This is a genomic window from Streptococcus mitis, assembly GCF_901542415.1.
Classification (GTDB): domain Bacteria; phylum Bacillota; class Bacilli; order Lactobacillales; family Streptococcaceae; genus Streptococcus; species Streptococcus mitis_BL.
In genome coordinates, this window is sequence record NZ_CABEHV010000004.1 from 1 (window position 1) to 115,343 (window position 115,343).

General features: G+C 41.0%; 108 protein-coding genes, 6 pseudogenes and 2 riboswitches (1 of these 116 running past the window's edge). Of the genes and pseudogenes, 105 read left to right on the forward strand and 9 right to left on the reverse strand.

The genetic code is table 11. From position 1 onward, the window contains the following. The 11 genes and pseudogenes from tpiA to whiA form a co-directional block, all read left to right on the forward strand. Window positions 1–579: triose-phosphate isomerase (gene tpiA, locus FQT24_RS00140; RefSeq protein ID WP_143951817.1), on the forward strand; the 579-nt coding region annotated here is incomplete at its 5' end. Between the two features lie 34 nt (window positions 580–613). Further along, window positions 614–2,194, forward strand: a pseudogene (gene lytC, locus FQT24_RS00145) (choline binding-anchored murein hydrolase LytC). A 342-nt stretch (window positions 2,195–2,536) separates the two neighbouring features. Then, on the forward strand, window positions 2,537–3,055 hold the full coding sequence (locus FQT24_RS00150; protein ID WP_185952520.1) for a Dps family protein: 519 nt from the start codon (window positions 2,537–2,539) through the stop codon (window positions 3,053–3,055). 131 nt (window positions 3,056–3,186) lie between these two features. Continuing rightward, window positions 3,187–3,693, forward strand: a complete 507-nt coding sequence (locus FQT24_RS00155; protein ID WP_000162491.1) for a dihydrofolate reductase — start codon at window positions 3,187–3,189, stop codon at window positions 3,691–3,693. Beyond that, the gene (locus tag FQT24_RS00160) at window positions 3,693–3,863 is read left to right on the forward strand and encodes a hypothetical protein (protein ID WP_000442260.1); all 171 of its coding nucleotides are present in this window, start codon (window positions 3,693–3,695) and stop codon (window positions 3,861–3,863) included. Before FQT24_RS00155 ends, FQT24_RS00160 begins: the two co-directional genes overlap by 1 nt. 36 nt (window positions 3,864–3,899) lie before the next feature. Then, window positions 3,900–5,132 (forward strand): ATP-dependent Clp protease ATP-binding subunit ClpX, encoded by a 1,233-nt coding sequence (gene clpX, locus FQT24_RS00165; protein ID WP_084002105.1) that lies wholly within the window; start codon window positions 3,900–3,902, stop codon window positions 5,130–5,132. 8 nt (window positions 5,133–5,140) lie between these two features. After that, on the forward strand, window positions 5,141–5,728 hold the full coding sequence (yihA, locus tag FQT24_RS00170; RefSeq protein ID WP_000422605.1) for a ribosome biogenesis GTP-binding protein YihA/YsxC: 588 nt from the start codon (window positions 5,141–5,143) through the stop codon (window positions 5,726–5,728). A 10-nt stretch (window positions 5,729–5,738) separates the two neighbouring features. Continuing rightward, complete coding sequence (locus tag FQT24_RS00175; protein ID WP_001140420.1) at window positions 5,739–6,119, forward strand: RidA family protein; 381 nt, start codon at window positions 5,739–5,741, stop codon at window positions 6,117–6,119. Between the two features lie 51 nt (window positions 6,120–6,170). Continuing rightward, window positions 6,171–7,061 carry an RNase adapter RapZ gene (rapZ, locus tag FQT24_RS00180; RefSeq protein ID WP_094753754.1) on the forward strand — a complete coding sequence of 297 codons (891 nt, stop codon included), beginning with the start codon at window positions 6,171–6,173 and terminating at the stop codon, window positions 7,059–7,061. Continuing rightward, window positions 7,058–8,035, forward strand: a complete 978-nt coding sequence (locus tag FQT24_RS00185) for a YvcK family protein (protein WP_001231075.1) — start codon at window positions 7,058–7,060, stop codon at window positions 8,033–8,035. The genes rapZ and FQT24_RS00185 overlap by 4 nt, the downstream gene beginning before the upstream one ends. Next, complete coding sequence (gene whiA / locus FQT24_RS00190) at window positions 8,032–8,943, forward strand: DNA-binding protein WhiA (protein WP_049546606.1); 912 nt, start codon at window positions 8,032–8,034, stop codon at window positions 8,941–8,943. Before FQT24_RS00185 ends, whiA begins: the two co-directional genes overlap by 4 nt. A 425-nt stretch (window positions 8,944–9,368) precedes the next feature. Here whiA and FQT24_RS00195 read toward each other — a convergent pair whose 3' ends face one another. Further along, entirely contained in the window at window positions 9,369–10,337 is a 969-nt protein-coding gene (locus FQT24_RS00195; protein WP_143951818.1) for an NAD(P)/FAD-dependent oxidoreductase, read from the reverse strand. 244 nt (window positions 10,338–10,581) lie between these two features. On the opposite strand from FQT24_RS00195, the gene cdaA reads away from it, so the two are divergent. The 8 genes and pseudogenes from cdaA to FQT24_RS00240 all read left to right on the forward strand — a co-directional run bounded on the left by cdaA (window position 10,582) and on the right by FQT24_RS00240 (window position 19,090). After that, a complete protein-coding gene (gene cdaA / locus FQT24_RS00205) occupies window positions 10,582–11,439 on the forward strand; it encodes a diadenylate cyclase CdaA (RefSeq protein WP_143951819.1) in 858 nt (285 codons plus the stop codon). Continuing rightward, window positions 11,426–12,205: a CdaR family protein gene (locus FQT24_RS00210; protein WP_143951820.1), complete on the forward strand. Its 780-nt coding sequence runs from the start codon at window positions 11,426–11,428 to the stop codon at window positions 12,203–12,205. The genes cdaA and FQT24_RS00210 overlap by 14 nt, the downstream gene beginning before the upstream one ends. A gap of 24 nt (window positions 12,206–12,229) precedes the next feature. After that, complete coding sequence (gene glmM, locus FQT24_RS00215; RefSeq protein WP_143951821.1) at window positions 12,230–13,582, forward strand: phosphoglucosamine mutase; 1,353 nt, start codon at window positions 12,230–12,232, stop codon at window positions 13,580–13,582. Window positions 13,583–13,655: 73 nt separating this feature from the next. Further along, entirely contained in the window at window positions 13,656–14,030 is a 375-nt protein-coding gene (locus tag FQT24_RS00220) for a DUF1149 family protein (RefSeq protein ID WP_001050079.1), read from the forward strand. Window position 14,031: 1 nt separating this feature from the next. Further along, window positions 14,032–14,880, forward strand: a pseudogene (locus FQT24_RS00225) (DegV family protein). A 378-nt stretch (window positions 14,881–15,258) separates the two neighbouring features. Beyond that, complete coding sequence (dapB, locus tag FQT24_RS00230; protein WP_000027873.1) at window positions 15,259–16,026, forward strand: 4-hydroxy-tetrahydrodipicolinate reductase; 768 nt, start codon at window positions 15,259–15,261, stop codon at window positions 16,024–16,026. Then, entirely contained in the window at window positions 16,023–17,222 is a 1,200-nt protein-coding gene (locus tag FQT24_RS00235; RefSeq protein WP_143951822.1) for a CCA tRNA nucleotidyltransferase, read from the forward strand. The genes dapB and FQT24_RS00235 overlap by 4 nt, the downstream gene beginning before the upstream one ends. Next, window positions 17,219–19,090 (forward strand): ABC-F family ATP-binding cassette domain-containing protein, encoded by a 1,872-nt coding sequence (locus FQT24_RS00240; RefSeq protein WP_143951823.1) that lies wholly within the window; start codon window positions 17,219–17,221, stop codon window positions 19,088–19,090. Before FQT24_RS00235 ends, FQT24_RS00240 begins: the two co-directional genes overlap by 4 nt. Window positions 19,091–19,126: 36 nt before the next feature. On the opposite strand, the gene mntE is transcribed toward FQT24_RS00240, so the two are convergent. Beyond that, the gene (mntE, locus tag FQT24_RS00245) at window positions 19,127–20,311 is read right to left on the reverse strand and encodes a CDF family manganese efflux transporter MntE (RefSeq protein ID WP_049551086.1); all 1,185 of its coding nucleotides are present in this window, start codon (window positions 20,309–20,311) and stop codon (window positions 19,127–19,129) included. 307 nt (window positions 20,312–20,618) lie between these two features. On the opposite strand from mntE, the gene FQT24_RS00250 reads away from it, so the two are divergent. The 8 genes and pseudogenes from FQT24_RS00250 (at window position 20,619) to yaaA (ending at window position 28,797) form a co-directional block, all read left to right on the forward strand. Then, window positions 20,619–23,315: a cation-translocating P-type ATPase gene (locus FQT24_RS00250; protein ID WP_143951824.1), complete on the forward strand. Its 2,697-nt coding sequence runs from the start codon at window positions 20,619–20,621 to the stop codon at window positions 23,313–23,315. Between the two features lie 137 nt (window positions 23,316–23,452). Further along, window positions 23,453–24,091, forward strand: a complete 639-nt coding sequence (locus FQT24_RS10935) for a mucin-binding protein (protein ID WP_260665921.1) — start codon at window positions 23,453–23,455, stop codon at window positions 24,089–24,091. 20 nt (window positions 24,092–24,111) lie between these two features. Next, window positions 24,112–24,192 (forward strand): annotated as a pseudogene (locus FQT24_RS10940) (hypothetical protein); the annotation flags it as partial. An 87-nt stretch (window positions 24,193–24,279) separates the two neighbouring features. Continuing rightward, entirely contained in the window at window positions 24,280–25,617 is a 1,338-nt protein-coding gene (locus tag FQT24_RS10945) for a mucin-binding protein (protein WP_260665923.1), read from the forward strand. 129 nt (window positions 25,618–25,746) lie between these two features. Continuing rightward, the gene (locus FQT24_RS00260) at window positions 25,747–26,157 is read left to right on the forward strand and encodes a peptide deformylase (protein WP_143951825.1); all 411 of its coding nucleotides are present in this window, start codon (window positions 25,747–25,749) and stop codon (window positions 26,155–26,157) included. 11 nt (window positions 26,158–26,168) lie between these two features. Next, a complete protein-coding gene (locus FQT24_RS00265) occupies window positions 26,169–27,764 on the forward strand; it encodes a hypothetical protein (protein WP_143951826.1) in 1,596 nt (531 codons plus the stop codon). 61 nt (window positions 27,765–27,825) lie between these two features. Continuing rightward, entirely contained in the window at window positions 27,826–27,990 is a 165-nt protein-coding gene (locus FQT24_RS00270) for a YczI family protein (protein WP_031227831.1), read from the forward strand. A 78-nt stretch (window positions 27,991–28,068) separates the two neighbouring features. Next, window positions 28,069–28,797 carry a peroxide stress protein YaaA gene (gene yaaA, locus FQT24_RS00275; RefSeq protein ID WP_143951827.1) on the forward strand — a complete coding sequence of 243 codons (729 nt, stop codon included), beginning with the start codon at window positions 28,069–28,071 and terminating at the stop codon, window positions 28,795–28,797. 125 nt (window positions 28,798–28,922) lie between these two features. Here the strand turns inward: yaaA and FQT24_RS00280 are convergent, their stop codons facing one another. Further along, window positions 28,923–29,471, reverse strand: coding sequence for an NADPH-dependent FMN reductase (locus tag FQT24_RS00280; RefSeq protein WP_143951828.1), 549 nt, complete (start codon window positions 29,469–29,471; stop codon window positions 28,923–28,925). Window positions 29,472–29,859: 388 nt separating this feature from the next. Here FQT24_RS00280 and FQT24_RS00285 point away from each other — a divergent pair, with 388 nt between their 5' ends. From FQT24_RS00285 to FQT24_RS00375, 16 genes are all read left to right on the forward strand, one after another. Then, window positions 29,860–31,056 (forward strand): MFS transporter, encoded by a 1,197-nt coding sequence (locus FQT24_RS00285; RefSeq protein WP_143951829.1) that lies wholly within the window; start codon window positions 29,860–29,862, stop codon window positions 31,054–31,056. 338 nt (window positions 31,057–31,394) lie between these two features. Next, complete coding sequence (locus tag FQT24_RS00295) at window positions 31,395–31,883, forward strand: cell wall elongation regulator TseB-like domain-containing protein (protein ID WP_185952521.1); 489 nt, start codon at window positions 31,395–31,397, stop codon at window positions 31,881–31,883. Then, a complete protein-coding gene (locus FQT24_RS00300) occupies window positions 31,880–33,058 on the forward strand; it encodes a pyridoxal phosphate-dependent aminotransferase (protein WP_124788285.1) in 1,179 nt (392 codons plus the stop codon). Before FQT24_RS00295 ends, FQT24_RS00300 begins: the two co-directional genes overlap by 4 nt. Before the next feature lie 16 nt (window positions 33,059–33,074). After that, window positions 33,075–34,418: an asparagine--tRNA ligase gene (gene asnS, locus FQT24_RS00305; RefSeq protein ID WP_142358837.1), complete on the forward strand. Its 1,344-nt coding sequence runs from the start codon at window positions 33,075–33,077 to the stop codon at window positions 34,416–34,418. Window positions 34,419–34,570: 152 nt separating this feature from the next. Continuing rightward, entirely contained in the window at window positions 34,571–34,861 is a 291-nt protein-coding gene (gene rpsF / locus FQT24_RS00310; protein WP_001151778.1) for a 30S ribosomal protein S6, read from the forward strand. 11 nt (window positions 34,862–34,872) lie between these two features. Beyond that, entirely contained in the window at window positions 34,873–35,343 is a 471-nt protein-coding gene (gene ssbA, locus FQT24_RS00315; RefSeq protein WP_000609606.1) for a single-stranded DNA-binding protein SsbA, read from the forward strand. A gap of 31 nt (window positions 35,344–35,374) precedes the next feature. Continuing rightward, the gene (gene rpsR, locus FQT24_RS00320) at window positions 35,375–35,614 is read left to right on the forward strand and encodes a 30S ribosomal protein S18 (RefSeq protein ID WP_000068664.1); all 240 of its coding nucleotides are present in this window, start codon (window positions 35,375–35,377) and stop codon (window positions 35,612–35,614) included. A 222-nt stretch (window positions 35,615–35,836) separates the two neighbouring features. Then, the gene (locus FQT24_RS00325; protein ID WP_143951830.1) at window positions 35,837–36,340 is read left to right on the forward strand and encodes a GNAT family N-acetyltransferase; all 504 of its coding nucleotides are present in this window, start codon (window positions 35,837–35,839) and stop codon (window positions 36,338–36,340) included. A 79-nt stretch (window positions 36,341–36,419) separates the two neighbouring features. Then, window positions 36,420–37,820, forward strand: coding sequence for a bifunctional Cof-type HAD-IIB family hydrolase/peptidylprolyl isomerase (locus FQT24_RS00330; protein ID WP_143951831.1), 1,401 nt, complete (start codon window positions 36,420–36,422; stop codon window positions 37,818–37,820). Window position 37,821: 1 nt separating this feature from the next. Further along, window positions 37,822–38,184, forward strand: a complete 363-nt coding sequence (locus tag FQT24_RS00335; protein WP_000689605.1) for a S1 RNA-binding domain-containing protein — start codon at window positions 37,822–37,824, stop codon at window positions 38,182–38,184. A 52-nt stretch (window positions 38,185–38,236) separates the two neighbouring features. Beyond that, window positions 38,237–38,986, forward strand: a complete 750-nt coding sequence (locus FQT24_RS00340) for a tRNA1(Val) (adenine(37)-N6)-methyltransferase (protein ID WP_143951832.1) — start codon at window positions 38,237–38,239, stop codon at window positions 38,984–38,986. Further along, window positions 38,976–39,272 (forward strand): GIY-YIG nuclease family protein, encoded by a 297-nt coding sequence (locus FQT24_RS00345; RefSeq protein WP_143951833.1) that lies wholly within the window; start codon window positions 38,976–38,978, stop codon window positions 39,270–39,272. Before FQT24_RS00340 ends, FQT24_RS00345 begins: the two co-directional genes overlap by 11 nt. Window positions 39,273–39,451: 179 nt before the next feature. After that, window positions 39,452–40,387, forward strand: coding sequence for a manganese-dependent inorganic pyrophosphatase (locus FQT24_RS00360; RefSeq protein ID WP_045612055.1), 936 nt, complete (start codon window positions 39,452–39,454; stop codon window positions 40,385–40,387). An 86-nt stretch (window positions 40,388–40,473) separates the two neighbouring features. Beyond that, window positions 40,474–40,986, forward strand: a complete 513-nt coding sequence (locus tag FQT24_RS00365; RefSeq protein ID WP_143951834.1) for a YiiX/YebB-like N1pC/P60 family cysteine hydrolase — start codon at window positions 40,474–40,476, stop codon at window positions 40,984–40,986. Continuing rightward, entirely contained in the window at window positions 40,970–41,620 is a 651-nt protein-coding gene (locus tag FQT24_RS00370; RefSeq protein WP_143951835.1) for a DUF1803 domain-containing protein, read from the forward strand. The genes FQT24_RS00365 and FQT24_RS00370 overlap by 17 nt, the downstream gene beginning before the upstream one ends. Before the next feature lie 101 nt (window positions 41,621–41,721). Further along, complete coding sequence (locus tag FQT24_RS00375) at window positions 41,722–41,913, forward strand: CsbD family protein (protein ID WP_000051184.1); 192 nt, start codon at window positions 41,722–41,724, stop codon at window positions 41,911–41,913. 46 nt (window positions 41,914–41,959) lie between these two features. Here FQT24_RS00375 and FQT24_RS00380 read toward each other — a convergent pair whose 3' ends face one another. Then, entirely contained in the window at window positions 41,960–43,405 is a 1,446-nt protein-coding gene (locus FQT24_RS00380; RefSeq protein WP_143951836.1) for a UDP-N-acetylmuramoyl-L-alanyl-D-glutamate--L-lysine ligase, read from the reverse strand. A 105-nt stretch (window positions 43,406–43,510) separates the two neighbouring features. Here FQT24_RS00380 and FQT24_RS00385 point away from each other — a divergent pair, with 105 nt between their 5' ends. The 12 genes from FQT24_RS00385 (at window position 43,511) to FQT24_RS00445 (ending at window position 59,806) form a co-directional block, all read left to right on the forward strand. Beyond that, window positions 43,511–45,136 (forward strand): putative polysaccharide biosynthesis protein, encoded by a 1,626-nt coding sequence (locus FQT24_RS00385; protein ID WP_143951837.1) that lies wholly within the window; start codon window positions 43,511–43,513, stop codon window positions 45,134–45,136. 201 nt (window positions 45,137–45,337) lie between these two features. Next, window positions 45,338–47,296, forward strand: a complete 1,959-nt coding sequence (locus tag FQT24_RS00390) for a peptide ABC transporter substrate-binding protein (RefSeq protein WP_143951838.1) — start codon at window positions 45,338–45,340, stop codon at window positions 47,294–47,296. A 141-nt stretch (window positions 47,297–47,437) separates the two neighbouring features. Then, the gene (locus FQT24_RS00395) at window positions 47,438–48,532 is read left to right on the forward strand and encodes a cystathionine gamma-synthase (RefSeq protein ID WP_143951839.1); all 1,095 of its coding nucleotides are present in this window, start codon (window positions 47,438–47,440) and stop codon (window positions 48,530–48,532) included. 7 nt (window positions 48,533–48,539) lie between these two features. After that, a complete protein-coding gene (locus FQT24_RS00400; RefSeq protein ID WP_143951840.1) occupies window positions 48,540–49,706 on the forward strand; it encodes a MalY/PatB family protein in 1,167 nt (388 codons plus the stop codon). A gap of 92 nt (window positions 49,707–49,798) precedes the next feature. After that, on the forward strand, window positions 49,799–52,897 hold the full coding sequence (locus FQT24_RS00405) for a DEAD/DEAH box helicase (protein ID WP_143951841.1): 3,099 nt from the start codon (window positions 49,799–49,801) through the stop codon (window positions 52,895–52,897). Between the two features lie 47 nt (window positions 52,898–52,944). After that, a complete protein-coding gene (locus tag FQT24_RS00410) occupies window positions 52,945–53,562 on the forward strand; it encodes a cystathionine gamma-synthase (protein WP_143951842.1) in 618 nt (205 codons plus the stop codon). A gap of 10 nt (window positions 53,563–53,572) precedes the next feature. Next, window positions 53,573–54,907 carry a UDP-N-acetylmuramate--L-alanine ligase gene (murC, locus tag FQT24_RS00415; RefSeq protein ID WP_045607324.1) on the forward strand — a complete coding sequence of 445 codons (1,335 nt, stop codon included), beginning with the start codon at window positions 53,573–53,575 and terminating at the stop codon, window positions 54,905–54,907. A gap of 9 nt (window positions 54,908–54,916) precedes the next feature. Continuing rightward, a complete protein-coding gene (locus tag FQT24_RS00420) occupies window positions 54,917–55,384 on the forward strand; it encodes a GNAT family N-acetyltransferase (RefSeq protein WP_143951843.1) in 468 nt (155 codons plus the stop codon). Continuing rightward, window positions 55,381–55,875, forward strand: coding sequence for a GNAT family N-acetyltransferase (locus tag FQT24_RS00425; RefSeq protein WP_143951844.1), 495 nt, complete (start codon window positions 55,381–55,383; stop codon window positions 55,873–55,875). Before FQT24_RS00420 ends, FQT24_RS00425 begins: the two co-directional genes overlap by 4 nt. Window positions 55,876–55,954: 79 nt before the next feature. Then, window positions 55,955–57,712, forward strand: coding sequence for an endolytic transglycosylase MltG (mltG, locus tag FQT24_RS00430; RefSeq protein WP_143951845.1), 1,758 nt, complete (start codon window positions 55,955–55,957; stop codon window positions 57,710–57,712). 60 nt (window positions 57,713–57,772) lie between these two features. After that, window positions 57,773–58,255: a transcription elongation factor GreA gene (gene greA / locus FQT24_RS00435; protein WP_000818768.1), complete on the forward strand. Its 483-nt coding sequence runs from the start codon at window positions 57,773–57,775 to the stop codon at window positions 58,253–58,255. 186 nt (window positions 58,256–58,441) lie between these two features. Next, the gene (locus FQT24_RS00445) at window positions 58,442–59,806 is read left to right on the forward strand and encodes an amino acid permease (RefSeq protein WP_185952522.1); all 1,365 of its coding nucleotides are present in this window, start codon (window positions 58,442–58,444) and stop codon (window positions 59,804–59,806) included. A 128-nt stretch (window positions 59,807–59,934) separates the two neighbouring features. Here the strand turns inward: FQT24_RS00445 and FQT24_RS00450 are convergent, their stop codons facing one another. Then, window positions 59,935–60,858, reverse strand: coding sequence for a helix-turn-helix domain-containing protein (locus FQT24_RS00450; RefSeq protein ID WP_143951847.1), 924 nt, complete (start codon window positions 60,856–60,858; stop codon window positions 59,935–59,937). Window positions 60,859–61,051: 193 nt separating this feature from the next. Between FQT24_RS00450 and FQT24_RS00455 the strand changes: the two genes are divergently transcribed. The 26 genes and pseudogenes from FQT24_RS00455 (at window position 61,052) to FQT24_RS00575 (ending at window position 91,418) form a co-directional block, all read left to right on the forward strand. Continuing rightward, window positions 61,052–63,892, forward strand: coding sequence for an SEC10/PgrA surface exclusion domain-containing protein (locus FQT24_RS00455; protein ID WP_143951848.1), 2,841 nt, complete (start codon window positions 61,052–61,054; stop codon window positions 63,890–63,892). A gap of 47 nt (window positions 63,893–63,939) precedes the next feature. Further along, window positions 63,940–64,251, forward strand: coding sequence for a hypothetical protein (locus FQT24_RS00460; RefSeq protein ID WP_260665935.1), 312 nt, complete (start codon window positions 63,940–63,942; stop codon window positions 64,249–64,251). Between the two features lie 10 nt (window positions 64,252–64,261). After that, on the forward strand, window positions 64,262–65,353 hold the full coding sequence (locus FQT24_RS00465; RefSeq protein WP_143951850.1) for a DUF6287 domain-containing protein: 1,092 nt from the start codon (window positions 64,262–64,264) through the stop codon (window positions 65,351–65,353). Window positions 65,354–65,369: 16 nt separating this feature from the next. Then, window positions 65,370–65,594, forward strand: a complete 225-nt coding sequence (locus tag FQT24_RS00470) for a hypothetical protein (protein ID WP_143951851.1) — start codon at window positions 65,370–65,372, stop codon at window positions 65,592–65,594. Window positions 65,595–65,666: 72 nt separating this feature from the next. Continuing rightward, the gene (locus FQT24_RS00475; RefSeq protein ID WP_143951852.1) at window positions 65,667–67,580 is read left to right on the forward strand and encodes an AAA family ATPase; all 1,914 of its coding nucleotides are present in this window, start codon (window positions 65,667–65,669) and stop codon (window positions 67,578–67,580) included. A gap of 21 nt (window positions 67,581–67,601) precedes the next feature. Beyond that, window positions 67,602–68,087 carry a hypothetical protein gene (locus tag FQT24_RS00480; protein WP_141230651.1) on the forward strand — a complete coding sequence of 162 codons (486 nt, stop codon included), beginning with the start codon at window positions 67,602–67,604 and terminating at the stop codon, window positions 68,085–68,087. A gap of 319 nt (window positions 68,088–68,406) precedes the next feature. Then, window positions 68,407–68,817 (forward strand): GNAT family N-acetyltransferase, encoded by a 411-nt coding sequence (locus FQT24_RS00485; protein WP_143951853.1) that lies wholly within the window; start codon window positions 68,407–68,409, stop codon window positions 68,815–68,817. Window positions 68,818–68,862: 45 nt separating this feature from the next. After that, window positions 68,863–69,021: an HAD hydrolase, family IA, variant 3 protein gene (locus tag FQT24_RS10805; protein ID WP_024057805.1), complete on the forward strand. Its 159-nt coding sequence runs from the start codon at window positions 68,863–68,865 to the stop codon at window positions 69,019–69,021. A 146-nt stretch (window positions 69,022–69,167) separates the two neighbouring features. Then, window positions 69,168–69,377 (forward strand): helix-turn-helix transcriptional regulator, encoded by a 210-nt coding sequence (locus FQT24_RS00490; RefSeq protein WP_001107497.1) that lies wholly within the window; start codon window positions 69,168–69,170, stop codon window positions 69,375–69,377. After that, a pseudogene (locus tag FQT24_RS00495) lies at window positions 69,367–69,854 on the forward strand (DUF6773 family protein). The gene FQT24_RS00490 and the pseudogene FQT24_RS00495 overlap by 11 nt, the downstream one beginning before the upstream one ends. A 115-nt stretch (window positions 69,855–69,969) precedes the next feature. Further along, window positions 69,970–71,430 carry a nicotinate phosphoribosyltransferase gene (locus tag FQT24_RS00500; protein ID WP_143951856.1) on the forward strand — a complete coding sequence of 487 codons (1,461 nt, stop codon included), beginning with the start codon at window positions 69,970–69,972 and terminating at the stop codon, window positions 71,428–71,430. Beyond that, window positions 71,427–72,251, forward strand: coding sequence for an ammonia-dependent NAD(+) synthetase (nadE, locus tag FQT24_RS00505; RefSeq protein WP_143951857.1), 825 nt, complete (start codon window positions 71,427–71,429; stop codon window positions 72,249–72,251). Before FQT24_RS00500 ends, nadE begins: the two co-directional genes overlap by 4 nt. Window positions 72,252–72,751: 500 nt before the next feature. Continuing rightward, the gene (locus FQT24_RS00510; protein WP_143951858.1) at window positions 72,752–73,303 is read left to right on the forward strand and encodes a GNAT family N-acetyltransferase; all 552 of its coding nucleotides are present in this window, start codon (window positions 72,752–72,754) and stop codon (window positions 73,301–73,303) included. Window positions 73,304–73,456: 153 nt separating this feature from the next. Then, a complete protein-coding gene (locus tag FQT24_RS00515) occupies window positions 73,457–74,380 on the forward strand; it encodes an Rpn family recombination-promoting nuclease/putative transposase (RefSeq protein ID WP_143951859.1) in 924 nt (307 codons plus the stop codon). Window positions 74,381–74,851: 471 nt separating this feature from the next. Beyond that, window positions 74,852–75,562 (forward strand): thiol-disulfide oxidoreductase-associated membrane protein CcdA2, encoded by a 711-nt coding sequence (ccdA2, locus tag FQT24_RS00520; protein ID WP_143951860.1) that lies wholly within the window; start codon window positions 74,852–74,854, stop codon window positions 75,560–75,562. A 13-nt stretch (window positions 75,563–75,575) separates the two neighbouring features. After that, window positions 75,576–76,139, forward strand: a complete 564-nt coding sequence (locus FQT24_RS00525; protein ID WP_115904158.1) for a redoxin family protein — start codon at window positions 75,576–75,578, stop codon at window positions 76,137–76,139. Window positions 76,140–76,148: 9 nt separating this feature from the next. Continuing rightward, on the forward strand, window positions 76,149–77,261 hold the full coding sequence (gene msrB, locus FQT24_RS00530; protein WP_143951861.1) for a peptide-methionine (R)-S-oxide reductase MsrB: 1,113 nt from the start codon (window positions 76,149–76,151) through the stop codon (window positions 77,259–77,261). Between the two features lie 70 nt (window positions 77,262–77,331). Continuing rightward, window positions 77,332–78,060, forward strand: a complete 729-nt coding sequence (locus FQT24_RS00535) for a response regulator transcription factor (protein ID WP_143951862.1) — start codon at window positions 77,332–77,334, stop codon at window positions 78,058–78,060. A gap of 5 nt (window positions 78,061–78,065) precedes the next feature. Continuing rightward, window positions 78,066–79,757 carry a cache domain-containing sensor histidine kinase gene (locus FQT24_RS00540; RefSeq protein ID WP_143951863.1) on the forward strand — a complete coding sequence of 564 codons (1,692 nt, stop codon included), beginning with the start codon at window positions 78,066–78,068 and terminating at the stop codon, window positions 79,755–79,757. Window positions 79,758–79,871: 114 nt separating this feature from the next. Continuing rightward, on the forward strand, window positions 79,872–80,435 hold the full coding sequence (locus tag FQT24_RS00545; protein ID WP_000659517.1) for a TIGR01440 family protein: 564 nt from the start codon (window positions 79,872–79,874) through the stop codon (window positions 80,433–80,435). A 2-nt stretch (window positions 80,436–80,437) separates the two neighbouring features. Next, window positions 80,438–86,269 carry a ZmpA/ZmpB/ZmpC family metallo-endopeptidase gene (locus FQT24_RS00550; RefSeq protein WP_143951864.1) on the forward strand — a complete coding sequence of 1,944 codons (5,832 nt, stop codon included), beginning with the start codon at window positions 80,438–80,440 and terminating at the stop codon, window positions 86,267–86,269. 60 nt (window positions 86,270–86,329) lie between these two features. After that, the gene (gene pabB, locus FQT24_RS00555) at window positions 86,330–88,042 is read left to right on the forward strand and encodes an aminodeoxychorismate synthase component I (RefSeq protein ID WP_143951865.1); all 1,713 of its coding nucleotides are present in this window, start codon (window positions 86,330–86,332) and stop codon (window positions 88,040–88,042) included. Between the two features lie 9 nt (window positions 88,043–88,051). After that, window positions 88,052–88,669: pseudogene (locus tag FQT24_RS00560) on the forward strand (alpha/beta fold hydrolase). 49 nt (window positions 88,670–88,718) lie between these two features. Continuing rightward, window positions 88,719–89,405 (forward strand): annotated as a pseudogene (locus FQT24_RS00565) (excalibur calcium-binding domain-containing protein); the annotation flags it as partial. 117 nt (window positions 89,406–89,522) lie between these two features. After that, entirely contained in the window at window positions 89,523–90,482 is a 960-nt protein-coding gene (locus FQT24_RS00570; protein WP_033684051.1) for an ROK family glucokinase, read from the forward strand. 96 nt (window positions 90,483–90,578) lie between these two features. Further along, a complete protein-coding gene (locus FQT24_RS00575) occupies window positions 90,579–91,418 on the forward strand; it encodes a thymidylate synthase (RefSeq protein WP_143951867.1) in 840 nt (279 codons plus the stop codon). Window positions 91,419–91,468: 50 nt separating this feature from the next. Here FQT24_RS00575 and FQT24_RS00580 read toward each other — a convergent pair whose 3' ends face one another. Then, window positions 91,469–91,639, reverse strand: coding sequence for a DUF3042 family protein (locus FQT24_RS00580; protein ID WP_001051780.1), 171 nt, complete (start codon window positions 91,637–91,639; stop codon window positions 91,469–91,471). Between the two features lie 120 nt (window positions 91,640–91,759). Between FQT24_RS00580 and miaA the strand changes: the two genes are divergently transcribed. From miaA to FQT24_RS00605, 5 genes are read left to right on the forward strand one after another with little or no spacing between them, the layout of a single operon-like run. Then, window positions 91,760–92,644 (forward strand): tRNA (adenosine(37)-N6)-dimethylallyltransferase MiaA, encoded by an 885-nt coding sequence (miaA, locus tag FQT24_RS00585; RefSeq protein WP_143951868.1) that lies wholly within the window; start codon window positions 91,760–91,762, stop codon window positions 92,642–92,644. Further along, window positions 92,637–93,875, forward strand: coding sequence for a GTPase HflX (gene hflX, locus FQT24_RS00590; protein WP_143951869.1), 1,239 nt, complete (start codon window positions 92,637–92,639; stop codon window positions 93,873–93,875). The genes miaA and hflX overlap by 8 nt, the downstream gene beginning before the upstream one ends. Beyond that, on the forward strand, window positions 93,868–94,491 hold the full coding sequence (locus FQT24_RS00595) for a cystathionine beta-lyase (protein ID WP_143951870.1): 624 nt from the start codon (window positions 93,868–93,870) through the stop codon (window positions 94,489–94,491). Before hflX ends, FQT24_RS00595 begins: the two co-directional genes overlap by 8 nt. Window positions 94,492–94,505: 14 nt before the next feature. Beyond that, window positions 94,506–95,435 (forward strand): ribonuclease Z, encoded by a 930-nt coding sequence (rnz, locus tag FQT24_RS00600; protein WP_138335584.1) that lies wholly within the window; start codon window positions 94,506–94,508, stop codon window positions 95,433–95,435. Between the two features lie 20 nt (window positions 95,436–95,455). Further along, window positions 95,456–96,211: an SDR family NAD(P)-dependent oxidoreductase gene (locus tag FQT24_RS00605; protein ID WP_143951871.1), complete on the forward strand. Its 756-nt coding sequence runs from the start codon at window positions 95,456–95,458 to the stop codon at window positions 96,209–96,211. 53 nt (window positions 96,212–96,264) lie between these two features. On the opposite strand, the gene FQT24_RS00610 is transcribed toward FQT24_RS00605, so the two are convergent. Further along, window positions 96,265–97,173, reverse strand: a complete 909-nt coding sequence (locus FQT24_RS00610) for a LysR family transcriptional regulator (RefSeq protein WP_049501939.1) — start codon at window positions 97,171–97,173, stop codon at window positions 96,265–96,267. 63 nt (window positions 97,174–97,236) lie between these two features. Here FQT24_RS00610 and FQT24_RS00615 point away from each other — a divergent pair, with 63 nt between their 5' ends. The 3 genes from FQT24_RS00615 (at window position 97,237) to FQT24_RS00625 (ending at window position 98,216) form a co-directional block, all read left to right on the forward strand. Further along, window positions 97,237–97,506, forward strand: a complete 270-nt coding sequence (locus tag FQT24_RS00615) for a YqgQ family protein (protein ID WP_020901947.1) — start codon at window positions 97,237–97,239, stop codon at window positions 97,504–97,506. After that, window positions 97,506–97,886, forward strand: a complete 381-nt coding sequence (locus tag FQT24_RS00620; RefSeq protein WP_000259256.1) for a rhodanese-like domain-containing protein — start codon at window positions 97,506–97,508, stop codon at window positions 97,884–97,886. The genes FQT24_RS00615 and FQT24_RS00620 overlap by 1 nt, the downstream gene beginning before the upstream one ends. 87 nt (window positions 97,887–97,973) lie before the next feature. Next, complete coding sequence (locus FQT24_RS00625; RefSeq protein ID WP_143951872.1) at window positions 97,974–98,216, forward strand: DUF4190 domain-containing protein; 243 nt, start codon at window positions 97,974–97,976, stop codon at window positions 98,214–98,216. Window positions 98,217–98,245: 29 nt separating this feature from the next. Here FQT24_RS00625 and FQT24_RS00630 read toward each other — a convergent pair whose 3' ends face one another. Then, on the reverse strand, window positions 98,246–98,971 hold the full coding sequence (locus tag FQT24_RS00630) for a 16S rRNA pseudouridine(516) synthase (protein ID WP_143951873.1): 726 nt from the start codon (window positions 98,969–98,971) through the stop codon (window positions 98,246–98,248). Window positions 98,972–99,132: 161 nt separating this feature from the next. Here FQT24_RS00630 and typA point away from each other — a divergent pair, with 161 nt between their 5' ends. The 7 genes from typA to pyrE all read left to right on the forward strand — a co-directional run bounded on the left by typA (window position 99,133) and on the right by pyrE (window position 106,638). Next, window positions 99,133–100,974 (forward strand): translational GTPase TypA, encoded by a 1,842-nt coding sequence (typA, locus tag FQT24_RS00635; RefSeq protein ID WP_033685240.1) that lies wholly within the window; start codon window positions 99,133–99,135, stop codon window positions 100,972–100,974. Between the two features lie 19 nt (window positions 100,975–100,993). Then, complete coding sequence (locus tag FQT24_RS00640; RefSeq protein ID WP_000262672.1) at window positions 100,994–101,248, forward strand: DUF3165 family protein; 255 nt, start codon at window positions 100,994–100,996, stop codon at window positions 101,246–101,248. Between the two features lie 114 nt (window positions 101,249–101,362). Further along, a complete protein-coding gene (gene murD, locus FQT24_RS00645) occupies window positions 101,363–102,715 on the forward strand; it encodes a UDP-N-acetylmuramoyl-L-alanine--D-glutamate ligase (protein ID WP_143951874.1) in 1,353 nt (450 codons plus the stop codon). A 1-nt stretch (window position 102,716) separates the two neighbouring features. After that, a complete protein-coding gene (locus FQT24_RS00650; protein ID WP_143951875.1) occupies window positions 102,717–103,775 on the forward strand; it encodes a UDP-N-acetylglucosamine--N-acetylmuramyl-(pentapeptide) pyrophosphoryl-undecaprenol N-acetylglucosamine transferase in 1,059 nt (352 codons plus the stop codon). A 9-nt stretch (window positions 103,776–103,784) separates the two neighbouring features. Beyond that, complete coding sequence (locus tag FQT24_RS00655) at window positions 103,785–105,038, forward strand: cell division protein FtsQ/DivIB (RefSeq protein WP_084951057.1); 1,254 nt, start codon at window positions 103,785–103,787, stop codon at window positions 105,036–105,038. A 232-nt stretch (window positions 105,039–105,270) separates the two neighbouring features. Continuing rightward, the gene (pyrF, locus tag FQT24_RS00660) at window positions 105,271–105,972 is read left to right on the forward strand and encodes an orotidine-5'-phosphate decarboxylase (protein WP_143951876.1); all 702 of its coding nucleotides are present in this window, start codon (window positions 105,271–105,273) and stop codon (window positions 105,970–105,972) included. Between the two features lie 33 nt (window positions 105,973–106,005). Next, a complete protein-coding gene (pyrE, locus tag FQT24_RS00665) occupies window positions 106,006–106,638 on the forward strand; it encodes an orotate phosphoribosyltransferase (protein ID WP_143951877.1) in 633 nt (210 codons plus the stop codon). Between the two features lie 50 nt (window positions 106,639–106,688). Here pyrE and FQT24_RS00670 read toward each other — a convergent pair whose 3' ends face one another. Next, window positions 106,689–107,312, reverse strand: coding sequence for a cysteine hydrolase family protein (locus FQT24_RS00670; RefSeq protein WP_000483064.1), 624 nt, complete (start codon window positions 107,310–107,312; stop codon window positions 106,689–106,691). Window positions 107,313–107,566: 254 nt separating this feature from the next. On the opposite strand from FQT24_RS00670, the gene FQT24_RS00675 reads away from it, so the two are divergent. From FQT24_RS00675 to FQT24_RS00720, 9 genes are all read left to right on the forward strand, one after another. Next, window positions 107,567–108,127 (forward strand): TetR/AcrR family transcriptional regulator, encoded by a 561-nt coding sequence (locus tag FQT24_RS00675; RefSeq protein ID WP_143951878.1) that lies wholly within the window; start codon window positions 107,567–107,569, stop codon window positions 108,125–108,127. A gap of 173 nt (window positions 108,128–108,300) precedes the next feature. Then, window positions 108,301–108,615: a hypothetical protein gene (locus FQT24_RS00680; RefSeq protein ID WP_002880183.1), complete on the forward strand. Its 315-nt coding sequence runs from the start codon at window positions 108,301–108,303 to the stop codon at window positions 108,613–108,615. A 20-nt stretch (window positions 108,616–108,635) separates the two neighbouring features. Further along, window positions 108,636–108,941: a hypothetical protein gene (locus FQT24_RS10810; RefSeq protein ID WP_165442212.1), complete on the forward strand. Its 306-nt coding sequence runs from the start codon at window positions 108,636–108,638 to the stop codon at window positions 108,939–108,941. Between the two features lie 160 nt (window positions 108,942–109,101). Continuing rightward, complete coding sequence (lctO, locus tag FQT24_RS00690; RefSeq protein ID WP_000120723.1) at window positions 109,102–110,238, forward strand: L-lactate oxidase; 1,137 nt, start codon at window positions 109,102–109,104, stop codon at window positions 110,236–110,238. A 157-nt stretch (window positions 110,239–110,395) separates the two neighbouring features. Beyond that, a riboswitch (TPP riboswitch) is annotated at window positions 110,396–110,484 on the forward strand. A gap of 323 nt (window positions 110,485–110,807) precedes the next feature. Beyond that, window positions 110,808–111,476 (forward strand): TenA family protein, encoded by a 669-nt coding sequence (locus FQT24_RS00700; protein WP_143951879.1) that lies wholly within the window; start codon window positions 110,808–110,810, stop codon window positions 111,474–111,476. A 128-nt stretch (window positions 111,477–111,604) separates the two neighbouring features. Further along, window positions 111,605–112,387, forward strand: coding sequence for a hydroxyethylthiazole kinase (gene thiM, locus FQT24_RS00705; RefSeq protein WP_033683999.1), 783 nt, complete (start codon window positions 111,605–111,607; stop codon window positions 112,385–112,387). Window position 112,388: 1 nt separating this feature from the next. After that, window positions 112,389–113,018: a thiamine phosphate synthase gene (gene thiE / locus FQT24_RS00710; RefSeq protein ID WP_143951880.1), complete on the forward strand. Its 630-nt coding sequence runs from the start codon at window positions 112,389–112,391 to the stop codon at window positions 113,016–113,018. A 210-nt stretch (window positions 113,019–113,228) separates the two neighbouring features. Further along, window positions 113,229–113,317, forward strand: a riboswitch (TPP riboswitch). 156 nt (window positions 113,318–113,473) lie between these two features. Continuing rightward, the gene (locus tag FQT24_RS00715; protein WP_000915275.1) at window positions 113,474–114,034 is read left to right on the forward strand and encodes an ECF transporter S component; all 561 of its coding nucleotides are present in this window, start codon (window positions 113,474–113,476) and stop codon (window positions 114,032–114,034) included. Continuing rightward, on the forward strand, window positions 114,035–115,343 hold the 5' portion of the coding sequence (locus tag FQT24_RS00720; protein ID WP_143951881.1) for an ATP-binding cassette domain-containing protein. The gene runs 77 nt beyond the window's last position; 1,309 of the gene's 1,386 nt are visible here — the first part of the coding sequence; its start codon is at window positions 114,035–114,037; its stop codon lies beyond the right edge, outside the window.

The window sequence follows — 115,343 nt, forward strand, 5'->3', positions numbered from 1 at the left end:
AAAGTTGCTGCTCAAAACTGCTACTTTGAAAATGCAGGTGCTTTCACTGGTGAAACTAGCCCACAAGTTTTGAAAGAAATCGGTACTGACTATGTTGTTATCGGTCACTCAGAACGCCGTGACTACTTCCATGAAACTGACGAAGATATCAACAAAAAAGCAAAAGCAATCTTTGCAAACGGTATGCTTCCAATCATCTGTTGTGGTGAGTCACTTGAAACTTACGAAGCTGGTAAAGCTGCTGAATTCGTAGGTGCTCAAGTATCTGCTGCATTGGCTGGATTGACTGCTGAACAAGTTGCTGCATCAGTTATCGCTTACGAGCCAATCTGGGCTATCGGTACTGGTAAATCAGCTTCACAAGACGATGCACAAAAAATGTGTAAAGTTGTTCGTGACGTTGTAGCTGCTGACTTTGGTCAAGAAGTTGCAGACAAAGTTCGTGTTCAATACGGTGGTTCTGTTAAACCTGAAAACGTTGCTTCATACATGGCTTGCCCAGATGTTGACGGTGCCCTTGTAGGTGGTGCGTCACTTGAAGCAGAAAGCTTCTTGGCTTTGCTTGACTTTGTAAAATAATCAGTAGCAAAAGCTAGGTGGAACAGCATTCAAGATGTCTGTTCCATTTTTTATAGGAGAAGAAAGATTGAAAATCAAGATTGGAAAAATTGGATTAGCAAGTCTCTGTTTACTGGGCTTGGCAGTTAGTCATGTCGCTGCAAAATGAAACTGAAGTGAAATCATCTTCGGAAGGAAGCAGAGTTCAAGATTCTTCTAGCAAGGTAGAAGAAAAGAAATCAGAAACGACTACAAGTCAAAAAGAAGAAGAGAAGATGGAAGAAGTAAAAGAGACGCGAGCTAGTAGTAGTCAGAAAGAAGAAAGTAAGCCAAATTTAACATCAGCACACTGGGAAGGAGATTTCTATGTAAAAGCTGATGGTTCCAAAGCGAAGAGTGAGTGGATTTTCGATACTAGCTACAGTAGTTGGTTCTATATAAAATCAGATGGTCGTTATGCCCAAAAAGAATGGCATGGGAAAACTATTACCTCAAAATGGGTGGTTACATGGCTAAAAATGAATGGGTTTACGATAACAATTATAATAGCTGGTTCTACCTCAAGATAGACGGTTCTTATGCAAATCAAGAATGGCAGAAAATTAATGGTAAATGGTATTATTTCAAGAAATGGGGCTCTATGGCTAAAAGTCAGTGGCAAGGAAATTATTTCTTGAATGGTCAAGGTGCCATGATGCAAAACGAATGGCTTTACGATAAGCATTATAAGACTTGGTTCTATCTTAAGGCAGATGGTTCTTACGCTAATGAACAGTGGCAAAAGATTGATGGCAAGTGGTACTATTTCAAGAAGTGGGGCTACATGGCTCAAGATGAGTGGCAAGGTAATTACTATCTTACTGAAAGTGGTGCTATGGCGACTGGTGAGTTAGTGATGGACGATACTCGCTATACTTTTGCTGATTCAGGGGAACTGAAAGAAAAGAAAGCCTTGAATGTTGGTTGGGTTTATCGAAACGGCCACCGTTATTTCTTTAACCATCGTGAAGAACAGGTTGGAACAGATCGTGCTAAGAAGGTTATTGATGTCAGTGAACATAATGGTCGCATTAGTGATTGGAAAAAGGTTATCCAGGAAAATGGAGTTGATGGCGTCATTGTTCGCTTGGGATATAGTGGTGTAGAAGATAAGGAATTGGCTTATAATATTCAAGAATTGAATCGACTAGGCATTCCTTATGGTGTTTATCTTTATACCTATGCCGAAAATGAAACAGATGCTGAGAATGATGCCAAACAGACTATTGAACTCTTGAAGAAATACAAGATGAACTTGTCTTATCCAATCTACTATGATGTTGAGAACTGGGAATATGTCAATAAAACAAAGAGAGCTTCAAATGATACTGGAATCTGGGTCAAGATTATCAATAAGTATATGACAACAATGAAGCAGGCTGGTTATCAAAATGTGAAAGTTTATAGCTATCGTCAACTCTTGCAAACTCGTTTGAATCATCCAGATATTTTACAACATGTCAACTGGGTTGCAGCCTATACGGATGTGCTTGATTGGAATAATCCTCATTATTCAGGAGAAAAAGGATGGCAATATACTTCATCTGACTCTCTTAAAGGGATTAGGGGTCATGTTGATGTTAGCGTCTGGTATTAAGATATAAAGTTGAGAAAGGAGTGTGCAAGAAATTTGCATCCTCTTTTTCTTTATTTTACTGAAGCAAAGGGGTATGAAATTTATACTCTACGAAAATCTCTTCAAACCACGTCGGTTTTATTTGCAACCTCAAAGCTGTACTTTGAGCAACCTGCGGCTAGATTTCTAGTTTGATCTTCATTAAGTATTAATCAAAAAATCTCTAAATAATTCTTAAATTATCAGTCTATTGCAACTTTTCTCATGTGAGTCTTTTGGCTTGCTATTGGTTTTTCTTAGTAGTATACTAAGGTAGTAATCATTAAGAAGTGGTTACAAAAAATAATGAATGAGGTAAAGAAAATGGTAGAATTTAAAAAAGAAGCAGTAAAAGACGTAACAACATTGACAAAATCAGCGCCAGTAGCATTGGCGAAAACAAAGGAAGTATTGAATCAAGCTGTTGCTGATTTGTACGTAGCCCACGTTGCTTTGCACCAAGTACACTGGTACATGCGTGGTCGTGGTTTCCTTGTATGGCATCCAAAAATGGATGAGTACATGGATGCTCTTGATGGTCAATTGGATGAAATCAGTGAGCGTTTGATCACACTTGGTGGTAGCCCATTCTCTACATTGACAGAATTCCTTCAAAACAGTGAAATCGAAGAAGAAGCTGGTGAATACCGTAATGTTGAAGAAAGCTTGGAACGTGTCCTTGCTATCTACCGTTACTTGTCAGAACTCTTCCAAAAAGGTTTGGATGTTACTGATGAAGAAGGTGACGATGTGACAAACGGTATCTTTACAGATGCTAAAACTGAAACTGATAAAACAATCTGGATGCTTGCCGCAGAACTTGGACAAGCACCTGGTTTGTAAGAAATAGAATAATCATATAAAAATCTGTAGGATGCCTCTTACAGATTTTTTTCTATTCTGTAAGCTATTCCAAACCAGTCTTTTTTTGAGTTTTTTGATAAAATAGTACTATCAGTGAAAAGGATGGAAGCATGACTAAGAAAATCGTAGCTATTTGGGCCCAGGATGAAGAGGGTGTGATTGGTAAGGGAAATCGCCTGCCTTGGCATTTGCCAGCAGAACTGCAACACTTCAAAGAAACAACTCTGAATCATGCTATCTTGATGGGGCGTGTGACCTTTGATGGGATGGGGCGTCGCTTGCTTCCACAACGGGAAACTCTGATTTTGACGCGTAATTCTGAAGAAAAGATAGACGGGGTTACTACTTTTCAGGATGTCCAGTCTGTCTTGGACTGGTATCAGGCTCAAGAAAAGAATCTTTATATTATCGGTGGGAAGCAAATTTTTCAGGCTTTTGAACCCTACCTTGACGAAGTAATTGTGACTCAAATTCATGCTCGGGTGGAGGGAGATACCTATTTCCCTGAGGAGTTTGATTTGTCTCTTTTTGAGACAGTTTCAAGCAAATCCTATACCAAAGATGAGAAAAATCCTTATGATTTTACCATCCAATACCGCAAGAGAAAGGAAGTCTAATGGAACGTAGTATATTTGGTTTTTTCACAGCCATGCTGTGTTTGGTCTGCTTGCTTGCAGGAGCACAGGCTTTTCGTAAAAAGCGTTATGGACTTTCTGTCCTGCTCTGGTTAAATGCCTTTACCAATTTGGTCAATAGTATCCATGCTTTTTACATGACCTTATTTTAGATAGAATGACAGTATAGAATAGAACGGAAGGAAATCATGCCTACAAATAGGAATAATGATATGATGGTTTATTGCTCATTTTGTGGCAAAAGCCAAGAAGAAGTACAAAAAATAATCGCAGGCAACAACGCCTTTATCTGTAATGAATGTGTGGAGTTGGCTCAGGAAATCATTCGAGAGGAGTTGGCGGAAGAAGTCTTGGCAGACTTGTCTGAAGTTCCAAAACCAATCGAACTCCTCCATATCTTGAACCACTATGTAATCGGTCAAGATCGTGCCAAACGTGCTTTAGCAGTAGCAGTATACAACCACTACAAACGCATCAATTTCCACGATACGCGTGAAGAGTCGGAAGATGTGGATTTGCAGAAGTCAAACATCTTGATGATTGGCCCAACTGGTTCAGGGAAAACTTTCCTGGCCCAGACCTTGGCTAAGAGCTTGAATGTGCCTTTTGCGATTGCGGATGCAACAGCTCTTACTGAGGCTGGTTATGTTGGTGAGGATGTGGAAAATATCCTCCTCAAACTATTGCAGGCTGCTGACTTTAATATTGAACGTGCAGAGCGTGGGATTATCTACGTGGATGAAATTGACAAGATTGCTAAGAAGAGCGAGAACGTATCGATCACACGTGATGTTTCTGGTGAAGGTGTGCAACAAGCCCTTCTCAAGATTATCGAGGGGACCGTTGCTAGTGTTCCGCCTCAAGGTGGACGCAAGCATCCGCAACAAGAGATGATTCAAGTGGATACTAAAAATATCCTCTTCATCGTGGGTGGTGCTTTTGATGGTATTGAAGAAATCGTCAAACAACGTCTGGGAGAAAAAGTCATCGGATTTGGTCAAAATAATAAAGCAATTGATGAAAACAGCTCTTACATGCAAGAAATCATCGCAGAAGATATTCAAAAATTTGGTATTATCCCTGAGTTGATTGGACTCTTGCCTGTCTTTGCTGCTCTTGAGCAATTGACAGTGGATGACTTGGTTCGTATCTTGAAAGAGCCAAGAAATGCTTTGGTGAAACAGTACCAAACCTTGCTTTCTTATGATGATGTCGAGTTGGAGTTTGACGACGAAGCCCTTCAAGAGATTGCAAATAAGGCCATCGAACGCAAAACCGGTGCGCGTGGTCTTCGCTCGATTATCGAAGAAACCATGCTAGATGTCATGTTTGAAGTACCGAGTCAGGAAAATGTGAAATTGGTCCGCATCACTAAAGAAGCTGTCGATGGAACAGATAAACCAATCCTAGAAACAGCCTAGAGGTGACTATGGAACTTAATACACATAATGCTGAAATCTTGCTCAGTGCGGCTAATAAATCCCACTATCCGCAGGATGAACTGCCAGAGATTGCCCTAGCAGGGCGTTCAAATGTTGGTAAATCTAGCTTTATCAATACCATGCTGAACCGTAAGAATCTAGCCCGAACATCAGGTAAACCTGGTAAAACTCAGCTGCTCAACTTCTTTAATATCGACGACAAGATGCGCTTTGTGGATGTGCCTGGTTATGGCTATGCCCGCGTTTCCAAAAAGGAACGTGAAAAGTGGGGGCGCATGATTGAGGAGTATCTAACGACTCGGGAAAATCTCCGTGCAGTGGTCAGTCTAGTTGACCTTCGTCATGACCCGTCAGCAGATGATGTGCAGATGTACGAATTTCTTAAGTATTATGAGATTCCAGTCATCATTGTGGCGACCAAGGCAGACAAGATTCCACGTGGTAAATGGAACAAGCACGAATCAGCAATCAAAAAGAAATTAAACTTTGACCCAAGTGACGACTTTATCCTCTTTTCATCTGTCAGCAAGGCAGGGATGGATGAAGCTTGGGATGCAATCTTAGAAAAATTGTGAGGAAAAGAAAATGGCAAAAACAATTCATACAGACAAAGCTCCAAAGGCTATTGGACCATATGTTCAAGGAAAAATCGTTGGCAACCTTTTGTTTGCTAGTGGTCAAGTTCCCCTATCTCCTGAAACTGGGGAAATCGTTGGAGAAACGATCCAAGAACAGACAGAACAAGTCTTGAAAAACATCGGTGCTATTTTGGCAGAGGCAGGAACTGACTTTGACCATGTTGTCAAAACAACTTGTTTCTTGAGTGATATGAACGACTTTGTTCCTTTTAATGAGGTTTACCAAACGGCCTTTAAAGAGGAATTTCCAGCTCGTTCAGCCGTAGAGGTAGCTCGTCTTCCTCGTGATGTAAAAGTCGAAATCGAAGTCATCGCAGAGATTGGATAAGCTAGTTGAAGTTTGGTGTTGCCAAACTTCTTTTGATATAAGGAGAAAAAGATGACAAAGAAACAACTTCACTTGGTGATTGTGACAGGGATGAGTGGTGCAGGGAAAACTGTAGCCATTCAGTCTTTCGAGGATTTGGGATATTTCACTATTGATAATATGCCGCCAGCTCTCTTGCCTAAGTTTTTGCAGTTGGTGGAAACAAAGGAAGACGACCATAAGTTGGCCTTGGTAGTGGATATGCGTAGCCGTTCTTTCTTTTCCGAGATTCAAACTGTTTTGGATGAGTTGGAAAACAAGGAAGAACTGGACTTTAAAATTCTCTTTTTGGATGCAGCTGATAAGGAATTGGTCGCGCGTTACAAGGAAACTAGACGAAGTCACCCTCTAGCTGCAGATGGACGGATTTTGGATGGAATAAAACTGGAGCGTGAGCTCTTGGCGCCTTTGAAAAACATGAGCCAAAATGTGGTGGATACGACTGAACTGACTCCTCGTGAGCTGCGTAAAACCATTGCAGAGCAGTTTTCTGATCAAGAGAAAGCTCAGTCTTTCCGTATTGAAGTTATGTCTTTTGGCTTTAAATACGGAATCCCAATTGATGCGGATTTAGTTTTTGATGTCCGATTCTTGCCAAATCCATATTATCTTCCAGAACTGAGAAACCAAACGGGTGTGGATGAACCTGTTTATGATTATGTCATGAACCATCCTGAGTCAGAAGACTTCTATCAACATTTATTGGCCTTGATTGAGCCGATTTTGCCAAGTTACCAAAAGGAAGGTAAGTCCGTTTTGACCATTGCCATGGGTTGTACGGGTGGGCAACACCGTAGTGTGGCCTTTGCTAAACGCTTGGCGCAGGACTTATCCAAGAATTGGCCTGTTAATGAAGGGCATCGCGACAAAGACCGAAGAAAGGAAACGGTAAACCGTTCATGAGAAAACCAAAGATAACGGTGATTGGTGGAGGGACTGGGATTCCTGTCATTCTTAAGAGTCTGCGGGAAAAAGATGTGGAAATCGCAGCTATCGTAACGGTGGCAGATGATGGTGGTTCTTCAGGTGAACTCAGAAAAAATATGCAGCAGTTGACACCGCCAGGCGATCTCCGTAATGTCCTTGTGGCCATGTCGGATATGCCTAAATTCTATGAGAAGGTCTTTCAGTACCGCTTTTCTGAGGATGCTGGAGCCTTTGCTGGCCATCCATTGGGAAATCTCATTATCGCTGGCCTATCAGAAATGCAGGGTTCGACCTATAATGCCATGCAGTTGTTGAGCAAATTTTTCCATACAACTGGGAAGATTTATCCTTCCAGTGACCATCCTTTGACCCTGCACGCAGTCTTTCAGGATGGGACAGAAGTGGCTGGAGAGAGCCATATTGCAGACCATCCAGGCATGATTGACCATGTCTATGTGACCAATACTCTCAACGATGATACGCCTCTGGCCAGTCGTCGAGTAGTGCAGACTATTCTTGAAAGTGACATGATTGTCCTCGGGCCTGGTTCCCTCTTTACCTCGATTTTACCCAATATCGTGATTAAGGAGATCGGGCAGGCGCTTTTGGAAACCAAGGCAGAAATCGCTTATGTCTGCAATATCATGACCCAACGTGGGGAGACGGAGCACTTTACAGATAGTGACCACGTGGAAGTCTTGCATCGTCACCTTGGCCGACCTTTTATCGACACTGTCTTGGTGAATATCGAAAAAGTGCCTCAGGAATACATGAATTCTAACCGGTTTGATGAATATTTGGTGCAGGTGGAACATGATTTTGCTGGTCTTTGTAAGCAAGTTCCGCGTGTGATTTCATCCAACTTCCTTCGTCTGGAAAATGGGGGTGCCTTCCACGATGGGGATTTGATTGTGGATGAATTGATGCGGATTATACAGGTGAGAAAATGAGTTTCACAGTAGCAGTAAAAGAAGAAATTCTAGGTCAGCACCATCTGAGCCGGCATGAATTATCTGCCATTATCAAGATGTCTGGTAGCATCGGTCTTTCGACTTCGGGCTTGACCTTGTCTGTCGTGACAGAAAATGCCAAACTGGCTCGGCACCTCTATGAGTCCTTTCTCCATTTCTATGAAATCAAATCGGAAATTCGCCACCACCAGAGGAGCAATCTCCGTAAGAATCGGGTCTATACCGTTTTTACAGATGAAAAGGTGCAGGACCTGCTGAGTGATTTACACTTGGCAGACTCCTTTTTTGGTCTGGAAACAGGTATTGATGGGGCGATTTTATCAGACGAGGAAGCAGGTCGTGCTTATCTCTGTGGCGCTTTCTTGGCAAATGGAAGTATTCGTGACCCTGAGTCAGGCAAGTATCAGTTGGAAATCAGTTCTGTTTATCTGGACCACGCGCAAGGGATTGCCTCACTTCTCCAGCAATTTTTACTGGATGCTAAGGTGCTTGAGCGCAAGAAGGGGGCTGTGACCTATCTCCAGCGTGCTGAAGATATCATGGACTTCTTGATTGTCATCGGGGCCATGAAGGCGCGTGATGATTTTGAGCGGGTTAAGATTTTGCGAGAAACCCGTAATGATCTCAATCGAGCCAATAATGCCGAGACAGCCAATATTGCTCGGACAGTTTCTGCCAGCATGAAGACTATCAACAATATCAGTAAAATCAAAGATATCATGGGCTTAGAAAATCTGCCAGTGGATTTGCAGGAAGTAGCACAGTTGCGGATTCAGCACCCAGACTACTCTATCCAGCAGTTAGCAGATAGCCTCAGCACCCCTCTGACCAAAAGTGGTGTCAACCACAGACTCAGAAAAATCAATAAGATAGCCGATGAGTTATAAAGATATAAAACACCTCTTTCTTGACAATTAAATAGAGTATGTGAGATAATAAAGGGGAATTGAGAAGTTCTAGCATTTTAGTGCTAACAGAAATCCCCTCGGTACTGCCATACTGAGGGGATTTTTTTCTGGGTTAGATAGCACTAACCAGGAAGGTTACTTGTCGAAGTGATCGTCTAACCAACGAGTCACCAGCCATGAGATGATACTCTCGATGACTGCGATAAGTACTATTTTGAGAAGTTCTAGCATCTGTAATACCTCCTTTTCCAAGGCGTATTGTTAGTGCCGTCGTTATTATATCACATGCTTTATCAATTTGATAGGACATTTTTGATTTTTGAAAAAGAAGGGGAAAGGTATAAGCTGATCAGATCGTAGATGAACTATAAAACCACGAATCCTATGTGACTCGTGGTTCTTTTTTATAAACTGGTTGAGTGTTTTGGTTGTACCTTTTGTTCTGGGTCAATGTAGTTGATGGCATTGTTAACAGCGGTTGGTGCCTCTCCAAGCCCTGTCGCAATCAAGTCAATTTTTCCGTCATAGTAGCAACAGTCACCGATAGCATAGATACCTGCTTGGCTAGATTCTTGCTTGCTGTTGACGATAATCTTATGACGGTTGAGGTCCAGACCCCAGTTTTTAAGGTTACCGACAGAAGATTTGAAACCATAGTTGACAAAGAGGTGGTCTAGGTCAATCGTTTCGGTTTCATCAGATTTGACTTTTGTGATTTCAAGTTTATCGAGCGTTTTTCCATCTCCAAGGAGTTGGCTAGGGACGAATGGTGTCTTGATGGTCACAGATGATTCCTGTAAGGCTTGGACACTGTGTTCCAAGGCACGGAAATTATCTCTGCGGTGGACAAGGGTAGTTGGCGCAATTTTTTCAAAAGCCAAAGCCCAATCCACAGCCGAGTCTCCTCCACCAAGAATCGTCACTTTCTTACCAGCATATTGCTGGATGTTGGAAACGTGGTAGTGGATATTTTCATAACCCTCAACGCCTTCTAGTTCCAGCGGACGTGGTTTGAAGGCACCGCCACCCATAGCGATGATAACTGTTTTAGACAGGTGACTTCCTTTAGAAGTTGTAATTACAAAGCCTTCCTCTTGTTTTTCAATCTCAAGAACCGTTTCGTTGAGATGAATAGGGGTATCAAAGCTGTTTAACTGTTCAATCAAGCGGTTGGTCAACTCTTCTCCAGTTAGGTTTGGGAAACCTGGTACGTCTAGGATTTCCTTTTCAGGGTAGAGAATAGCAGGTTGTCCACCTAGTTGGGGAAGAGAGTCGATGATTTGGACCTTGGCTTGGCGTAGGTGGGCATAGAAGGCCGCAAAAAGCCCGACAGGACCACCACCTACAATGGTAATATCATAGAGTTGAGACATGGTTTCTCCTTTATTTTTTCTAGTCATACTCTTCGAAAATCAAATTCAAACCGCGTCAGCGTCGCCTTACCGTACTCAAGTACAGCCTGCGGCTAGCTTCCTAGTTTGCTCTTTGATTTTCATTGAGTATCAGTTTATTTTATCATATTTTTTCTTTAATTTAAAATGAAGTAGGATAGGGAAAAAAATATCAGAAAAATGGTATAATAGAAAGGAACGTGTTTGGACAGAGAGGAGACAGTAGATGAACTTTCAACAATTATCCAACCTGCAATATTGGACTAGCTTGTTTTCTAGTCCTTGGAGTATTGCCATCAATCTGTTTGATATTTTGATTGTGGCCTATATTTTATATCGTTTTACAAAAGCGATAGCTGGCACCAAGATTATGATTTTGGTGCGTGGGGTCATGATCTTTGTATTAGCCCAGGTTGTGGCCAATATCCTTGGTTTAACAACGATTTCTTGGTTGATTAATCAGATTATCACCTATGGAGTCATTGCTGCGGTTGTTATCTTCTCTCCAGAGATTCGGACTGGTTTGGAACGCTTGGGAAGGGCGACAGATTTCTTTTCTACTGCTCAAATTAGTGCAGAAGAGCAAATGATTCGTGCCTTTGTCAAGTCGGTTGAATATATGAGTCCCCGTAAGATTGGTGCTCTGGTTGCCATTCAACGAGTTCGGACCTTACAAGAATACATCGCGACAGGGATTCCTTTGGATGCCAATATTTCGGCAGAACTCCTCATCAATATTTTTATTCCCAACACTCCTCTACACGATGGTGCTGTGATTATCAGAGAAAATCGAATAGCAGTAACCTCTGCCTATCTGCCCTTGACAGAAAGTACAGGGATTTCCAAGGAATTTGGGACCAGACACCGGGCGGCTATCGGTTTATCAGAAGTATCAGATGCCTTGACCTTTATCGTCTCAGAGGAAACAGGTGGCATTTCTATTACCTATAATGGGGTTTTCAAGCACGACTTGACGATTGAAGAATTTGAAGCAGAGCTACGAGCAATTCTTTTGCCAGCTGTTGAGGAAAAAGTCAGTTTCAAGGACCGTTTGCTAGGAGGTTGGAAATATGAGAAAAAATAGTCTATATATCATTTCATCTCTCTTTTTTGCTTGTGTCTTATTTATCTATGCAACGTCAACCAACTTTCAAAATAGCAATACCGCAAGGCAGGTCAAATCAGAAACCTACACCAATACGATAACGAACGTTCCTATCGATATTCACTATGATGCTGACCAGTATTTCATTAGTGGATTTGCATCAGAAGTTTCAGTGATATTAACCGGAGCCAATCGTGTGACCTTGGCTAGCGAAATGCAGGAGAGCACTCGTAAGTTTAAGGTAACTGCTGATTTGACGTATGCCAGTGTTGGAACGATTGAAGTTCCCTTGAACATTGAAAATCTTCCAAGTGGATTGACCGCTGTGGCAACGCCTCAAAAGATTACAGTGAAAGTTGGGAAGAAGGTTAAGCGAGATGGGATGATTGTTGTGCCACAAGTTGACCAAAGCCAGATTGATCCCAAGCTACAAATTGATAGTGTAACCGTGTCAAACGAACGAGTTTCTGTCACAACTGACCAAGAAACATTAGCTAAAATTGATCGTATTATTGCGCTTTTACCAACTAGCGAACGTATAACAGGTAATTACAGTGGTTCAGTACCTTTGCAGGCAATCGACCGCAATGGTGTTGTCTTACCGGCAGTTATTACTCCGTTCGATACAACAATGAAGGTGACTACAAAACCAGTAGCACCAAGTTCAAGCACATCAAATTCAACTACAAGCAGTTCGTCGGAGACATCTTCGTCAACGAAAGCAACTAGTTCAAAAACGAATTAAAAATAGAAAAAGGATTTTATAAAAATGGGTAAATATTTTGGGACTGATGGAGTCCGTGGAGAAGCTAACGTAGAACTAACACCAGAATTGGCCTTTAAATTAGGACGTTTTGGAGGCCATGTTCTGAGTCAACATGAAACGGAAGCACCGAAAGTCTTTGTAGGACGCGATACACGTATTTCAGGGGAAATGCTAGAATCTGTCCTGGTAGCAGGTCTCCTTTCAGTAGGGATTCACGTATACAAACTAGGCGTTCTGGCAACACCAGCAGTAGCTTACTTGGTTAAAACTGAAGGAGCAAGTGTCGGTGTCATGATTTCTGCTAGCCATAACCCAGCCCTTGATAATGGGATTAAGTTCTTTGGTGGTGATGGTTTCAAACTAGATGACGAAAAAGAAGCAGAAATTGAAGCCTTGCTAGATGCTGCGGAAGATACTCTTCCTCGTCCAAGTGCAGAAGGTTTGGGAACTTTGGTAGATTATCCAGAAGGTTTGCGTAAGTACGAAGGCTACCTTGTTTCAACTGGAACTCCACTTGAAGGAATGAAGGTTGCCTTGGACACAGCAAACGGTGCAGCGTCTACAAGTGCCCGTCAAATCTTTGCAGACCTCGGTGCTCAATTGACGGTTATCGGAGAAACACCAGATGGGCTTAACATTAACCTTAATGTTGGTTCAACCCACCCAGAAACCCTTCAAGAAGTGGTCAAAGAAAGCGGCTCAGCTATTGGTTTGGCCTTTGACGGAGACAGTGACCGTTTGATTGCTGTCGATGAGAATGGTGATATCGTTGATGGTGACAAAATCATGTACATCATCGGAAAATACCTTTCTGAAAAAGGACAATTGGCCCAAAATACAATTGTGACAACTGTTATGTCTAACCTTGGTTTCCACAAGGCCTTGGACCGTGAAGGTATTAACAAGGCAGTCACTGCAGTCGGCGACCGCTATGTTGTTGAAGAAATGAGAAAATCAGGTTACAACCTTGGTGGTGAACAGTCTGGTCACGTGATCTTGATGGATTACAATACCACAGGTGATGGCCAATTATCAGCTGTCCAATTGACTAAAATCATGAAGGAAACTGGTAAGAGCTTATCAGAGTTGGCTGCAGAAGTAACCATCTATCCACAAAAATTAGTCAATATCCGAGTGGAAAATGCCATGAAGGAAAAGGCTATGGAAGTGCCAGCTATTAAGGATATCATCGAGAAGATGGAAGAAGAAATGGCAGGGAATGGTCGTATCCTAGTACGCCCAAGTGGAACAGAGCCCCTTTTGCGTGTTATGGCAGAAGCGCCTACAACAGAAGAAGTGGACTACTATGTTGATACTATCGCAGACGTAGTTCGAGCTGAAATCGGGATTGACTAAATCCTAGAAAACTAGATGAAAATAAAAAATTATGGTACAATAGCTTATAATATTGTAGCCGAGGGAGAAAGACATGAATCTTAAACGTGAACAAGAATTTGTTAGTCAGTATCATTTTGATGCGCGTAATTTTGAATGGGAAAATGAAAATGGAGCTCCTGAAACTAAGGTGGATGTGAACTTCCAATTAATTCAACATGACCAAGAAAATCAAGTGACTTCCTTGATTGTTATCTTGAGTTTTATGATTGTATTTGATAAATTTGTCATCAGTGGAACCATTTCACAGGTGAACCATATCGATGGTCGTATTGTTAACGAACCAAGTGAATTGAACCAAGAAGAAGTGGAAACCTTGGCTCGTCCATGTTTGAACATGCTCAACCGTTTGACTTATGAAGTAACTGAAATTGCATTAGACTTACCAGGAATCAATTTGGAGTTCTAATATGAAATTAGCTGTTATCACAGATTCCTCTGCCTATCTCAGTGCAGATACCTTGCAAAGAGAAGATTTATTTGTCTTGGATATTCCTGTTAATATTGATGGTGAGGAGTATGTCGAAGGGATCAATCTGACTGCTGAGGAATTTTACCAAAAAATGGCTCAGGCTTCTGAATTGCCTAAGACCAGTCAACCAAGTATTGCCAAGTTAGATGAGATTCTAACTTCGCTTAAATAACAAGGCTATACACATGCTTTGGGGCTTTTCCTATCTTCTGGAATTTCAGGTTTTTACCAAAATATCCAGTACATGGTCGATGATTATGAGGGATTAACCATTGCCTTCCCAGACACTTTGATTACAAGTGCTCCTCTGGGTATCATGGTTGAAAGTGTCTTTAACTGGCGAGACCAGGGTGATGACTTTGCCATTATTCAGGATAAGCTAGCTATCCAAATTAGTCACACATCTGCTTTCATCATGGTCGATGATTTGGACCACTTGGTTAAAGGTGGACGCCTTTCAAATGGAGCTGCGATTTTGGGCAATCTGCTAAGCATTAAGCCAATCCTCTATTTCAATAACCAAGGTGTGATTGAAGTGTACGAAAAAGTCCGTACTGAAAAGAAAGCAACCAAGCGCTTAATTGAAATTATCAAGGAAGCAACAGCTTCAGGCCAATACCGTATCATTGTCATTCACGGAAATGCCCCTGAAAAGGCTGAGGAATTGCGTCAGCACTTACTTGAATCTGGAGTAGGTTCGGATGTTTCACTTGCTACATTTGGTAGTGTCATTGGAACACACCTAGGAGCAGGAAGCATTGCTCTAGGTTATATTCCAGTAATTTAGTTTGCGCTTCTAGGCTAGTTAAGAAATAGCAATTGAACACGGACTACCTGCCTCTTGAAAAAAGATGCCTGTCTTACCTTTCATGGAAAGTCAGCGCCATCCCCTATTTTTCACGGGCAGCTAAGGCCCTTTGTATCTTGATAATTGAACACGCCTGGAACCCTCTGTGAAAAAGATAGTTCTTCCAAGGAGGAGACACTCCTTGATTAGAACTCCTATTTTCACTCTGTATTCTTACAGGCTTTGTATCTTAGAAATTGAACACGGACTACCTGCCTCTTGAAAAAAGATGCCTGTCTTGCCTTTCATGGAAAGTCAGCGTCATTCCCTATTTTTCAAGGGCAGCTATCGTCCTTTGTATCTTAGTCAGGAGTAGAGATGAGTATTCGAGTAATTATTGCTGGTTTTAAGGGAAAGATGGGCCAGGCTGCTTGTCAGATGGTCTTGGCTGATCCAGACTTGGACTTGGTAGCAGTTTTGGATCCCTTTGAGTCTGAATCAGAATGGCAGGGTATTCCTGTTTTCAAGGATAAGGCTGATTTGGTCGGTTTTGAAGCAGATGTCTGGGTAGACTTTACTACACCAGCTGTTGCCTATGAAAATACACGCTTTGCTCTTGAAAATGGCTTTGCTCCAGTAGTTGGGACAACAGGTTTCACGAGTGAAGAGATTGCAGAGCTAAAAGCATTTTCTCGTGCTCAAGATTTGGGTGGCTTGATCGCTCCTAACTTTGCCTTGGGTGCTGTTTTACTCATGCAATTTGCAAGGCAGGCTGCTAAATATTTCCCAAATGTGGAGATTATCGAGCTCCATCATGACAAGAAAAAGGATGCTCCGAGTGGAACTGCTATTAAAACAGCTGAGTTAATGGCAGAAGTTCGAGAGTCTATCCAGCAGGGTGCAGCAGATGAGGAAGAATTGATTGCAGGTGCTCGTGGTGCTGACTTTGATGGCATGCGCATCCACTCAGTTCGTTTGCCAGGCTTGGTAGCCCATCAGGAAGTCATCTTTGGCAATCAGGGAGAAGGATTGACACTCCGTCATGACTCCTATGATCGCAGCTCCTTCATGACAGGGGTGAATTTGGGAATTAAAGAAGTTGTCAAGCGTCATGAGCTTGTCTATGGATTAGAACACTTATTATGAGATTAACGCAAATGCCTTCTGAATTTCAGAAGGCTTTACCAGTATTAGAAAAAATTAAAGAAGCAGGTTTTGAGGCCTATTTTGTTGGAGGTTCTGTTCGAGATGCCCTCCTCAATCGTCCTATCCATGATGTGGATATTGCGACGTCTTCTTATCCAGAAGAAACCAAGCAGATTTTTCCGCGAACAGCCGATATCGGAATCGAGCATGGAACTGTCTTGGTCTTAGATGGGGACGAGGAGTATGAGGTGACTACTTTTCGGACAGAGGATGTCTATGTGGACTATCGCAGACCCAGTGCGGTCTCTTTTGTGCGCTCGCTAGAAGAAGACCTCAAACGCCGTGATTTCACAGTCAACGCCTTTGCCTTGGACGATACAGGAGAAATCATTGACTTGTTTCATGGTTTAGAAGATTTGGAAAAGCAAGTCTTACGAGCAGTTGGAGTGGCAAGTGAGCGTTTCAACGAAGATGCTTTGCGGATTATGCGTGGTTTCCGTTTTCAAGCCAGTCTTGGTTTTGAACTTGAGACAGAAACGTTTAAAGCAATGAAGACCTTGACGCCACTTTTGGAGAAAATTTCTGTGGAGCGTACCTTCGTTGAGTTTGATAAACTCTTGCTGGCTCCATTTTGGAGAAGGGGTTTGGCTTCCATGATTGAGAGTCAAGCTTATGACTATCTCCCTGATATGGCATCTAGCAAAGACAAACTTAACAGACTGTTTGATTTGGAGACTGATTTCACCTTTGAATCTTCAGAGCAAGCCTGGGCTGCTCTACTGTGGGCTTTGGAGATTGAAAATGCGCAGCCATTTTTGAAGGCTTGGAAGACCTCACGTCAGTTTGCTAAGCAAGTTCAGGATTTACTGACTATTTTGGCCTTGCGTGAAAAGGGAGAATTGAGCAAGCGCGATTGTTATCGCTTTGACTTGGATTTTCTTTTACAGGCTGAAAATCTTCGTCAGGCTCAGGGAAAACCAGTCAACCCACAAGTCATCACAGAAACCTACCAGAGTCTGACCATTCATGACAAGAAAGAAATCCAAATCAACGGTGGTATTTTGATCAAGGAATATGGTTATCAGCCGGGCCCAGACTTGGGAGAGATTTTAACAGAGATTGAATATGCCATTGTCGATGGAGAATTGGAAAATAACCGTCAAGCCATCCATGCTTATCTAAGGGAGAAAAAATGAGTGATTTTATCGTTGAAAAACTAAGTAAATCCGTTGGTGACAAGACCGTTTTTAAGGATATTTCCTTTATTATCCATGACCTAGATAGAATTGGTCTGATTGGTGTCAATGGAACGGGCAAGACCACCCTTTTGGACGTCCTTTCTGGTGTTTCTGGATTTGATGGAGATGTCAGTCCCTTTTCAGCTAAGAATGATTACCAGATTGGTTACTTGACCCAAGATCCTGATTTTGATGATAGCAAGACGGTCTTGGATACGGTTCTCTCCAGCGACCTCAAGGAAATCCAGCTCATTCGTGAGTATGAGTTGATCATGCTCAACTACAGTGAGGACAAGCAGGCGCGTTTGGAACGTGTCATGGCAGAGATGGACTCTCTTCAAGCTTGGGAAATTGAGAGTCAGGTCAAGACAGTTCTCAGCAAGCTGGGGATTCAGGACTTATCCACTCCAGTTGGGGAATTGTCAGGCGGTCTAAGAAGACGGGTCCAGTTGGCGCAAGTTCTTCTTGGCAACCACGACCTCTTGCTGCTGGATGAGCCGACCAACCATCTGGACATTGCGACTATTGAGTGGCTGACCCTCTTTTTGAAAAATTCCAAGAAGACCGTCCTTTTTATTACCCATGATCGTTATTTCCTAGATGCTTTATCAACAAGGATTTTCGAGTTGGACCGAGCTGGATTGACGGAGTATCAGGGCAATTATCAGGACTATGTTCGCCTAAAGGCAGAACAGGATGAGCGTGATGCGGCTCTTCTCCACAAAAAGGAACAACTTTATAAGCAAGAATTGGCCTGGATGCGCAGACAACCGCAGGCGCGTGCGACCAAGCAGCAGGCTCGTATCAATCGTTTCCATGACTTGAAGAAAGAGGTTTCAGGCAGTAGTGCTGAGACAGACTTGACTATGAACTTTGAAACCAGTCGTATTGGGAAGAAAGTCATCGAGTTTCAGGATGTTTCCTTTGCCTATGAAAACAAGCCTATTTTGCAAGATTTTAATCTCTTGGTGCAGGCTAAAGATCGTATTGGAATTGTTGGGGACAACGGTGTTGGGAAATCAACTCTCCTTAACTTGATTGCAGGAAGTCTTGAGCCGACAGCAGGACAAGTTGTGATTGGGGAAACTGTTCGCATCGCCTATTTCTCTCAGCAAATTGAGGGTTTGGATGAAAGCAAGCGAGTGATCAATTACTTGCAGGAAGTGGCAGAAGAGGTCAAGACCAGCGGTGGTTCTACAACTTCGATTGCAGAGTTGCTGGAGCAGTTCCTTTTCCCACGTTCGACGCATGGAACCTTGATTGAGAAATTGTCTGGGGGAGAGAAAAAACGCCTTTATCTCCTCAAACTGCTCTTGGAAAAACCAAATGTTCTTCTTTTAGACGAGCCAACCAATGATTTAGATATTGCAACCTTGACAGTTTTGGAGAATTTCTTGCAAGGATTTGCGGGACCTGTTTTGACAGTTAGTCACGACCGTTATTTCTTGGATAAGGTAGCGACCAAGATTCTGGCTTTTGAGGATCGCAAGATTCGTCCTTTCTTTGGTCATTACACCGACTATCTTGATGAAAAAGCCTTTGAAACAGAGATGGCCAATCAAGTGCAAAAGGCCGAAAAGGAGAAAGTGATCAAGGTCCGTGAAGACAAGAAACGCATGACCTACCAAGAAAAGCAGGAGTGGGCAAGCATTGAAGGCGATATTGAAACCTTGGAAAATCGTATCGCTGCTATTGAAGAGGAGATGCAGGCCAACGGCTCTGACTTTGGCAAACTGGCTACTCTCCAAAAAGAACTGGATGAGAAAAACGAAGCACTCCTTGAAAAATACGAACGCTATGAGTATCTCAGTGACTTTGATAGCTAGAAGAATGGAAAAATCCCGTCTCATGACAGGATTTCTCTATTCTTTTTTTGTTTCTTGGTGAAAGATATTTTGCCAGGTTTCGTGGCGACGCCAGATACTGGTATGGATGATACCATCTAACTCATAGGAGATGAGTTTGGTCTTCTGACTGATGGAAGTGATCTGAATATCCTTGATAGCGGAATTCAAGTCTTTTTCGGCTTTATAGGCCTCTTTATCCATCTGCTCTCCATCTTGACGAATATAGACAAAATCGTCAGCCAAGAGTTCTTCCAGTTGATTTCCTTGGTCAATCAATTGTTCGCGCATAAGCAATTTTTTATAGACATTGTCTAAAATTTCATCTTCAGGGATAGGTGCTGGCTCGATATGGACATCGGTATCAAAGACTCCAAAACGTTCTTCCAGCATAGACTCGACCTGATCCGCAATTTCATGGCTTTCAAAAACAGACAGGTCAGGGTTCATCTCTAGCGTAATATCCAGGTAGATGTTGCTACCGTAGGTGCGACCTCTTTGCGACTTAACCTTGCTGATTTTGGGAATTTCCATGATAGCCTTTTGGTAGTCCTCGAGCAGACGGTCATCAAAGCCATCCGAAAGGCTAAAGGAAGACTCGATGAAGATATCATAGGCAGTTTTCAAGATAAAGAAAGTGATGATAATGGCAACCAGTTTATCCACAATGGGATAATTGAAACTGCTAGCCAGGATTGCAATGGTAGTACCAAGTGAGGTGACAGCATCAGAAAGATTGTCCTTGGCGGCAGCCTTCAGTGCCTTGGAGTTGGATTTCTTACTGAGGCGAGTATTGTAGAGATAAACTAGAAACATAATCGTTGCAGAAATGATTCCCAGAGTTGCACCCAGAGGGTCAATGACTGTTTCTTCACGACTGAGAATCTTTTGAATGGTATCCCTTAGTACATCAAAGCCAACATAAAACATGATGATAGAAGTGACCAAGCTAGCCAAATCTTCAATCTTCCAGTGGCCAAAACGGTGGTCTCGGTCAGCAGGCTGGCGTGCCATCCGGATTCCAATCAAGAGGGCCACATTTCCAATGATGTCCGACACGTTGTTAAAACCATCGGCCACCAAACTGGATGAATGGAGGAGGTGCCCAGTTGCTAATTTCGCTGCAGACAAGATCAAATAGGTCGAAATACTGATAATGGCCCCACGCTCAGCTAACTTGAGATTTGAGATAGATTGCTTCATTCAACTTCCTTTCTAGTCATATAGCATTCTACCATTATACTGGTTTTCAAGGGAAAATTCAAATAAGTCATTTTTTACTCTTTGAAAACTTTTCAAAATTTGGTATAATAGTACTACTCAAGGGAGTAGCTGGCAGAAACCTGTGATAGTGTCGTCATTCCGAATTTTATACTGAAAAGTATGCTTTCCGGCACTATCTTAAACAGCGAGACTTGTTATGATTAACAGGTCTCTTTTTGTTTGTCGTGAAAAGATGCGATGAGGGAAAAGAGAGTCTGTTTTGCACACAATGTCAAGGAGGAGACACATGTCAAAAGAACAAAAACGCCAAGCGTTTTACACTCAGAGTCCTGAAGAGGTCTTGAAGGCTGTGGATGCGACCGAGCAAGGTTTGTCATCAAGTGAGGCAGAAAAACGCCTTGCAGAATTTGGCCACAATGAACTCGAAGAAGGCGAGAAACGATCAATCCTGGTCAAATTCATCGAGCAATTTAAGGATTTGATGATTATCATCCTAGTTGCGGCAGCAATCTTGTCAGTCTTGACTTCTGGTGGGGAAGATATCGCAGATGCCATTATCATCTTAGCCGTGGTAATCATCAATGCTGCCTTTGGTGTTTACCAAGAAGGGAAAGCAGAAGAAGCTATCGAAGCTCTCAAATCAATGTCTAGTCCAGCTGCCCGCGTTCTTCGTGATGGGCATATGGCAGAGATTGATTCAAAAGAATTGGTACCAGGTGATATCGTTGCCCTCGAAGCAGGTGATGTAGTACCAGCAGACCTACGTTTGCTTGAAGCCAACTCTCTTAAAATTGAAGAAGCAGCTCTTACAGGTGAGTCTGTGCCAGTCGAAAAAGACTTGTCAGTCGAGCTTGCTGCAGATGCTGGTATTGGTGATCGTGTCAATATGGCTTTCCAAAACTCAAATGTGACTTATGGTCGTGGTCTTGGAGTTGTTGTCAATACAGGTATGTACACGGAAGTTGGTCATATCGCTGGCATGCTCCAAGATGCAGATGAGACAGACACACCACTTAAACAAAACTTGAACAACCTTTCTAAGGTCTTGACTTATGCAATTTTGGTCATTGCCCTTGTTACTTTTGTAGTTGGTGTTTTCATTCAAGGGAAAAATCCACTCGGTGAGTTGATGACCTCTGTTGCCCTTGCCGTTGCAGCCATTCCAGAAGGTCTCCCAGCTATCGTAACTATCGTTCTTGCCCTCGGTACTCAAGTTTTGGCTAAAAGAAACTCTATCGTTCGTAAGTTGCCAGCTGTAGAAACTCTTGGTTCAACAGAAATCATCGCTTCTGACAAGACTGGTACGCTGACTATGAACAAGATGACCGTCGAAAAAGTCTTCTACGATGCGGTTCTACATGACTCAGCTGATGACATTGAACTAGGTCTTGAAATGCCCCTGCTTCGTTCAGTTGTCTTGGCCAATGATACGAAAATTGATGTGGAAGGAAACTTGATTGGTGATCCAACCGAAACAGCCTTTATCCAATATGCTTTGGACAAGGGCTACGATGTCAAAGGATTTTTAGAGAAATATCCTCGTGTGGCTGAGTTGCCATTTGATTCTGAACGTAAGCTCATGTCAACAGTTCATCCACTTGCAGATGGACGCTTCCTCGTAGCTGTTAAAGGTGCGCCAGACCAACTCTTGAAACGTTGTGTTCTTCGTGATAAGGCTGGGGATATTGCTCCGATTGATGAGAAGGTTGCAAATCTCATCCATACAAACAACTCTGAAATGGCTCACCAAGCCTTGCGTGTCCTTGCTGGTGCTTATAAGATTATTGACAGCATTCCAGAAAACCTCACTTCTGAAGAGCTTGAAAATGATTTAATCTTTACTGGTTTGATTGGGATGATTGACCCTGAACGTCCTGAAGCTGCTGAGGCTGTTCGTGTGGCTAAGGAAGCGGGAATTCGTCCAATCATGATCACAGGTGACCATCAAGACACTGCAGAAGCTATTGCTAAACGTTTGGGAATCATTGACGCAAATGATACAGAAGGCCACGTTTTAACTGGTGCTGAGCTCAACGAACTGTCAGATGAAGACTTTGAAAAAGTAGTTGGTCAATACTCTGTTTATGCGCGTGTATCTCCAGAGCATAAGGTTCGTATCGTCAAGGCTTGGCAAAAACAAGGTAAGGTCGTTGCCATGACAGGTGACGGTGTCAATGATGCGCCAGCTCTGAAAACAGCCGACATCGGTATCGGTATGGGAATCACTGGTACAGAGGTTTCTAAGGGGGCTTCTGACATGATTCTTGCAGATGATAACTTTGCGACTATTATCGTTGCAGTGGAAGAAGGACGTAAGGTCTTCTCAAATATTCAAAAGACTATTCAGTACTTACTTTCTGCCAATACTGCTGAAGTATTAACCATCTTCCTATCAACCTTGTTTGGTTGGGATGTCTTACAGCCAGTTCATCTTTTGTGGATCAACTTGGTAACCGATACTTTCCCAGCAATTGCACTAGGTGTTGAACCTGCTGAGCCTGGTGTCATGAACCATAAACCACGTGGACGAAAGGCAAGCTTCTTCTCAGGTGGTGTTTTGAGTTCTATCATCTATCAAGGTGTACTCCAAGCAGCTATTGTTATGAGTGTTTATGGCCTTGCGATTACTTACCCAGTTCATGTGGGTGACAATCATGCCATTCACGCAGATGCCCTTACTATGGCCTTTGCAACCCTTGGCTTGATTCAGCTCTTCCATGCCTACAATGTGAAATCTGTTTACCAATCCATCTTAACAGTTGGCCCATTCAAGTCTAAGACCTTCAACTGGTCCATCTTGGTATCCTTCATCCTTCTCATGGCAACAATCGTCGTAGAACCGCTTGAAGGAATCTTCCACGTAACCAAACTAGACTTGTCACAATGGGGAATCGTGATGGGCGGAAGCTTCTCAATGATTATTATCGTCGAAATTGTTAAGTTTATTCAACGCAAACTCGGTTTTGACAAGAATGCGATTTAAAAAAAGTCATCTTCGGATGGCTTTTTTAAATTACTTTAAAAAGGATAGAAAAAACTTTAAATAGGAGATGTTAAAAGTAAAGTCGCTTACTAAAATATTAGATATAAGAATAGCAAAGAATGACTTGGGAGGAAATCATGGGAAATAAAAAATGTATTTACTCTATCCGTAAATTGAGTTTGGGTGTTGCTTCAGTTGTTGTGGCTTGTGGTTTAGGGTTTTTAGCTGGCTCTGTTGGAAGTGTATCTGCAGATGAAATGCTCGCAGCTAGTCATATCTTAGAAACAGACAAACCTTCTATCGAAATCATAGACAAGGATAAGTCTGTCGGGGGTTCAGAAAAAGAAGCTACTGCTTCAGAAGAGCAACATTTTGAAGAAAAACATTTAGATACTCCTAAAGTGACTGAAAAGGAATCTCGTGTTGAATTTAATTATATTGATGAATCAACAGGGAAAAAACTTTTTTCAGATGAGCGTACTGGTAAGGTGGGAGAGGATCTTCACTACGATACGAGAAAGAAAATTAGTGAGTTTAAAAGGAATGGCTATGTATTGGTTGAGGATGGCTATTTGAAAACGGATGAATCGAAGAAGCTGTTTCAAGATGATAAGAATCCGCAAACATATACTATTAAATTAACTCCAAAACATGAAGTGATTAGCTTACAAAACCAGACTAATCCTAAGTCAAATGAAGAGGTGGAAGCTGGTGTTGTCGATAGTCCTAAGTGGCCTGCAGATGCTGAAAAAATCAGAACCAATAACTGCCTTTAGAGAGAACGATTCAAAGAACCATTAAATTTAAATATAAAAATAATGGTAAAGAAGCTTTTGCTGAGAAAAAACAAAGTATTTCCTTTGAACACTATGCGACTGTTAATCTTGTTACTAAGGAAATTTCCTATTCTAACTGGAAAATAAAACAGGAGCATGTTAAAAATCAAACAGCCAAGATTAGCTATGTGGATATCAGTGAAAACAAGCTACTGAAGGAAGATACAGTTACTGGGGAATCTGGTTATCCTATTGAATACAGTACGCTAAAAACGATTAGTGACTACAAGCGACAAGGATACGATCTTGTATCAAGTGATTATGATCGAGGTTTACAATATTTTGACCAAGATAGTAAGACTGATCAAATATTTAAGGTTGCTTTAACCCCTCGCCTAGAATTTATTTATCCTGAAGATAGAATTCCAACTGCTCATAAAAAAGTTGATGAGGATGTTCAAGATTCACCTTTATGGCCTGCCAGTGTTTCTAAAATCGTCAATAAAAAATCTATTGATCGTAACATTTCCTATCTAGATTTTGTGACACATGATAAGGTTGTTGCAGATCGAAATGATCAAGTTGATTTCAAACGCGTTGCCAAGGTTGATTTTGTAAGAGGAGACCTTTATTATCGTGATTGGACGAGTGATCAACCAAATCTATCTAAAGTAGCGACACCACTGCTAAAAGGCTTGGTGGCAGATAAAGAAGCAGTTGCAGAGAAAACAGTGGCAGTAACAGATCCTGTAATTAGGGAAATTGTCTACTACAAACAATTAGGAAAATGGATAGCCATTTCTCCAACTGCAAATGAGAATCTGGCTTTGATTCAATATCCCAATGACCAAGATGGTAATCCTGCGAAAGCAGGTCTTGCTAGCAATCCAGGTTTGAGAACAATTCCTTATCTTAAAGGCTATAAGGCCGTGACATCAGCTATTGATTTGGTGTTGAAGGATTCTTCGCATCCAGAATTGGGTTATTTATTACCAGAAGTTCCAGAAGATTTCACAAAAGATACAGTGATTCATTATCTACCTGTGAAAGCTACTGAACCAGAACCACCAAGAGGTGATCAACCTAAGACGCCAGAAGCTCCAACACCTGAGGAGCCAAAGCACCCAGAAGTACCGACGGTAGATCAACCTAAGGATCCTGAAAAGCCAACCCCTGAGGACCCTAAACAGCCGGACATGCCGACTGTTGAGCAACCAAAAACTCCAGCAAGTCCAGTACCTGAGGAGCCAAAGCGTCCCGAAGTTCCAGCTGTTGCTCAACCTAAGGATCCCGAAAAACCATCCCCTAAGGAACCCAAGCAACCTGAAGTTTCGACTGCTGAGCAACCAAAGACTCCAGCAAGTCCAGCGCCTGAGGAGCCAAAGCACCCAGAAACTCCAATAATAAGTGAAACAAAGGAAGCTGGTAAACTACCAGAGACAGCTAGTCATGATTCTATTTTGCTAGTAGTCGGATTCTTATCAGCCCTATCTGGCATCCTATTGTTTAAAGGTAAAAAAGATTAAGAATTTACAAATAGCAAAAAAGTCATCTTCGGATGGCTTTTTACTACAGTTGAGGGAAAGGGCTTGCAGTTATCGTCTTTTGTGCTATAATTGCTATAATATAGTAAAAAGCAAGAGGAGTGTGAGGAAGTGGAAAAGAAAATTGTAAAGGATATTTTGTTTTTATCTCAGGTGTCTCAGCCTGCAAGTCAGGAAGACCTGTATCTTGCCAGAGATTTACAAGATACGCTCTTAGCAAATCGTGAGACCTGTGTTGGTCTAGCTGCCAATATGATTGGGGTGCAGAAGCGCGTGATTATCTTTAATCTTGGCTTGATTCCTGTGGTCATGTTTAACCCAGTGCTCCTGTCCTCTGAAGGCCTTTACGAGACAGAAGAAGGCTGTTTGTCCTTGACAGGTGTGAGACCTACTAGGCGTTATGAAACTATAAGGGTTGCCTATCGTGACAGCAAGTGGCAGGAACAGACCATTACCTTGACAGGCTTCCCAGCTCAGATTTGCCAGCATGAACTGGATCACTTGGAAGGACGAATCATTTAGGAGGAAAGTAAATGAAACGAATAGTCTTTGAACTTATTTTTATCGCAACGACCTGGTATATCTTTTTACCGCCTCTTAACCTGACCAGCTGGGAATTTCTCTTTTTCCTCTGTGGGCATTTGCTGGTTGTAGCAATCTTATTTGGCTTTGGCAAGGGAATCAATTGGGTCAAAACGGTTCATGTGCGCCACGGCAAGGCAGAAGCTGCCTTAAATCTAGAGGGTTTCAAAATCAATCGGTTAGGGAAAATCCTTTTAGCTTCTATTGGAGGAATTCTTCTCTTAACAGCCTTGGTTTCCTTGGTGACTTCTAGTATTTTTCAGGCTAAAAATTATGCCAATGTAGTTACAGTTACGGAAAAAGAGTTTACTGAATTTCCTAAGACTGACACCAGTAAGGTTCCTATCTTAGATAGAAGTACCGCTGAAAAAATTGGTGACCGCTACTTGGGTTCCCTAACAGATAAGGTATCGCAATATGTAGCGGCAGACACCTATACCCAATTGACGATTGATGGGAAGCCTTATCGGGTTACGCCACTAGAATACGCTGACCCTATCAAATGGTTTAACAATCAGGCCAAGGGAATCGGCGAGTATATCAAGGTTGACATGGTAACTGGAAATGCCAACTTGGTGGATTTGGAGACACCAATCAAGTATTCGGACTCGGAGTATTTTAACCGTGATGTCAAGCGTCACCTGCGCTTGAAGTACCCAACCAAGATCTTCAAAACTCCATCCTTCGAGGTGGACGATGAGGGAAATCCTTTCTATGTAGCAACGGTTTACCAAAAGCAATTTGGGCTTGCGGTTCCTCGTCCTATTTCAGTCATTATCTTGGACGCCACAAATGGAGAGACCAAGGAATACAGCTTATCAGATGTTCCAGAATGGGTGGACAGGGTCTATCCAGCAGAGGAAACTATTGAGCAAATCAACTACAACGGCAAGTATAAGGACGGTTTCTGGAATGCTATGATTTCCAAGAAAAACGTGACCCAGACTACCAAAGGCTATAATTACTTGTCTATCGGCAATGACATCTACCTCTACACAGGTGTGACATCGGCCAATGCAGATGAAAGTAATCTTGGTTTCATCCTAGAAAATATGCGAACAGGAGAAATCACTAAGTATAGCTTGGCTTCTGCGACCGAAGAATCAGCCCGTGAATCAGCTGAAGGTGCTGTTCAGGAGAAATCCTACAAGGCAACCTTCCCAATCCTCATCAACCTCAATGACAAGCCTCTATACATCATGGGCTTGAAGGACAATGCTGGCTTGGTTAAAGAGTACGCTCTGGTTGACGCAGTCGAGTACCAAAATGTTATTGTAGCTACTACGGTGGAAGAGCTACTCAGCAAGTACGCCAATAAAAACGACCTTGAAATTGACAATGCAACAACAGAAAGCATTAAGGGTGTGGTGGCAGATCTCAAATCAGCTGTTATCAAGGGCGACACCGTCTACTTCTTTAAAGTTGATGGCAAGATATACAAGGTTAAGGCCTCAGTATCAGATGATCTTCCTTACCTTGAAAATGGTAAAACCTTCGAAGGTCAAGTAGGAAAAGACAATTATCTCAAGACCTTTAAAGTGCAGTAAAAAAGGTTTATTTAAGAAATATATGTTATAAGATAAATTAATACTAATGGAGGACAAACAAATGGGTTTTTATGTGATGCTTGCTTCAATGTTACTCGGACTGCTCGCTTTGAAGATAGGTTTTTCTCAGTTCAAGGAGAAAAAAGATAAATTCTTATCTATCTTAACAAGTTTAGCTGGTATAGCCCTTGTTCTCGTGGCTGTCTGGTTAGGATGGCCCAAATAAACAGAGAAACCTCGGTCAAACCGAGGTTTTTCAGATGAATTTCTTGGTTGTGGCTAAAAAATATGCTACACTATTAATATGAAAATTTTAATCCCAACAGCAAAAGAAATGAACACAGATTTGCCAAGTATTGAAGTCGCTCCTTTAAAATCAGAAAGTCAGGCTGTGCTGGATGTCTTGGCTCTCTATTCTTCTAGTCAATTGGAGAGTTTTTACAAAGTTTCAGCCGAGAAGGCAGTGGAGGAATTTCAACATATCCAAGCTTTGAAAAGGCAAACTGCTCAACACTATCCAGCTCTGAAACTTTTTGATGGGCTTATGTATCGCCATATCAAGCGAGACAAACTGACCGAGGTAGAACAAGCCTATCTTGAAAATCATGTATTTATTACTTCGGCTTTGTACGGAGTCGTACCAGCCTTGTCACCTATGGCCCCTCACCGTTTGGATTTTTTGATGAAGTTAAAAGTCGCTGGTAAGACTTTGAAGAATCATTGGAAGACAGCCTACGATGAAGCTCTGAAGCTGGAAGAAGTGATTTTCTCTCTCTTGTCGTCCGAGTTTGAGACTGTATTTTCTAAGGAAATCAGAGAAAAAATGGTGACCTTCAAATTCATGGAGGATAGAGGTGGTCAGCTGAAGATTCATTCAACTATTTCTAAGAAAGCGCGTGGTGCCTTCCTAACGTCTCTGATAGAAAATCAAGTACAGACGGTAGAAGAAGCTCGTCGCTTAAGCTTTACAGGATTTGTTTACAGAGAAGACCTGTCCCAACCACAGGAATTGGTTTTTGTAAAGGAAGTATAGAAATCAGATATTTTGTATTTGGCAATATGTATCATCAGCTATTTTAGTTTATAAATGAGAAAAAAGCGAACAAGCTAGTCTTCTGAGTGTCAGAAAAGTAGTCTTGTTCGCTTTTATTATGTTAGTTACTTGATCGCATTGACCAAGTCTTCCGCTTGTTTTTCAAGTGAGTTTAGGACTGATTCTTCGAGAACCAATTTTCCGTCTGCCCAAGCAGAGTCATTGACACGTGCAGCAGTGAAATCACCAACGACTTGTGTACGGATAAATGGCAAGAGATCTTTGTAAATAGCGAAGAGTTGATCGTGACCGGCATTAGCTACAGATGATACGGTGACAAACTTGTCTTGAAGGGCAGAAGCACCACGTGTATCAGACAAGTCAAGGGCACGAGATAGCCAGTCAAGCAAATTTTTCACTGTTCCAGGGATAGAGAAGTTGTAGACTGGAGAGAAGATCCAGATAGCATCCGCAGCGAAAACCGCTTCACGAGCAGCAGCTACAGCTGGGTGAGTTGGAACTTCTAAATCTTGGCTGAAGAGAGGAAGAGTTGAATAATCAAGGTAGCTAACTTCTGCTTGACCATCAAGTGCTTTCTCAGCTTCGAGAGCCATTTGGTGGTTAAAAGAACCTTGACGTAGTGATCCGACGATAAATAATACTTTTTTAGACATGATGTGTCTCCTTTTTCTTAAATTTTCGAGAACTCTCTCGTTGTTATAAAACATATTACAACAAAACAAAAGGACTTGCAAGAAATTTGCTCAAAGATAATTAAAACTATAAAATTGCCGAAACTCTAGTCACTTGCTACTGGAATGCATTTGATTTTCGAAGAGTATTCTAACATTCTCTTGTAATATGATGACATAAGTGCTAAAATAAACAAGAAAACTCGCAATAGAAACCGCAGAACAGCTATTTTCCGGTATCATTTCATAAACAATTAAACGAAAATAATGGCATTTCAAGAATGCTTCTAAAAGGGGTGGAGATCATGTAAGGCACAGATTAACAAGTGACGGACAAAAGAAATAATAATACACTTGTTAAGGAGAAAAGATGTTAATAAGAAATTATCGGAAAAATATTGGCCTGATGGCCGGAGTTGAGTTTTTTGCATTTCTAGGGATTACCAGTTTTTGGATTCTCTTTCTCAGTCAAAACGGCATGTCTCTTTGGCAGATTGGACTTCTGGAGAGTATTTTTCATACGACCAGTCTTCTCTGTGAAATTCCATCTGGTATGTTAGCTGACCGCTATTCCTATAAGACCAACCTTTATTTAAGTCGTATAGCAGGAATTGTGTCTTCTATTCTCATGTTGGCTGGGCAAGGAAATTTTTGGATTTATGCACTAGCTATGGCGGTAAGTGCCTTGTCTTATAATTTTGATTCAGGCACAAGCGCAGCAATGGTTTATGATTCAGCCGTGGAAGCTGGACTCAAGAAGCGTTACTTATCTATTTCAAGTTTTATGTCAGGAGTAGCAGAAGGAACTCGGTCTTTGGGGACAGTGTTGGCGGGATTTTTTGTCCATGGTCAATTGCACCTGACCTACTATATCATGATTGCGACTTCTATCATAGTTCTTTTCCTGATTTGGATGCTGAAAGAACCAAGTGTCAAGGTAGAAAAAGCTGATAGTGTGACCATGAAACAAATTATTTGGACTGTTAAGGATGAGTTGAAGCGAAATCCCATGCTGTTCAACTGGATGATTTTGTCTCAGATTGTCGGAACACTCATGTGCATGTTTTATTTTTACTATCAAAATCAGTTACCAGATTTAAGTGGTTGGCAAATTTCAGCAGTTATGCTACTTGGTAGTCTCTTAAATATCGTCGCAGTCTATCTAGCGAGTAAGATTGGAAAGAACTATGCTGCCTTGAAGCTTTTCCCTATCCTCGTGCTGCTGACTGGCGTCACCTATATGTTGTCCTACTTTGGAACACCTCTAATCTATATTTTGGTCTATTTGATTAGTAATGCTCTATATGCTCTTTTTCAGCCGATTTTTGACAATGATTTGCAAGAGCGGCTCCCAAGTGAAGTAAGGGCAACCATGCTGAGTGTCTACTCTATGATGTTTAGCCTGAGTATGATTGTGTTTTTCCCACTGACAGGTTGGTTGATTGACCATTTAGGATTTGTAGTAACATTTCTTTATCTAGGCTTCTTTTTAGTCATGATTAGTCTTCTACTGCCTGTCTTTTTAGGAAAAATGGCTAAAAGAATGGATGATAAAGTGATTCTATAGATTAAAAAACTTACGAAAACTTGAGTGTCAAGCTCAGGTTTTTTAATAGGTTGATTTTGGAGCTGTCTTTACTTTTCTTGCTCGGTTTTAATCAAGAAAAATCTGTTTCCTTTGAAGGAAGAAATAGAATTGGTTTCTTATACTCAATGAAAATCAAAGAGCAAACTAGGAAGCAAGCCGCAGGTTGCTCAAAGCACAGCTTTGAGGTTGCAGATAGAACTGACGAAGTCAGTAACCATATCTACGGCAAGGCGAAGCTGACAAAGTTTGAATTGGATTTTCGCAGAGTATTCTTATATTCACTTGTAATAAAGCCTAATAGATGGTAAAATAGACGAGTGAAAAAAAGACAAAACAAAGCAAAAAATAATCTACTGTGGCAGTATGGTCTAGGGATGACGATTTTGTTTGTGGTTATCAGTGCTTCCTTTCTGTATCTGGTGTTTTTGGGGATGAAACCCTATCAAACTGCTAAAAGTGAAGGAGAAAAATTAGCTCAGCAGTATGCAGGATTAGAGCAGGCTGATCAGGTTGACTTATACAATGGCTTAGAATCCTATTACAGCGTTCTTGGTCGCAATAAAAAACAAGAATCACTTGCTGTCCTGATTGGAAAAGATGACCATAAGATTTACGTTTATCAGCTAAATCAGGGTGTTTCACAAGAAAAAGCAGAAGCTCTTTCTAAGGAAAAAGGAGCTGGCGAGATTGACAAGATTACCTTTGGCCGTTATCAAGATAAGCCAATTTGGGAAGTCAAGTCAGGAACTGATTTTTATCTAGTAGATTTTGAAACAGGAGCATTGGTCAATAAGGAGGGCCTATGAAACTATCCAACCGTGTTTTAGAAATGGAAGAAAGTGTAACCTTGGCTGCTGGAGCTCGTGCCAAAACACTCAAGGCTGAGGGCAGAGATATTTTGTCTCTAACCTTAGGTGAGCCAGATTTCACTACTCCCAAGAATATCCAAGATGCCGCCATTGCATCGATTCAAGATGGGCGTGCTTCTTTTTATACAGTAACCTCAGGCCTGCCAGAACTCAAGGCAGCGGTCAATACTTACTTTGAACGCTTTTACGGTTATTCTGTAGCGCCAAATCAAGTGACAGTCGCTGCGGGAGCCAAATTTTCTCTCTATACCTTCTTTATGGCTGTGGTCAATCCAGGTGATGAAGTGATCATCCCAACCCCTTACTGGGTCAGCTATGGAGATCAAGTCAAGATGGCAGAGGGCGTTCCAGTCTTTGTTCTTGCTAAGGAAGACAATCATTTTAAGGTAACCGTAGAGCAGTTGGAAGCAGCTCGCACTGACAAGACCAAGGTTTTGGTGTTGAATTCGCCATCTAACCCCACAGGTATGATTTACACCCGTGAGGAACTCTTGGCAATCGGAAACTGGGCTGTAGAAAAGGATATTCTCATCCTAGCAGATGATATCTATGGTCGCTTGGTCTATAATGGTCATGAGTTCACACCGATTTCTAGCCTATCGGAAGCGATTCGCAAGCAAACAGTGGTCATCAATGGTGTGTCTAAAACCTATGCTATGACTGGTTGGCGGATTGGTTATGCTGTCGGTGAAGCAGACATTATCGCTGCCATGTCCAAGATTGCAGGTCAAACAACCTCGAATCCGTCAGCAGTAGCCCAATATGCAGCAGTTGAGGCTCTATTAGGTGAACAAGATACTGTAGAAAGCATGCGTCAGGCTTTTGAAGAACGTCTCAATACCATTTATCCCCTTCTTGCAGAAGTGCCAGGATTTGAAGTGGTCAAACCGCAAGGAGCCTTCTACCTCTTCCCAAATGTCAAAAAGGCCATGGAGATGAAAGGCTATACAGATGTGACAGAATTTACAACCGCTATCTTAGAAGAAGCTGAAGTAGCCTTGGTAACAGGAGCAGGCTTTGGAGCGCCAGAAAATGTCCGCCTCAGCTATGCGACAGACCTAGACACGCTTAAAGAAGCAGTTAAACGCTTGAAAGTATTTATGGAAAAATAAAAGAAAAGGAAAAATAATGACAAAACGTGTAACGATTATTGATGTAAAAGACTATGTTGGTCAGGAAGTGACGATTGGGGCTTGGGTTGCCAATAAATCAGGAAAAGGAAAAATTGCCTTTTTGCAATTGCGTGACGGAACAGCCTTTTTCCAAGGTGTAGCCTTTAAACCAAACTTTGTAGAAAAATTTGGTGAAGAAGTAGGAGCTGAAAAGTTTGATGTTATCAAACGCTTGAGTCAAGAAACGTCTGTTTATGTGACAGGTATTGTCAAAGAAGACGAACGTTCTAAGTTTGGCTATGAGCTGGATATTACAGACATCGAAGTAATCGGTGAATCTCAAGACTACCCAATCACACCAAAAGAACACGGGACAGACTTCTTGATGGACAACCGTCACTTGTGGCTCCGTTCTCGTAAGCAAGTAGCGGTGATGCAAATTCGTAACGCGATTATCTATGCAACTTATGAGTTTTTTGACAAGAACGGCTTCATGAAGTTTGATAGCCCAATTCTTTCAGGAAATGCAGCAGAAGATTCAACAGAACTCTTTGAAACTGACTACTTCGGAACGCCAGCTTATTTGAGCCAGTCAGGTCAGCTTTACCTAGAAGCAGGTGCTATGGCCCTTGGTCGTGTCTTTGACTTTGGTCCAGTATTCCGTGCTGAAAAATCAAAAACACGCCGTCACTTGACTGAGTTCTGGATGATGGACGCAGAGTATTCATACTTGACACACGACGAGTCACTTGACTTGCAAGAAGCTTATGTAAAAGCTCTTCTTCAAGGTGTTCTTGACCGGGCGCCTCAAGCCTTGGAAACCTTGGAACGTGATACTGAGCTTTTGAAACGCTATATTGCAGAGCCATTCAAACGCATCACTTACGATCAAGCAATTGACCTCTTGCAAGAACATGAAAATGATGAAGACGCTGACTACGAGCATCTTGAGCATGGAGATGACTTTGGTTCACCACATGAAACTTGGATTTCAAACCACTTTGGTGTGCCAACTTTTGTTATGAACTATCCAGCAGCCATCAAGGCCTTCTACATGAAACCAGTTCCTGGAAATCCAGAGCGCGTGCTTTGTGCAGACTTGCTTGCCCCAGAAGGTTACGGAGAAATCATCGGTGGATCTATGCGTGAGGAAGACTACGATGCATTAGTTGCTAAGATGGATGAACTTGGCATGGATCGTACTGAGTATGAATTCTACCTTGATCTTCGTAAATACGGTACAGTACCACACGGAGGATTTGGTATTGGTATTGAGCGTATGGTAACCTTCGCAGCAGGTACAAAACACATCCGTGAAGCCATTCCGTTCCCACGTATGTTGCACCGTATCAAACCGTAAGAATAGGAAAACGCCCATGTGGCGTTTTTTCGCATTTCAGAGTTTTTACTTGCGTAAAAAATTGTTTTCTAGTATAATAGTTTATTGTGAGCGAACCTCACTTACCCCTTGCAAAGTCTTGGGGTCATTAGACCAAAAGGAGGAACATATCAATGGCTAAATACGAAATTCTTTATATTATTCGTCCAAACATTGAAGAAGAAGCTAAAAACGCTTTGGTAGCACGTTTTGACTCTATTTTGACTGACAACGGTGCAACTGTTGTTGAATCAAAATCTTGGGAAAAACGTCGTCTTGCATACGAAATCAAAGATTTCCGTGAAGGACTTTACCACATCGTTAACGTTGAAGCAAACGACGATGCAGCTCTTAAAGAGTTTGACCGTCTTTCAAAAATCAACGCTGACATTCTTCGTCACATGATCGTCAAAACTGACGCGTAAGAAGGTAAACTATGATTAACAATGTTGTACTTGTAGGGCGTATGACACGTGACGCTGAGTTGCGTTATACCCCATCAAATGTAGCAGTTGCGACTTTTACTCTTGCAGTAAACCGTACATTTAAGAGTCAAAATGGCGAACGTGAGGCTGATTTTATCAATGTCGTTATGTGGCGTCAACAGGCTGAGAACCTTGCTAATTGGGCTAAAAAAGGCTCACTTATCGGGGTGACAGGTCGTATCCAGACTCGTAGTTACGATAACCAGCAAGGACAACGTGTCTACGTGACAGAGGTCGTGGCTGAGAATTTCCAAATGTTGGAAAGCCGTAGTGTGCGTGAGGGTCACACAGGTGGAGCTTATTCTGCACCAACTGCAAACTATTCAGCGCCTACAAATTCAGTACCAGACTTTTCACGTGATGAAAATCCATTTGGAGCAACAAATCCGTTGGATATTTCAGATGATGATTTACCATTCTAATGGACAACTAAAATTATAAAGGAGAAAAAACATGGCTCAACAACGTCGTGGCGGATTCAAACGCCGTAAAAAAGTTGATTACATCGCAGCAAACAAAATTGAATATGTTGATTACAAAGATACTGAGCTTCTTAGCCGTTTCGTTTCAGAACGTGGGAAAATCCTTCCTCGTCGTGTAACAGGAACTTCAGCTAAAAACCAACGTAAAGTAACAACAGCTATCAAACGCGCTCGCGTAATGGCTTTGATGCCTTTCGTAAACGAAGATTAAAAAAAGGGGTCCAGTGGACCTCTTTTTCATGAGCTCGGAAAAAAGAAAGCGAATGAAGACCCCGACGGGTCTTTTTTTCACGAGACTTGAAATGAGAGAGCGAGTTGGGGTCCAGTGGACCTCTTTTTCAGACTCGGTTGGATCTTTTTTCACGAGATAGTTTTTTTCTGACTTTGGCGTGATATAATGGTAATAGAAAGAGTAAAGGTGGGTAAGTCAAAGATGAATTGTACGATTAGAAATATGATTAAGTCTGATATTGAATCCTTATCTCATGGATTTATGAATCAAGGTTGGCCTGCTAGAGAAGAAATCTTAGCTAGCTATTTTTGGGAGCAAGCAAGTGGCGATAGAGAAGTCTTGGTAGCGACTATGAATGGAGTAGTGGCAGGTTATATTACCATTTTACCTTTGGTTAAACATGGTCCTTTTGCAGAAGTCTATCCAGAATTATCAGATTTTAATGTGTTTGAGCCTTTTCGAAATCAAGGGGTTGGGAATCAACTGCTAGAAGAAGCAGAAAAACGAGTCAAGTTTGTTTCTAGTAAGGTCACTCTAGGTGTAGGTTTGCACTCGGGGTATGGTCCTGCCCAGAGATTGTATATCAAACGAGGATACATTCCAGATGGGACAGGTGTGTGGTATAGAAATAAACCGCTAGAAATGGGTGCAAGTTGTCAAAATGATAATGATTTAGTTTTATACTTATCCAAGGACTTACAATAAAACTGGAAACTTTTTGAAAATAGGGGATTTAGCTACTTTATGGTATAATGGAAAGAGTTAGATTGAAAGAGGTAGTGAGATGGATGCGAAATTAAGATACAAGGCAAAGAAGATTAAGATTGTCTTTTTTGATATTGATGATACATTGAGAAATTCCAAGACAGGTTTTATTCCGTCTTCAATCCCAACTGTTTTTAAGCAATTACGTGAGAAAGGAATTTTGACAGGTATTGCTTCTGGACGAGGGATTTTTGGTGTCGTTCCGGAGATTCGTGAGCTCAAGCCTGACTTTTTTGTGACCTTAAATGGGGCCTATATCGAAGATAAAAAAGGTCAGGTTATTTATCAACATCAGATTGAGAAGTCAGATGTTGAGGAGTATATCTCTTGGGCCAAGCAAGAGGGAATTGAGTATGGTTTGGTTGGGAGTCATGATGCCAAGTTGTCGACTCGCACCGATATGATTAGTGAAGCTATCAATCCAATTTATCCCGACTTAGATGTAGATCCAGATTTCCATGAAAAAGAAGATATCTATCAGATGTGGACTTTTGAAGATAAAGGAGATGACTTGCACTTGCCTGATAGTCTCTCAGACAAACTTCGCATGGTTCGTTGGCATCAACATTCGTCTGATATTGTTCCGATTTCAGGCTCCAAAGCGACGGGTGTGGAAAAGGTTGTGGAATACCTTGGCTTGAAACCAGAGAACGTCATGGTTTTTGGAGATGGGCTGAATGACTTGGAACTCTTTGATTATGCTGGAATCAGCGTTGCAATGGGAATTTCTCATGATAACATCAAAGAAAAAGCAGATTATATTACAAAAACATTAGAAGAAGATGGCATTTTTGATGCCTTAGAAGGATTTGGTATGGTAGAAAAGGAATTGCATTTCCCACAAGTAGATATTGAAACAGTAGAAGGTCCTCTTGCGACCATTAAAACCAATCACGGAGACTTGCGTATCAAGCTCTTCCCTGAACATGCTCCTAAAACAGTGGCTAACTTTGTTGCTCTTTCAAAAGATGGCTACTATGATGGTGTCATTTTCCACCGTATTATCAAGGACTTTATGATCCAAGGTGGAGACCCAACTGGAACTGGTATGGGTGGCGAGTCAATCTACGGCGAATCATTTGAGGATGAATTCTCTGAAGAACTTTACAATATCCGTGGTGCCCTTTCTATGGCCAATGCTGGTCCAAATACCAACGGCAGCCAGTTCTTTATCGTGCAAAATCAACATTTGCCTTATTCTAAGAAAGAAATTGCTCGTGGTGGTTGGCCAGAACCGATTGCGGAAATCTATGCCAACCAAGGAGGAACTCCTCACTTAGACCGCCGTCATACTGTTTTTGGTCAGCTAGCTGATGAAGCGTCTTACGCTGTTTTGGATGCCATTGCTTCTGTTGAGACAGGGGCTATGGACAAGCCAGTTGAAGATGTCGTGATTGAAACAATTGAAATCGAGGACTAGGATGAAAATCGGTGATAAGCTAAAGGGTCGTATTACAGGGATTCAGCCCTACGGAGCCTTTGTTGAGCTAGAGACGGGTGATACGGGGCTGATTCACATTTCAGAGATTCGGACAGGCTTTATTGAAAATATCCAAGAAGCCTTGAAAGTCGATGAAGAGGTTCAGGTTCAGGTAGTGGATTTAGATGAATTTACAGGGAAAGCTAGTCTTTCTATCCGCACTTTGGAGGAAGAAAAGCACCAGTTTCCGAGACGGCGACGCTTTTCAAGCGACCGTTTTAACTATGGCTTTGCTCCTCTTAAACGAATGATGCCAATTTGGACCAAGGAAGCCCTCCAACATTTGAAAAATCAGAAGCACTAGTTAGAAATCTCTATCTTTTGTAATGTTAATATGAATTTGCTATAATAGGAACATGGAAGAAGAACAATTATTAAAATCGGGGGAGCGCATTAACCAGCTCTTTTCGACAGATATCAAAATCATTCAAAATAGAGAGGTTTTTAGCTATTCGGTGGATAGTGTTCTCTTGTCACGTTTTCCACGTTTTCCTAAAAAGGGATTGATAGTGGATTTTTGCGCTGGAAATGGAGCAGTGGGGCTATTTGCTAGCACTCGTACTCAAGCACATATATTGGCTGTTGAGATTCAGGAGCGTTTGGCGGATATGGCTGAACGCTCTGTCCGTCTGAATGGTTTAGAAGAGCAGATGGAGGTCATCTGTGATGATTTGAAAAATATGCCTGCTTACATCCAGGGAAGTAAGGTGGATATGATTTTGTGTAATCCACCCTATTTCAAGGTGGATCCTCATTCCAACTTGAACGAGAGTGAACATTATCTCTTGGCGCGCCACGAAATCACGACCAATTTGCAGGAAATCTGTCGTAGTGCCCAGAGTATTCTCAAGTCTAATGGGCGTTTGGCCATGGTTCATCGTCCTGATCGCCTCTTGGATATTCTGGACATGTTGCAACGGCACAATCTAGCGCCTAAGCGCCTGCAGTTTGTTTATCCAAAGAGGGAAAAAGAAGCCAATATGCTTTTGATTGAGGCTATCAAGGATGGCTCGACAAGTGGCTTTAAGGTCTTGCCACCTCTCATTGTCCACAATGATGATGGCTCTTATACGCCTGAACTTGAAGAGATTTATTATGGATCATAAGGCTTATATGTACGTGCTGGAGTGTCGTGACGGATCCTACTATACGGGTTATACAACTGATGTGAGAAGACGCCTGGCTGTCCACAACAGTGGGAAGGGAGCCAAATACACACGAGCACGCTTGCCAGTCAAACTTATCTATGCTCAAGGTTTTGCCAGTAAGGCTGAAGCCATGTCGGCTGAAGCCCTTCTCAAGCGTAAGAAGAGGCCACAGAAGGAAAAATTTTTATCTGAAAATCAAGATAGAAATTTGCTTATACTCAATGAAAATCAAAGAGCAAACTAGGAAGCTAGCCGTAGGCAGTACTTGAGTACGGCAAGGCGAAGCTGACGTGGTTTGAATTTGATTTTCGAAGAGTATCAGTTATTTTGAAGAATTGTGAGGAGCCCTTTGACTCCTCTTACTTTTGTCAAAAAGCGAAAAAAATGCTACAATAAAGAGAATAAACAAAATGAGGTATTATCATGTCTAAGATTCTAGTATTTGGTCACCAAAATCCAGACTCAGATGCCATCGGGTCATCTGTAGCCTTTGCCTACCTTGCAAAAGAAGCTTACGGTTTGGATACGGAAGCTGTTGCCCTTGGAACTCCAAATGAAGAAACAGCCTTTGTCTTGAACTATTTTGGTGTAGAAGCACCGCGTGTTATCACTTCTGCCAAAGCAGAAGGTGCAGAGCAAGTTATCCTGACTGACCACAATGAATTCCAACAATCTGTATCAGATATCGCTGAAGTAGAAGTTTATGGTGTTGTAGATCACCACCGTGTGGCTAACTTTGAGACTGCAAGCCCACTTTACATGCGTTTGGAGCCAGTTGGTTCAGCGTCTTCAATCGTTTACCGTATGTTCAAAGAACATGGTGTAGCTGTGCCTAAAGAGATTGCTGGTTTGATGCTTTCAGGTTTGATTTCAGATACCCTTCTTTTGAAATCACCAACAACACACCCAACAGATAAAGTCATTGCTCCGGAATTGGCTGAATTGGCTGGTGTCAACTTGGAAGAATATGGTTTAGCTATGTTGAAAGCTGGTACCAACTTGGCTAGCAAATCTGCTGAAGAATTGATTGACATCGATGCTAAAACTTTTGAACTCAACGGAAACAATGTCCGTGTTGCTCAAGTAAACACAGTTGACATCGCTGAAGTTTTAGAACGTCAAGCAGAAATTGAAGCTGCAATGCAAGCCGCTAACGCAGCAAATGGTTATTCTGACTTTGTCTTGATGATTACAGATATCGTCAACTCAAACTCGGAAATCTTGGCTCTTGGTGCCAATATGGGCAAGGTCGAAGCGGCTTTCAACTTCAAACTTGAAAACAATCATGCCTTCCTTGCTGGTGCTGTTTCACGTAAGAAGCAAGTGGTACCTCAATTGACTGAAAGCTTTAATGCTTAAGATTTTGAGTGTTAATTCAAATTAGGAAAGGCTAGTTTGACTTATATCGAAAGGAGTTTCAGCTCCTTTTTTTCTAGGAGTGAAGCATGTTAGAAAATGGCGATTTGATTTTTGTGAGAGATGAGTCAGATATGGGGCAGGCCATCCAGACTTCCACAGGCAACTATAACCATGTTGCGATTTATTTGGATGGGATGATTTACCATGCTAGTGGAAAGGCGGGTGTTATCTGTCAGGAACCAGCAGACTTCTTTGAGTCCAATCACTTGTACGACCTCTATGTTTACCCAGAAATGGATATCCAGTCTGTGAAGGAAAAAGCTTGCAAACATCTTGGAGCTTCCTACAATGCTTCTTTCTATCCAGATGGCGCTAGTTTCTACTGTTCCCAGTATATAGCAGAAATTCTACCGATTTTTGAAACTATTCCCATGAAATTAGGAGATGGGACTCAGGAGATTAGTGATTTTTGGAGGGAGTATTATAGGGAGATTGGTCTGCCTATTCCTTTGAACCAGCCGGGAACCAATCCTAGTCAGTTGGCAGCATCGCCTCTGTTAGAATGTAAAGAAAGGAATCTTCATGATTCAGATTTTTAATCCATCTCGTTTGACGAGACAGCCATTTTTTGGAGAATTGATCCGCTATCTGGACCAGCATGAGGATGTGATTTTACGGGAAATCAAGGCTCAATTTCCAGATGTTGCAGTTGATAAACTCATGGAAGAGTATATAAAGGCAGGCTTGATTCTACGAGAAAATAAGCGTTATTACCTTAATCTTCCTATGCTAGAGTCACTCGATAGTCTCGAACTGGATCAAGAGATTTTTGTCAGCGAAGATAGTCCGACCTATCAAGCCTTGTTAGAGCAGAGTTTTGAGACGGAATTACGAAATCAAACCAATGCAGCTATTTTAGTTGAAAAGACAGACTTTGCGAGATCAAAAATGACCCTGTCTAATTATTTCTACAAGGTCAAACATCAGTATCCTTTGACAGAAAAACAGCAGGAACTCTATGACATTTTGGGAGATGTTAATCCTGAGTATGCTCTTAAATATATGACAACTTTTTTGTTGAAATTTCTCAAAAAAGACCAGCTTATACAGAAACGACGTGATATCTTTGTGGAAAGTTTGGTCGTCCTAGACTATATTGTCCAAAATGAAGAGGGGAAGTATGAGTTGGCTATCGATTTGGATAAGGAGAGATTAACTTTCTACTTAGCGTGAAATTTTGTTTCTGAGCACATTGTTTGACTTTCCTTAGTATTCGGTATAAACTATATGTAACCGGTAACACATATCGGAATAAAATTAAAGGAGACAATCATATGTCACTTGAAAACAAATTGGAACAAGCAACAGGCGCTATCAAAGAAGGATTTGGTAAAGTTACTGGGGATAGCAAGACTGAAGCAGAAGGCGCTGTAGAAAAGACAGTTGCTAAGGCAAAAGAGGTAGTTGAAGATGCTAAAGGTGCTGTAGAAGGTGCCGTTGAAGGTTTGAAAAACGCTTTTAAATAAAAATAGAAAAAATCAAGGGTTTCATTTCCCTTGATTTTTTACTATCTTATAAATAATTTTCTGCGACGGCTGCATCTCCTGGATAGGCTTCTTTCTTGCCTTGGACGATTTGGTAGCAATCGGCTCCCTTACCGGCGATAATAACTGCATCTAATTCGTGATTTGTGATAGCCATAGCTGCCTTGATGGCTTCTTGGCGATCCGCAATTTTTTCAACAGGATGATTGATGTAACTCCTAATTTCATCTGCAATGGCCATTGGGTCTTCATAGTTAGGGTCATCAGCAGTCAAAAAGACTTGAATCTCAGGGTGTTGATTGAGGAGAAGTCCAAAGTCCTTACGACGACTTTCTCCCTTATTTCCTGTCGAACCTAACACCAGAGCAATCTTTCCTGTTTGATGAGTCTCTACAACATTGATGAGTTTTTTGAGACTGTCACCATTGTGGGCGTAGTCGATGAAAACCTTGGCTCCGTTTTTCTGAGTGAGGACTTCCATACGACCAGGAACACGGGTTGCAGCGATTCCTTTTTTGATGTCCTCAAGACTAGCTCCGAGACGGAGGCAAGCAAGTCCAGCAGCAACGGCATTTTCTTGGTTAAAGTGGCCAATGAGTTGAATATCATAATCTCCAGCGAGTTTACCCGTAGCTGAAAAGCTAAAGGCTTTGGAATTCTCGATTTGGTTATCAGACTGGCTGCCGTAGAAATCATGGTCTTGATCTTCTACTTGTTCTTTCAAGACAGAAAAGTGATCCATGTCACTATTAATGATGACTGCTCGGCTATTTTCCATCAAGAGACGTTTGTGGTAGAAGTAGTCTTCAAAGTTAGGGTGTTCAATCGGGCCGATATGGTCTGGGCTGATATTGAGGAAAACTCCCACATCAAAGGTTAGACCATAGACACGTTTGACCAGATAGGCTTGACTAGATACCTCCATGATGAGGTGGGTGCGGTCATTTTGTACAGCTTGATTCATCATGTCAAATAGGTCAATGCTCTCAGGAGTTGTCAATGCAGACTTAAAGAAAGTCTTGCCATCTAGAGTTGTATTCATAGTCGAGAGCATAGCCGGTCGATGCCCTTGAGATAAGATATTATAAGCGAAATAGGCTGCTGTTGTTTTACCCTTAGTACCAGTAAAGGCAAGGAGTTTGAGTTTTTCCTGTGGATTTCCATAAAATTCCATAGCTACCAAACTCATGGCTTTCTTGATATCGCTGACGATAATAGCAGGAATACCAACCTCATAATCTTTTTCAGCCACATACCAACCGAGGCCTTGAGAGATGGCAGAAATCAGGAATTCCTTCTTAAAGGCAGCACCCTTGACGAAAAAGAGGCTCTTCTCTTTGGCCTTGCGGCTGTCATAACAGATGGTGTCAAATACGACATGGCTGTAGTTGTAGTGATAATGTCCTTGGTCGATAATCTCACGGAAGAGACCATCTTTCTTTAAAATATCTAATACGGTTTCAATCTTAATCATACTTTCTATTGTAAACCGAAAGTCGTAAATTTACAAGTGACAAGGAAAAGTTTATAATGGAAGATGAGGAAGTTTTCCTAGTGATTAAAATTAAATGAGGAATCTATGTCTAACGAAAACAATCACCAGCAGGCCCAGATGTTACGGGGGACTGCTTGGCTAACGGCTAGTAACTTTATCAGTCGTCTACTCGGTGCCATTTATATCATCCCTTGGTATATCTGGATGGGGTCTTATGCGGCTACAGCAAATGGTCTCTTTACCATGGGCTACAATATCTATGCCTGGTTCTTGCTGGTTTCAACAGCAGGGATTCCAGTTGCGGTGGCCAAGCAAGTTGCCAAGTATAATACCATGCGAGAAGAAGAGCATAGCTTCGCCCTGATTCGGAGTTTTTTGGGCTTTATGACTGGACTAGGTCTGGTTTTTGCTTTAGTCTTGTATGTCTTTGCTCCTTGGCTAGCAGATTTGTCGGGTGTAGGGAAAGACCTGATCCCAATCATGCAGAGCTTGGCTTGGGCGGTCTTGATTTTCCCATCTATGAGTGTTATCCGAGGCTTCTTCCAAGGGATGAATAACCTCAAGCCTTATGCTATGAGCCAAATCGCTGAGCAGGTCATTCGTGTTATCTGGATGTTGATGGCAACCTTCTTCATTATGAAGATGGGTTCTGGTGACTACCTATCAGCCGTTACCCAATCCACATTTGCTGCCTTTGTCGGCATGGTAGCTAGTTTTGCAGTTTTGATCTATTTCCTTGCCAAAGAAGGATTACTTAAAAGAGTCCTTGAAACAGGAGATAAGATAAACAGCAAGCGTCTTTTGGTCGACACCATTAAGGAAGCTATTCCTTTTATCCTGACAGGATCTGCTATCCAGCTTTTCCAGATTTTGGACCAGATGACTTTTATCAATAGTATGAGCTGGTTTACCAACTATAGTAATGAAGACTTGGTTGTCATGTTTTCTTATTTCTCTGCCAATCCTAATAAAATCACTATGATTTTGATTTCTGTTGGGGTTTCGATTGGGAGTGTAGGTTTGCCACTTTTGACTGAAAACTATGTCAAGGGAGACTTGAAGGCGGCTTCTCGTCTAGTTCAGGATAGCATCACTATGCTTTTCCTATTCTTGCTACCAGCAACGGTTGGAGTAGTCATGGTAGGAGAACCTCTCTATACAGTCTTCTATGGCAAGCCAGATAGTTTGGCTATGGGCTTGTTTGTCTTTGCAGTTTTGCAGTCTACTATTTTAGGCTTGTACATGGTCTTGTCTCCAATGCTTCAAGCCATGTTCCGCAACCGCAAGGCCGTTCTCTATTTTATCTATGGTTCCATTGCCAAGCTGGTCTTGCAACTGCCAACCATTGCTCTCTTTCACAGTTACGGGCCTTTGATTTCTACAACAATTGGGCTCATCATTCCTAATGTTTTGATGTATCGGGACATTTGCAAGGTAACTGGTGTTAAGCGCAAAGTGATTTTGAAACGAACCATTTTAATCAGTTTGTTAACTATTTTCATGTTTCTAGTAGTTGGGATATTCCAGTGGATTTTAGGATTTGTCTTCCAACCAAGTGGACGTTTGTGGAGTTTCCTATATGTAGCCCTTGTCGGTGCCATGGGGGGAGGAGTTTACGGATTCTTGAGTCTCCGTACCCGTCTATTGGACAAGGTGATTGGAAAAGCCCAAGCAAATCGTCTACGAGCAAAATTAAGAATTTCTCAATAATTTTTTTATAAATAAAAGGGATAATTTGAACATTTCTATCATGAAATGCTTGAATTATTCTCTTTTTATTATTTTGTAGAATAATTTCTATAGTTTGTAGATAGAAATTTTATTTTTCTTAAATTTTACTTAAAAAGCTATTGACTAAATAAAACTCAAGTTGTATAATAAGACAAATATTTAAATCAGGAGGTTCTGGAGATGAAAAAGTCTAAAGCCAAGTATGCAGCACTTGCAGGTGTCGTGTTAAGTGCAGGTATTTTATTAAGCGCGTGTGGAAGTTCTAGCACAGCGTCAAAAACATACAACTATGTTTATACTAGTGATCCGTCTAGTTTGAATTATCTAGCAGAAAACCGTGCAACAACCAATGATATTGTGACCAATCTAGTAGATGGTCTTATGGAAAATGACCAGTATGGGAACTATATCCCATCCTTGGCAGAGGATTGGAGTGTTTCACAAGACGGCTTGACCTATACCTACAAATTGCGTAAAGATGCTAAATGGTATACTGCAGATGGAGAAGAATATGCCCCTGTAACTGCCCAAGATTTTGTAACTGGTTTGAAATATGCGGCTGATAAAAAATCAGAAGCCTTGTACTTAGTTCAAGAATCCGTTGCAGGTTTGGATGATTACATTAATGGTAAAACAAGCGACTTTTCAACTGTCGGAGTTAAGGCTCTTGATGACCAAACTGTACAATATACCTTGACACGACCAGAATCTTATTGGAACTCAAAAACAACTTCAACCATTCTCTTCCCAGTTAACGCTGATTTCTTGAAATCAAAAGGGGATGATTTTGGGAAGGTAGACCCATCTAGTATTTTGTACAATGGACCTTTCTTGATGAAATCCTTTGTTTCAAAATCTGTTATTGAATTTAAGAAAAATCCGAACTACTGGGATGCTAAAAATGTCTTTGTAGATGATGTGAAATTGGCTTATTATGATGGTAGTGACCAAGATGCACTAGCTCGTAACTTTGTTGAGGGAGCTTATAGTTATGCTCGTCTTTATCCAAATAGTGCAAGCTTTGAAGGGATTAAAGAAAAGAATAAGGACAATATCATCTATAGCTTGCAAGATGCCACTTCTTATTTCTTAAACTTTAACCTAGATAGAAAATCTTATAAATTCACTTCCAAGACAAGTGATGCTGAAAAGAAATCGACTCAGGAAGCGGTTCTTAATAAAAACTTCCGTCAAGCCATTAACTTTGCCTATGACCGTACAGCATACGGGGCTCAATCTCAAGGAGAGGATGGTGCAACCAAGATTTTGCGTAACCTAGTCGTTCCACCAAACTTCGTAAGTATCAATGGCAAAGACTTTGGTGAAGTAGTTGCGTCTAAAATGGTTAACTACGGTAAGGAATGGCAAGGAATCAACTTTGCTGATGCTCAAGATCCATACTACAATGCTGAAAAAGCCAAGGCTAAATTTGCAGAGGCTAAGAAAGAACTCCAAGCTAAAGGAGTTCAATTCCCTATCCACTTGGACATGACAGTTGACCAAGCTGCTAAACAGAGTGTTCAAGAGGCAAATTCTATGAAGCGATCTATTGAAGCAGCTTTAGGTGCAGAAAATGTTGTAATTGATATTCAACAACTCACTACTGAAGATTATGATAATACAAGCTATTTGGCTCAGACAGCAGCTCAGAAAGATTACGATCTATACAACAGTGGTTGGGGTCCTGATTACCAAGATCCTTCAACCTATCTTGATGTCTTTAACGTTAAATCAGGCGGTTTGTTGCAAAATCTAGGTATAGAGCCAGGTGAAGCCAATGACAAGGCCAAGGCTGTTGGACTGGATGTCTACACTCAAATGTTGGAAGAAGCTAATAAGGAACAAGATCTTGCAAAACGCTATGAAAAGTATGCTGATATCCAAGCGTGGTTGGTAGATAGCGCTTTAGCGATTCCAAATGTTTCTAAGGGTGGAACACCAACATTGAGAAAAGTTGTTCCTTTCTCAACACCATATTCATTAGCTGGTAATAAAGGTATCGAATCATATAAATATCTCAAAGTACAAGATAAAACAGTCACAAAAGATGAATATGAAAAAGCCAAAGAAAAATGGTTGAAAGAAAAAGAAGAATCTAATAAAAAAGCCCAAGAAGAATTGGCAAAACATGTCAAATAAGGATTTTTCAAGAAAAATGATGGTTTCGAAAGAAGCTGTCGTTTTTTATATAGTTTGAAACTATAACTAGCTCTTGAAAAGAAGAAAATGAGTTGATGAAAATAAGTGGTAAAATAGTTACTATAGATTTGGAGGTATTGTATGAGCAAGGAATTACACATCAACACAATTTTAGCCCAGGCGGGTATCAAGTCAGATGAAGCGACAGGTGCATTGGTGACACCGCTTCATTTTTCAACAACCTATCAGCATCCAGAGTTTGGTCAATCTACTGGATTTGACTATACGCGTACCAAAAACCCAACTCGCAGTAAGGCTGAAGAAGTCTTGGCAGCTATTGAGTCAGCAGACTATGCTCTAGCTACTAGCTCAGGTATGTCAGCTATTGTATTGGCCTTTAGTGTCTTTCCAGTAGGTAGTAAGGTCTTGGCTGTCCGTGACCTTTATGGTGGTTCTTTCCGCTGGTTCAACCAAGTGGAGCAAGAAGGCCGTTTCCATTTTAACTATGCCAATACAGAAGAAGAGTTGATTGCCGAGTTGGAGAAGGACGTGGATGTTCTCTATATCGAAACGCCAACCAATCCCTTGATGTTGGAATTTGATATCGAAAAACTAGCAAAATTGGCTCATGATAAGGGTGCCAAAGTAGTGGTGGACAATACCTTCTACAGCCCTATCTACCAACGTCCGATTGAAGATGGAGCAGATATCGTTCTTCATTCAGCAACCAAGTATCTAGCAGGACACAATGATGTCTTGGCTGGAGTGGTTGTGACCAATAGTTTAGAACTATACGAGAAACTCTTCTACAATCTCAATACGACAGGGGCAGTCTTGTCTCCGTTTGACAGTTATCAATTGATTCGTGGTCTCAAGACCTTGTCTCTTCGTATGGAGCGCTCAACAGCTAATGCCCAAGAAGTGGTTGACTTTTTGAAGGATTCTCCAGCAGTTAAGGAAGTTCTCTACACTGGTCGTGGGGGGATGATTTCCTTTAAAGTAGCCGATGAAACACGCATTCCTCATATTTTGAACAGCCTCAAGGTCTTCTCTTTTGCGGAAAGTTTGGGTGGGGTGGAAAGTCTTATTACTTATCCAACGACACAAACTCATGCTGATATTCCAGCAGAAGTGCGCCATTCTTATGGTTTGACAGACGACCTCTTGCGCTTGTCGATTGGGATTGAGGATGCTAGAGATTTGATAGCAGATTTGCGCCAAGCCCTAGAAGGATAAGAAAAAGATGGGAAAATATGATTTTACAAGCCTGCCCAATCGCTTAGGGCACCATACTTATAAATGGAAAGAGGCGGAAACGGATAGTGAAGTCCTACCAGCCTGGATAGCGGATATGGATTTTGTAGTCTTGCCTGAAATTCGCCAAGCCGTGCAGACTTACGCTGATCAACTGGTCTATGGCTATACCTATGCCAGTGAAGAGTTAATTAAGGAAGTTCAAAAGTGGGAAGCTACACAACACGGTTACCACTTTGACAAAGAGGCCCTTGTCTTTATCGAGGGTGTGGTACCAGCCATCTCAACAGCTATTCAAGTCTTCACAAAAGAAGGCGAAGCTGTTTTGATTAACACGCCTGTCTATCCACCTTTTGCTCGCAGTGTCAAGTTGAACAATCGTAGATTGATTACTAATTCCTTGGTAGAAAAGGATGGTCTGTTTGAGATTGACTTTGACCAACTGGAGAAAGATTTGGTGGAAGAGGATGTCAAACTATACATTCTTTGCAACCCTCACAATCCTGGTGGACGTGTGTGGGAAAAGGAAGTGTTGGAGAAGATTGGTCAACTCTGCCAAAAACACGGTGTTTTGCTGGTTTCAGATGAGATTCATCAAGATTTGGCCCTCTTTGGTCACAAACACCAGTCTTTCAATACCATTAATCCTGCCTTCAAAGATTTTGCGATCGTCTTGAGTAGTGCTACTAAAACCTTTAACATCGCTGGGACAAAAAATTCCTATGCCGTCATTGAAAATCCTAAGTTGAGACTGGCTTACCAGAAACGCCAGTTGGCTAATAATCAGCATGAAATTTCGGGCTTGGGTTATTTGGCGACAGAAGCTGCCTATCGCTATGGGAAGGATTGGCTAGAGGAACTCAAGCAAGTATTTGAAGACCATATCAATTATGTGGTGGAATTATTTGGAAAAGAGACTAAAATCAAGGTTATGAAACCGCAAGGAACCTATTTGATTTGGCTGGATTTTTCAGACTATGACCTGACTGATGAAAGATTGCAAGAGCTGTTGAGAAATGAAGCCAAGGTTATTCTTAATCGTGGTTTGGATTTTGGGGAGGAAGGAAGTCTCCATGCCCGCCTCAATGTAGCCATGCCTAAATCTCTACTGCAAGAAGTTTGTCAGCGGATTGTGACGACTTTTGCCAAACCTTAAAAATCAAGCCTTCTAGGAGAAAAGTATCCCTAGGAGGCTATTTTCGTGGACGAAAATATGGTATAATAAAAAGATAAGGTAAAGGTAGAAATATGGCTAAATTGATTCCGGGGAAAGTCCGTATCGAAGGCGTTGCCCTTTATGAAACTGGTAAAGTTGACATCATCAAGGAAAAGAACAATCGGCTCTATGCTCGCGTTGCAGAAGAAGAACTGCGCTATAGTCTAGAGGATGATTTGGTTTTTTGTGCTTGCGATTTTTTCCAAAAGAGGGGCTACTGTGTGCATTTGGCGGCGCTGGAGCATTTTCTGAAAAATGATGAGCGTGGCCAGGAAATCTTGCAGAGTCTGGAAGAAGGTCATGAAGAAAAAGAGGACGTTGAAACCAAGGTGACCTTGGGTGGCAAATTTTTGGAACGAATCTTGACCTCAAAATCAGACCGCTCCTATGAGTTGTCGGCTGTGGGACAAGTGGAAGCAGGAACTAATCATATCTTGTGGACCCTGAGAATCGGGCAAATCAATAGTCAAAAATACTATGTCATTCGGGATATTCCTCTCTTTTTAAGAGTTGTTGAGAAGAGAAAACCTTATATGATTGGAAAAACTTATGAGGAGTCTCTGTCTTGGGAAGCCTTTGATGAGGCCAGTCAAGAACTTATTACTTTCTTGCGCGGACTAATAGAGGAAGGAACGACTCCAGACCTCTTTTTCCAAAACCAAGGTCGGCATCTCTTTTTCCCTCTGACCTTTTTTGAGCAGGGTGTGAATTTATTGATGAGCTTACCCCATTTTCAATTTGACCATCAAGTAGATAGTTACCAAACCATGCTCTTTCAGGATATGAATGCGGATGCTAATCTATTTGCCTTTACAGTAACAGAATACTCTGACTATTTTGAAATGGAAATCAGCGAGAGCCCCAGGATCAATGTCTTTTATCAGGGAGCTGTGCTGTTTCATAAAGGACAGGTTTATTTTCTAACAGATCAGCAGACGCGTCTTCTCCAGGAAATTAAAGCGCTGCCTTTGGATCAGCATGGAAAGAAATATCTGCAATTTGATAGCAGTGACCGAGATAAGTTGGCTTCTTGCTTAACTCTTTTTAGTCAGATGGGCACCGTTTCAGCTCCAGAACGCTTACAAATCAAATCCTTTGCGCCCTCTTTTTACTTTGATAGGGAAGAGGATAATCGGATTCGTTTAGAAATTCAGTTTGATTATGGTAATAGACAGGTATCTAGCCGACAAGAGCTAGAAGAATTACCATTTTCGAGTGATGCTGACTTAGAAGAAAGAATTTTCCAAGTCTGTTTGGCAGCTGGTTTTGAAGCGGACTTTCAATCTTGGCGCCAGGCCTTAAAAGCGGAGTCTGTTTATCATTTCTTCCACGAAATCATTCCAGTCTTTGAAAAACTCGGGAATGTTGACCTATCAGATAAGCTAGAAGAGCTTTATAGCCTAGCAAGCCCTCAAGTGCAGATTGCTTCTAAGGGAGGTCTCTTGGAAATCCAGTTTGATTTTCAAGACATTGCCCAAGAAGAAATTGACCAAGCCATGCAAGCCTTGGTCACCAACAAGGATTTTTACATTGATTCGTCTAACCAAGTCTACTTTTTCGATGAAGAAACCAAGAAAATTCGCCAAAATCTACAGGAACTAGGACAATTTGAACTAAAAGATGGCTCCTTACAAGCTCGGAAATCCTTAGCCTACAGTTTAGCTCATCTTTTTGAAGGGCGAGACCGCATTTCTTTTTCACAAGAATTCCAGAATTTGGCCCAGGATTTGACGCATCCAGAGGACTTCCCACGACAAGCAACTCAGGTTAAGGCTGACTTGCGTGATTATCAGGAAAAGGGAATCGGCTGGCTACAAATGCTCCATCATTATGGTTTTGGTGGGATTTTGGCTGATGATATGGGACTTGGTAAAACCCTGCAGACCATTGCTTTTTTGACCAGTCAAGTGACAAAAGAAAGTCGGGTTTTGATTTTAGCTCCATCTGGTTTGATCTACAACTGGGCAGATGAGTTTCAGAAATTTGCCCCACAGTTGGATGTGGCTGTTGTTCATGGTTTGAAAGCTAGTCGTGAAGAGATTCTTGCTGAGAGCCATCAAATCTATGTAACGAGCTATGCCACCTTCCGTCAGGACAGTGAGCTTTATCAGGGGATGTCCTTTGACTTTCTTTTCTTAGATGAAGCTCAGGTTATGAAAAACGCCCAGACCAAGATTGCCCAGACATTGAGAGAGTTTGTGGTGCCGTCGGTCTTTGCCCTGTCAGGAACTCCTATTGAAAATCACCTAGGTGAGCTGTGGTCTATTTTCCAAATCGTCATGCCAGGACTCCTGCCAAGAAAGAAAGAATTTATGAAATTGACAGCAGAGCGAGTGGCTCAGTTTATCAAGCCTTTCGTTATGCGGCGCAAGAAAGAAGAAGTTCTGACCGAATTGCCAGACTTGATTGAAGTGGTTTATAAGAATGAACTGGAAGACCAGCAAAAGGCTATTTATCTAGCCCAGTTGCAACAGATGCGAGAACATTTGGCTCAAGTTTCAGATCAGGAATTTCAGCGAAGTCGGGTGGAAATCTTGTCTGGTCTGATGCGCCTGCGTCAAATCTGTGACACTCCTGCCCTCTTTATGGAAGATTATCAGGGAGCCAGTGGGAAACTGGATAGTCTTCGAGACCTGCTGGTCCAGGTGGCAGACGGAGGACACCGTGTCTTGATTTTCTCGCAGTTCAAGGGAATGTTAGAGAAAATTGAACAAGACCTGCCAGACTTGGGATTGACATCTTTTAAAATTACGGGTTCAACCCCAGCCAAGGAAAGACAAGATATGACCAAGGCCTTTAACCAAGGGGAAAGAGATGCCTTTCTGATTTCCCTTAAGGCTGGTGGTGTCGGTCTGAACCTGACAGGTGCTGATACAGTAATCTTGGTTGACCTTTGGTGGAATCCTGCGGTGGAGGCGCAAGCTATTGGCCGTGCCCATCGGATGGGTCAGGAAGAAACGGTTGAGGTCTATCGCTTGGTGACCAAGGGAACTATTGAAGAAAAAATTCAGGAACTCCAAGAACAGAAGAAACATCTGGTGTCACAAGTATTGGACGGCACAGAGTCACGTGGCAGTCTGACCCTAGCAGAAATTAGAGAAATTTTGGGAATTTCTGAAGCCAGCACTTGAAAAATCAAGACAATACGCTATAATGAAGTGTTGAAAGGAAATAGAAAATGAGAGAAGAACGATTTCCATTGGTGTCAGATGATGAGGTCATGCTGACTGAAATGCCGGTTATGGATCTCTACGATGAATCTGATTTTATCAGTAATATCAAGGGAGAATACCGTGATAAGAATTATCTGGAGTGGGCCCCTATTACTGAAGAAAAACCAGCAAAACCGATTGAAAAGCCAGTAGAGAAACCTAAGAAGTCTGGTTTAGGAGTTAAAAAAGAAGGAAAGAGCTATGCGGAGCAGGCGCGTGAAGAAGCACGTGCGGACTTGAAAAAGAAACGCTCAGCAAGTTATCTGACTAAGGATATTACTCCTACAAGGCGCCCTTCTCAGCAACGTTTGGATAGACAGGGCAATCAACCTACTGCGCCTTTCCAAAAGGAAAATCCTGGTGAATTTGTTAAATATAGTCAAAAATTGACCCAGTCTCATTACATCTTGGCGGAAGAAGTGAACAATATTTCGACTCAAGCTGAGCCAAAAGAAACTTCAGGCCCAAAGAAAAACAATTATGATTTTCTGAAGAAGAGCCAAATCTACAATAAAAAGAATCAACAAAAAGAACAAGAACGTCAGGTTGCCCAAGAGTTGAATCTGACAAGAATTACGGAATAGGGGAGAAAACATGTCAAAGACATATCATTTTATCGGAATTAAGGGATCAGGTATGAGTGCCTTGGCCTTGATGTTGCACCAAATGGGGCATAAGGTACAGGGATCAGATGTTGAAAAGTACTACTTTACTCAACGTGGTCTTGAGCAGGCAGGGATTACTATTCTTCCTTTTGATGAAAAGAATCTAGACGGTGATATGGAAATTATCGCTGGAAATGCCTTTCGTCCAGATAACAACGTCGAAATTGCCTATGCGGACCAAAATGGCATTAGCTACAAACGCTACCATGAGTTCCTAGGTAGCTTTATGCGTGACTTTGTTAGCATGGGAGTTGCTGGAGCGCACGGAAAAACTTCAACAACAGGTATGTTGTCTCATGTCTTGTCTCATATCACAGATACTAGCTTCTTGATTGGAGACGGGACAGGTCGTGGTTCAGCCAATGCCAAATATTTTGTCTTTGAATCTGACGAATATGAGCGCCACTTCATGCCTTACCACCCAGAATACTCTATCATCACCAACATTGACTTTGACCATCCAGACTATTTCACAAGTCTAGAGGATGTTTTCAATGCCTTTAACGACTATGCTAAACAAATTACCAAAGGTTTGTTTATCTACGGTGAAGATGCTGAATTGCGTAAGATTACGTCTGATGCACCAATTTATTATTATGGTTTTGAAGCAGAAGGTAATGACTTTGTCGCTAGTGATCTTCTTCGTTCAACAACTGGTTCAACCTTCACAGTTCATTTCCGTGGTCAAGAATTAGGGCAATTCCACATTCCAACCTTTGGTCGTCATAATATCATGAATGCGACAGCCGTTATTGGTCTTCTTTACACAGCAGGATTTGATTTGAACTTGGTGCGTGAGCACTTGAAAACATTTGCCGGTGTTAAGCGTCGTTTCACTGAGAAAATTGTCAATGACACGGTGATTATCGATGACTTTGCCCACCATCCAACAGAAATCATTGCGACCTTGGATGCGGCTCGTCAGAAATACCCAAGCAAGGAAATTGTTGCAGTCTTCCAACCTCATACCTTTACAAGAACTATTGCCTTGTTGGATGACTTTGCCCACGCTTTGAATCAAGCGGATGCTGTTTACCTAGCCCAAATTTATGGATCTGCTCGTGAAGTAGACCATGGTGATGTTAAAGTGGAAGACCTAGCCAACAAAATCAACAAGAAACACCAAGTGATCACTGTTGAAAATGTTTCTCCACTCCTAGACCATGACAATGCTGTCTATGTCTTTATGGGAGCAGGAGACATCCAAACCTATGAGTATTCATTTGAACGTCTCTTGTCTAATTTGACAAGCAATGTTCAATAGGATGTTCTTATGGAAATTCCAATTAAGATTATTCAGGCAAGTAAGTCAAATTTAGCTGAGATAGAGGTACTTCAGGCCTCAGTGTTTCCAGCTGAAAAGCAGCAACCTTCCCATATTTTAGAAGAAAGTATCCGTAAGTGTGCGGATACCTTTCTTCTAGCTAGGGATGAAAATCAGCTTTTGGGCTATGTTCTAGGTGGTCCTCAGCCCCACAATCCGCAATGTCTAGAAATACATTCTTTAGTCATTGATACTGACCATCAGAGACAGGGCTTGGGCACGCTTCTTCTTGCGGCTTTGAAAGAGGTGGCGGTAGAGCTGGATTACAAGGCTATTCGTTTGAAGAGTCCTGATGAGCTGCTTTCCTATTTTGAAATGAACGGTTTTATTGATGAAGAAGAAGCAACTTCGCTTTATGCAGCTAGTCAAGGTTTTAGTATGATTTGGTTTAATCCCTTTTATCTGGAGGAACAATGAAAATCAGACAAGCAAGATTAGAAGATTTGGATCGTATCGTTGAGATTGAACTAGAAAATTTCTCGATTGAAGAAGCCATCCCTCGCTCTGTTTTTGAGGCGCATTTGCGAGAAATTCAGACCTCATTTCTGGTTGCAGAAAAAGAAGGCAGAATCATGGGGTATATAGAAGGACCAGTTGGCCCCCACCGCCATCTGCTAGATCAGTCTTTTACAGAAGAAATAGAAGATTATAGTCATGAGTCTGGTGGTTATATCTCTGTGACCTGTCTTTCTATTGCCAAGGAGGCACAGGGCCTTGGACTTGGCCAGAAATTATTAACATCCTTGAAAGAGTTGGCGCTTGAACACGAAAGAGAAGGCATTAATCTAACCTGTCATGACTATCTCATCGCCTACTACGAAAAACATGGATTTTTTAATGAAGGCCAGTCCCAGTCAACCTTTGCAGGAGAAACCTGGTATGATATGGTCTGGGAAGCTAAAAAATAAGCTAGAAAAGCATGCTAGGTTGCTTTTCTTTCGTTTTTAAGATATAATATTATGGATTGTCAACGAGGAGGATAAACTTTTGAGTGAAAAGTCAAGAGAAGACGAAAAATTAAGCTTTAAAGAGCAGATTTTACGTGATTTAGAAAAAGTAAAACGTTATGAAGGGATTCGTCAAGAGGCCGCTGAATTTGATGAAAAAAAATCAGCTTTGTCTGTCCCTGACACAAAAATTGCTGATGAAGAAGTGATGAATGCATCCCTATCAGCTGTTGAAAAAATTATGGAGAATGCACCACGTGTTCCACAGCATCCTAGTGAAGATGTGCCTGCATCACCGGCAAAGGAACTAAGAGAGGAAGCTCCAATCGTTCCTAGTCACCCTAGTCAAGATGTTCCAGCTTCACCAGCAGATGAGCTTCAAAGAGAAACTCCTGCCGTCCCAACCCATCCAAGTCAAGATGTGCCGTCTTCTCCAGCGGAAGAAAGTGCCTCAAGACCAGGACCAGGTCCTGTTAGACCTAGAAAAGTAGAAAAGGAATTCAATGAGATTCCAACAAGAGTAGCTGTTTCTTATAAGACTGAAGCTGAAAAAGAACCTCAGAAAGAAGTAGCAAAACCAGAACAAGTCACGGAATCGGAAGCTGTTGAAGTCATTACTGAAACTCCACGTCGTAGTCGTCGTGAGACAGTTAAACCAGTTAAGAAGAAAAAATCACATTTGAAGGCTTTCTTCATTTCACTACTGATTTTCCTTGCCTTGATTTCAGCAGGTGGTTACTTTGGTTACCAGTACGTTCAATCATCTTTATTACCAGTTGATGCAAATTCTAAGGAATATGTAACGGTTCAAATCCCAGAAGGATCCAATGTCCAAGAGATTGGATCAGCACTTGAACATTCTGGTGTGATTAAACACGGAGTGATTTTTGCTTTTTATGCTAAATATAAGAATTATTCAGATTTGAAGGCTGGATATTACAATTTGCAAAAGAGCATGAGTACAGAGGATATCATTAAGGAACTACAAAAAGGTGGTACTCCTGAACCTCAAGAACCTTCACTTGCAGATTTAACGATTCCAGAAGGATATACCATTGATCAAATCGCCCAAGCTGTAGGCCAATTACAAGGTGAATTTAAAGAGCCTTTGACCGCGGATGCTTTCTTGGCTAAAGTTCAAGATGACAACTTTATCAGTCAAGAAGTTGCTAAATATCCAAACCTACTCGAAAGCTTGCCAACGAAAGAAAGTGGGGTTCGTTATCGTTTAGAAGGTTTCCTCTTCCCAGCGACTTACTCTATCAAGGAAAGCACAACTATTGAAAGCTTGATTGATGAGATGCTGGCAGCTATGGATAAGGCCTTGACTCCGCACTATAGTGCAATCAAGTCTAAAAACTTGACAGTCAATGAATTGCTAACAATTGCGTCACTTGTTGAAAAAGAAGGTGCTAAGACTGAAGACCGTAAGTTGATTGCAGGTGTCTTCTACAATCGTTTGAACCTTGGTATGCCACTTCAAAGCAATATTGCAATCTTGTATGCCCAAGGGAAACTTGGCCAAAATATTAGCCTAGCAGATGATGCTGGAATTGACACATCGATTAATTCACCATATAATGTTTATACCAAACCTGGTTTGATGCCTGGTCCAGTAGATAGTCCAAGTCAGGACGCGATTGAAGCAAGTATTAACCAAACAAAGAGTGAGAACCTCTACTTTGTAGCCAATGTTACAGATGGTAAAGTCTATTACGCAGTGACACAGGAAGAACATGATCGTAATGTAGCTGAGCACGTCAATAGCAAGCTTACTCAAAATAGTAGTTCAAACTAAGACTACAAAAATGAGAATCTCAGATAGAGATTCAATACTATCGAAAGAAAGTTGAGAAAAATGGCAGAAAAAACATATCCTATGACCCTTGAGGAAAAGGAAAAACTTGAAAAAGAATTAGAAGAATTGAAATTGGTTCGCCGTCCAGAAGTGGTAGAACGCATTAAGATTGCCCGTTCATACGGTGATCTTTCTGAAAACAGTGAATACGAAGCAGCTAAGGATGAACAAGCCTTTGTCGAAGGGCAAATCTCTAGCTTGGAAACAAAAATTCGCTATGCTGAAATCGTCAATAGCGACTCAGTTGCTCAAGATGAAGTAGCGATTGGTAAAACAGTCACTATCCAAGAAATTGGTGAGGACGAAGAAGAAGTTTATATTATTGTAGGTTCAGCGGGTGCGGATGCCTTTGCAGGTAAAGTTTCAAATGAAAGCCCAATTGGACAAGCCTTGATTGGCAAGAAAACAGGTGACACAGCAACCATTGAAACACCTGTTGGTAGCTATGATGTAAAAATCTTGAAGGTTGAAAAAACAGCCTAAAAATAGAAAAAAGGAGTGGGGAGGCGATGCGCTTCACTCACTCCTTTTTCCATTTTGCTACTCTTCGAAAATCAAATTCAAACCACGTCAGCGTAGCCTTGCCGTACTCAAGTACAGCCTGCGGCTAGCTTCCTAGTTTGCTCTTTGATTTTCATTGAGTATAAATTAAATTGAATTGGAGACGATATGAGTTCAAAGAAGAAAAAAAATAAGATGGAGCGTGGTCTGACCAATCGTCACGTGCAGGTTATGGCCATTGCGGGAACAATCGGAACAGGACTCTTTTTGGGAGCAGGTCGCTCTATCAGCCTAACAGGTCCTTCCATTGTACTGATTTATATGATTACTGGGGCTTTCATGTTCCTCATGATGCGTGCAGTTGGGGAAATGCTCTACCAAGACCCTGAGCAACATACCTTTATCAACTTTATCACGCGCCATTTGGGTAAGTGCTGGGGCTATTTCTCAGTTTGGTCTTACTGGCTATCCGTTGTCTTTATCGGTATGGCGGAAATCACTGCTATCGCACATTATGTGCAATTTTGGTTCCCAACTTGGCCGAGTTGGATGATTGAGATTGGATTTTTGACCATTCTAGCCTTGGTCAATTTGATTGCGGTGAAGCTCTTTGGGGAAGTTGAGTTTTGGTTTGCGATGGTCAAGATTGTGGCTATTTTAGCCATGATTGCGACAGGGGTCTTTATGGTCTTGACAGGCTTTAAGACACCTCATGGAGTAGCAAGTTTGGCCAATATCACCGACAATTTCTCCCTCTTCCCTAATGGTGGAGTGAACTTTGTCATGGCCTTTCAGATGGTTTTTTTTGCTTACCTCATGATTGAATTTATCGGGGTAACAACTTCTGAAACCAAAAATCCACGTCAGGTCTTGCCAAAAGCCGTTAAGGAAATTCCTTTGCGTATCGCCTTTTTCTACGGTGGTGCCCTCTTAGCCATCATGGCTATCATTCCGTGGCGTGAACTTGCTTCAGCTGATTCTCCCTTTGTTACGGTATTTGAATTGGCAGGTATCAAGTGGGCAGCAGCCTTGATTAACTTCGTCGTTTTGACCTCAGCAGCATCTGCTCTTAACTCAACCCTTTATTCAACAGGTCGTCATTTGTACCAGATTGCTCATGATTCACCAAATCTATTCTTGAAGGCTATTAAGGCAGATACTCTCTCTAGACACAATGTGCCACAAAATGCTATCATCGCTTCAGCAATCTTGATTGCCCTAGCAGCCTTTATCAATGTCTTGCCAGGAGTTTCCGATGCCTTTGCCTTGATTACGGCATCATCATCAGGTGTCTATATCGCCATTTATATCTTGATTATGGTGGCTCACCTTAAATACCGCAAGTCACCAGACTTTATGGCGGATGGCTATCTCATGCCCCATTATCGTTTCCTAAATCCTTTAACCATGCTCTTCTTTGCCTTTGTCTTTGTAACCCTCTTTTTACAAGAGTCTACATTTGTAGGAGCAATCGGATCAGCTATCTGGATTATCGGTTTTGGGATTTACAGCCAGTGGAAATTTAGAAAATAGATTAAGGACTCATCAACTCAGCTTGGTGGGTTTTTCTTTTAAAATCAAGTCAAAAAGCACCAAGGTCTAAAGTGACTTTGGTGCTTTAAAGTTGTAAATATTTTGCTCTAAACTGCTGTTGATAGTTATTATACATCTTCCGTAGGGAATGGAATACCCGTTTCATTTAGTCGTTGAACCTCTTGGATAAATGAGTTTTTTATATAAAACATATTTGGTAGTGGGAAAAGGTCGTTCTGGGCATCAATGTAATGAAGAAGAGTATTAGCTAGTTCAATAGCCTTAGGATTGTTTTGTCGAAGTAGATTGTATACTTCATACATGTTTAAGTGAAATAGGGGATTTATTGCAATGTCAGTGTAGGCTTCTTGAGTTAGTATTAGTTTTAACTTATAGATGAGTTTTTCAGCTTTGTCATAGTAGCCATAGCGAGAGTAAGTCCTCACCAAGCTAGTACCACACTGAATATATAAGCGAGCAAAATCTACAGTTCTATATTTAAACTTATCTAATCCTTTAACGATTAGATTTTCGAGGTATTCAAGGAATTGTACTTCAAAAAATTTATCTTCAAATAGAAAGAGAACAAGAACAATAGTAAAATCACGAATATAAAGTGTATCTATACTTAAGATATAGTCAATCAAGTAATGAATAGCTTCTAGTTCATCAGGAGTGAATTCACCCAATCTCATTGAACGTTTGCTAGTGGCTAATTTTAGGGTGTAATATTCTATGAGATCTATCCATTCACTTTTTTCCCCTAATAGTTGTCTGGCTTTAGCTATATCATCTTTACTGATTGCATTGGAAATTTGTTTTAATCTTTGAGTATGCTCATCTTGAATATGTAACAATTCTGCATAGTCTGCTGGATCTAAATTAAATCTGTTCAAAATTTCAAAAAAAGTATCGACTTTGACAGTTGCTAAACCTTTTTCAAAGCGACTGAGGTTGTTGGGAGTAATGGCATCTCCAGCAGCCTCTTTAAGGCTCATATTGCGATCTTGACGGATTTTATAAACGATTTCTCCATAGTGTTTTGATTCCATAATGTTCTCCTTGAACTTTATTGGTTTTATTATAACTTAAATTTCTCCATTTTTGGAAAAAACTACTGTTTTTAGTAGATTTTTTTGAAAAAGTCGGGGGGGGGGGATAAATTTCTACTGTTTTCAGTAGAAATATCCAAAAAGGGGATTATTTACTGTATAATCAAGTCAATCAAAAATAAAGGAGATAAGGATGAAAAAGTCCCTGGTTATAACAACTGCTACAGTTGCTGGTTTGGGAGTCGCTGCAACTGCTACAACAGTTCTCGCTACTGAAGCTCCAACTGAAAACACAGTCAACTCTACTATCAACAATAAGGTCACAGACAAAGACCTATCTGACGCTGAAAAACGTGCTGTGGATACAGCTAAAGATGCCGACCAAAAAGCAAAAGATGCTGAACAAGCCAAAGATACGCTTGATAAAGCGCAAAAAGATAAAGACGCAAAGAAAACTGAAAAAGAAGTTCTTGAAAAAGCCCTTGAAAAGGCAAAAGATGCTACACCTGAGAAAATCCAAAAGGAAACAGAAGATGTAGACGCTAAAGAAAAGGCTAAAACAGACAAAGAAGCCGAAGCCAAAGATAAGGCTGACCAAGTGACTAAAAAGTCTGACGAAGCCAAACTCTCTAAAGACGAGCTTGATAAGGCCCGTACAGGTGTAGAAAAGGCTGACAAAGAGTTGAAAGACGCAACGGACGACTTTGACCCAGCTGCGAAAGAAAAGGCTCAACAAGAAAAAGATGCCGCGGATAAAGACGTTCTTGTAAAAGACCAAGCTAAACGCGATGCGGAAATAGAGCTTGAAAAAGCAAAAGAAGACGATAAAACGCGCGAAGCTAAGAAAGTTCAAGAACGCCAAAACAAAACCGACAAAGAAGCGGAAAAAACTGTAAAAGAAGGTCTTGTCAAAGACGCAGAACAAGCCATCAAAGACGCTAAAGAAAAATTGAAAACCGTACAGTATCCAACAGATGTAACTGTAACTCCAGAATGGCGAGAAAAAGCTAAAGAGCTCATCAAACGACGTATGGATAAGTACCCAGAGCCATATCCAGATATGACAGGCATGGATGCAGACCAAATTGACAAAGCGGATGAAGAATGGAACGCTCGCTATAACGTTTGGTTGGAACAATATCGTAAAGATATTCGCCGACTAGAAGAAGAGTTGACTAAACTAGACCGTGAAACAAATGAGAACTGGATGGAACGTATCAGTAATATTAGTGAGACTGGAATCCAAGATGGGGAAAATGATGTTAAATATGACCCAAACAATCTACCTCAAGATGTTGTGGATGATTTAAACAACCATTTTGTTACTCTTTTAAACAGTCTTCGTAAACAATTAGGTCTGTCAGAAGCCAAACTCAATACAAACAATAAAGATTTTGCCAAAGAAGTAGCAAAAATTTATAAAGACAATGGCTATCAAGACCTAAGTCACTTTGGGCGAGGAATTAATGATGTTGCTCGAAAAAGAGGATTAAAACCGTCCGAAGATCCTGGTGTTGATACGCATACACAATATTATGAAGACCTCATGAATGTTCCAATGGGTTCAGATAGAATGACTAAACGTGAATTGCTTGCACGTATGACAGAGTCATTTATGTCATTCTTTGCTGAAGGTTACTTGACAGGTGGCTACGGTCATTTTTATAGTTTGTTACAAGCCGACACCGTAGGATTAAATACATCAATCATCAAAGGTGGACAACTTTTAACTGACCTTGGTGACCCTGATTTCACACACGTATACCGTATTCACGTTTTGAAAGTGAAAAGTGAAAAATATATTGACAACGATAACACAGACATCCAAAAAGCTAAGTATGATGACCTCTATGGACCAAATTCAACAGCTAACCTTCCAACACCAACTCTACAAAACAAACAAGAAGTAGAAGCCGAATTGGAAAAAGCTAAAGCTGATAAGAAGACTGCTGAAGCTAATTTGGAACAAGTGAAAACAGAGCTTCAAGAAATTGAGAAACGCATTACCGACCTAGAAAAAGAAGTATCTGAAACACCAGCCAAAGAAGCAAAACGTGCGGAAGCTGTCAAAGAGCTTGAAAAAGCTAAAGAAAAAGCAGAAGACGCTCAACGTAAGCTAGAACGTGCGACACTTGACGATAATGCCAAATCATTGCGTCTGGAAAAAGCTCGCAAGGAAAAAGACGAAGCCGACAAAGAATTGGCTAAGAAATTGGCGGAAAGTCAGCAAAAAGACAAAGATTTGGAAAATGCCCAGATTGAGCGTTTGAAAGCCGATAAAGAGTTGAAAGATGCAGAAGACGCACTTCAAAAAGCAAAAGACAAGTTGGCGGAAACAATTCGCTTAAGCCAAGAAAAAGCCAATTTAGAAGCTGAATTGAAAGCTAAGTCAAAAGAGTTGGATGAACTCTGCAAGCACGTAGATGATTTGAAACGTGACGTGAAGCAAAAAGAAGACGAAGCTGAAAAAGCTCGTAAAGTTAAAGATGATGCAGAACGCGAGTATCAAAAATTGCTCCTACGTAAGACAATCGACGACGCACTTATTCCAGAACAACCAGAATTCAAAGGTGGTGTAAACGGACCAGGTGCGATTCAACCAGAACAACCAGATTTCCCGCTTGATAAATTACCTAAGCAAGAGCTGAAAATTGACGAACCAAAAGTAGAACAGCCAAGAGTCGAACAGCCTAAGACAGAAGAACCGAAGGTAGAACAACCAAAGGTTGAAAAACCAAAAGCTGAAAAACCAAAAGTAGAGCAACCAAAAGGTGAAGAACCAAATAAAGTTCCTAAAGGTGACAGACCAAGTGACCAACAGAATGCCGACAAACCAGGTCAAGCTGGGGACCAGAACGTGAAACCTGTGGGACCAGCACCAAGCTACCAAGCACCTGCAGTTCTATCTCCAGCCCAAGAAGAAGCTGGACAAAAAGCATTGCCAAATACCGGCAGTCAAATCAGCCTACTAGCTTTATTAGGATATGGATTCTTGGTAGGATTAGGAATTATTTTAAAGAAAAAAGAGGGATAAAAATTGAAAAAAAAGTTGCATTTGTATTATCCTTAGTAACTAGCTTATTGCTTCTGGCAGCCTGCTCATCAGCAGATGGAACTTATGTCTACCAAGGTAGCATGCCATTTATGGAAGAAGCAACTGTAACCATCCAAATCAAGGGTGACAAGGGAAAAGTTCATACCAAAGGAAAAACGATTGGTATCCTGACAGAAGGCAAGCCAACAGAGCAGACAGATGAGATGAAGGTCAATCAGAAAGAAAAGACTCTTGAATTGTCTTCACTGAAACTAGGTTATGAGATTAAAGGTGGAGAGTTGACTATTACTTCAGATCCTTCTGGTATACTAGCTGGTAAATCTTTTAAAAAGAAATAAAGGAGGTATTATGTCCAAGAAAAGCATTTTAAGTGGCTTGTTATTGTCTGGCTCAGTCATTTTATTAGTAGCCTGTGGGCAGCAAGCTAGCCAGACAAGCGAAGGGGAGTCGGCTGATGCTACAGTTCAAACCAGTGCTTCAGAAGATAAAAAAGCTGAACAAGCAAAGATTGATTACCAAATCGTCTATCAGAATATCTTAGATTCCTATAGAGAGCGAGTTAAGACAGCGCAAAAACAACAAATGCCACAGAATTCGACAGGTGATAAGGAAGAGTCTTATATTGATTCCATTTTGTTTGATTATCAAGGGAAAGATATCAGCTATACTTTCTACGATATCAATAAGGATGGAAAGAAAGAATTGCTGATTAAGCAAGATAAGGTTCTACTTGGGATTTACTATCTGACAGATCAGGGAGCTCAGCTGGTCAAGGCTGGTGGAGTTGCGGGGAAAGGTGGTTCACGTCAAATCTTGATTCCTTATGAAAATGGCGCTATCTCTTACTTGATTTTTAGTGCTTCTAGGCCAGAGGCCATTGCTAAAACTTATCTCTTTGCAGATGGTCGTTATCAGGAAGCCAGCTCAGTCAACTATGATTTAAGAGAGACAGATGATCCTTCAAATTTACAAGGGCTAGATGGGATTAAAAAGATTGATTTGGAAGGCTTGAACTGGTTGATTTTTGATGATGCTTCAGCTAGTCGTCCCTTTATTGACCTAGAGGAGCAGGCTAAGGAACCTGGTGCTCATCTGGCTGAGATTCATCAGAAAAACTTTAGTAGTATCAAAGGTACTTGGAAGAATAACAAGGGTGGCGAAGTCACTTTTGATGAAAATGGATTTACAAACGGAGCTGAAGTAACACCGGCTCCACCTAGAATTGTAGATAATATGGCAAAATTTGGAATCGGATTTAGTGGTGGCGTAGGTGGAGCAGCTGTCACTCTAATTCCCAAAGGAATTGTGCATCCTCCTCTTAATGGAGGTAATACATCTTATGAAGATGCTTCTGACAGCAGTAAAGATCGTTTATTAATTACCCAGTATGGGGGGGCATTAGCAGATCCAAACGAATTTTACTATAAGATTAGTGAATAAAAAGGAAAAATAGAAGATGAAACTAAAACATGTACTGGCAGGATCAGCAATGGGGTTGAGTCTACTGATGGCAGGGGTAGGAAATGTCTGGTACTACCTCAACGGTTCAGGTGATATGAATAAAGGTGGCTGGTCTAAAGTTGAAAAATCCTGGTATTACTTCACAAATTCAGGAGCTCTTTTAGTTAATACTACAACACCAGATGGCTATCGCGTAAATTCTAATGGTGAGTGGGTGTAGGAGTGACAGAGCTATAGTCATACATGATAGATAAAATATATTTTAGATATATCACATTTAAGGAGAATAATAATGGCTTATTTTTTAGTTGGTAAAGATAATTCTTCTTTATTTTCTAAAAGAACAACTTGGGATTTTGACGCTGCAATTGCGGCTGCAAGTGATGGAGATACAATTGAAATCCAAGAAAATTTTAGAGTAGAATTTGGATCAATCCTAATTGATAAAAATTTATCATTTATTGGAAATGTTATTGAAGAGGAGCAACTCATTTTACCTGCATTGGATGGTTTGTTTGCTATTGATGGTGTAAATGTGACATTTAAAAATCTAGCTTTAAATGTCAAAGAAGAAAAATATAATTGTTTGAACATAAAACCAGGATCATCTGTACTATTAGATACCGTTATTTTAGAATCAAATCAGACTGAAGGTGAAATTTACCCGATCTGTTATTCTAAAGATTCAACCGTTACGATTAAAAATTCTGTAGTTCGTTCTTTTCAACCAGATAAACGTCAGCGCATATATTTTGATAATTCTACAGTTCTAATTCAAGATACGAGTATCTATGTTCAAACAGTATTTGATAACTCAAGATTTGAATTATCAAATATTGAGTTAGAAGTTTCGGATAACAATGGAATATTCTTAGGAACAAAATCAGAAGGAAGCATTAAAAGTTCTATTTTATTTGCAGGTAGTTTTGAAAATAAGCGCTCTACAATTGAGTGTACACAATCAAGCTTGACCTTACTGGATACGAGAGTTTTTCTAGATAATGATGAGGAGTATGTAAATGCTTGTTTTCTAAAAGAAAGTTCCTTATCTGTAGGGTTTGTAATGATGCATTCTATTAAAACAGTGAAGTCCACAGTACATATTGAAGATCATCTGGGATTGGTAGAACTTGGAGATTTTGAAGATCATTCATCTGTTACTGGAAATATCTTAATGGTTTTAGGAGGAAATCATAATAAGATTAATGTATACTCTGACAGTCATTCTAACCTACGATTAAATAAAATAATTGTAGGAATGAAAACAAACCCAGATATAAAACTGGAACGAAATGTTAAATTCCAAGTAGGTGAATTACTGAGAGTAAAAACTAATGAAGATTATACAGATGTTATCTTAGATGAAAATAATCAATATACCTTAGTAAATGATGAAGTATCTATTCGTCGTTTCGGTGAGAAAACAACGTTTGAAAAGTTACAGGATATGATTGGACTTGATAGTGTCAAAAATGAAGTTCAAGAATTTATTGCTATTACTAATATGAATAAATCCCGAAAAGATAAGGGCTTTAATACATCTGGAGTAACTTTGCATTCATTGTTTTTAGGAAATCCTGGTACTGGTAAAACTACAGTTGCTAGATTGATGGGTAAACTACTTTATGAAAATAATATCATTCCAACAGATAAGTATGTAGAAACATCCAGAAGTGATTTAGTCGGTCAGCATATAGGTCATACTGCTATCAAAACAAGAAAAGTATTAGAATCTGCACTAGGTGGAGTACTCTTTATTGATGAGGCCTATACACTTGCAAAAGGTGGAGAAAAAGATTTTGGATCAGAAGCTATTGATGAAATCTTGAAATTCATGGAAGATCATCGAGAGGATATTGTCTTAATTTTTGCAGGTTATACAAAGGATATGGAAAAATTCTTAGAAATGAATGAAGGATTGCGGAGTCGTATTCCAAATGTATTTCATTTTGAAGATTATTCTATTGGGCAATTGTATCAGATTGGTCTAAATGATCTAGTAAGTAAAGGTTATAAAGTAGATGTAGAAGCATATCAAAAACTTCTGAAAAATAATTTTGAAAGAAGCAATGATTTCAGTAACGGACGCTGGGTTAGAAACCAAAATGAGAAAATTTTACGTAAGGTAGCGATGTATCTATTTGAGAATAATATAGAGATAATAGAGATGATACCTAATGAAGTCTTGGAGAATTGTTATATATAATAGAAAGAGGAAAGAAAGTATATGTCAGATAATTTTAAGAAAGAATATGTAACCCCACCATCTGCAGGAGCCACTAAAGAAAAATTTGGTAATTTTTTACAATCTGTAAGGGATCATTTAAGAGAAGACTATCGTAAACAATATGTAATTAGAAAAACATTATGTAGTTTCTTGGTATTTCTTTTTTGGATAATGTTTTGGGTTCCTCCTTTAGGGATTTTTGGTTTTCTAATTGCTGTTGTCTTAACCTGGTTATCTTTTGTGTTTTGGCACTATTCTTATTGGAATTATCAAGGGGGAATTATACAGAATTTCTTGGATGGTCTAGTTCGTTATGGAACATTCTGGGGATTAGTAAAGAAAACTATTTTACAGTATATCTTGGTTTATTTTTGGATAACATTAGCCGCTCCAGCTTTTGGATTCTTCATATGGAGGAAAGCTGTAAAACATAATCAAGTTTTATATGTTACCAATGAACGCAGAGACATATGGAATGAAAACTAAATCGTTTGAAAGGTTTCCAAATTAGATGAAAGTAGTTTAAAGGTATTCATCAGTGTAAAAATGAGTTGATTAGAATCTAGTATATAAGTTCCATTTGCTAGTAGTAGCAATGCAAGAAAGAGTTCAATATCAATATTCTATGATGAATAATATGGAAATATAAATTGTTAAAAATATACCTTCACAACTAATCAAACAAGCATCTCCAAGAGGGGATGTATTTGAAACTCATCAACTCCGGTTGGTGGGTTTTTGCTAGTTTGACAGTCTATTGAAATAAGACTATAATCAAGCTGTATCAGTTTTCGAGGAGGTTTAGATGTACTTTAGATTGGAAAATAAAGAATCCCATAAATCACAAGAAATAGGGAATCTGATTCGTGTTTATAACCGTTCAAAAAGAGAAGAATCTGAAAGTGAGCCACTTAATCTTTATGTCGAAGATGAAAAGGGCAATCTCCTGGCAGGTTTGATAGCAGAGACTTTTGGAAATTGGTTGGAAATCGAATATTTGTTTGTAAAAGAGGAACTGAGAGGGCAAGGAATCGGTTCAAAACTATTGCAGCAAGCAGAAACTGAAGCTAAGAATCGAAACTGTCGTTTTGCTTTTGTCAATACCTACCAGTTTCAAGCTCCAGATTTTTATAAAATGCATGGCTACAAGGAAGTCTTTAGGTTACAAGACTATCCCTACATTGGGCAAAGATATTATTACCAAAAGGATTTGTAAGGTGAATATGAAAGTATAAGGCAGAGAGGAGTTCTTGACATAAGTATGAAGGGGATTCTCGATAAATACCAGTTAAATTCTACAAATTGTGTCTTTCTAGACGATATTGAAGACAATGCAATCGTAGCTGAGAAATTGGGAATCAAGTTTTATCAGGTTAAGAAAAGAAGTGATGTCGTCGATATTTTGAAACCCTATATTTAAACTTAACACTCTCTATTTTTTATGGTAGAGAGTTTTTTGTTAATAAAATTTTACAAAATGACATTTATATATTGCATTAGGTTAGATATATGATATAATGTTGTTAAAAAGAGGCGCAACTTTTTTAAATTAAAAGGAGGACGCAGGTGGCTAAAAATTTAAAATTAAAATTAGCTCGGGTAGAGCTTGATTTAACTCAAGGTCAACTAGCAGATGCTGTCGGGGTGACGCGCCAGACTATTGGTTTGATAGAAGCGGGGAAATACAATCCCAGTCTTTCCCTCTGCCAGTCCATTTGCAGATGCTTAGGCAAAACTTTGGATCAATTATTTTGGGAGGAAGAAGATGAAAAATAGATTTTTTATTATCAATTACTAGACGAAAGAGAAGAACAACTGATCAATAAAGCGGGGGTTGAAAGTTTCTATATCTCTATAGCTTTCTTGCTTTTATCTTATATGATTGCAGTATTAGCACCAAGTCTTTTTAATCCGAGAATGATTCTCATCATTATCATTATTGGAACTTTTTACTTTTTCGGCCGTGCTCGAGATTTGGGTGTGAACTACTATAGTCGTTTTCATTTTACAATTTTGGGTTGTTTTTTCCTAACCTTGGCTATTACGGCTCTTTTGATGCTGCAGAATTATCAATTCAACATAGAAATTTATCAGCACAATCCTTTGAACGTTAAATACCTATCTGCTTGGGCAATTACTTATGTCATTTACCTTCCCTGGGTCTTTATTGGCAATCTTGGTCTTAAGAGCTATGGCGAATGGGCCCAGAAAAAGTTTGAACAAGACATGGATGAACTGGAGGGTGGTGAATAGCTTGTTACTCTTTTCTCAATCCAGCCAAAATGTGATATAATAGTACTGATTTATTGGAACACATGAAAGTTCTTGAAATTTTTCATTGGTTTCTAGCTAAGGAAGTAGGAAAAGTATGTATCCAGATGATAGTTTAACATTGCACACGGACTTGTACCAGATTAACATGATGCAGGTTTACTTTGACCAAGGGATTCACAATAAAAAGGCGGTTTTTGAGGTCTATTTCCGTCAGCAACCGTTCAATAATGGCTATGCGGTTTTTGCAGGTTTGGAAAGAATTGTGAGTTATCTTGAAGACCTGCGTTTTTCAGATAGTGATATTGCCTATTTGGAGTCGCTAGGCTATCATGGGGCATTCTTAGACTATCTCCGCAATTTCAAGTTGGAGTTGACCGTTCGTTCTGCCCAAGAAGGGGATTTGGTTTTTGCCAATGAACCGATTGTGCAGGTGGAAGGACCTCTAGCCCAATGTCAATTGGTAGAAACAGCTCTTTTGAACATCGTCAACTACCAGACCTTGGTGGCGACGAAGGCAGCTCGTATTCGTTCAGTCATTGAGGATGAACCATTGATGGAGTTTGGGACACGTCGGGCGCAAGAGATGGATGCGGCCATCTGGGGAACACGCGCAGCGGTGATTGGTGGCGCTAATGGAACTAGCAACGTGCGTGCGGGTAAGCTCTTTGACATTCCTGTTTTGGGTACCCATGCCCATTCCTTGGTGCAGGTTTATGGTAACGACTATGAAGCTTTCAAGGCTTATGCTGCGACCCACAAAAATTGCGTCTTTCTTGTGGATACCTATGACACCCTTCGCATCGGAGTTCCAGCTGCCATTCAGGTGGCGCGTGAGCTAGGTGACCAGATTAACTTTATGGGTGTGCGAATTGACTCTGGGGATATTGCCTACATTTCTAAGAAAGTCCGTCAGCAACTGGACGAGGCTGGATTTACAGAGGCTAAGATTTATGCTTCAAATGATTTGGACGAAAATACCATTCTCAACCTCAAGATGCAAAAGGCCAAGATTGATGTCTGGGGTGTGGGAACCAAGCTGATTACAGCCTATGATCAGCCAGCTCTTGGGGCAGTTTATAAGATTGTTGCAATTGAAGATGAAAATGGGAACATGCGCAATACGATTAAGCTGTCAAATAATGCTGAAAAAGTGTCTACACCAGGTAAGAAGCAGGTGTGGCGCATTACCAGTCGTGAAAAAGGCAAGTCAGAAGGCGACTACATCACTTATGACGGTGTGGATGTGAGCGACATGACAGAAATCAAGATGTTCCATCCGACCTATACCTACATCAAGAAGACCGTTCGTAATTTTGATGCCGTTCCTCTCTTGGTGGATATCTTCAAAGACGGAAAATTGATTTACAACCTGCCTAGCCTGACTGAGATTCAGGATTATGCTCGTAAGGAATTTGACAAGCTTTGGGATGAGTACAAGCGTGTGCTCAATCCGCAGCATTATCCAGTGGATTTGGCGCGTGATGTATGGCAAGATAAGATGGACTTGATTGACAAGATGCGCAAGGAAGCCCTCGGTGAAGGAGAAGAAGAATGAGCTTGCAAGAAACGATTATCCAAGAACTTGGCGTGAAACCAGTCATTGATGCCCAGGGAGAAATCCGTCGTTCTATTGATTTCTTAAAAAGATACCTGAAAAAACATCCCTTTCTAAAAACCTTTGTACTAGGGATTTCTGGGGGACAAGACTCAACCTTAGCAGGTCGATTGGCCCAATTAGCTATGGAAGAACTGCGAGCAGAGACGGGCGACGATAGTTACAAATTTATTGCTGTCCGCCTGCCTTATGGAGTGCAAGCTGATGAAGCAGACGCTCAAAAAGCCCTAGCCTTCATCCAGCCAGATGTCAGCTTGGTAGTTAATATTAAGGAATCGGCAGATGCTATGACGGCAGCAGTTGAAGCGACAGATAGTCCTGTTTCAGACTTCAACAAGGGTAATATCAAGGCTCGTTGTCGTATGATTGCTCAATATGCCCTTGCTGGTGCACATAGCGGAGCGGTCATTGGAACAGACCACGCTGCGGAAAATATCACAGGTTTCTTTACCAAGTTTGGTGACGGGGGTGCGGATATTCTCCCTCTTTACCGCCTTAATAAACGTCAAGGAAAACAACTCTTGCAGGAACTTGGCGCAGACCCAGCCCTTTATGAAAAAATCCCAACAGCAGACCTCGAAGAAGACAAACCAGGCCTAGCTGACGAAGTAGCCCTCGGAGTCACTTATGAAGAGATTGACGACTACCTAGAAGGCAAAACAATCAACCCAGAAGCCCAAACAACTATCGAAAACTGGTGGCACAAAGGCCAACACAAACGCCACCTACCAATCACCGTATTTGATGACTTTTGGGAGTGAAAATCTCCGGTGGAGATTTTCAGCCTCTCACCTTGAAATAAGAAAGTGAGAGAAGGTCCAGTGGACCTTTTTAGCTTCTTGCCCTGAAATTAAAAAGCAAGAAAAACCTCCAGTGGAGGTTTTTACCCCGAGCATGGAAACAGGTAAGCGAGGAAGGTCCGGTAACTCGCAGAGTTTGATTTTCCTTGTCTCACCCCCGCAACGATGACTAGGTTTGAAAAAGCTTGCTAGAGCGCATTTCAAACCAGACAGCGACTGCGTCAAGGGATTAGATAAAAAACTCGTTTTCTAGCTGTTACTGAATTTAGTCTTTTTACCCTGAGTCTAAAAATAGGAAAACGAGGAAGGGCCAGTGGAGGTTTTCAGCCTCTCACCTTGAAATAAGAAAGTGAGAGAAGGTCCGGTGGACCTTTTTAGCTTATTACCTTGATATTCAAAATCAAAACAAGTTTCAATTGAGATTGGATATAGAATCATCTATCAGAAAGTGAGGTAGTATCATGAAAGCAATCGGTACGCAAATATTACAAACAGAACGTTTGATTTTAAGAAGATTTGTGGAGAGTGATGCAGAGGCCATGTTTCAAAATTGGTCTTCGTCTGCTGAGAATCTGACCTATGTCACTTGGAACCCCCATCCTGATGTCGAAGTGACTCGAAATTCGATCCGAAATTGGGTTGTTTCCTATGATAATCCCAACTATTACAAATGGGCTATTTGTCTCAAAGAAAATCCAGAGCAAGTGATTGGAGATATCAGCATTGTTGAAATACACGAGGAAGATTCAAGTTGTGAAATTGGCTATATTCTAGGCAAGGCTTACTGGGGACGTGGGATTATGACAGAGGCCTTGAAAGCTGTTTTGTACTTTTGTTTTACTCAAGCAGGTTTTCAAAATGTTAGAGCACGATATGCTAGTCTCAATCCAGCTTCAGGTCGTGTCATGGAGAAGGCTGGAATGTCCTATTTAAAAACAATTGTCAATGGTGTAGAGAGAAAAGGCTATCTGGCGGACCTAATTTATTATCAGATAAGTAGGAAAGACAGATAAGTTTAAAATTTTACTGATAATTTAGCGTTTATCCGCTATCTTAGTTTATTATTTTCTATTTCATTTATCCATTTTTTTCCGAATAAATAGATAGTAGCAGTGAATCTAGTAAACCTAGATTTAAAACTGTGATATAATAAAAGGAGGAAAAGGATGATTCTAAGACATCCGGGCATTAGCCCAACAAATGACTTGGTTGCTAAGAAAATCTTTAGTAATCCAGAAATCACTTGTCAATTTATCCGTGATATGCTGGACTTACCAGCCAAAAATGTGACGATTTTGGAGGGAAGCAATATTCATGTCTTGCCTTCCCTGCCGTACTCGGCCCAGGATTTCTATACCAGTATAGATGTTTTAACTGAACTAGATAATGGAACTCAAGTAATCATTGAGATTCAGGTGCATCATCAGAATTTTTTCATCAATCGCCTGTGGGCTTACTTGTGCAGTCAGGTCAATCAAAACCTAGAAAAAATTCGTCAGCAAGAAGGCAATACCCACCAGAGCTACAAACATATTGCCCCAGTATACGCTATCGCTATTGTGGATAGCAATTACTTCTCAGATGATTTAGCTTTTCATAGCTTTAGCATGCGAGAGGACACGACAGGAGAGGTTTTAACCATAACCAATAATGGACAAGAAAACCATTTGGTCAAGATGGCATTCTTGGAACTAAAAAAGTACAGAGAAACCAGCAAGGACAAGGTTCGCAAGCCGTGGTTGGAGTTTTTTGGCAATAAGCCCTTTACCCAACAACCCGAGCGAGCCATCAGCCAAGCAGACCAACTGCTGGATTACAAGAGCTGGTCCGAGGAGGACAGGAAAATGTTTAGTGAACAACGCAGACGCGAAGAACAAGCCTTGTTAGCACAGGACTATGCCTTGGAACAAGCTGAAGAAAAAGGCTTAGAACGTGGTCTTGAACGAGGACGAGCAGAGGGACTTGAACGTGGGAAGGTTGAAGGAAGAGTCTTTGCTTTCTTAGATATGGTTCGCCAAGGTCTTCTGACTTCAGAGGTTGCGAGTGAGCAGCTGGGCATGACTGTCGCTGAGTTTGAGGCGCTGTTGTAAGACCATCACCAGATGGCATTCTTGGAATTAAAAAATACAGAGAAACTAGCAAAGATAAGGTTTGCAAGCTGTGATTGGAATTTTTCTAAATCAGTAAGTCAATGACAGATTTTTCCGTGATAGATGGAAGAATCTGTTTTTAGTTATGCTAGATGTGAGCTATGCAACAGTAATACTCTTCGAAAATCTCTTCAAACCACGTCAGCTTCACCTTGCCGTATGTTTTGAGCTGACTTCGTCAGTTTTATCTGCAATCTCAAAGCTGTATTTTGAGTAACCTGCGGCTAGCTTCCTAGTTTGCTCTTTGATTTTCATTGGGGATAAGATAGCTTACCTTTTGTCTTCATGCTTCTTTTTATTTTTTTGAAATATAACCTGATTAAATTCCTATTTTTCCCTATCATTATCCCTGTTTTTTCTGGAGTGTTGGGGCTATAATAGTCCTATCAAATCAAAGAATGGAGGGAGGTAATGGATACGATTATCTTTTTTATCAGTGTTTTTCTTGCTGGAATTCTTTCCTTCTTTTCTCCTTGTATTTTACCCTTGTTACCGGTCTATGCAGGGGTCTTGTTGGATGATAAAGATGGCGGTCAGGCTTCTAGCGGCAAATTTTCAATCTCAATTGTTAGTTTATTGAGAACTCTAGCTTTCATAGCGGGGATTTCCTTTATCTTTATCCTACTGGGTTATGGAGCTGGCTTTTTAGGAGACTTGTTGTATGCCTCTTGGTTTCAGTATGTGACGGGTGCGGTTATCATTCTCTTGGGCTTGCACCAGATGGAAATCTTACATTTTCAGGGACTCTACAAGGAAAGAAGACTACAATTAAAGAGACAGGGGCAAAAGGGTAAGGGCTATAGTCAGGCATTTTTACTGGGCTTGACCTTTAGTTTTGCTTGGATGCCTTGTGTAGGGCCAGTTCTTGGTTCTGTTTTGGCCTTGGCGGCTTCAGGTGGTTCAGGTGTTTGGCAGGGGGCTGCTCTCATGTTGGTTTACACGCTAGGTTTGGCACTACCATTTTTGGTTCTAGCTCTAGCCTCCAGCTATGTTTTGAAACATTTCCGAAAACTCCATCCTTATCTAGGAATCCTCAAAAAAGTGGGTGGTTTCCTCATTATCGTGATGGGAATTTTGGTTCTTTTAGGAAATGCTTCCATTTTGACTACATTATTTGAATAGAGAGGAAGAAGAAATGAAAAAATGGCAAACATGTCTCCTTGGAGTAGGCTCAATCTGTTGTTTAGCAGCCTGTTCGGCTAAAAATATGTCAGACGAATCTACTATGAAGGAGCAAACAAAAACAGAACAAGTCAGTGCGCAAACTGCGACTAAAGGTCAGGCGGTTGCTGATTTTGAACTGACGGGAGTAGATGGCAAGACCTACCGCTTGTCTGATTATAAGGGTAAGAAAGTCTATCTCAAATTCTGGGCTTCTTGGTGTTCCATCTGTCTAGCTAGTCTTCCAGATACGGATGAGATTGCTAAGGATGCTGGTGATGATTATGTGGTCTTGACAGTGGTGTCTCCTGGACACAAGGGGGAACAAGCTGAAGCAGACTTTAAGAACTGGTACAAGGGTTTGGATTATAAAAATTTTCCAGTTCTAATTGACCCGTCAGGCAAACTTTTAGAAAGCTATGGTGTCCGTTCTTACCCAACTCAAGCCTTTATAGACAAGGAAGGCAAGCTGGTCAAAACACAACCAGGCTTTATGGATAAGGATATGATTTTAAAGACATTGAAAGAAATGGGGTAGAGAAAGGTCATGAATGATAAAGTAAAATTGTTTGTCTTGGCAGGGATTTTTTTCCTAGCCATAACCGGTTTCTATTTTCTATTGATGCGAAATGCAGGGCAGACAGATAGCTCGCAAATTGAGAAAGCATCAGTTAGCCAAGGAGGAAAAACAGTGAAAAAAACAGAAGTTAGTAAAGATGCAGACTTGCACGAAATTTATCTAGCTGGGGGATGTTTCTGGGGAGTGGAGGAATACTTCTCACGCGTTCCCGGGGTGACAGATGCCGTATCAGGCTATGCAAATGGTAGAGGGGAAACAACCAAGTACGAGTTGATTAACCAAACAGGACATGCGGAAACTGTCCATGTTACTTATGATGCCAATCAAATTTCTCTCAAGGAAATCCTGCTTCATTATTTCCGCATTATCAATCCAACCAGCAAAAATAAACAAGGAAATGATGTGGGAACCCAGTACCGTACCGGCGTTTATTACACAGATGACAAGGATTTAGAGGTAATCAACCAAGTCTTTGATGAGGTAGCTAAGAAATACGATCAACCTCTAGCAGTTGAAAAGGAGGCTTTGAAGAATTTTGTAGTGGCAGAGGATTACCACCAAGACTATCTCAAGAAAAATCCAAATGGCTACTGCCATATCAATGTTAATCAGGCGGCCTATCCCGTCATAGATGCCAGCAAATATCCAAAACCAAGTGATGAAGAATTGAAAAAGACCCTGTCACCTGAGGAGTATGCAGTCACCCAGAAAAACCAAACAGAACGAGCTTTCTCAAATCGATACTGGGATAAATTTGAATCTGGTATCTATGTGGATGTGGCAACTGGTGAACCCCTCTTTTCATCAAAGGATAAGTTTGAGTCTGGTTGTGGCTGGCCTAGTTTCACCCAACCCATTAGTCCAGATGTCGCCACCTACAAGGAAGATAAGTCTTACAATATGACACGCATGGAAGTGCGGAGCCGAGTTGGAGATTCTCACCTTGGCCATGTCTTTACGGATGGACCACAGGACAAGGGTGGCTTGCGCTACTGTATCAATAGTCTCTCTATTCGATTTATTCCCAAAGACCAAATGGAAGAAAAAGGCTACGCTTATTTACTAGATTATGTTGATTAAGAGGGCTTTCCTAAGCAGTTAGAGGAGAATTTTGCTATACTGATACTAGTAAGTGACAAAGGAGCAGACCATGACCTATACAATCTTAATCGTAGAAGATGAATATCTGGTAAGACAAGGCTTGACTAAACTGGTCAATGTAGCAGCCTACGATATGGAAATCATCGGTCAAGCTGAAAATGGAAGACAGGCTTGGGAATTGATACAAAAGCAGGTGCCAGATATCATTTTAACCGATATCAACATGCCTCAGCTAAATGGAATCCAGTTAGCCAGTCTGGTCCGAGAAACCTATCCTCAGGTTCATTTGGTCTTTTTAACAGGCTACGATGATTTTGATTATGCCTTGTCTGCTGTCAAACTAGGTGTGGACGACTACCTGCTTAAACCCTTTTCTCGTCAGGATATCGAAGAAATGTTGGGGAAAATCAAGCAAAAGTTGGATAAGGAAGAGAAAGAAGAGCAGTTACAAGATCTATTGACCGATAAGTTTGAAGGAAACATGGCCCAGAAAATCCAGTCCCATCTGGCTGATAGCCAGTTTAGTTTAAAGTCTTTGGCCAGTGACTTGGGCTTTAGTCCGACTTATCTGAGTTCTTTGATTAAGAAAGAGTTGGGACTGCCTTTTCAGGATTATCTGGTGAGAGAACGTGTCAAACAAGCCAAACTCTTGCTTTTGACTACAGATCTGAAGATTTATGAGATAGCCGAAAAGGTTGGTTTTGAAGATATGAACTATTTTACCCAACGTTTTAAACAGATTGCAGGTGTGACACCTCGTCAGTTTAAGAAGGGGTAAGGTCGATGAAGCGTTCTTCTCTCCTAGTCAGAATGGTTATTTCCATCTTTCTGGTCTTTCTCATTCTCCTAGCTCTAGTTGGGACTTTCTACTATCAATCTAGTTCTTCAGCCATTGAGGCTACCATTGAAGGCAATAGCCAAACGACTATAAGCCAGACTAGCCACTTTATTCAGTCTTATATCAAAAAATTAGAAAGCACCTCGACCAGTTTGACCCAGCAGACGGATGTTCTAGCCTATGCTGAGAATTCTAGTCAAGACAAGATTAAGGGAATCCGAAATCTGTTTTTGACCATCTTAAAGTCAGATCAGGACTTGAAAACTGTTGTGCTGGTGACCAAATCCGGTCAGGTCATTTCTACAGATGATAGTGTGCAAATGAAAACCTCCTCAGATATGATGGCTGAGGATTGGTATCAAAAGGCCATTCATCAGGGAGCCATGCCCGTTTTGACACCAGCTCGTAAATCGGACAGTCAATGGGTCATTTCTGTCACTCAAGAACTTGTTGATGTAAAGGGAGCCAATCTGGGTGTGATTCGTTTGGATATTTCTTATGAAACTCTGGAAGCCTATCTCAATCAACTTCAGTTGGGTCAGCAGGGTTTTGCCTTTATCATCAATGAAAAGCATGAATTTGTTTATCATCCTCAACACACAGTTTATAGTTCGTCTAGCGAAATGGAGGCCATGAAACCCTATATTGAGACAGGGCAGGGCTATACTCCAGATTACAAATCCTACGTCAGTCAGGAAAAGATAGCAGGAACTGATTGGACGGTGCTTGGTGTGTCTTCGCTGGAGAAGTTAGACCAGGTTCGGAGTCAACTCATGTGGACCTTGCTTGGAGCCAGTGTCACCTCTCTTCTTGCCTGTCTCTGCTTGGTGTGGCTTAGTCTTAAACGCTGGATTGCTCCTCTGAATGACTTGAGAGAAACCATGCTGGAGATTGCTTCTGGTAATCAGAATCTTCGTGCCAAGGAAGCGGGTGCTTATGAACTGAGAGAGGTGACTCGCCAGTTCAATGCTATGTTGGATCAGATTGGTCAGCTCATGGCAGATGTTCGCAGGCAAGAAGAAAGGACACGTCAGTATGAACTTCAAGCTTTATCAAGCCAGATTAATCCGCATTTCCTCTATAACACCTTGGACACTATCATCTGGATGGCTGAATTTCAGGATAGTCAGAGAGTGGTTCAGGTGACCAAGTCCTTGGCAACCTATTTCCGCTTGGCGCTCAATCAAGGCAAGGATTTGATTTGCCTGTCTGATGAAATCAATCATGTCCGCCAGTATCTCTTTATCCAGAAACAACGCTATGGAGATAAGCTGGAATACGAGATTGCTGAAAATCCAGCCTTTGATAAGCTAGTCTTGCCTAAGCTGGTCCTACAACCCCTTGTAGAGAATGCCCTTTACCATGGTATCAAGGAGAAGGAAGGTCAGGGACATATTAGAGTTTCTGTCCAGAAACAGGAGACAGGACTAGTCATCCGCATTGAGGATGATGGGGTTGGTTTCCAAGATGCTAGCGATAGTAGTCAAAGTCAACTCAAACGTGGGGGAGTTGGTCTTCAAAATGTTGAACAGCGGCTCAAACTTCATTTTGGAGAAGATTACCAAATGAAGATTGATTCTATTCCCTCAAAAGGTACGACAGTAGAAATATACATAAATAGAATAGAAACTAGTTAACTCCCAGTCAATTCTGGGAGTTTTATGCGTAATTGGGCAAGCTTTCTAGGTTGTCTATCTTGCTAAAACGTAGAAAAAACGATATGATAGATAATGACAAAAGAGGTATCAAGTATGAAGGAAAAAGACATTCAAAGAGAAACAAGCCAGATTGTAAAAGATGTATTAGAAAAGGCCAATTTGAAGCAAGGATCTATCTTTGTTTTGGGCCTTTCTTCTAGTGAAGTGATAGGTGGTCAGATTGGCAAGGAATCCAGCCAAGAAATTGGGGAAATTATCGTGAAGACCATCCTAGATATCCTAGAGGAAAAAGGAATTCATCTAGCTGTTCAAGGTTGTGAACATGTCAATCGGGCCCTCGTCGTTGAACGTCAGGTAGCGGAGCAGTTTGGTCTGGAAATCGTCAGTGTCCTTCCTACCCTTCATGCAGGAGGTTCAGGTCAGTTGGCAGCCTTCAAGTTTATGCAAGATCCAGTTGAGGTTGAATTTATCAAGGCTCATGCTGGATTGGATATCGGAGACACTGCAATTGGCATGCATGTCAAGCATGTTCAGGTTCCGATTCGCCCTCTTTTGAGAGAGATTGGGCATGCCCACGTAACGGCGTTGGCTAGTCGTCCAAAATTAATTGGAGGTGCGCGTGCGCATTATCCACAAGATTCTATTAGAAAGTCGTGAAAATGAGAAAAACAAAACAACAACTAGAAAAGATTACCAAATATTCGATTCGTAAGCTAACTGTTGGGGTAGGTCCTGTAGCCATTGGGGCCTTCCTTTTTGGTGCTGCTACCCTTTCAGTAGATAAGGTTCAAGCCAATGAAGTTGGTGGTGCTCATAGCGTTCATTACCGATATTTGGCGGAGCAGGAATTGACCGAGTCTGAAAAAGCCTTGATTCATCATGAGGTTCCTACAGAATTTCAAGATGAGGATATCCTCTATGTAGTTTATCGCAAGAAGGCAACTCACAGTCAACAACTTCCTTACACGGGAAGTAAGGAAGTCGCTCTAGCTGGTCTTGGCTTGGCAACAGCCTCACTAGCAGTCTTTTTGGTGTCCAAAAAAGGTCGCAAAGAGGTCCTAGGTGTTCTCTTGATTGGTTCTTTAGGAGCTAGCACTTTTGTACCTTATGGAACATTTGCGTTTGAAAATAAAGAATTGCTTTCTTATAATCAAACTATTTCGGCCTCTACACATGAAGGTTTGGCTGAAGGGATTATCCACATTGATGGCTATGAATACATTGGATACTTCAAGGAAGTAGAACTCCATCCATCAAGACCAGCTTCAGCTGAGAAGCCTCAGTTGCCAGTAGAAAAGCAAAGTGCAAATGAAATCGGGAAGACAGAAGTAGTTCAAGAAACACCTACTGTCACACCCGAACCTGTTGTTGAAAAACCTTTGGCACAAACTCCGGTTGCTCCTGCTATTGAAGAAACACCAGTTTCTGAGAAGCCTCAAACTAGACAGGAAGAGAGCTTGGTAGAGATTCCGTTTGAAACAGTCACAAGCCCAGATGCGAATCTAGCAGAAGGACAGACTCGTATCGTCACAGCCGGAGTAAATGGTCAGCGCCGCCTTGTAACCAAAGTATCAATGGTTAATGGTCAAGAAGTTAGAGAAGTTATCGAAGACCAAGTGGTTCAAAATCCTGTGTCGCAAGTCATTGCAGTCGGAACTAAGAAAGAGGTGCAACCTGCTCCAACTCCAGTACCACAAGCTGAACCAAGTCACCAAGTAGCTAAAGGAACTCAAGAGGAAGGTAAAACTGGCCAAGCCTTAACACAACCAGAATTGCCAGAGGCTCCAGTTGAAACAAAAGGAACCCAAGAAGAAGGCAAAGCAGGCCAAGCTCTCACACAGCCAGAATTGCCAGAAGCTCCAATCGAAGTAAAAGGTACACAAGAGGAAGGCAAAGCAGGTCAAGCTCTTGTACAAGAACAGTTACCAGAGTACAAAGTAACTGAGGGAACCCTTGTTGAAACATCGTCTACAGACCTAGACTACAAAACTGAAACGATTGAGGATCCAACCAAGTATACGGACGAAGAAACTGTCGTAAGAAATGGAGAAAAAGGTAGTCAAGTTACTAAAACAACTTATAAAACAGTAGAAGGTGCTAAAACTGACCAAGTTCTTTCAACTAGTACAGAAGTAACCAAGGAACCTGTAAACCAACAGGTAAGTCGTGGGACAAAACCAATTGAAGGAACTCTTGTAGAAGAAAGTCTTGAAAAGATTCCATTTAAGGAAGTTGTTAAAGAAGATGACCAACTGAAAAAAGGCTTAGAAGTTGTAGCTCAAGAAGGAAAAGAAGGCCAGAAAAAAATCACCAAGACCTTTAATACCATTAAGGGAGTTAAAACAGAGGATGCCCCAAAAGTTACAGAGGAAATCCTTGAAGCACCTCAAGACAAAATTTTGAAACGTGGTACCAAGAGCTTTGAAAAACCAGTATTGACCATCACAGCAGTTGAGCCTAAGGATTTGAAACGGACTTCAGATGTTAAGTATAGTCTAGAAAATCCAAGTAAGGCAGCCATTAAATCTATTACCTTAACTCTGAAAAAAGGTGATGAGATTGTCAAAACCTTGAATGTTTCACCAGATGACTTGACAACTACCCTGACAGATTTACAGTACTACAAGGATTATAAACTTGAAACGAAGATGGTTTATGACCGTGGTGAGGGTGATGAGGAAGAAGTTCTGAAGGAAGAACCGCTAAGAATTGACCTCAAAAAAGTTGAAATCAAAAACATCAAAGAAACAAGCTTGATGAGTGTGGACGCTGATGGTAATGAAACAGATACTAGTTTATTGACAGCAGAACCAGCTGATGTTGCTCCACTTTATTTACGAGTGACCACTCATGACAATAAAATAACAAGACTGGCTGTTGATAAGATTGAAGAAGTAGAAAAAGACGGAAAAACTTTATACAAAGTTACTGCCAAAGCACCTGATTTGATTCAACGGAATGCTGATAACACACTTAGCGAAGAGTATGTTCATTACTTTGAAAAACAAAAAACACACGAAGGTGATGTATATTATAGCTTTGACGACCTTGTAAAAGCTATTCAAAAAGACCCGACTGGCACATTTAAGCTTGGTAGCAATATCAATGCTGCTAACGTTAAACCAGCAGGAAAATCTTATGTTACTAATGCTTTCAAAGGAACATTGACAAGCACTGACGGTAATAAATTTACCATTAGCAATATGAACAGACCTTTATTCGGTGATATTGTCGGTGGTACTGTTAAAGATTTACTACTTGAAAATGTAAATATCGACATGCCAGGGACTGATAGGATTGCACCGCTAGCGAATGTTATCAAAAATAATGCGACTGTAGAGAACATTAAAGTAACAGGTAACGTTGTTGGTAATAATGATGTATCTGGTGTTATCAATAAAATTGATGGTAGTGGAAAATTAAGTAACGTTGCATTTATCGGTAAAGTACACGCTGCTGGAAATCGAGGTGGTTACTTAACAGGTATCGTCGGTGAAAACTGGAAAGGTATTGTAGAAAAAGCTTATGTTGATGCTGAAATCACAGGTAACAAAGCTAAAGCTGCCGGAATTGTATATTCATCTCAAAACGGTGGCAACAACAATACTTTAGGTAAAGAAGGTACTCTTCGAAACTCTGTAGCAAAAGGCTCTATTGAACTCAAAGAAGCCGTTATGTCTGGTGGACTGCTAGGGACTAACTGGGCACTAGGGGCTATAGAAGACAACATCACTATGATGAAAGTTAAGACTGGTGAAATGGTCTTTGGTCACTCTGATATTGATGCTGATGATTACTTTACATACTCTAGAACGAAGCGCAACTACAGTGTTGAGGGTGTAAGTGAAGGTAAAACAACTTATACTAATTCTAAAAAAATTCCTAGCATAACTAAAGAAAAAGCTGATGAATTAATTGCTAAAATGGGAATCACTGCTGATAAATTCGAAAGCACACTTCCTGTTGAAGATAAACTGAACAATATTGTAAGTAAAGCTAATCAATACAAAAATATTGATGACTACGATGCTTCTCGTGAGCTTGCTTACCGTAACATCGAAAAACTTCAGCCATTCTATAACAAAGAATGGATTGTCAACCAAGGGAACAAGCTTGCAGAAGGTTCAAACTTGTTAACTAAAGAAGTATTGTCTGTAACTGCAATGAAAGGAAATGACTTTGTCACAGACCTTACAGATGCTGACCATATTATGGTTCACTACGCAGATAAGACAAAAGAAATCTTTACAATTTCACCGAAAGAATCTAAAGTGAAACAAGTGAAAGAATACAGCGTGGCTGAATTGGGTGAAGTCGTTTATACACCAAACATGGTTGTTAAAGATCGTACAGATTTAATCAGCGCTATCGAAAGCAAGTTAAGTCCAGTAGAATTACAATCTGATCCGATTTACCAACACTTGGGTAGAACTGGTGGCAACAAAGTCAATGCAATTAAGGATTTGTACTTAGAAGAAAGCTTCAAGTACGTTAAAGATAATCTTAATAAATTCGTTACGAAGTTAGTTCAAAATGAAGATCACCAGCTTAACACTGATGAAGCTGCGAAACGTGCCTTGATTAAGAAAATCGATGACAATAAGGCCGCAGTCCTTCTTGGTTTGTCTTACCTCAACCGATACTACGGAGTTAAATTCGATGACTTTAATATTAAAGAATTAATGCTATTCAAACCTGACTTCTACGGTAAGAATGTTGGTGTGTTAGACTTCTTGATTAAGGTTGGTTCTAAAGAAAGTAACATTAAAGGTGATAGAACTTTAGAAGCTTATCGCGAAACGATCGGTGGAGTTATCGGTATAGGCGAGTTAAACAGTTTCTTAGACTATAATATGCGTCTATTCACAAGTGATACAGACTTAAATGATTGGTTCATAAAAGCAACTAAAGATAATGTATATGTCGTTGAACCAAAAACAACAACTCCTGAATTTGCTGATAAGAAACACAGAGCATACGAAGGATTAAACAACGATGTTCACGGTAAGATGATTCTGCCACTTCTGAATTTAAAAGATGCACATATGTTCTTAATCTCAACATATAACACTATGGCTTACAGTTCATTTGAAAAATACGGTAAGAATACTGCGGAAGAACGCGAAGCATTCAAAGCTGAAATCAATAAAGTTGCTAAAGGTCAACAAAATTACCTAGACTTCTGGTCTCGCTTATCATTAGATAAAGTTCGTAATCAACTGCTTAAGAGCAACAACATGGTACCTACACCAGTACTAGATAACCAAAATTACAAGGGAATCAGCACAGATAAATACGGGCACACTGCTAGTGGTAAAGACGTAGCACCTATCCGTGAATTATACGGACCAACAGGTCGTTATCATGCTACTGACTGGCGTATGGGAGCTGTAGCTCGTATTTATGGTAATCCTTATAAGGATGATTCAGTCTTCTTTATGGTTACTGATATGATTAGTGACTTTGGTATCTCAGCCTTCACTCACGAAACGACTCACGTAAATGACCGTATGGTTTATTTAGGTGGTTCAAGACACCGTGAAGGTACTGACCTAGAAGCGTTCGCACAAGGTATGTTGCAATCGCCTGCTGAAACAAGTCCAAACGGTGACTTTAAAGCACTAGGACTGAACATGGCATACGAACGTCCAAACGATGGAAACCAATGGTATAACACAAATCCAAATGACCTTACTTCTCGCGCTGAAATCGATCATTACATGAAAGGTTTCAATGATACGCTTATGCTTCTTGATTACCTTGAAGGAGAAGCTGTAATTGATAAAGGCAGTAAAGAACTAAACAACGCTTGGTTCAAGAAAGTAGATAAGAAACTTCGTGGAGCTAATACGAAGAACCAATACGACAACGTTAGAGATTTAAATGCAGAAGAAAAAGAATATAATTTAACATCTGTTAACGACTTAGTAGAGAAAAACTTCATGACTAAGCACGGTCCTGGCAATGGTCAGTATGACCCAACTGGATTTGGCTCTGCCTATGTAACTGTACCAATTACCGCTGGTATCTACGGAGGTAACACAAGTGAAGGAGCTCCAGGAGCAATGTCATTCAAACATAACACCTTCCGTATGTGGGGTTACTTTGGATATGAAAAAGGCTTCCTAAATTATGCTTCTAACATGCTGAAAAATGAGTCTAAACAAGCAGGTCATGCTACTCTAGGAGATGACTTCATCATTAAGAAAGTTTCTGATGGTAAATTTAATACTCTAGAAGATTGGAAGAAAGAATACTTCAAAGAAGTTGTTGATAAAGCGAAAGCAGGATTTAACCCAGTTACAATTGACGGCACTACATATAGTAGTTACGATGACTTGAAGAATGCATTTGCTGCAGCTGTTGATAAAGATAAAGCTACTCTTAAAAATGGCTCAGTTAAATTTGATAATACCGTATCACTTAAAGAGAAAATCTTCAAGAAACTTCTTCAACAAACAAATAGCTTTAAAACTTCAATCTTTAAATAATCGAAATCTCTCATCTGCTTTGCGGATGAGGGTTTTCTTATTTTGTGCTATACTTAAGATATGCATAGAAAAACAGTGATTGATTTTGGGGCTTTGGGGGAGAGATACACCTTTACCCAGCCCATTAAAGAGTTGAAAACGAGAAATGTAGCAGAAGTGGCAGATTTGCTGGCACAAGTGGAAAGCTATCAAGAGCAAGGCTACTATGTGGTGGGCTATGTCAGCTACGAGGCTGCACCTGCTTTTGAGGAGAAATTAGCAGTTCATAAAGCTCCTTTACTGGGAGAGTACCTGCTATATTTTACAGTTCATGACAGCGTAGAAACATCCCCTATTCCTCTGACTTATGATGAGGTTGATTTGCCTACAAACTGGCAGGAAGTGACGTCTGCAACAGACTATGAAAAGGCTATTGCCCAGATTCACCATCATTTGCGACAGGGAGACACTTATCAGGTCAACTACACTGTCCAACTCAAGCAAGACTTAAGCGCTAATCCTTTTGCCATCTACAATCGTATGGTGATAGAGCAGGAGGCGGGTTACAATGCTTATGTTGAACATGACGAGATGGCAGTGATTTCCATGAGCCCAGAGCTCTTTTTTGAGCAAAATGGCCGCGAGTTGACAACGCGACCAATGAAGGGAACGACTCAGCGTGGCATGACCGACCAAGAAGACTTGGAGCAGGCCAGTTGGTTGGAACAGGATCCCAAAAATCGCTCTGAAAATATGATGATTGTGGACCTCTTGCGCAACGACATGAACCGTATTTCTGAAGTGGGCAGTGAGCATGTAGAGCGTCTGTGTCAAGTGGAGCAGTATTCGACTGTTTGGCAGATGACTTCAACCATCAAGAGTCAATTACGACCGGATGTTGATCTAGTAGAAATCTTCCGTTCGCTCTTTCCATGTGGCTCCATAACGGGAGCACCGAAAATTGCAACTATGGAAATCATTGAGAACTTGGAGCCACAACCGCGTGGAGTCTACTGTGGAACCATTGGTCTCTTGCTTCCAAATGGGCGCCGGATTTTCAATGTTGCTATCCGAACTATTCAACTGCATCAAGGGAAAGCCATCTATGGAGTTGGCGGAGGCATTACATGGGATAGCACTTGGGAGTCTGAATACCGCGAGGTTCATCAAAAGGCAGCAGTTCTCTATCGTAAACAAGCTCGCTTCCAATTAATTACAACTGGAAAAATCAGCCAGAAGAACTTGTTGTTTGAAGATCAGCATTTGGAAAGATTGAGAACAGCTAGTCGGTATTTTGCTTTTCCTTTTGATTTAGAAAACTTGAAACAAAAGATAGAGGAAGAGTATCAGGCTTGTGATGATAATCAAGATTACCGTTTGCGAATTAGCCTTAGCAAATCTGGAGAGATAGCAGTTGATTGTCAAGCATTGGAACCTCTCAGTTCGTCCTTTTGCCAAGCAAAACTTTGCCTGCAGGAAGCGGATTTGAATCAATCATTTACCTATTTTAAAACCACTCACCGACCTCATTTGAGCCTAGGGGAACAAGAGAAGATTTACCATAATGTAAGAGGAGAATTGCTTGAAACCTCTATCGGAAATTTGGTTCTGAAAATCGATGGGAAACTATACACACCGCCTATCCGACTTGGAATCTTGCCAGGAATTTACCGTCAGCATTTGCTGGAAACAGGAGAGGTAGAAGAGAAAGTCTTGACCTTGGCAGATTTAACCCAAGCAGAAGCTATTTACGGCTGTAATGCAGTGAGAGGCTTGTATGCGTTAAGCCTTTAGGAGAACTAGATGAAACTGATATTTTTACACGGGTTAGGGCAGTCAGCAGAGAGTTGGAAAGAAGTTCGGAATCTACTGACAGATTATCCTTCTGAGGCTATTTAGTTATTTCCTTCTGGAGTTAGCAACTATCAACAAGCTAAAGAGCGAGTTTATCAGCATCTAGCTCAAGAGACAGAACCTTTTATTTTGGTTGGATTATCCTTAGGTGCTGCTCTGGCACTAGAACTTTCCAGTTACGATTTACCAAATTTCCGAGCTTTGGTTCTATCAGGATGCCCACTTAAATTGTCCGGTAATATCCTTTTTTACATTCAGTTGCTGATTTTTAAACTACTTCCCAAAAGGGTATTTGAAAAACAGGGAGCAGACAAAGCTCTTATGGTCGGAATTTCTGAGGAATTGAAGACATTTGATTTAACTGATATATCAAGAACTTGTTCTTATCCAACCTTACTAATTTGTGGCAGCAAAGATAAACCGAATCTCAGTTCAATGAAAACTATTCAAGAACTGATGCCAAATTCTCAGTTTCAGATTATCCCTGACGGCCCTCATATTCTGAATAGAGCTAAACCAAAAGAGTTTGCAGAAATAACCAGAAGTTTCCTTGAATTGCTGAAATAAGTTTGATAAAATAATAGTGAAATCGATAACATCGTTATAGGAGAACGAAATGAATAAACGTCTATTTTTAAAAATGAGTCTGGCTACCTTGCCAGTCTTAGCCTTGTTTTCACAACCTGTGTTAGCAGAAGAAAACATTCATTTTTCTAGTTGTAAAGAAGCTTGGGCGAATGGATACGCAGATATTCACGAGGGAGAACCTGGTTATTCTGCCAAGTTAGACCGCGATCATGATGGTGTGGCTTGCGAATTGAAAAATGCTCCTAAGGGTGCTTTTAAAGCAAAACAAGCGGCTACAACTCAAACCGATACAACTTCATCCACAGCAAGTGGTTGGGTTAAGCAGGACGGCGCTTGGTATTATTTTGATGGAAATGGAAATCCAGCGAAAAATGCATGGCAGGGAAGCTATTACCTGAAAGCTGATGGTAAAATGGCACAGAGTGAATGGATTTATGACTCTTCTTATCAAGCTTGGTATTATTTGAAATCAGATGGTTCTTACGCAAAAAATGCATGGCAAGGAGCTTATTACCTTAAATCAAACGGTAAAATGGCACAAGGTGAGTGGGTTTATGACTCTTCTTATCAAGCCTGGTATTACTTGAAATCAGATGGTTCTTATGCTCGCAATGCATGGCAAGGAAACTACTATTTGAAATCAGATGGTAAAATGGCTAAAAATGAGCGAGTTGATGGAGGCCGCTACTATGTAGATGCTTCAGGTCTATGGAAACCATAAGTAAGGATAAAATCTAGAAAGTTAATGCAAACCTTTGCATAAATGAGTGAATTTTGTTATACTAGTACTGTAAGCATTTTCAATTAATTCATAATTAAAAAGGAGAATATGATGAGTCAAAAGATTATTGGGATTGACCTTGGTGGAACTTCTATCAAATTTGCAATCTTAACAACAGCAGGAGAAATCCAAGAAAAATGGTCTATCAAGACTAATATTTTGGATGAGGGAAGTCATATCGTAGATGATATGATTGAGTCTATTCAACATCGTTTGGACTTGCTTGGATTAGCAGCAGCAGACTTCCAAGGTATTGGAATGGGTTCACCAGGTGTGGTTGATCGTGAAAAAGGAACTGTTATTGGTGCCTACAACTTGAACTGGAAAACTCTTCAACCAATTAAAGAAAAAATTGAAAAAGCCTTGGGCATTCCATTCTTCATCGATAATGATGCCAACGTAGCGGCTCTTGGTGAACGTTGGATGGGGGCTGGTGATAACCAACCAGATGTTGTCTTTATGACACTTGGTACAGGTGTTGGTGGTGGTATCGTCGCAGAAGGAAAATTGCTTCACGGTGTTGCTGGTGCAGCAGGTGAGCTTGGCCACATCACTGTTGATTTTGACCAACCAATCGCATGTACTTGTGGTAAAAAAGGATGTCTTGAGACAGTGGCTTCTGCAACAGGAATTGTCAACTTGACTCGTCGCTATGCGGATGAATACGAAGGCGATGCAGCTTTGAAACGCTTGATTGATAATGGAGAAGAAGTAACCGCTAAGACAGTCTTTGACCTCGCAAAAGAAGGAGATGACCTTGCTTTGATCGTTTACCGTAACTTCTCACGTTACTTAGGAATCGCTTGTGCTAACATTGGCTCAATCCTAAACCCATCAACAATCGTCATCGGTGGCGGTGTGTCAGCTGCAGGAGAATTCCTTCTACAAGGTGTTCAAAAAGTCTATGATGAAAATAGTTTCCCACAAGTACGCACATCCACTAAATTGGCTCTTGCAACTCTAGGAAATGATGCTGGGGTTATCGGAGCAGCATCACTTGTTTTACAATAAGATAGAAAAAGGGGAAAAATGCTAACCTAGAGTTAGTAATGTTCCTCTTTTCTTTTTTATGCTATACTAGTTAGGAAATAAATGAGGTGAGAGTAAATGACAAAAGCAGATACGATTTTTAAAGAGAATATTGAACGAATCCTCAAAGACGGTGTCTTTTCTGAGCAGGCCCGTCCCAAGTACAAGGATGGGACAGTTGCCAACTCCAAATACGTAACGGGTGCCTTTGCAGAGTATGACTTGGCAAAAGGGGAATTTCCTATCACAACCTTGCGTCCCATTGCCATCAAATCCGCCATCAAGGAAGTGCTCTGGATTTACCAAGATCAGTCTAATAGCTTAGAAGTGCTGAATAGCAAGTACAATGTTCACTACTGGAATGACTGGGAAGTGGGAGATACGGGAACTATTGGTGAGCGTTACGGGGCGGTCGTTAAGAAACACGACATCATCAATAAGCTTCTCAAGCAGTTGGAAGCCAACCCTTGGAACCGCCGCAATATCATTTCTCTCTGGGATTACCAAGCTTTCGAAGAAACAGACGGGTTGCTTCCATGCGCCTTTCAGACCATGTTTGATGTCCGCCGTGTAGATGGAGAAATCTATCTGGATGCGACCTTGACTCAGCGTTCGAATGATATGTTGGTGGCCCACCACATCAATGCTATGCAGTATGTGGCTCTTCAAATGATGATTGCCAAGCATTTTGGATGGAAGGTTGGGAAGTTCTTTTACTTCATCAACAACCTCCATATCTATGACAATCAATTTGAACAAGCTCAGGAATTGCTTCGTCGTGAACCGTCTGACTGCCAACCACGCTTGGTTTTGAATGTTCCTGATGGGACTAATTTCTTTGATATCAAAGCAGAAGATTTTGAGTTGGTGGATTATGACCCTGTCAAGCCGCAGTTGAAGTTTGACCTAGCTATTTAAAAGAATAGAAAAAAGAAGTTGAGACAATAAATCCCAACTTCTTTTATTTCTTAACGTGATACGCGGCGACGAGCTGCTTTTTTACGGTTTTCTTCGATGAAAGCTGCTTTTTGCTCTTCTGGTTCAATCACTTTCTTTTTAAATGCGTATACTGCACCTGCGACTGCAGCGACAGTTCCTGCGACACCTGTTACAAGACCTTTAGCGAATCCTTTAGCCATGAGTCTTCCTCCTTTATCTTATTAATCAGCCAGCCCCTTCAAGAGGTCACATTTTTCTGACTGACCTTTTTGTGTTATAATAATAGTAACGAAAAAATGGGAATTTTTCAAGGAAAAAAGATGAAAACAAAAATAATTGTGATTGTTGGACCGACTGCAGTTGGAAAGACGGCTCTAGCCATTGAAGTAGCCAAGCGTTTTAATGGCGAAGTGGTTAGTGGTGATAGTCAGCAAGTCTATCGAGGTCTGGATATTGGGACGGCCAAGGCTAGCCCAGAGGAGCAGGCAGCTGTTCCCCATCATTTGATTGATGTTAGAGAGGTAACCGAGTCTTACTCGGCTTTTGATTTTGTTTCAGAAGCTAAGATGGCTATTGGAGATATTCACAGCCGTGGCAAGCTTGCCATTATTGCTGGTGGGACTGGACTTTATATCCAGAGCTTGCTAGAAGGTTACCACCTGGGTGGGGAGACTCCCCATGAGGAGATTCTGGCCTATCGGGCTAGTTTGGAGCCTTATACAGATGAGGAATTAGCTCATCTTGTGGCGCAAGCAGGCTTTGAGATTCCCCAGTTTAATCGTCGTCGTGCTATGCGTGCATTGGAAATTGCCCATTTTGGTCAGGATTTGGAAAATCAAGAGAGTCTATATGAACCACTGATTATCTGCTTGGATGATGAGCGCAGTCAATTATATGAACGTATCAATCACCGAGTGGACCTGATGTTTGAAGCTGGACTTCTAGACGAAGCCAAGTGGTTGTTTGACCATTATCCAGATGTGCAGGCTGCTAAAGGAATTGGCTATAAGGAACTCTTTCCTTACTTCCGTGGAGAGCAGACCTTGGAGGAAGCCAGTGAGAGTCTCAAACAGGCGACTCGTCGTTTTGCCAAGCGTCAGCTAACTTGGTTCCGTAATCGCATGCAGGTCACCTTTTATCAGATTGGAGAGTCTGGTGTGCAAGACCGCATTTTAAGCCAGATAGAGGAGTTTTTAGATGATTGATACGGAGAAAAAAGAGGAGCGAGTCCTGCTCATAGGTGTAGAATTGCAGGGCATGGACAATTTTGACCTCTCTATGGAAGAATTGGCCAGTCTAGCTAAGACAGCTGGGGCAGTCGTTGTAGATAGCTACAGACAAAAACGTGAAAAATATGATTCTAAGACCTTCGTCGGCTCTGGTAAGTTGGAAGAAATTGCGCTTATGGTGGATGCAGAAGAAATTACCACTGTCATCGTCAACAACCGTCTGACCCCAAGGCAAAATGTCAATCTAGAGGAAGTTCTGGGTGTTAAGGTCATTGACCGTATGCAGTTGATTTTGGATATCTTTGCCATGCGGGCTCGAAGCCATGAAGGGAAGCTCCAAGTTCACCTAGCCCAGCTCAAATACCTCTTGCCTCGCTTGGTTGGTCAGGGAATTATGCTCAGCCGTCAGGCAGGGGGAATTGGTTCCCGTGGTCCTGGTGAAAGCCAGTTGGAGCTGAACCGTCGTAGCGTTCGCAATCAAATCACAGATATCGAACGCCAACTTAAGATCGTCGAGAAAAATCGGGCGACTGTCAGAGAAAAACGTTTGGAGTCAAGCACTTTTAAGATTGGTTTGATTAGTTACACTAATGCTGGGAAATCAACCATCATGAATACCTTGACCAGTAAGACCCAGTATGAGGCTGACGAGCTATTTGCGACTCTAGATGCGACGACTAAGAGTATCCATCTAGGGGGTAATCTTCAAGTAACTTTGACAGATACAGTGGGCTTTATCCAAGATTTGCCGACAGAGTTGGTGTCCAGTTTCAAATCAACCTTGGAAGAAAGCAAGCATGTGGATCTTCTGGTTCATGTTATCGATGCCAGCAATCCTTACCACGAGGAACATGAAAAAACAGTTCTTTCCATCATGAAAGACTTAGATATGGAAGATATTCCTCGTCTGACACTTTATAATAAAGCGGATTTGGTGGAGGATTTTACTCCTACCCAAACCCCTTATGCTCTTATTTCAGCTAAGGCTGAGGATAGTCGTGAGAACTTGCAGGCACTATTTTTAGAGAAAATCAAGGATATTTTTGAATCTTTTACCCTGCGAGTGCCTTTTTCTAAGTCCTACAAGATTCACGATTTAGAAAGTGTTGCGATTCTGGAAGAACGCGATTATCAGGAGGACGGCGAAGTGATTACAGGCTACATTTCTGAGAAAAACAAATGGAGGTTAGAGGAATTTTATGACTGATATTAAAACCTTGGCTCTAAAATATGGGGGCTATACAAGTCTGGATAAGGTCTATCTGGCTCAACTTCTAGCTGGTAGAACAGAGCAGGAGCAGTTGGCACTGATCACTCCTCCGCCCAGCGTGGTCAATGCTTACTTTGCAGAACTCTACCAAAAAAAGAGTCCTGAAGCAGCGACGGATTATTTTGCGGAACTCAGTCAGGAACTGAATCTTTACAACGTTGAGCCAAGTTTCACCATAGAAAACAAGCCTTTTATTCGTCTTAACCTATCTGGCAAATCCTTTGGTTTTTGTTATGAGAGTGAGGGACTGGGTCGAATTTTCTCTGAGAATGAAGAGAAGATTTCGGATGACTTGCTTTTTGAAATTGCACAAATTTTCCCCCATCAACTAGTCTTTGAGGAGTCTCGCAAGATTTACATGAAGGCTGTTGGAGATGAGGAAGTTGTTAGCATGGAGAGTCTCACAGCTTTAACTGATTTAGAAAGCTTGGCTGATGGTCGCAAACGTCTAAAAGGTTATAGTCAAGAGGATTTACTGCAAGAAGCTGCTTCTTTTTCTGGCAAACGCTATTTCCGATCGGAAAACCGCACAGCCATGTTATATATTGATTAATTAGAAAGTATCGAATGGATATTCAATTTTTAGGAACGGGGGCTGGTCAGCCCTCTAAAGCCCGCAACGTTTCAAGTCTCGCCCTGAAACTCTTGGACGAGATTAACGAAGTTTGGCTCTTTGACTGTGGAGAAGGTACGCAAAATCGCATTCTGGAAACCACAATTCGACCACGTAAGGTCAGCAAAATCTTTATTACCCACCTGCATGGAGACCACATTTTTGGCTTACCAGGTTTCCTTTCTAGCCGTGCCTTTCAGGCCAATGAAGAGCAGACAGATTTGGAAATCTATGGACCTCAAGGAATCAAGTCATTTGTCTTAACCAGCCTTCGTGTGTCAGGTTCTCGTCTGCCCTACCGCATTCATTTCCATGAGTTTGACCAAGATTCTTTAGGGAAAATCCTTGAAACCGATAAATTCACGGTGTATGCAGAGGAGCTGGACCACACTATTTTCTGTGTTGGTTATCGTGTCATGCAAAAGGACCTAGAAGGTACCTTGGATGCAGAAAAACTCAAGGCAGCTGGTGTCCCATTTGGCCCACTTTTTGGGAAAATCAAAAACGGCCAGGATGTTGTTTTGGAAGACGGAACTGAAATCAAGGCAGCAGACTATATCTCAGCGCCACGTCCTGGTAAGATTATTACTATTTTAGGAGACACTCGAAAAACGGATGCCAGTGTGCGTCTGGCTGTCAATGCCGATGTCCTAGTCCATGAATCGACTTATGGCAAGGGTGATGAAAAAATTGCTCGTAACCATGGCCACTCTACTAACATGCAAGCTGCACAAGTAGCGGTAGAAGCAGGTGCCAAACGACTATTGCTCAATCATATCAGTGCCCGTTTCCTCTCAAAAGATATCAGCAAGCTTAAAAAAGACGCTGCTAGTGTCTTTGAAAATGTCCATGTGGTCAAAGACTTGGAAGAAGTGGAAATCTAAAAGCTTGAGAAAGGATAAGTATGCCTACTATTCTCATTACCGGAGCTAGCGGTGGCCTAGCCCAAGAAATGGTCAAACTCTTGCAAAATGACCAACTCATCTTGCTTGGAAGAAAGAAGGAAAAATTAGCCCAACTCTACGGAAATCATCCCCGTGCAGAATTGATGGAAATCGATATTACCGATGACTCAGCCTTAGAATCTCTGGTAACTGACCTCTATCTCCGTTATGGCAAGATTGATATTTTGATAAACAACGCTGGTTACGGAATTTTTGAGGAATTTGACCAGATTTCCGATCAAGATATTCATCAGATGTTCGAGGTCAATACCTTTGCCCTAATGAATCTGTCTCGTCGCCTTGCGGCTCGAATGAAGGAAAGCCGAAAAGGCCATATCATCAATATCGTCAGCATGGCAGGTTTGATCGCTACTGGCAAGTCTAGTCTCTACTCAGCGACCAAGTTTGCGGCCATTGGTTTTTCAAATGCTCTGCGCCTCGAACTCATGCCCTATGGAGTCTATGTGACAACAGTCAATCCAGGACCAATCCGAACAGGATTTTTTGACCAGGCCGATCCAGATGGAACCTATCTCAAGTCTGTTGACCGTTTCCTGCTAGAACCAGATGCAGTGGCTAAAAAGATTGTCAAGATTATAGGAAAAAATAAACGGGAACTCAATCTCCCAGTTTTGTTGAACCTAGCTCATAAGTTTTATACCCTCTTTCCAAAGCTAGCTGATAAGCTGGCAGGGGAGACTTTTAATTATAAGTAAAAAGAACCAATATGCAGGTTGTTGCTAGCCTACATATTGGTTCTTATTTTTTCTCAACTATCAAACTGGACTTCTTCTAGTAGATAGTCGATAAAGCGTTCGCCCATCTTAGATAGGCTGGTTTTTTCATGCTGGATATAGACCAGCTCAATGGGGTCATCAATATCCAATGGGATAGAAACGATATTGTCTCCGTTGAGGTTACTGTTCAAAATCCCTGTCGCAATGGTATATCCATCCAGACCAATCAAGAGATTAAAGAGGGTGGCACGGTCACTGACTACGATAGATTTCTTGTGGTGTTCTTGAGAAAGAATCTCTTCTGAAAAGTAGAAGGAGTTGTGCGTCCCTTGGTCATAGCTGAGGTAAGGGAAGTTTTCCAAATCAGATAGTTTGACCTTGTCTTTTTTTGCCAGAGGGTTGGTCTTGCTGACAAAGATATGCGGTTGCGCTGTGAAGAGATGGTGAGCCAGCAGGTGGTTGTCATCCAGCATTTTCGTTAAAACATCACGGTTGTAGCTGTTAAAAAATAGGACACCGACCTCACTACGGAAGTTCTTGACGTCGTCGATAATCTCCCAAGTACGAGTTTCACGAAGGAAGAGCTCGTATTTCTCCATATCGCTTTTCTTGAGCAAAGAGACAAAGGCATTGACCACAAAGGCATAGTGTTGAGACGAAACGCTAAAGAGTTCGCGGTGGGCGACAGGATTTTTATAGCGTTCCTCCAGAAGCTGGGTTTGCTCGACAACCTGACGGGCATAAGAGAGGAACTCCATCCCATCACGGGTCAAGGTAATGCCCTTGGGATTGCGGATAAAGATTTCAATGCCCATTTCATTTTCCAAATCTCTCACAGCATTGGAAAGACTAGGTTGGGTGATAAAGAGTTGCTTGGCTGCCTCATTCATGGAGCCAGTTTCGACGATTTTGATAATATAGTGTAATTGTTGAATTCTCATGTTTTTATTGTACCACACTTGCGTCAGAATCGCCAAGGAAGATAGGAAAATCAGGAGGAGTGTGTGATTCTCTTCTTGAAAAAAACACAAAATTTTGCTAGAATGAGTCTTATGAAAACATTCTATGATGTGCAGCAATTCCTCAAACGATTTGGTATTATTGTTTACATGGGAAAACGCTTATATGATATTGAACTGATGAAGTTGGAACTCTCTCGGATTTACGATGCAGGGTTGATGGACAAATTAGACTATCTAGAAGCAGAAGCGGTTCTTCGCAGAGAGCACAAGGTAGAATTGGATTATATTGAGAAAAATGGAGAAAAGAACTAATGGTTACTTGGATTTTGTGGGCACTTATACTAGCAATGTTGGCATGGATGGGCTTTAACTATCTTCGTATTCGCCGTGCGGCTAAAATCGTAGACAATGAGGAGTTTGAAGCCTTGATTCGTACAGGTCAATTGATTGATTTGCGTGATCCAGCAGAATTCCACAGAAAACATATCCTTGGGGCCCGCAATATTCCTTCAAGTCAGTTGAAGACTAGTCTTGCAGCCCTTCGTAAAGATAAACCTGTCCTTCTTTACGAAAACCAACGTGCGCAACGTGTGACAAATGCAGCCCTTTACTTGAAAAAACAAGGTTTTTCTGAGATTTATATCCTTTCTTATGGTTTGGATTCTTGGAAAGGGAAAGTGAAGACTAGCTAACCTTATTTCCAAATTAGTCGAATGATAGGATGAAGCTATTGTTTTATAGTATAATTAATTTGTATAAATTTAAGGAGTTCTTAGAACATGAAAGAAAAGAAGAAAAATCCACTTTTTGTTGGTATCTTGTCGATTATTCTTGCTTTGTTATTTCCGTTGGGAGGTATTGGTTTAGGTATTACCAGTTTATTGTATGCTAACTCACTTCAAAAAGAATCTGGACTAGACTATAAAACAGAAAAAATTATAGCTATTGTAGGGATTGTAGTTTCCGTAATTAATTGGGTTTTAGGATTGATTCTTTTTTATGAATTAAGTAGTGTAAAATAAAAAAGCTTTAATTTTAAAGCTTTTTTGTTTTATCGACTCATCTCTAAATAGTTTTTAATGATTTGTAACTCTTTTTGGTTCAAAGGGCGGTAGTTACCTTCTGCTAAATCTGGGTTCAATGTGAAGTCCCCAAATTGGATTCTCTTGAGGCTAGTCACCTTGACACCAATCGAGAGGAACATTTTCTTAACCTGATGAAATTTTCCTTCTGAAATGGTAATAGAGGCTTGGCTGTGGGAAGGACTTGCAGATAGAATCTTTAGTCTTGCAGGTTTACAGACAGTGCCATCTAAAAAGACAATTCCCTTTTGAAAGGCTTGGATATGGTCAGGTGTTAGAAGTCCATTAACCTCAACTTGATAAGTCTTATCGACATGATATTGGGGATGGAGGAGTTGGAAGCCCAAGGGACCGTTATCGGTCAAGAGAAGGAGTCCTGTCGTATCTCGGTCCAGTCGGCCGACGGCATAGAGCTTGTCAGACTGGATGTCAGGCGGAAGGAGGTCCATGACGGTTGGAAGTTTCTTGTCTTTGTTGGCTGTAACGACACCAGCAGGTTTATGAAGCATAAGATAGGTGTGCTCATAGCCTCGAATGATTTGGTCTTGAAAAAGGAGTTTTTGTAGTCCTGTATCGATATTTTGGGCTAGGGAGCGGGCTGGGCGACCATCGACTAGAATTTCCTCTTTGAGTAAGGCTTGTTTCATGGCCTTTCGGCTGATTTTTTCTTTGGCTAATAAATTATCTAAACGCATACTGTGCCTATCTTATCATAAGTCGCTTGCTTTGAAAAGGCTTGACGTGAAAAGAAAAGCGGAGTGAAAACATTTACACTTGCTTGAATTATGTTATTTACTTGAAATTATGGTATAATCGTTCAGTTAGAAAATAAATTTTGAATATTATAGAGGAAATCATGACAAAATTAAGAGAAGATATCCGTAACATTGCGATTATCGCCCACGTTGACCACGGTAAAACAACCCTCGTTGACGAATTATTGAAACAATCAGAAACGCTTGATGCACGTACTGAATTGGCTGAGCGTGCTATGGACTCAAACGATATCGAAAAAGAGCGTGGAATTACTATCCTTGCTAAAAATACAGCCGTTGCCTATAACGGAACTCGTATCAATATCATGGACACACCAGGACACGCGGACTTCGGTGGAGAAGTTGAGCGTATCATGAAAATGGTTGACGGTGTTGTTTTGGTCGTAGATGCCTACGAAGGAACAATGCCACAGACTCGTTTTGTATTGAAAAAAGCCTTGGAACAAGACCTTGTCCCAATCGTGGTTGTTAACAAAATCGACAAACCATCAGCTCGCCCAGCTGAAGTAGTGGATGAAGTATTGGAACTTTTCATCGAGCTTGGTGCAGATGATGACCAGCTTGATTTCCCAGTAGTGTATGCTTCAGCGATCAACGGAACTTCTTCATTGTCAGATGATCCAGCTGACCAAGAAGCTACTATGTCACCAATCTTTGACACAATTATCGACCATATCCCAGCTCCAGTAGATAACTCAGATGAGCCTTTGCAGTTCCAAGTGTCACTTTTGGACTACAATGACTTCGTTGGACGTATCGGTATCGGTCGTGTCTTCCGTGGTACTGTTAAGGTTGGGGACCAAGTTACCCTTTCTAAACTTGACGGCACAACTAAAAACTTCCGTGTTACAAAACTCTTCGGTTTCTTTGGTTTGGAACGTCGTGAAATCCAAGAAGCAAAAGCAGGTGATTTGATTGCCGTTTCTGGTATGGAAGATATCTTTGTCGGTGAAACTATCACTCCGACAGATGCAGTTGAAGCTCTTCCAATCCTACACATCGATGAGCCAACTCTTCAAATGACTTTCTTGGTCAACAACTCACCATTTGCTGGTAAAGAAGGTAAATGGGTGACTTCTCGTAAGGTGGAAGAACGTTTGCAGGCAGAATTGCAAACAGACGTTTCCCTTCGTGTTGATCCAACTGACTCTCCAGATAAATGGACTGTTTCAGGACGTGGAGAATTGCACTTGTCAATCCTTATCGAAACAATGCGTCGTGAGGGATATGAACTTCAAGTATCTCGTCCAGAAGTTATCGTAAAAGAAATCGACGGTGTTAAATGTGAGCCATTTGAACGTGTTCAAATCGACACTCCAGAAGAATACCAAGGGTCTGTTATCCAAAGCCTTTCTGAACGTAAGGGTGAAATGTTGGATATGATTTCAACTGGTAATGGTCAAACTCGTTTGGTCTTCCTTGTTCCAGCGCGTGGTTTGATTGGATACTCAACTGAGTTCTTGTCAATGACTCGTGGTTACGGTATTATGAACCATACCTTCGACCAATACTTGCCATTGATTCCAGGGGAAATTGGTGGTCGTCACCGTGGTGCCCTTGTTTCTATCGATGCTGGTAAGGCTACAACTTACTCAATCATGTCTATCGAAGAACGTGGTACGATCTTTGTCAACCCAGGTACTGAGGTTTATGAAGGAATGATCATTGGTGAAAACTCTCGTGAGAACGACTTGACAGTTAACATCACTAAGGCTAAACAAATGACCAACGTTCGTTCAGCTACTAAGGACCAAACAGCTGTTATCAAGACACCTCGTATCTTGACACTTGAAGAATCTCTTGAGTTCTTGAACGACGATGAGTACATGGAAGTAACTCCTGAGTCTATCCGTTTGCGTAAACAAATCCTTAACAAAGCAGAGCGTGAGAAAGCTAACAAGAAGAAAAAATCAGCTGAATAAGAGCTAGAAAGAGATAAAGATGGTTTATTTAATCATAGGACTCCTCTTATTACTACTCTATGTATTTGCGACACCAGAAAGCATTAAAGGGACAGTCAATATCGTCCTTGTCGTCTTTGCTTTCGTAGCACTCTTGATTTTACTCATGCTGTCTGTTCTGCAAATCTTTCAGCTACCGACAGAATTTTTTATCGCAATCGCCATGCTCTTCCTAGCATACTTTAGCTTGCGAGATATTACCCTCATGTCGGTTAGTAAAAACAAAAGAAGATAAAAAGAGAGTTTTAGCTCTCTTTTTGCTTGTTAGAATGCTGAATATGAGCATTTTCGTTTAGAATTATTTCCATAAAAATGGTAAAATAGTAAGAGTAGAAATGGAGTTCGAGACATGAAAGTAATAGATCAATTTAAAAATAAGAAAGTCCTTGTTTTAGGTTTGGCCAAGTCTGGTGAATCTGCAGCTCGTTTGTTGGATAAACTAGGTGCTATTGTGACAGTAAATGACGGGAAACCATTCGAGGACAATCCAGCTGCGCAAAGTTTGCTGGAAGAAGGGATCAAAGTTATCACAGGTGGCCATCCTTTGGAACTCTTGGATGAAGAGTTTGCCCTTATGGTGAAAAATCCAGGTATCCCTTACAGCAATCCCATGATTGAAAAGGCTTTGGCCAAGGGAATTCCAGTCTTGACCGAGGTGGAATTGGCTTACTTGATTTCTGAAGCGCCAATTATCGGTATCACAGGTTCGAACGGTAAAACAACCACAACGACCATGATTGGGGAAGTTTTGACTGCTGCTGGACAACATGGTCTTTTATCAGGGAATATCGGCTATCCAGCTAGTCAAGTGGCCCAAACTGCGTCAGATAAGGACACGCTTGTTATGGAACTTTCTTCTTTCCAACTCATGGGCGTTCAAGAATTCCATCCTGAGATTGCGGTTATTACCAACCTCATGCCAACTCATATCGATTATCATGGTTCTTTTGAGGAATATGTAGCAGCCAAGTGGAATATCCAGAACAAGATGACAACAGCTGATTTCCTTGTCTTGAACTTTAACCAAGACTTAGCAAAAGAATTGGCTACCAAAACACAAGCTACCCTTGTACCATTCTCAACACTTGAAAAGGTTGATGGAGCTTATCTGGAAGATGGTCAACTCTACTTCCGTGGGGAAGTAGTCATGGAAGCGAATGAAATCGGAGTTCCAGGTAGCCACAATGTGGAAAATGCCCTTGCGACAATTGCTGTAGCCAAGCTTCGTGGTGTTGATAACCAAACCATCAAAGAAACTCTTTCAGCCTTTGGTGGTGTCAAACACCGTCTCCAATTTGTGGATGAAATCAAGGGTGTCAAATTCTATAATGATAGCAAGTCAACCAATATCTTGGCTACTCAAAAAGCCTTGTCAGGATTTGACAACAGCAAGGTCATTTTGATTGCAGGTGGTTTGGACCGTGGCAATGAGTTTGACGAATTGGTTCCAGACATTACTGGACTTAAGAAGATGGTCATCCTCGGTCAGTCTGCCGAACGTGTCAAACGGGCAGCAGACAAGGCTGGTGTGGCTTATGTGGATGCGACCGATATTGCAGATGCGACCCGCAAGGCCTATGAGCTAGCGACTCAAGGAGATGTAGTCCTTCTCAGTCCTGCCAATGCCAGCTGGGATATGTATGCTAACTTTGAAGTACGTGGCGACCTCTTTATCGACACAGTAGCGGAGTTAAAGGAATAATATGAAAAAAATTGTCTTTACAGGTGGGGGGACGGTTGGACATGTTACCCTCAACCTTTTGTTGATGCCCAAGTTCATCGAAGATGGCTGGGAAGTCCACTATATCGGGGACAAGCGTGGTATCGAACACCAAGAAATCCTCAAGTCGGGTTTAGATGTCACCTTCCATTCCATTGCGACTGGCAAATTGCGTCGCTATTTCTCTTGGCAAAATATGCTGGACGTCTTCAAAGTTGGCTGGGGAATTGTCCAATCGCTCTTTATCATGTTACGACTTCGTCCACAGGCCCTTTTTTCAAAGGGAGGCTTTGTCTCTGTGCCACCTGTTATCGCTGCGCGTGTGTCAGGAGTGCCTGTCTTTATTCACGAATCTGACCTGTCTATGGGCTTGGCCAATAAAATCGCTTATAAATTTGCGACTAAGATGTATTCAACCTTTGAGCAAGCTTCAAGTTTGTCTAAGGTCGAGCATGTGGGAGCAGTGACAAAGGTTTCAGACCAAAAAACTCCAGAACCAGATGAATTGGTAGATATTCAAACCCACTTTAATCCCCAATTGCCAACTATATTGTTTGTCGGTGGTTCTGCGGGCGCTCGTGTCTTTAACCAATTGGTGACAGACCATAAGAAAGAACTGACAGAGCGCTACAATATTATTAATCTAACTGGAGATTCTAGCTTGAATGAGTTGAGTCAAAATCTCTTTCGTGTTGACTATGTGACCAATCTCTATCAACCCTTGATGGAATTGGCTGATATTGTTGTGACACGAGGTGGTGCCAATACGATTTTTGAGCTCTTAGCCATGGCAAAATTGCATGTTATTGTGCCACTTGGTCGTGAAGCTAGTCGTGGAGATCAGATTGAGAACGCAGCCTACTTTGTAAAAAAAGGCTATGCAGAAGAGCTTCAAGAAAGCGATTTGACCTTGGACAGTTTAGAAGAGAAGCTTTCTCACTTACTAAGTCATAAGGAAGAATACAAAGCTAAGATGAAGGCTTCTAAGGAATTGAAATCTCTAGCAGATTTTTATCAATTGTTGAAAAAAGATTTATCATAAGGAAAGTAAATGTCAAAAGATAAGAAAAAAGAGGGCAAAGAAATCCTCGAAGAATTTAAAGAGTTATCAGAATGGCAGAAACGAAACCAGGAATATCTAAAAAAGAAGGCTGAGGAAGAGGCGGCCCTAGCTGAGGAGAAGGAAAAGGAAAGACAAGCTCGAATGGCTTCAAAATCTGAAAAGTCAGATGCAACCGAGGAGCAAGAGAGTGAATCTGATCCAAAAGACTCAAAATCAGCTAAGGATGATACTGAAGAAAAAGTAGAAGAGTCAGAAGACGTCAAAAAAGAAGTATCTAAAGAAGAACAAAAGTCTAAAAAGACAGAGAAAGAGGATAAACGGGATAAAAAGGCAGAGAAAAAGCCTGTAAAGGAAAAACCGGTCAAACCGAAAATTCCAGGAGTTCATATCTGGCGGGCTATCTCGATTTTGTTTCTCAGTCTGATTTTATTGGTTGTCTCTGCTTATTTGCTTAGTCCTTATGCGACCATGAAGGATATTCGTGTTGAGGGAACAGTGCAAACTACAGCTGATGATATTCGACAGGCTTCAGGCATTCAGGATTCGGATTATACGATTAACCTTCTGCTAGATAAGACAAAATATGAAGAGCAGATCAAGTCTAACTATTGGGTTGAATCAGCTCAGCTTGTCTATCAATTTCCAACCAAGTTTACTATCAAGGTTAAGGAATATGATATTGTGGCCTACTATGTTTCTGGAGAAAGTCATTATCCAATCCTTTCAAGCGGTCAGCTTGAGACCAGTGCGGTAAGTTTGGTGAGTCTGCCAGAAACTTATTTATCAGTTCTCTTTAATGACAGCGAACAAATCAAGACCTTTACGTCAGAACTTGCTCAAATTAGTCCAGAACTCAAGTCTGCTATCCAAAAGGTAGAATTAGCCCCAAGCAAGGTGACTTCAGATTTAATTCGATTGACGATGAATGATTCGGACGAGGTCTTGGTTCCCCTTTCTGAAATGAGTAAGAAATTGCCTTATTATAGTAAGATTAAGCCACAATTGTCAGAACCGAGTGTGATTGACATGGAAGCTGGAATTTACAGCTACACAGTGGCGGATAAATTAATTATGGAGGCTGAGGAAAAAGCCAAACAAGAGGCTAAAGAAGCTGAGAAGAAACAGAAAGAGGAAGAGAAGAAAAGACTGGAAGAACAGCAGAATAAATTGGAAGAAGAGAAGAAAAAATTGGAGGAAGAGGGCAATCAAAACCAAACGACCCGACGTTCATCGCGCCGCTAGGTTTAGCTTTTCTCCTATAGCTCTTTAGTGACCAAGTTTTTACTTGACAAGCGCTAGTAGAAATAATAGAATAATAGAAAACCTTTAAAGCAGTCCAGAGAGGCAGCTAAGGTTAGACGGTGAAAGGGTGGAGACTACCCATTTTTCGTGGAACCTTGCTGTTGGCAGGTTCCTTTTTTCGTGGCTTCTGTTGGCCAGACTCTCTCACTAGCAAAGGTAGAAGGAGAAACCTATGCGAGAACATCGTCCAGTCATTGCTCTTGATTTTCCTAGTTTTGAGGCGGTCAAGGAATTTTTAGCTCATTTCCCAGCAGAAGAAAGCCTTTATCTCAAGGTAGGGATGGAGCTTTATTACGCAGCGGGTCCTGAGATTGTGTCTTACTTGAAAGGTCTGGGTCACAGCGTCTTTCTTGATCTCAAACTTCATGACATTCCCAATACAGTCAAATCAGCCATGAAGGTCTTGTCTCAGCTTGGTGTCGATATGACCAATGTTCATGCGGCTGGTGGTGTAGAGATGATGAAGGCTGCGCGTGAAGGTCTTGGAAGCCAAGCCAAATTGATTGCCGTCACTCAGCTGACATCAACATCGGAATCCCAGATGCAGGATTTTCAAAATATCCAAACCAGTCTGCAAGAGTCTGTGATCCACTATGCCAAGAAGACAGCTGAAGCTGGCTTGGATGGTGTCGTTTGCTCGGCTCAGGAAGTACAAGTCATCAAGCAGGCCACCAATCCAGATTTTATCTGTCTGACACCGGGCATTCGTCCAGCAGGTGCTGCAGTTGGAGACCAAAAACGCGTGATGACGCCAGCGGATGCCTATCAAATCGGTAGTGACTATATCGTGGTGGGACGTCCCATTACCCAAGCTGAGGATCCTGTTGCAGCTTACCATGTCATCAAGGATGAATGGACACAGGACTGGAATTAAAGAACTAGATTAGAAAAATAAAAGGAGAATACCATGACACTTGCTAAAGATATCGCTAGCCACCTCTTGAAAATTCAAGCCGTTTACCTCAAACCAGAAGAGCCTTTCACTTGGGCATCTGGTATCAAGTCACCGATTTATACTGATAATCGTGTGACACTAGCCTATCCAGAAACTCGTACTCTCATTGAAAATGGTTTTGTAGATGCTATCAAAGAAGCCTTTCCTGAGGTTGAAGGGATTGCAGGAACTGCGACAGCTGGGATTCCACACGGAGCTATCATTGCTGATAAGATGAATCTGCCATTTGCCTACATCCGTAGCAAACCAAAAGACCACGGAGCCGGTAACCAAATCGAAGGCCGCGTAGCTCAGGGTCAAAAAATGGTAGTGGTTGAAGACCTTATTTCAACAGGTGGTTCTGTTCTTGAAGCAGTAGCAGCTGCTAAACGAGAAGGAGCAGATGTGCTTGGAGTTGTAGCGATTTTCAGTTACCAATTGCCAAAAGCAGATAAGAACTTCTCAGACGCAGGTGTCAAACTTGTGACGCTTTCTAACTACAGTGAACTCATCCACCTAGCCCAAGAAGAAGGCTATATCACACCAGAAGGTCTCGACCTTCTAAAACGCTTTAAAGAAGACCAAGAAAATTGGCAAGATGCTTAAGACATAGAAAATCAGGTAGTCACTAGGATTACCTGATTTTGTTTTTAATACTAAAGTTGAGCGATAACTTCCTCAGTTGTCAAAACTTGGTTGGCAATGTAGCCGTAGTTTGTTAGTGCAGCTTGGTAGGCTTCTTCACCTGGAGCACCGACAGCATCGTTAACAACAATGACATTGTAACCTAATTCTATGAGTTCACGCATGTGTGAATCCACGCAGAGATTAGCATTCATACCAGCCAAGATGACGGTGTCGATACCATTTTTGCGGAGTTGAAGGTTAAGGTCGTTGCTTTCTGGGCCAAAGATTTTATGTCCGTTGACAACAATAGTATCTTCATCCAAAAATGGTTTAATCTCTTCAATCATATCTGCTCCAGAGCCTTCTGGAATTGCTGAATACTGGCTATCACGCCAAAACATTTCGTTTTCAATCATCATCGTTTCACCAGCAGCTTTAAATTGCCACTTGTGATCGTGTGGATAGAAGTAGTGCGGTGAGATAAAACGCTTGTAGCCACGCTCTTGAGCAAGAGCGAAAAGCTTTGTCAGATTTTCAATAGTATTAACTTTTTCAAGAACGTCTTTAGTTGCTCCGAATCCTTTACCAGGATGTTTTAGGAATTCAACTTGTGGGTCTGTGATAACAAATGCGACATTTTTCTGATTGAACATGAGGTTCCTCCTAATATGATTTGATTAACAGCCAATAGGAATTTAGACTGTTAGTTTGATGATTTTCCAAATGGTAGTTTTAGTTATATACTGACCATTCGGTACAATTATAATAACATCTAAAATTGAATTTGTAAATTAATTTGCTCAGAACAAAAAATTTTAATGATAAAACAGTGGCAAAAGGAGGTGGTTTCAATTGTTTGGTCTCAGACTCTGAATCTGCTATAATAGGAAAAAAGAGAGGTGAGTAGATGAGCGTTAAAGAGCGTATTTTACAAAGTGCTGAGGAATTGATTTATCAGAAGGGTTATGTGGCCACCTCCATCAGTGACATCATGGAGGCAGCTGATGTTGGCAAGGGACAGCTTTATTATTATTTCAAATCTAAGAAGGAAATTGGTTTGACGGTCATTCAAGATATTTTAGCAAAGTGGCGAAAAGAGCTTTTTGAAGATATTTTTGAAGCAGACAAGTCTGACAGTGACAAGTTTTCGGATATGATTGACTGGGTTTGTCAATTTCATGAAAGTCAGACGGTCTTTTATGGTTGCCCAATTGGTAATCTGATTGTGGAATTGTCCACAGAAGATGAGAACTTCCGCTGTCCTCTCAATGATTTTATGACCCAATGGACAGAGAAGTTAGCCAGCCTCTTGCAAGACCTGCATGCTGACTGGTCAGAAGAGCGGGCGCAGTTGCAGGCCCGTCAAGTCATCTCCAGTATTCAAGGCAGCATTGTCATTCTCAAAGTCAGCCAAGACATCCAAGTTTTAGAAAATAATATGACGGATTTGAAAAAGAATTATTGTTAATTTTTAGCCGAAGAATTAAAAGTATGTTAATTTATGGATTGTGGTTAAGAGGTAAGAATGACAACAGATATTAAAACTGAAATTGGTCATAGAGTAAGACAGGAACGTGAACGTCACAAATTGATGAGAGAAGAGGTCTGTGGACAGAAGCTGACTTAATAATCAAACAGCTGATGCGTACTGAGCTTGGGCAATCCTTGCCAACAATTACTAAGTTACAATATTTATCTAAGCGATTAGAAGTTCCGATAGATACTTTTCTTGAAAATAAAGAACTAGCTCTTCCTGAGGAAGAGTTGCTGAGTCTAGACTTGATTGAAAGAATATTAGACTTGATAAGAACAGGGACAGGTAGTTTCGCTGAAGATATTTTTGATGATTATTTTAAGCAAGTAACACTAAAGCAAGTTTACACATTCAATGATTTACTATTAATTGATTATTTTGCTATGCAATGTCAAGACTTGATTTATAGAAGAGAGCATTAGATGATTTTCGGATTAAGTTGTTGAAACAGCAATTAGTTAGTGATGAAATGTATAATGTAGAGCTACTATCAGTTCTTTGTGCCATAGCGGTTGTTTATGTTGTTCATAATGACTATAAACATATGATATCTCTAGTAAAAAAGATGAATGAAATTTTATCAGTAACAACGTTGCAAGTCTATAAACCTGGAATTTCAGTATTTGAAGCTAAGTGCTATCTTTATTTTGAAAATGATAAAAATAAAGCAAAGGAACTTTATCACTCAGCAACTATACTAGCTGAACAATTTGATGATAAAGTATTAGAAAATGAAAAGATTATTTGAATTTCCATAACTTAAGAAAGTTCATCATTTTTAATTATCGCTGTAAAATGATTGAAAGTATGAAATTTCCAAACAAAATATTTGAAAAATTTTGAAAAAAGAGTTAGAATATTTTTTGTAATATACAAAGTAAACGCTTACTTATCTAGGAGGGCATTTTATGTCATACAAAACAAGCAATGCAGAAGGTCATGTAGATTTCATCAATACCTACGATTTGGAGCCAATGGCGCAACAAGTTATCCCTAAAGCAGCATTTGGCTATATCGCTAGTGGAGCGGAAGATACTTTCACTTTACGCGAGAATATTCGTGCCTTTAACCACAAACTCATCGTCCCGCATACTCTTTGCAATGTTGAAAATCCAAGTACAGAGATTGAATTTGCAGGTGAAAAATTGTCTTCACCAATCATTATGGCGCCTGTTGCAGCTCATAAATTGGCAAATGAACAGGGTGAAGTGGCTACTGCGCGTGGTGTGCATGAGTTTGGTTCTCTTTATACAACCAGCTCTTACTCTACTGTCGACCTTCCAGAAATTACGGAAGCCCTTCAAGGGACACCACATTGGTTCCAATTTTACTTTAGTAAAGATGATGGCATTAACCGCCATATCATGGACCGTGTGAAGGCTGAAGGTTATAAGGCGATTGTTTTGACAGCAGATGCTACTGTAGGGGGCAATCGTGAGGTTGATAAGCGTAATGGTTTTGTCTTCCCAGTTGGCATGCCGATTGTTGAAGAATACCTGCCAGAAGGTGCTGGAAAATCAATGGACTTTGTTTACAAATCAGCTAAACAACGCTTGTCTCCACGTGATGTAGAATTTATCGCTGAATACTCAGGACTTCCTGTGTATGTCAAGGGACCACAATGCCGTGAGGACGTTGAACGTTCGCTTGCTGCAGGGGCGTCTGGTATCTGGGTAACCAACCACGGTGGCCGCCAAATCGACGGTGGACCAGCTGCCTTTGACTCACTTCAAGAAGTGGCAGAAGCAGTTGATAAACGTGTGCCAATTGTCTTTGACTCAGGTATTCGTCGTGGTCAACACGTCTTTAAAGCCTTGGCTTCAGGAGCAGACTTGGTAGCTATTGGCCGCCCGGTTATCTATGGCTTGGCTCTCGGCGGTAGTGTTGGTGTGCGTCAAGTCTTTGAACACTTGAATGCAGAATTGAAGACAGTCATGCAATTGTCTGGAACTCAGACAATTGAAGATGTCAAACACTTTAAACTTCGTCATAACCCATACAACCCAACCTTCCCAGTTGACCCTCGTGACTTAAAATTGTATTGATAAAACAGCTTGCCTCCACTAAGTGTGGAGGTTTTTGCTTGTGTTTTAAACGTTTTAATAAAGGGAAATCGTATCAAAATCTATATAAATATATTTTCTAGTCAAATATCTTGATAAGGTTTTCAATTTCTGTTATACTAGTCCAGTAATTAAATAATAAAGACATTTGGGGTGCTTTAGGCTGAGATGATACCCATTGAACCTGATACAGTTAAGACTGGCGAAGGGAAATGTGAACAGTTTTTTTCGTATGTCGAAATGAACAATCTAATCTTGTAAGCTAAACTCTAATTCTTGATTGTAATTGGAGTTTTTTTGTTTATATAAACTGGATAGGCTTGTTTATACTCAATGAAAATCAAAGAGCAAACTAGGAAGCTAGCCGCAGGCTGTACTTGAGTACGGTAAGGCGAAGCTGACGTGGATTGAATTTGATTTTCGAAGAGTATTAGGTATCTCTCTGCAAATGCCCTCGATGTTCTTTAAAAGTATCAGGTGGAATTACGATTTTGCTTTGTATTTCTTGGTGTTTTATTAATTACTAATGAGTAAAGAGAGGAGAAGTAAATATGGAAACACAAGACTATGCATTTGAGCCAGGTTTGACTGTTGGAGAATTATTAAAAAGCAGTCAGAAGGATTGGCAGGCTGCAATCAATCATCGTTTTGTTAAGGAACTTTTTGCGGGGAGAATTGAGAATAAGGTCTTAAAAGACTACCTAATTCAAGATTATCACTTCTTTGATGCCTTCTTATCCATGCTGGGTGCCTGCGTAGCCCACGCAGACCAGCTTGAATCCAAGCTTCGTTTTGCCAAGCAACTAGGCTTTCTTGAAGCAGATGAAGACGGTTATTTCCAGAAGGCTTTCAAAGAGTTAAAAGTATCTGAGAATGATTATCTGGAAGTGACCTTGCATCCTGTAACAAAAGCCTTTCAGGATCTAATGTATTCGGCAGTGGATTCATCAAACTATGCCCATCTTTTGGTCATGCTGGTTATTGCAGAAGGTCTCTATTTAGACTGGGGTTCTAAAGATTTGGCTCTACCTGAAGCCTACATTCATTCGGAATGGATTAATCTCCACAGAGGTCCTTTCTTTGCAGAGTGGGTTCAATTTCTGGTTGACGAACTTAATCGTGTCGGGAAAGGTAGAGAGGATTTGACAGAACTTCAGGAACGTTGGAATCAAGCGGTTGCTTTAGAATTAGCCTTTTTTGATATTGGCTATGACGCCTAGAGAAGGTTTAGGATATTTACAAATTTGATGAGGTAAATCATTCAATGTAAATAAAAAAATTTCTTAACGAAAGATAGAGATAAATCGAAATCAGTAAATCGTATAAAGTGAAAAGGAAGGATTTCAATATGACAAGTTTAAAATTATTAAAAGAAAAAGCACCTTTGGTCATTTGCATAACCAATGATGTAGTAAAAAATTTCACAGCAAATGGATTAGTAGCACTGGGTGCATCACCAGCCATGAGTGAGTTTCCAGCAGATTTAGAGGATTTGTTAAAGTATGCTGGAGGTTTATTAATAAACATAGGAACATTGACAGATGAAAATTGGAAATTATACCAAGCTGCTCTGAAAATTGCAGAGAAATATAATGTCCCAGCAGTTTTAGATCCTGTAGCCTGTGGAGCAGGAGAATATAGAAAAAAAGTAGCAGATGATCTAATCAATAATTACAAACTAGCTGCGATTAGAGGAAATGCTGGCGAGATTGCTTCTTTAGTGGGAATAAATGTGGCATCTAAAGGAGTAGATAGTGCGGGTGTAGATAATATTGACGAAATTGCTCTAGCAGCAAATGAGAAGTTCAATATTCCAATTGTAGTAACAGGTGAAGTGGATGCTATTGCGGTAAATGGAGAAGTGGTAACGATTCATAATGGTAGTGCCATGATGCCAAAAGTTATTGGGACAGGATGCTTATTAGGTGCTGTAGTAGCAAGCTTTATCGGACTTGAAAAAGGTCAAGAATTGAAATCATTAGAAACAGCAATGTTGGTTTACAATATCGCTGGAGAAATGGCAGAAAAACGTCCAAATGGACATCTTCCTGGAACATTTAAAGTTGAATTTATAAATGCCTTATATGAGATTACAGATGAAGATGTAAAGGAATTCAAAAGAGTGAAGTAAAATGTTTCATAAAGAATTACTAAAACTATATTTTATTTGTGGAACGACTACTTGCCAAGGAAAAGATCTATATACGGTCGTTGAGGAAGCCTTAAAAGGTGGTATAACCTTATTTCAATTCCGTGAAAAAGGGGAGGGAGCATTAGAAGGTAAAGAAAAAGTCGAATTAGCAATAAAACTACAGGATCTTTGTAAAAAATACAATGTTCCGTTTATTGTTAATGATGATATTGATTTGGCAATGGAAATTGACGCTGATGGCGTACATGTAGGACAAGATGACCTTGGAGTTGATGAAATTAGAAAATTGATGCCAGATAAAATAATTGGTCTTTCTATAAAAAACGAGGAAGAATTTCAACAATCAAAAGTTGAATATGTCGATTATGTTGGTGTTGGTCCTGTATTTGATACCCAGTCAAAGGATGATGCTGGTGGTGCTATAGGTTATGAAGGTCTTAAATTGATGAGAAAACTATTGCCACAAATGCCCTTAGTTGCAATTGGTGGGATACAGACGCAACATATTAAAGACATTATGAAGACCAATGTTGACGGTGTTTCAATCATTTCATCAATATCGTATGCAAAAAATATAGAAAAAACTGTTCGAGAAATGAGTGAGCAATAGGTATCTATCCTTGGATTCTAAGTAAGTGGAAGTTTTCCTTTTCTAAAAAGCTATGTCCAGATTCAGCTCAAATGGCTAATCTATCAAACAAGACATTTGGTTTTTGCAAAAGAAATATCTGCTGTCTTTGTGAGTGCAAGGCTGTATTTCCCAGTTCAATTCCTTGAACTAGAATAAATCGTCTGTTAAAATAATTATATAATTAAATAATAAAGACATTTGGGGTGCTTTAGGCTGAGATGATACCCATTGAACCTGATACAGTTAAGACTGGCGAAGGGAAATGTGAAATGGTTTTGTATTTATAGAAACTAACCATCTAATCTTGTAAGCTGAACTCTAATTTCTATCTGTAATTAGAGTTTTTTCTTTTACGAAACTGGATGAAGATGATACAAAGCATTTAGGTAGCTCACCTTGAATGCCCCACTTTTCTTTAAAAAAGGAGTTTTTTTATGTTGAAAAAATGGCAGTTAAAAGATGTTATTTTACTTGCTTTCTTGTCTATCTTTTTTGGTGGCGTTTTTGTAGGATCCGGATATCTGTTTGATATCCTCACTCTGATTTTAGCACCTCTTGGTTTACAGGCCTTTGCCAATGAAATCCTCTTTGGTCTCTGGTGTATGGCTGCGCCTATTGCTGCCATTTTTGTTCCAAGAGTGGGAAGTGCAACGATTGGAGAAGTGCTAGCTGCGCTTGCTGAAGTCCTTTATGGTAGCCAATTCGGTCTAGGTGCCCTTTTGTCTGGCTTGGTTCAAGGTTTGGGAAGTGAACTTGGTTTTATCGTAACCAAGAATCGCTATGAAAGTTGGCTCTCTCTAACTGCTAATAGTATTGGGATTACGCTTGTTAGCTTTGTCTATGAATACATTAAGTTAGGTTACTATGCCTTCTCCCTTCCTTTTGTCCTTTCTTTGCTTGTAGTACGTTTTATTTCCGTCTTTTTCTTCTGTACTATCTTGGTTCGTGCCATTGTCAAACTTTATCATCAGTTTGCAGCTGGGGGCAAGGCATAGATGGGGTTGGAACTACGAGCGATTCAGTCCCCAATCTTCTCTGAGCCGCTTGATTTTACTTTTCATGAGCAAGCCTTTACCTTGCTAGTTGGGAGCAGTGGTTCAGGAAAATCTAGCCTCTTTCAAATGATTGCCCAAGTCAGTTCTCTTTCCTATAGTGGTCAAGTCCTGATAGATAGGAGCGAGGTCAGTCAGCTTTCTATCATCGAACGTGTCCAGACGGTTGGTATTCTCTTTCAAAATCCCAATCATCAATTTACCATGGAGAACTTGTTTGAAGAGCTGATTTTTACCTTGGAAAATATTGGGCATCCTATTCAGGAAATTGATTCTAAAATAGCAGAGGTGGTTCGACAATGTCGCTGTGAGAAGATCTTGCACCGTCCCATCCATCACTTATCAGGTGGAGAAAAGCAAAAGGCTGCCTTGGCTGTTCTATTTTCTATGAATCCTAGGGTCTATCTATTGGATGAACCTTTTGCTTCCATTGACCGCAAGAGTAGGATAGAGATATTGGAGATTCTAAAAGAGTTGGTCTCTGATGGGAAGACAGTTATTTTGTGCGACCATGATTTAACGGACTATGAAGTCTATATCGACCATATGGTGGAGCTAAGAGATGGACGACTAAGGGAAGTGTTTCAAATCCCTACCTCTGAGATGACACAGGTTGCTTCAAAGGAAGTTGGTTCTAGCCTAGAACTGTTTCATATGGATCGAACAACTTGTGAGCTTAATAATCGCCCCCTCTTTTCAATTGCGGATTTTACATTCTACCAAGGAATTTCCTGTATTTTGGGTGACAATGGTGTCGGGAAATCAACCCTCTTTCGGTCTATTCTTCAATTTCAAAAGTATAAGGGTCGTATTACTTGGAAGGGGAGGGTCCTGAAAAGGAAAAAGGGTTTGTATCGTGACCTGACGGGTGTTGTTCAGGAAGCTGAGAAGCAGTTTATCAGAGCCAGTCTGCGAGAAGAGCTTCAATTAGATGGACCTGATTCTGAAAGAAATCAGCGGATACTCCAAGCTTTACGATATTTTGATCTGGAGCAGGCTCTTGATAAGAGTCCCTATCAATTAAGTGGTGGTCAGCAAAAGATTCTACAGCTCTTGACCATCTTGACTAGCAAGGCTTCTGTAATCTTGCTAGATGAACCATTTGCTGGTTTGGATGATAGAGCTTGCCATTATTTTTGTCAGTGGATGTTGGAGGACAGAAATCAGGGAAGAAGTTTTCTGATCATTAGCCATCGTTTAGATCCCTTGATCTCTGTGGTTGATTATTGGATTGAGATGACTAGTCAAGGTC

What these genes read in the sequence shown, in the direction of transcription:
- FQT24_RS00150 (WP_185952520.1), top strand. Translation starts at nt 2,537, where the DNA reads ATGGTAGAATTTAAAAAAGAAGCAGTAAAAGACGTAACAACATTGACA.
- FQT24_RS00155 (WP_000162491.1), top strand. Translation starts at nt 3,187, where the DNA reads ATGACTAAGAAAATCGTAGCTATTTGGGCCCAGGATGAAGAGGGTGTG.
- FQT24_RS00160 (WP_000442260.1), top strand. Translation starts at nt 3,693, where the DNA reads ATGGAACGTAGTATATTTGGTTTTTTCACAGCCATGCTGTGTTTGGTC.
- clpX (WP_084002105.1), top strand. Translation starts at nt 3,900, where the DNA reads ATGCCTACAAATAGGAATAATGATATGATGGTTTATTGCTCATTTTGT.
- yihA (WP_000422605.1), top strand. Translation starts at nt 5,141, where the DNA reads ATGGAACTTAATACACATAATGCTGAAATCTTGCTCAGTGCGGCTAAT.
- FQT24_RS00175 (WP_001140420.1), top strand. Translation starts at nt 5,739, where the DNA reads ATGGCAAAAACAATTCATACAGACAAAGCTCCAAAGGCTATTGGACCA.
- rapZ (WP_094753754.1), top strand. Translation starts at nt 6,171, where the DNA reads ATGACAAAGAAACAACTTCACTTGGTGATTGTGACAGGGATGAGTGGT.
- FQT24_RS00185 (WP_001231075.1), top strand. Translation starts at nt 7,058, where the DNA reads ATGAGAAAACCAAAGATAACGGTGATTGGTGGAGGGACTGGGATTCCT.
- whiA (WP_049546606.1), top strand. Translation starts at nt 8,032, where the DNA reads ATGAGTTTCACAGTAGCAGTAAAAGAAGAAATTCTAGGTCAGCACCAT.
- FQT24_RS00195 (WP_143951818.1), bottom strand. Translation starts at nt 10,337, where the DNA reads ATGTCTCAACTCTATGATATTACCATTGTAGGTGGTGGTCCTGTCGGG.
- cdaA (WP_143951819.1), top strand. Translation starts at nt 10,582, where the DNA reads ATGAACTTTCAACAATTATCCAACCTGCAATATTGGACTAGCTTGTTT.
- FQT24_RS00210 (WP_143951820.1), top strand. Translation starts at nt 11,426, where the DNA reads ATGAGAAAAAATAGTCTATATATCATTTCATCTCTCTTTTTTGCTTGT.
- glmM (WP_143951821.1), top strand. Translation starts at nt 12,230, where the DNA reads ATGGGTAAATATTTTGGGACTGATGGAGTCCGTGGAGAAGCTAACGTA.
- FQT24_RS00220 (WP_001050079.1), top strand. Translation starts at nt 13,656, where the DNA reads ATGAATCTTAAACGTGAACAAGAATTTGTTAGTCAGTATCATTTTGAT.
- dapB (WP_000027873.1), top strand. Translation starts at nt 15,259, where the DNA reads ATGAGTATTCGAGTAATTATTGCTGGTTTTAAGGGAAAGATGGGCCAG.
- FQT24_RS00235 (WP_143951822.1), top strand. Translation starts at nt 16,023, where the DNA reads ATGAGATTAACGCAAATGCCTTCTGAATTTCAGAAGGCTTTACCAGTA.
- FQT24_RS00240 (WP_143951823.1), top strand. Translation starts at nt 17,219, where the DNA reads ATGAGTGATTTTATCGTTGAAAAACTAAGTAAATCCGTTGGTGACAAG.
- mntE (WP_049551086.1), bottom strand. Translation starts at nt 20,311, where the DNA reads ATGAAGCAATCTATCTCAAATCTCAAGTTAGCTGAGCGTGGGGCCATT.
- FQT24_RS00250 (WP_143951824.1), top strand. Translation starts at nt 20,619, where the DNA reads ATGTCAAAAGAACAAAAACGCCAAGCGTTTTACACTCAGAGTCCTGAA.
- FQT24_RS10935 (WP_260665921.1), top strand. Translation starts at nt 23,453, where the DNA reads ATGGGAAATAAAAAATGTATTTACTCTATCCGTAAATTGAGTTTGGGT.
- FQT24_RS00265 (WP_143951826.1), top strand. Translation starts at nt 26,169, where the DNA reads ATGAAACGAATAGTCTTTGAACTTATTTTTATCGCAACGACCTGGTAT.
- FQT24_RS00270 (WP_031227831.1), top strand. Translation starts at nt 27,826, where the DNA reads ATGGGTTTTTATGTGATGCTTGCTTCAATGTTACTCGGACTGCTCGCT.
- yaaA (WP_143951827.1), top strand. Translation starts at nt 28,069, where the DNA reads ATGAAAATTTTAATCCCAACAGCAAAAGAAATGAACACAGATTTGCCA.
- FQT24_RS00280 (WP_143951828.1), bottom strand. Translation starts at nt 29,471, where the DNA reads ATGTCTAAAAAAGTATTATTTATCGTCGGATCACTACGTCAAGGTTCT.
- FQT24_RS00285 (WP_143951829.1), top strand. Translation starts at nt 29,860, where the DNA reads ATGTTAATAAGAAATTATCGGAAAAATATTGGCCTGATGGCCGGAGTT.
- FQT24_RS00300 (WP_124788285.1), top strand. Translation starts at nt 31,880, where the DNA reads ATGAAACTATCCAACCGTGTTTTAGAAATGGAAGAAAGTGTAACCTTG.
- asnS (WP_142358837.1), top strand. Translation starts at nt 33,075, where the DNA reads ATGACAAAACGTGTAACGATTATTGATGTAAAAGACTATGTTGGTCAG.
- rpsF (WP_001151778.1), top strand. Translation starts at nt 34,571, where the DNA reads ATGGCTAAATACGAAATTCTTTATATTATTCGTCCAAACATTGAAGAA.
- ssbA (WP_000609606.1), top strand. Translation starts at nt 34,873, where the DNA reads ATGATTAACAATGTTGTACTTGTAGGGCGTATGACACGTGACGCTGAG.
- rpsR (WP_000068664.1), top strand. Translation starts at nt 35,375, where the DNA reads ATGGCTCAACAACGTCGTGGCGGATTCAAACGCCGTAAAAAAGTTGAT.
- FQT24_RS00325 (WP_143951830.1), top strand. Translation starts at nt 35,837, where the DNA reads ATGAATTGTACGATTAGAAATATGATTAAGTCTGATATTGAATCCTTA.
- FQT24_RS00330 (WP_143951831.1), top strand. Translation starts at nt 36,420, where the DNA reads ATGGATGCGAAATTAAGATACAAGGCAAAGAAGATTAAGATTGTCTTT.
- FQT24_RS00335 (WP_000689605.1), top strand. Translation starts at nt 37,822, where the DNA reads ATGAAAATCGGTGATAAGCTAAAGGGTCGTATTACAGGGATTCAGCCC.
- FQT24_RS00340 (WP_143951832.1), top strand. Translation starts at nt 38,237, where the DNA reads ATGGAAGAAGAACAATTATTAAAATCGGGGGAGCGCATTAACCAGCTC.
- FQT24_RS00345 (WP_143951833.1), top strand. Translation starts at nt 38,976, where the DNA reads ATGGATCATAAGGCTTATATGTACGTGCTGGAGTGTCGTGACGGATCC.
- FQT24_RS00360 (WP_045612055.1), top strand. Translation starts at nt 39,452, where the DNA reads ATGTCTAAGATTCTAGTATTTGGTCACCAAAATCCAGACTCAGATGCC.
- FQT24_RS00365 (WP_143951834.1), top strand. Translation starts at nt 40,474, where the DNA reads ATGTTAGAAAATGGCGATTTGATTTTTGTGAGAGATGAGTCAGATATG.
- FQT24_RS00370 (WP_143951835.1), top strand. Translation starts at nt 40,970, where the DNA reads ATGATTCAGATTTTTAATCCATCTCGTTTGACGAGACAGCCATTTTTT.
- FQT24_RS00375 (WP_000051184.1), top strand. Translation starts at nt 41,722, where the DNA reads ATGTCACTTGAAAACAAATTGGAACAAGCAACAGGCGCTATCAAAGAA.
- FQT24_RS00380 (WP_143951836.1), bottom strand. Translation starts at nt 43,405, where the DNA reads ATGATTAAGATTGAAACCGTATTAGATATTTTAAAGAAAGATGGTCTC.
- FQT24_RS00385 (WP_143951837.1), top strand. Translation starts at nt 43,511, where the DNA reads ATGTCTAACGAAAACAATCACCAGCAGGCCCAGATGTTACGGGGGACT.
- FQT24_RS00390 (WP_143951838.1), top strand. Translation starts at nt 45,338, where the DNA reads ATGAAAAAGTCTAAAGCCAAGTATGCAGCACTTGCAGGTGTCGTGTTA.
- FQT24_RS00395 (WP_143951839.1), top strand. Translation starts at nt 47,438, where the DNA reads ATGAGCAAGGAATTACACATCAACACAATTTTAGCCCAGGCGGGTATC.
- FQT24_RS00400 (WP_143951840.1), top strand. Translation starts at nt 48,540, where the DNA reads ATGGGAAAATATGATTTTACAAGCCTGCCCAATCGCTTAGGGCACCAT.
- FQT24_RS00405 (WP_143951841.1), top strand. Translation starts at nt 49,799, where the DNA reads ATGGCTAAATTGATTCCGGGGAAAGTCCGTATCGAAGGCGTTGCCCTT.
- FQT24_RS00410 (WP_143951842.1), top strand. Translation starts at nt 52,945, where the DNA reads ATGAGAGAAGAACGATTTCCATTGGTGTCAGATGATGAGGTCATGCTG.
- murC (WP_045607324.1), top strand. Translation starts at nt 53,573, where the DNA reads ATGTCAAAGACATATCATTTTATCGGAATTAAGGGATCAGGTATGAGT.
- FQT24_RS00420 (WP_143951843.1), top strand. Translation starts at nt 54,917, where the DNA reads ATGGAAATTCCAATTAAGATTATTCAGGCAAGTAAGTCAAATTTAGCT.
- FQT24_RS00425 (WP_143951844.1), top strand. Translation starts at nt 55,381, where the DNA reads ATGAAAATCAGACAAGCAAGATTAGAAGATTTGGATCGTATCGTTGAG.
- greA (WP_000818768.1), top strand. Translation starts at nt 57,773, where the DNA reads ATGGCAGAAAAAACATATCCTATGACCCTTGAGGAAAAGGAAAAACTT.
- FQT24_RS00445 (WP_185952522.1), top strand. Translation starts at nt 58,442, where the DNA reads ATGAGTTCAAAGAAGAAAAAAAATAAGATGGAGCGTGGTCTGACCAAT.
- FQT24_RS00450 (WP_143951847.1), bottom strand. Translation starts at nt 60,858, where the DNA reads ATGGAATCAAAACACTATGGAGAAATCGTTTATAAAATCCGTCAAGAT.
- FQT24_RS00455 (WP_143951848.1), top strand. Translation starts at nt 61,052, where the DNA reads ATGAAAAAGTCCCTGGTTATAACAACTGCTACAGTTGCTGGTTTGGGA.
- FQT24_RS00465 (WP_143951850.1), top strand. Translation starts at nt 64,262, where the DNA reads ATGTCCAAGAAAAGCATTTTAAGTGGCTTGTTATTGTCTGGCTCAGTC.
- FQT24_RS00470 (WP_143951851.1), top strand. Translation starts at nt 65,370, where the DNA reads ATGAAACTAAAACATGTACTGGCAGGATCAGCAATGGGGTTGAGTCTA.
- FQT24_RS00475 (WP_143951852.1), top strand. Translation starts at nt 65,667, where the DNA reads ATGGCTTATTTTTTAGTTGGTAAAGATAATTCTTCTTTATTTTCTAAA.
- FQT24_RS00480 (WP_141230651.1), top strand. Translation starts at nt 67,602, where the DNA reads ATGTCAGATAATTTTAAGAAAGAATATGTAACCCCACCATCTGCAGGA.
- FQT24_RS00485 (WP_143951853.1), top strand. Translation starts at nt 68,407, where the DNA reads ATGTACTTTAGATTGGAAAATAAAGAATCCCATAAATCACAAGAAATA.
- FQT24_RS10805 (WP_024057805.1), top strand. Translation starts at nt 68,863, where the DNA reads ATGAAGGGGATTCTCGATAAATACCAGTTAAATTCTACAAATTGTGTC.
- FQT24_RS00500 (WP_143951856.1), top strand. Translation starts at nt 69,970, where the DNA reads ATGTATCCAGATGATAGTTTAACATTGCACACGGACTTGTACCAGATT.
- nadE (WP_143951857.1), top strand. Translation starts at nt 71,427, where the DNA reads ATGAGCTTGCAAGAAACGATTATCCAAGAACTTGGCGTGAAACCAGTC.
- FQT24_RS00510 (WP_143951858.1), top strand. Translation starts at nt 72,752, where the DNA reads ATGAAAGCAATCGGTACGCAAATATTACAAACAGAACGTTTGATTTTA.
- FQT24_RS00515 (WP_143951859.1), top strand. Translation starts at nt 73,457, where the DNA reads ATGATTCTAAGACATCCGGGCATTAGCCCAACAAATGACTTGGTTGCT.
- ccdA2 (WP_143951860.1), top strand. Translation starts at nt 74,852, where the DNA reads ATGGATACGATTATCTTTTTTATCAGTGTTTTTCTTGCTGGAATTCTT.
- FQT24_RS00525 (WP_115904158.1), top strand. Translation starts at nt 75,576, where the DNA reads ATGAAAAAATGGCAAACATGTCTCCTTGGAGTAGGCTCAATCTGTTGT.
- msrB (WP_143951861.1), top strand. Translation starts at nt 76,149, where the DNA reads ATGAATGATAAAGTAAAATTGTTTGTCTTGGCAGGGATTTTTTTCCTA.
- FQT24_RS00535 (WP_143951862.1), top strand. Translation starts at nt 77,332, where the DNA reads ATGACCTATACAATCTTAATCGTAGAAGATGAATATCTGGTAAGACAA.
- FQT24_RS00540 (WP_143951863.1), top strand. Translation starts at nt 78,066, where the DNA reads ATGAAGCGTTCTTCTCTCCTAGTCAGAATGGTTATTTCCATCTTTCTG.
- FQT24_RS00545 (WP_000659517.1), top strand. Translation starts at nt 79,872, where the DNA reads ATGAAGGAAAAAGACATTCAAAGAGAAACAAGCCAGATTGTAAAAGAT.
- FQT24_RS00550 (WP_143951864.1), top strand. Translation starts at nt 80,438, where the DNA reads ATGAGAAAAACAAAACAACAACTAGAAAAGATTACCAAATATTCGATT.
- pabB (WP_143951865.1), top strand. Translation starts at nt 86,330, where the DNA reads ATGCATAGAAAAACAGTGATTGATTTTGGGGCTTTGGGGGAGAGATAC.
- FQT24_RS00570 (WP_033684051.1), top strand. Translation starts at nt 89,523, where the DNA reads ATGAGTCAAAAGATTATTGGGATTGACCTTGGTGGAACTTCTATCAAA.
- FQT24_RS00575 (WP_143951867.1), top strand. Translation starts at nt 90,579, where the DNA reads ATGACAAAAGCAGATACGATTTTTAAAGAGAATATTGAACGAATCCTC.
- FQT24_RS00580 (WP_001051780.1), bottom strand. Translation starts at nt 91,639, where the DNA reads ATGGCTAAAGGATTCGCTAAAGGTCTTGTAACAGGTGTCGCAGGAACT.
- miaA (WP_143951868.1), top strand. Translation starts at nt 91,760, where the DNA reads ATGAAAACAAAAATAATTGTGATTGTTGGACCGACTGCAGTTGGAAAG.
- hflX (WP_143951869.1), top strand. Translation starts at nt 92,637, where the DNA reads ATGATTGATACGGAGAAAAAAGAGGAGCGAGTCCTGCTCATAGGTGTA.
- FQT24_RS00595 (WP_143951870.1), top strand. Translation starts at nt 93,868, where the DNA reads ATGACTGATATTAAAACCTTGGCTCTAAAATATGGGGGCTATACAAGT.
- rnz (WP_138335584.1), top strand. Translation starts at nt 94,506, where the DNA reads ATGGATATTCAATTTTTAGGAACGGGGGCTGGTCAGCCCTCTAAAGCC.
- FQT24_RS00605 (WP_143951871.1), top strand. Translation starts at nt 95,456, where the DNA reads ATGCCTACTATTCTCATTACCGGAGCTAGCGGTGGCCTAGCCCAAGAA.
- FQT24_RS00610 (WP_049501939.1), bottom strand. Translation starts at nt 97,173, where the DNA reads ATGAGAATTCAACAATTACACTATATTATCAAAATCGTCGAAACTGGC.
- FQT24_RS00620 (WP_000259256.1), top strand. Translation starts at nt 97,506, where the DNA reads ATGGTTACTTGGATTTTGTGGGCACTTATACTAGCAATGTTGGCATGG.
- FQT24_RS00625 (WP_143951872.1), top strand. Translation starts at nt 97,974, where the DNA reads ATGAAAGAAAAGAAGAAAAATCCACTTTTTGTTGGTATCTTGTCGATT.
- FQT24_RS00630 (WP_143951873.1), bottom strand. Translation starts at nt 98,971, where the DNA reads ATGCGTTTAGATAATTTATTAGCCAAAGAAAAAATCAGCCGAAAGGCC.
- typA (WP_033685240.1), top strand. Translation starts at nt 99,133, where the DNA reads ATGACAAAATTAAGAGAAGATATCCGTAACATTGCGATTATCGCCCAC.
- FQT24_RS00640 (WP_000262672.1), top strand. Translation starts at nt 100,994, where the DNA reads ATGGTTTATTTAATCATAGGACTCCTCTTATTACTACTCTATGTATTT.
- murD (WP_143951874.1), top strand. Translation starts at nt 101,363, where the DNA reads ATGAAAGTAATAGATCAATTTAAAAATAAGAAAGTCCTTGTTTTAGGT.
- FQT24_RS00650 (WP_143951875.1), top strand. Translation starts at nt 102,717, where the DNA reads ATGAAAAAAATTGTCTTTACAGGTGGGGGGACGGTTGGACATGTTACC.
- FQT24_RS00655 (WP_084951057.1), top strand. Translation starts at nt 103,785, where the DNA reads ATGTCAAAAGATAAGAAAAAAGAGGGCAAAGAAATCCTCGAAGAATTT.
- pyrF (WP_143951876.1), top strand. Translation starts at nt 105,271, where the DNA reads ATGCGAGAACATCGTCCAGTCATTGCTCTTGATTTTCCTAGTTTTGAG.
- pyrE (WP_143951877.1), top strand. Translation starts at nt 106,006, where the DNA reads ATGACACTTGCTAAAGATATCGCTAGCCACCTCTTGAAAATTCAAGCC.
- FQT24_RS00670 (WP_000483064.1), bottom strand. Translation starts at nt 107,312, where the DNA reads ATGTTCAATCAGAAAAATGTCGCATTTGTTATCACAGACCCACAAGTT.
- FQT24_RS00675 (WP_143951878.1), top strand. Translation starts at nt 107,567, where the DNA reads ATGAGCGTTAAAGAGCGTATTTTACAAAGTGCTGAGGAATTGATTTAT.
- FQT24_RS00680 (WP_002880183.1), top strand. Translation starts at nt 108,301, where the DNA reads ATGCGTACTGAGCTTGGGCAATCCTTGCCAACAATTACTAAGTTACAA.
- lctO (WP_000120723.1), top strand. Translation starts at nt 109,102, where the DNA reads ATGTCATACAAAACAAGCAATGCAGAAGGTCATGTAGATTTCATCAAT.
- FQT24_RS00700 (WP_143951879.1), top strand. Translation starts at nt 110,808, where the DNA reads ATGGAAACACAAGACTATGCATTTGAGCCAGGTTTGACTGTTGGAGAA.
- thiM (WP_033683999.1), top strand. Translation starts at nt 111,605, where the DNA reads ATGACAAGTTTAAAATTATTAAAAGAAAAAGCACCTTTGGTCATTTGC.
- thiE (WP_143951880.1), top strand. Translation starts at nt 112,389, where the DNA reads ATGTTTCATAAAGAATTACTAAAACTATATTTTATTTGTGGAACGACT.
- FQT24_RS00715 (WP_000915275.1), top strand. Translation starts at nt 113,474, where the DNA reads ATGTTGAAAAAATGGCAGTTAAAAGATGTTATTTTACTTGCTTTCTTG.